Annotated in this window: 86 protein-coding genes and 1 pseudogene (1 of these 87 cut by a window edge); 47 read left to right on the plus strand and 40 right to left on the minus strand. The window is 71.8% G+C overall.

Going from position 1 to position 101,909, the window contains the following annotated elements; translation table 11 throughout:
• The 5 genes from ACFPIJ_RS48545 to ACFPIJ_RS48565 all read left to right on the plus strand — a co-directional run.
• Positions 1-483, plus strand: the 3' portion of a protein-coding gene (locus tag ACFPIJ_RS48545; RefSeq protein ID WP_380126298.1) for a hypothetical protein. It extends 924 nt beyond the left edge of the window; 483 of the gene's 1,407 nt are visible here — the last part of the coding sequence; the start codon falls outside the window, past its left edge; it ends in the stop codon at positions 481-483.
• A gap of 84 nt (positions 484-567) precedes the next feature.
• Positions 568-3,144: a fibronectin type III domain-containing protein gene (locus ACFPIJ_RS48550; protein WP_380126299.1), complete on the plus strand. Its 2,577-nt coding sequence runs from the start codon at positions 568-570 to the stop codon at positions 3,142-3,144.
• Positions 3,145-3,202: 58 nt separating this feature from the next.
• Entirely contained in the window at positions 3,203-4,156 is a 954-nt protein-coding gene (locus tag ACFPIJ_RS48555) for an AAA family ATPase (RefSeq protein ID WP_380126376.1), read from the plus strand.
• Between the two features lie 15 nt (positions 4,157-4,171).
• The gene (locus tag ACFPIJ_RS48560; RefSeq protein WP_380126300.1) at positions 4,172-5,326 is read left to right on the plus strand and encodes a DUF58 domain-containing protein; all 1,155 of its coding nucleotides are present in this window, start codon (positions 4,172-4,174) and stop codon (positions 5,324-5,326) included.
• Entirely contained in the window at positions 5,320-7,548 is a 2,229-nt protein-coding gene (locus tag ACFPIJ_RS48565; protein ID WP_380126301.1) for a transglutaminaseTgpA domain-containing protein, read from the plus strand. The genes ACFPIJ_RS48560 and ACFPIJ_RS48565 overlap by 7 nt, the downstream gene beginning before the upstream one ends.
• A gap of 37 nt (positions 7,549-7,585) precedes the next feature.
• On the opposite strand, the gene ACFPIJ_RS48570 is transcribed toward ACFPIJ_RS48565, so the two are convergent.
• The 4 genes from ACFPIJ_RS48570 to ACFPIJ_RS48585 all read right to left on the minus strand — a co-directional run bounded on the left by ACFPIJ_RS48570 (position 7,586) and on the right by ACFPIJ_RS48585 (position 11,271).
• Positions 7,586-8,788 (minus strand): alginate lyase family protein, encoded by a 1,203-nt coding sequence (locus ACFPIJ_RS48570; protein WP_380126302.1) that lies wholly within the window; start codon positions 8,786-8,788, stop codon positions 7,586-7,588.
• Positions 8,789-8,864: 76 nt separating this feature from the next.
• Complete coding sequence (locus ACFPIJ_RS48575; protein WP_380126303.1) at positions 8,865-9,494, minus strand: nucleoside/nucleotide kinase family protein; 630 nt, start codon at positions 9,492-9,494, stop codon at positions 8,865-8,867.
• Complete coding sequence (locus ACFPIJ_RS48580; protein ID WP_380126304.1) at positions 9,491-10,288, minus strand: SDR family oxidoreductase; 798 nt, start codon at positions 10,286-10,288, stop codon at positions 9,491-9,493. The genes ACFPIJ_RS48575 and ACFPIJ_RS48580 overlap by 4 nt, the downstream gene beginning before the upstream one ends.
• Positions 10,288-11,271, minus strand: coding sequence for an LLM class F420-dependent oxidoreductase (locus tag ACFPIJ_RS48585; RefSeq protein ID WP_380126305.1), 984 nt, complete (start codon positions 11,269-11,271; stop codon positions 10,288-10,290). The genes ACFPIJ_RS48580 and ACFPIJ_RS48585 overlap by 1 nt, the downstream gene beginning before the upstream one ends.
• Before the next feature lie 124 nt (positions 11,272-11,395).
• On the opposite strand from ACFPIJ_RS48585, the gene ACFPIJ_RS48590 reads away from it, so the two are divergent.
• Complete coding sequence (locus tag ACFPIJ_RS48590) at positions 11,396-11,602, plus strand: hypothetical protein (RefSeq protein ID WP_380126306.1); 207 nt, start codon at positions 11,396-11,398, stop codon at positions 11,600-11,602.
• Between the two features lie 93 nt (positions 11,603-11,695).
• Positions 11,696-13,102 carry a GH1 family beta-glucosidase gene (locus ACFPIJ_RS48595; protein ID WP_380126307.1) on the plus strand — a complete coding sequence of 469 codons (1,407 nt, stop codon included), beginning with the start codon at positions 11,696-11,698 and terminating at the stop codon, positions 13,100-13,102.
• A gap of 39 nt (positions 13,103-13,141) precedes the next feature.
• Here the strand turns inward: ACFPIJ_RS48595 and ACFPIJ_RS48600 are convergent, their stop codons facing one another.
• Both ACFPIJ_RS48600 and ACFPIJ_RS48605 read right to left on the minus strand, forming a co-directional pair.
• Entirely contained in the window at positions 13,142-13,807 is a 666-nt protein-coding gene (locus tag ACFPIJ_RS48600) for a response regulator (RefSeq protein WP_380126308.1), read from the minus strand.
• A gap of 49 nt (positions 13,808-13,856) precedes the next feature.
• Positions 13,857-15,656: a histidine kinase gene (locus tag ACFPIJ_RS48605; protein WP_380126309.1), complete on the minus strand. Its 1,800-nt coding sequence runs from the start codon at positions 15,654-15,656 to the stop codon at positions 13,857-13,859.
• A gap of 183 nt (positions 15,657-15,839) precedes the next feature.
• Here ACFPIJ_RS48605 and ACFPIJ_RS48610 point away from each other — a divergent pair, with 183 nt between their 5' ends.
• The 5 genes from ACFPIJ_RS48610 to ACFPIJ_RS48630 all read left to right on the plus strand — a co-directional run bounded on the left by ACFPIJ_RS48610 (position 15,840) and on the right by ACFPIJ_RS48630 (position 19,468).
• Positions 15,840-16,331: a DUF1707 SHOCT-like domain-containing protein gene (locus tag ACFPIJ_RS48610; RefSeq protein WP_380126310.1), complete on the plus strand. Its 492-nt coding sequence runs from the start codon at positions 15,840-15,842 to the stop codon at positions 16,329-16,331.
• Positions 16,332-16,533: 202 nt separating this feature from the next.
• Positions 16,534-17,166: an SDR family NAD(P)-dependent oxidoreductase gene (locus ACFPIJ_RS48615; RefSeq protein ID WP_380126311.1), complete on the plus strand. Its 633-nt coding sequence runs from the start codon at positions 16,534-16,536 to the stop codon at positions 17,164-17,166.
• A gap of 42 nt (positions 17,167-17,208) precedes the next feature.
• The gene (locus ACFPIJ_RS48620; protein ID WP_380126312.1) at positions 17,209-18,018 is read left to right on the plus strand and encodes a metal-dependent hydrolase; all 810 of its coding nucleotides are present in this window, start codon (positions 17,209-17,211) and stop codon (positions 18,016-18,018) included.
• Positions 18,015-18,884 carry an amidohydrolase family protein gene (locus ACFPIJ_RS48625; RefSeq protein WP_380126313.1) on the plus strand — a complete coding sequence of 290 codons (870 nt, stop codon included), beginning with the start codon at positions 18,015-18,017 and terminating at the stop codon, positions 18,882-18,884. The genes ACFPIJ_RS48620 and ACFPIJ_RS48625 overlap by 4 nt, the downstream gene beginning before the upstream one ends.
• Positions 18,881-19,468 carry a hypothetical protein gene (locus ACFPIJ_RS48630; protein ID WP_380126314.1) on the plus strand — a complete coding sequence of 196 codons (588 nt, stop codon included), beginning with the start codon at positions 18,881-18,883 and terminating at the stop codon, positions 19,466-19,468. Before ACFPIJ_RS48625 ends, ACFPIJ_RS48630 begins: the two co-directional genes overlap by 4 nt.
• 7 nt (positions 19,469-19,475) lie before the next feature.
• On the opposite strand, the gene ACFPIJ_RS48635 is transcribed toward ACFPIJ_RS48630, so the two are convergent.
• From ACFPIJ_RS48635 to ACFPIJ_RS48650, 4 genes are all read right to left on the minus strand, one after another.
• Positions 19,476-20,255 carry an SRPBCC family protein gene (locus ACFPIJ_RS48635; RefSeq protein ID WP_380126315.1) on the minus strand — a complete coding sequence of 260 codons (780 nt, stop codon included), beginning with the start codon at positions 20,253-20,255 and terminating at the stop codon, positions 19,476-19,478.
• 211 nt (positions 20,256-20,466) lie between these two features.
• Positions 20,467-21,318, minus strand: coding sequence for an FAD binding domain-containing protein (locus ACFPIJ_RS48640; protein WP_380126316.1), 852 nt, complete (start codon positions 21,316-21,318; stop codon positions 20,467-20,469).
• Positions 21,315-23,699 (minus strand): xanthine dehydrogenase family protein molybdopterin-binding subunit, encoded by a 2,385-nt coding sequence (locus tag ACFPIJ_RS48645; protein WP_380126317.1) that lies wholly within the window; start codon positions 23,697-23,699, stop codon positions 21,315-21,317. Before ACFPIJ_RS48645 ends, ACFPIJ_RS48640 begins: the two co-directional genes overlap by 4 nt.
• Positions 23,696-24,208, minus strand: coding sequence for a (2Fe-2S)-binding protein (locus tag ACFPIJ_RS48650; RefSeq protein ID WP_380126318.1), 513 nt, complete (start codon positions 24,206-24,208; stop codon positions 23,696-23,698). The genes ACFPIJ_RS48645 and ACFPIJ_RS48650 overlap by 4 nt, the downstream gene beginning before the upstream one ends.
• Positions 24,209-24,470: 262 nt before the next feature.
• Between ACFPIJ_RS48650 and ACFPIJ_RS48655 the strand changes: the two are divergent.
• Positions 24,471-24,692, plus strand: a pseudogene (locus ACFPIJ_RS48655) (LysR family transcriptional regulator); the annotation flags it as partial.
• Between the two features lie 46 nt (positions 24,693-24,738).
• Here ACFPIJ_RS48655 and ACFPIJ_RS48660 read toward each other — a convergent pair.
• Genes ACFPIJ_RS48660 through ACFPIJ_RS48675 form a run of 4 tightly spaced genes read right to left on the minus strand, consistent with a single transcriptional unit; the run spans position 24,739 to position 28,387 of the window.
• Positions 24,739-25,857, minus strand: coding sequence for an XdhC family protein (locus tag ACFPIJ_RS48660; protein WP_380126319.1), 1,119 nt, complete (start codon positions 25,855-25,857; stop codon positions 24,739-24,741).
• Positions 25,850-26,914, minus strand: coding sequence for a vWA domain-containing protein (locus tag ACFPIJ_RS48665; RefSeq protein ID WP_380126320.1), 1,065 nt, complete (start codon positions 26,912-26,914; stop codon positions 25,850-25,852). Before ACFPIJ_RS48665 ends, ACFPIJ_RS48660 begins: the two co-directional genes overlap by 8 nt.
• Positions 26,904-27,773: an AAA family ATPase gene (locus ACFPIJ_RS48670; protein ID WP_380126321.1), complete on the minus strand. Its 870-nt coding sequence runs from the start codon at positions 27,771-27,773 to the stop codon at positions 26,904-26,906. Before ACFPIJ_RS48670 ends, ACFPIJ_RS48665 begins: the two co-directional genes overlap by 11 nt.
• Positions 27,774-27,805: 32 nt before the next feature.
• Entirely contained in the window at positions 27,806-28,387 is a 582-nt protein-coding gene (locus ACFPIJ_RS48675; protein ID WP_380126377.1) for a nucleotidyltransferase family protein, read from the minus strand.
• Between the two features lie 77 nt (positions 28,388-28,464).
• Here ACFPIJ_RS48675 and ACFPIJ_RS48680 point away from each other — a divergent pair, with 77 nt between their 5' ends.
• Positions 28,465-28,968 (plus strand): NUDIX domain-containing protein, encoded by a 504-nt coding sequence (locus tag ACFPIJ_RS48680; protein WP_380126322.1) that lies wholly within the window; start codon positions 28,465-28,467, stop codon positions 28,966-28,968.
• A gap of 75 nt (positions 28,969-29,043) precedes the next feature.
• Here ACFPIJ_RS48680 and ACFPIJ_RS48685 read toward each other — a convergent pair whose 3' ends face one another.
• From ACFPIJ_RS48685 to ACFPIJ_RS48710, 6 genes are all read right to left on the minus strand, one after another.
• The gene (locus ACFPIJ_RS48685; protein WP_380126378.1) at positions 29,044-30,708 is read right to left on the minus strand and encodes a bifunctional 3'-5' exonuclease/DNA polymerase; all 1,665 of its coding nucleotides are present in this window, start codon (positions 30,706-30,708) and stop codon (positions 29,044-29,046) included.
• Positions 30,709-30,792: 84 nt separating this feature from the next.
• Positions 30,793-31,710: a carbohydrate ABC transporter permease gene (locus ACFPIJ_RS48690; RefSeq protein ID WP_380126323.1), complete on the minus strand. Its 918-nt coding sequence runs from the start codon at positions 31,708-31,710 to the stop codon at positions 30,793-30,795.
• Between the two features lie 11 nt (positions 31,711-31,721).
• The gene (locus tag ACFPIJ_RS48695) at positions 31,722-32,630 is read right to left on the minus strand and encodes a carbohydrate ABC transporter permease (RefSeq protein ID WP_380126324.1); all 909 of its coding nucleotides are present in this window, start codon (positions 32,628-32,630) and stop codon (positions 31,722-31,724) included.
• Positions 32,631-32,643: 13 nt separating this feature from the next.
• Entirely contained in the window at positions 32,644-34,092 is a 1,449-nt protein-coding gene (ngcE, locus tag ACFPIJ_RS48700; protein WP_380126325.1) for an N-acetylglucosamine/diacetylchitobiose ABC transporter substrate-binding protein, read from the minus strand.
• A gap of 21 nt (positions 34,093-34,113) precedes the next feature.
• Complete coding sequence (locus ACFPIJ_RS48705) at positions 34,114-34,866, minus strand: sugar isomerase domain-containing protein (RefSeq protein ID WP_380126326.1); 753 nt, start codon at positions 34,864-34,866, stop codon at positions 34,114-34,116.
• Complete coding sequence (locus tag ACFPIJ_RS48710) at positions 34,863-35,774, minus strand: MurR/RpiR family transcriptional regulator (RefSeq protein WP_380126379.1); 912 nt, start codon at positions 35,772-35,774, stop codon at positions 34,863-34,865. Before ACFPIJ_RS48710 ends, ACFPIJ_RS48705 begins: the two co-directional genes overlap by 4 nt.
• A 588-nt stretch (positions 35,775-36,362) precedes the next feature.
• On the opposite strand from ACFPIJ_RS48710, the gene ACFPIJ_RS48715 reads away from it, so the two are divergent.
• The gene (locus ACFPIJ_RS48715) at positions 36,363-37,370 is read left to right on the plus strand and encodes a coiled-coil domain-containing protein (protein ID WP_380126327.1); all 1,008 of its coding nucleotides are present in this window, start codon (positions 36,363-36,365) and stop codon (positions 37,368-37,370) included.
• 1 nt (position 37,371) lies between these two features.
• Here the strand turns inward: ACFPIJ_RS48715 and ACFPIJ_RS48720 are convergent, their stop codons facing one another.
• Both ACFPIJ_RS48720 and ACFPIJ_RS48725 read right to left on the minus strand, forming a co-directional pair.
• Positions 37,372-38,922, minus strand: a complete 1,551-nt coding sequence (locus ACFPIJ_RS48720; protein ID WP_380126328.1) for a PucR family transcriptional regulator — start codon at positions 38,920-38,922, stop codon at positions 37,372-37,374.
• 58 nt (positions 38,923-38,980) lie between these two features.
• Positions 38,981-42,421: a ThuA domain-containing protein gene (locus ACFPIJ_RS48725; protein ID WP_380126329.1), complete on the minus strand. Its 3,441-nt coding sequence runs from the start codon at positions 42,419-42,421 to the stop codon at positions 38,981-38,983.
• Between the two features lie 244 nt (positions 42,422-42,665).
• On the opposite strand from ACFPIJ_RS48725, the gene ACFPIJ_RS48730 reads away from it, so the two are divergent.
• From ACFPIJ_RS48730 to ACFPIJ_RS48745, 4 genes are all read left to right on the plus strand, one after another.
• Positions 42,666-43,535, plus strand: coding sequence for an ABC transporter permease (locus ACFPIJ_RS48730; RefSeq protein ID WP_380126330.1), 870 nt, complete (start codon positions 42,666-42,668; stop codon positions 43,533-43,535).
• A gap of 73 nt (positions 43,536-43,608) precedes the next feature.
• Positions 43,609-44,628 carry an ABC transporter substrate-binding protein gene (locus ACFPIJ_RS48735; protein ID WP_380126331.1) on the plus strand — a complete coding sequence of 340 codons (1,020 nt, stop codon included), beginning with the start codon at positions 43,609-43,611 and terminating at the stop codon, positions 44,626-44,628.
• Positions 44,625-45,413 (plus strand): ABC transporter ATP-binding protein, encoded by a 789-nt coding sequence (locus ACFPIJ_RS48740; RefSeq protein ID WP_380126332.1) that lies wholly within the window; start codon positions 44,625-44,627, stop codon positions 45,411-45,413. The genes ACFPIJ_RS48735 and ACFPIJ_RS48740 overlap by 4 nt, the downstream gene beginning before the upstream one ends.
• 106 nt (positions 45,414-45,519) lie before the next feature.
• Positions 45,520-46,317: a TrmH family RNA methyltransferase gene (locus tag ACFPIJ_RS48745; RefSeq protein ID WP_380126380.1), complete on the plus strand. Its 798-nt coding sequence runs from the start codon at positions 45,520-45,522 to the stop codon at positions 46,315-46,317.
• Here ACFPIJ_RS48745 and ACFPIJ_RS48750 read toward each other — a convergent pair.
• On the minus strand, positions 46,314-47,354 hold the full coding sequence (locus tag ACFPIJ_RS48750; RefSeq protein ID WP_380126381.1) for an SPFH domain-containing protein: 1,041 nt from the start codon (positions 47,352-47,354) through the stop codon (positions 46,314-46,316). The genes ACFPIJ_RS48745 and ACFPIJ_RS48750 overlap by 4 nt on opposite strands.
• Before the next feature lie 77 nt (positions 47,355-47,431).
• Complete coding sequence (locus ACFPIJ_RS48755) at positions 47,432-47,860, minus strand: NfeD family protein (RefSeq protein WP_380126382.1); 429 nt, start codon at positions 47,858-47,860, stop codon at positions 47,432-47,434.
• A 146-nt stretch (positions 47,861-48,006) separates the two neighbouring features.
• Between ACFPIJ_RS48755 and ACFPIJ_RS48760 the strand changes: the two genes are divergently transcribed.
• Positions 48,007-49,326, plus strand: coding sequence for a serine hydrolase domain-containing protein (locus ACFPIJ_RS48760; RefSeq protein WP_380126333.1), 1,320 nt, complete (start codon positions 48,007-48,009; stop codon positions 49,324-49,326).
• 53 nt (positions 49,327-49,379) lie between these two features.
• Here the strand turns inward: ACFPIJ_RS48760 and ACFPIJ_RS48765 are convergent, their stop codons facing one another.
• Positions 49,380-50,186, minus strand: a complete 807-nt coding sequence (locus ACFPIJ_RS48765) for a DUF3097 domain-containing protein (protein ID WP_380126334.1) — start codon at positions 50,184-50,186, stop codon at positions 49,380-49,382.
• 75 nt (positions 50,187-50,261) lie between these two features.
• Between ACFPIJ_RS48765 and ACFPIJ_RS48770 the strand changes: the two genes are divergently transcribed.
• On the plus strand, positions 50,262-51,044 hold the full coding sequence (locus ACFPIJ_RS48770) for a hypothetical protein (protein ID WP_380126335.1): 783 nt from the start codon (positions 50,262-50,264) through the stop codon (positions 51,042-51,044).
• A gap of 1,011 nt (positions 51,045-52,055) precedes the next feature.
• Here the strand turns inward: ACFPIJ_RS48770 and ACFPIJ_RS48775 are convergent.
• Positions 52,056-52,547: a MarR family winged helix-turn-helix transcriptional regulator gene (locus tag ACFPIJ_RS48775; RefSeq protein WP_380126336.1), complete on the minus strand. Its 492-nt coding sequence runs from the start codon at positions 52,545-52,547 to the stop codon at positions 52,056-52,058.
• A gap of 50 nt (positions 52,548-52,597) precedes the next feature.
• On the opposite strand from ACFPIJ_RS48775, the gene ACFPIJ_RS48780 reads away from it, so the two are divergent.
• On the plus strand, positions 52,598-53,086 hold the full coding sequence (locus ACFPIJ_RS48780) for an SRPBCC family protein (protein WP_380126337.1): 489 nt from the start codon (positions 52,598-52,600) through the stop codon (positions 53,084-53,086).
• Here the strand turns inward: ACFPIJ_RS48780 and ACFPIJ_RS48785 are convergent.
• From ACFPIJ_RS48785 to ACFPIJ_RS48815, 7 genes are all read right to left on the minus strand, one after another.
• The gene (locus tag ACFPIJ_RS48785) at positions 53,070-53,849 is read right to left on the minus strand and encodes an HAD-IIA family hydrolase (RefSeq protein ID WP_203851149.1); all 780 of its coding nucleotides are present in this window, start codon (positions 53,847-53,849) and stop codon (positions 53,070-53,072) included. The two genes, ACFPIJ_RS48780 and ACFPIJ_RS48785, sit on opposite strands and share 17 nt — an antisense overlap.
• Positions 53,850-53,880: 31 nt before the next feature.
• Positions 53,881-54,888: a ferrochelatase gene (locus tag ACFPIJ_RS48790; RefSeq protein WP_380126338.1), complete on the minus strand. Its 1,008-nt coding sequence runs from the start codon at positions 54,886-54,888 to the stop codon at positions 53,881-53,883.
• 21 nt (positions 54,889-54,909) lie between these two features.
• Complete coding sequence (gene fabI, locus ACFPIJ_RS48795) at positions 54,910-55,680, minus strand: enoyl-ACP reductase FabI (RefSeq protein ID WP_203851147.1); 771 nt, start codon at positions 55,678-55,680, stop codon at positions 54,910-54,912.
• Between the two features lie 60 nt (positions 55,681-55,740).
• Positions 55,741-56,445 carry a beta-ketoacyl-ACP reductase gene (locus tag ACFPIJ_RS48800; protein WP_380126339.1) on the minus strand — a complete coding sequence of 235 codons (705 nt, stop codon included), beginning with the start codon at positions 56,443-56,445 and terminating at the stop codon, positions 55,741-55,743.
• 933 nt (positions 56,446-57,378) lie between these two features.
• Positions 57,379-58,329: a VWA domain-containing protein gene (locus ACFPIJ_RS48805; protein WP_380126340.1), complete on the minus strand. Its 951-nt coding sequence runs from the start codon at positions 58,327-58,329 to the stop codon at positions 57,379-57,381.
• Positions 58,326-59,231: a DUF58 domain-containing protein gene (locus ACFPIJ_RS48810; protein ID WP_203851132.1), complete on the minus strand. Its 906-nt coding sequence runs from the start codon at positions 59,229-59,231 to the stop codon at positions 58,326-58,328. The genes ACFPIJ_RS48805 and ACFPIJ_RS48810 overlap by 4 nt, the downstream gene beginning before the upstream one ends.
• Before the next feature lie 3 nt (positions 59,232-59,234).
• Complete coding sequence (locus ACFPIJ_RS48815; protein WP_380126341.1) at positions 59,235-60,320, minus strand: AAA family ATPase; 1,086 nt, start codon at positions 60,318-60,320, stop codon at positions 59,235-59,237.
• Positions 60,321-60,607: 287 nt separating this feature from the next.
• Here ACFPIJ_RS48815 and ACFPIJ_RS48820 point away from each other — a divergent pair, with 287 nt between their 5' ends.
• The 3 genes from ACFPIJ_RS48820 to ACFPIJ_RS48830 are packed head-to-tail and all read left to right on the plus strand — an operon-like array spanning position 60,608 to position 62,948.
• Positions 60,608-60,814, plus strand: a complete 207-nt coding sequence (locus ACFPIJ_RS48820) for an acetone carboxylase (protein ID WP_380126342.1) — start codon at positions 60,608-60,610, stop codon at positions 60,812-60,814.
• Positions 60,811-61,287 carry a PH domain-containing protein gene (locus ACFPIJ_RS48825; protein WP_380126343.1) on the plus strand — a complete coding sequence of 159 codons (477 nt, stop codon included), beginning with the start codon at positions 60,811-60,813 and terminating at the stop codon, positions 61,285-61,287. Before ACFPIJ_RS48820 ends, ACFPIJ_RS48825 begins: the two co-directional genes overlap by 4 nt.
• Positions 61,284-62,948, plus strand: coding sequence for a PH domain-containing protein (locus ACFPIJ_RS48830; protein ID WP_380126344.1), 1,665 nt, complete (start codon positions 61,284-61,286; stop codon positions 62,946-62,948). Before ACFPIJ_RS48825 ends, ACFPIJ_RS48830 begins: the two co-directional genes overlap by 4 nt.
• Before the next feature lie 504 nt (positions 62,949-63,452).
• Here the strand turns inward: ACFPIJ_RS48830 and ACFPIJ_RS48835 are convergent.
• The gene (locus ACFPIJ_RS48835; protein WP_380126345.1) at positions 63,453-64,190 is read right to left on the minus strand and encodes an SIR2 family NAD-dependent protein deacylase; all 738 of its coding nucleotides are present in this window, start codon (positions 64,188-64,190) and stop codon (positions 63,453-63,455) included.
• A 53-nt stretch (positions 64,191-64,243) separates the two neighbouring features.
• On the opposite strand from ACFPIJ_RS48835, the gene ACFPIJ_RS48840 reads away from it, so the two are divergent.
• Entirely contained in the window at positions 64,244-64,648 is a 405-nt protein-coding gene (locus ACFPIJ_RS48840) for a thioesterase family protein (RefSeq protein WP_380126346.1), read from the plus strand.
• On the opposite strand, the gene ACFPIJ_RS48845 is transcribed toward ACFPIJ_RS48840, so the two are convergent.
• Complete coding sequence (locus tag ACFPIJ_RS48845; RefSeq protein WP_380126347.1) at positions 64,645-66,651, minus strand: catalase; 2,007 nt, start codon at positions 66,649-66,651, stop codon at positions 64,645-64,647. The two genes, ACFPIJ_RS48840 and ACFPIJ_RS48845, sit on opposite strands and share 4 nt — an antisense overlap.
• Before the next feature lie 114 nt (positions 66,652-66,765).
• Here ACFPIJ_RS48845 and ACFPIJ_RS48850 point away from each other — a divergent pair, with 114 nt between their 5' ends.
• Positions 66,766-67,815, plus strand: a complete 1,050-nt coding sequence (locus ACFPIJ_RS48850; protein WP_380126348.1) for an alpha/beta fold hydrolase — start codon at positions 66,766-66,768, stop codon at positions 67,813-67,815.
• 6 nt (positions 67,816-67,821) lie between these two features.
• On the opposite strand, the gene ACFPIJ_RS48855 is transcribed toward ACFPIJ_RS48850, so the two are convergent.
• Positions 67,822-68,304 (minus strand): cupin domain-containing protein, encoded by a 483-nt coding sequence (locus tag ACFPIJ_RS48855; RefSeq protein ID WP_380126349.1) that lies wholly within the window; start codon positions 68,302-68,304, stop codon positions 67,822-67,824.
• Between the two features lie 59 nt (positions 68,305-68,363).
• On the opposite strand from ACFPIJ_RS48855, the gene trmB reads away from it, so the two are divergent.
• Positions 68,364-69,011 carry a tRNA (guanosine(46)-N7)-methyltransferase TrmB gene (gene trmB / locus ACFPIJ_RS48860; protein WP_380126350.1) on the plus strand — a complete coding sequence of 216 codons (648 nt, stop codon included), beginning with the start codon at positions 68,364-68,366 and terminating at the stop codon, positions 69,009-69,011.
• Complete coding sequence (locus ACFPIJ_RS48865) at positions 69,008-71,524, plus strand: DEAD/DEAH box helicase (RefSeq protein WP_380126351.1); 2,517 nt, start codon at positions 69,008-69,010, stop codon at positions 71,522-71,524. The genes trmB and ACFPIJ_RS48865 overlap by 4 nt, the downstream gene beginning before the upstream one ends.
• Before the next feature lie 58 nt (positions 71,525-71,582).
• On the opposite strand, the gene ACFPIJ_RS48870 is transcribed toward ACFPIJ_RS48865, so the two are convergent.
• Positions 71,583-73,025, minus strand: a complete 1,443-nt coding sequence (locus ACFPIJ_RS48870) for an aminopeptidase P family protein (protein WP_380126352.1) — start codon at positions 73,023-73,025, stop codon at positions 71,583-71,585.
• Between the two features lie 86 nt (positions 73,026-73,111).
• On the opposite strand from ACFPIJ_RS48870, the gene asnB reads away from it, so the two are divergent.
• The 7 genes from asnB to acnA all read left to right on the plus strand — a co-directional run bounded on the left by asnB (position 73,112) and on the right by acnA (position 82,501).
• A complete protein-coding gene (gene asnB / locus ACFPIJ_RS48875) occupies positions 73,112-75,052 on the plus strand; it encodes an asparagine synthase (glutamine-hydrolyzing) (protein WP_380126353.1) in 1,941 nt (646 codons plus the stop codon).
• Between the two features lie 53 nt (positions 75,053-75,105).
• Positions 75,106-76,209: an AAA family ATPase gene (locus ACFPIJ_RS48880; RefSeq protein WP_380126354.1), complete on the plus strand. Its 1,104-nt coding sequence runs from the start codon at positions 75,106-75,108 to the stop codon at positions 76,207-76,209.
• 12 nt (positions 76,210-76,221) lie between these two features.
• A complete protein-coding gene (locus ACFPIJ_RS48885) occupies positions 76,222-77,145 on the plus strand; it encodes a PfkB family carbohydrate kinase (RefSeq protein WP_380126355.1) in 924 nt (307 codons plus the stop codon).
• A gap of 481 nt (positions 77,146-77,626) precedes the next feature.
• Complete coding sequence (locus ACFPIJ_RS48890; RefSeq protein WP_380126356.1) at positions 77,627-78,370, plus strand: hypothetical protein; 744 nt, start codon at positions 77,627-77,629, stop codon at positions 78,368-78,370.
• Positions 78,371-78,433: 63 nt separating this feature from the next.
• On the plus strand, positions 78,434-78,961 hold the full coding sequence (locus ACFPIJ_RS48895; RefSeq protein ID WP_380126357.1) for a YbhB/YbcL family Raf kinase inhibitor-like protein: 528 nt from the start codon (positions 78,434-78,436) through the stop codon (positions 78,959-78,961).
• 113 nt (positions 78,962-79,074) lie between these two features.
• Positions 79,075-79,452, plus strand: a complete 378-nt coding sequence (locus tag ACFPIJ_RS48900) for a hypothetical protein (RefSeq protein ID WP_380126358.1) — start codon at positions 79,075-79,077, stop codon at positions 79,450-79,452.
• 280 nt (positions 79,453-79,732) lie between these two features.
• Entirely contained in the window at positions 79,733-82,501 is a 2,769-nt protein-coding gene (gene acnA, locus ACFPIJ_RS48905; RefSeq protein ID WP_380126359.1) for an aconitate hydratase AcnA, read from the plus strand.
• A 170-nt stretch (positions 82,502-82,671) separates the two neighbouring features.
• Here acnA and ACFPIJ_RS48910 read toward each other — a convergent pair whose 3' ends face one another.
• On the minus strand, positions 82,672-85,683 hold the full coding sequence (locus tag ACFPIJ_RS48910; protein WP_380126360.1) for an Hsp70 family protein: 3,012 nt from the start codon (positions 85,681-85,683) through the stop codon (positions 82,672-82,674).
• A gap of 101 nt (positions 85,684-85,784) precedes the next feature.
• Between ACFPIJ_RS48910 and ACFPIJ_RS48915 the strand changes: the two genes are divergently transcribed.
• Positions 85,785-86,738 carry a quinone oxidoreductase family protein gene (locus ACFPIJ_RS48915; RefSeq protein ID WP_380126361.1) on the plus strand — a complete coding sequence of 318 codons (954 nt, stop codon included), beginning with the start codon at positions 85,785-85,787 and terminating at the stop codon, positions 86,736-86,738.
• 83 nt (positions 86,739-86,821) lie between these two features.
• Positions 86,822-88,351: an MFS transporter gene (locus ACFPIJ_RS48920; RefSeq protein WP_380126362.1), complete on the plus strand. Its 1,530-nt coding sequence runs from the start codon at positions 86,822-86,824 to the stop codon at positions 88,349-88,351.
• 119 nt (positions 88,352-88,470) lie between these two features.
• Here the strand turns inward: ACFPIJ_RS48920 and ACFPIJ_RS48925 are convergent, their stop codons facing one another.
• On the minus strand, positions 88,471-89,376 hold the full coding sequence (locus ACFPIJ_RS48925) for a serine protein kinase RIO (RefSeq protein WP_380126363.1): 906 nt from the start codon (positions 89,374-89,376) through the stop codon (positions 88,471-88,473).
• Between the two features lie 138 nt (positions 89,377-89,514).
• Entirely contained in the window at positions 89,515-90,162 is a 648-nt protein-coding gene (locus ACFPIJ_RS48930; RefSeq protein WP_380126364.1) for an HAD family hydrolase, read from the minus strand.
• Between the two features lie 125 nt (positions 90,163-90,287).
• Between ACFPIJ_RS48930 and ACFPIJ_RS48935 the strand changes: the two genes are divergently transcribed.
• From ACFPIJ_RS48935 to ACFPIJ_RS48975, 9 genes are all read left to right on the plus strand, one after another.
• On the plus strand, positions 90,288-90,875 hold the full coding sequence (locus tag ACFPIJ_RS48935) for a TetR/AcrR family transcriptional regulator (RefSeq protein WP_380126365.1): 588 nt from the start codon (positions 90,288-90,290) through the stop codon (positions 90,873-90,875).
• 76 nt (positions 90,876-90,951) lie between these two features.
• Positions 90,952-91,899, plus strand: coding sequence for a TIGR04222 domain-containing membrane protein (locus ACFPIJ_RS48940; protein WP_380126366.1), 948 nt, complete (start codon positions 90,952-90,954; stop codon positions 91,897-91,899).
• Positions 91,887-92,708, plus strand: coding sequence for an MbnB/TglH/ChrH family RiPP precursor modification enzyme (locus ACFPIJ_RS48945; protein WP_380126367.1), 822 nt, complete (start codon positions 91,887-91,889; stop codon positions 92,706-92,708). The genes ACFPIJ_RS48940 and ACFPIJ_RS48945 overlap by 13 nt, the downstream gene beginning before the upstream one ends.
• Positions 92,709-92,793: 85 nt before the next feature.
• The gene (locus ACFPIJ_RS48950; protein WP_380126368.1) at positions 92,794-93,231 is read left to right on the plus strand and encodes an SCO6045 C-terminal-like domain-containing protein; all 438 of its coding nucleotides are present in this window, start codon (positions 92,794-92,796) and stop codon (positions 93,229-93,231) included.
• On the plus strand, positions 93,212-93,973 hold the full coding sequence (locus tag ACFPIJ_RS48955; RefSeq protein ID WP_380126369.1) for an SDR family oxidoreductase: 762 nt from the start codon (positions 93,212-93,214) through the stop codon (positions 93,971-93,973). The genes ACFPIJ_RS48950 and ACFPIJ_RS48955 overlap by 20 nt, the downstream gene beginning before the upstream one ends.
• A 134-nt stretch (positions 93,974-94,107) precedes the next feature.
• Entirely contained in the window at positions 94,108-95,850 is a 1,743-nt protein-coding gene (locus ACFPIJ_RS48960; protein ID WP_380126370.1) for a S8 family serine peptidase, read from the plus strand.
• Positions 95,851-95,856: 6 nt separating this feature from the next.
• Entirely contained in the window at positions 95,857-96,312 is a 456-nt protein-coding gene (locus ACFPIJ_RS48965; RefSeq protein WP_380126371.1) for a hypothetical protein, read from the plus strand.
• Between the two features lie 104 nt (positions 96,313-96,416).
• Complete coding sequence (locus ACFPIJ_RS48970; protein WP_380126372.1) at positions 96,417-98,957, plus strand: CHAT domain-containing protein; 2,541 nt, start codon at positions 96,417-96,419, stop codon at positions 98,955-98,957.
• A 72-nt stretch (positions 98,958-99,029) separates the two neighbouring features.
• A complete protein-coding gene (locus ACFPIJ_RS48975; protein WP_380126373.1) occupies positions 99,030-99,815 on the plus strand; it encodes a caspase family protein in 786 nt (261 codons plus the stop codon).
• Positions 99,816-101,909 lie beyond the last annotated feature (2,094 nt).

Genomic DNA, 101,909 nt, shown 5'->3' on the forward strand with positions numbered 1-101,909 from the left:
TGGACCGCGCCGCCGCCGCTGCCCACGCAGGACGCGGCCCGCCGCCGGTCGCCGCTGACCGCACTGCTGGCGATCCTGATCGTGGCGGTGCTCGGCGGGATCACCGCGGCGGTGGTGTCGTTCCTCGCCGCCCGTCCCGACCCGCCGGCCAGCACGACGGCAAACACCGGCGAGCCGAGCGGGTCAAGCCAGCCGAGCAGCGCCGCGGCCGCCAACCCGAAGGCGCCGGGCGCCCTCAGGCTGCGCGACGACAAGACGTCCATCACACTGACGTGGACCGATCCGTCGACGGGGTCGGCACCGTTCATCGTCGCCGGTGGTCAGCAGGGCGCGCTGCGGCAGCTGCAGGTGCTCGCGGCGGGCGTGACGACGTACACCCTGAACGGCCTCAATCCGAAGCTCGACTACTGCTTCACAGTTGCGGCGGTCTATGGCACGGACAGCGTCGCGCTGTCGGATCTGGCCTGCACGCAGCGAAAGTAACAATGCGAACGGATCTAGACACGCCGGGTGTGCACCACACATTGACAGGAATATGATGGGCGCCGGTTTCGGGGAGGGGGCCGCATGGTGAGCTTTCGTTCGCGCAAGGGCGGCGGACTGGTCACGCTCGGCACCGTCGTGGGCCTGATCGCCGTTCTCGGGTTGACGCTGTTCGGCACGGGCGCCGCCAACAACGCGGTGGCCAGCTTCGACGTCAGTTCCTGGCTGTGGAGCAACGACAAGGGCGAGGTCGCCCGGGTCAACGGCGTCACCGGCAAGGTCGACACCCGAACGAAGATCACCGATGCGCAGGGCCACACCATGCAGGTGACCCAGAGCGACCGGTTCGTGATCCTGCGGGACCTCAACACCGGCAAGATCAGCGTGCTGGACCTGACCAGCCTGACGCTCGGCGCGACCACGCAGGCGACGCCGGGGCTCGGCGTGACGGTGGCCGTGCACGACGACGTCGCGTTCATCGTCGACACCGTGCAGGGGCAGGTGCGCCAGCTCGACCCGGCGACGCTGCTGCCGGTCGGCGAGACGGTGACGTTCCCGCCCGGGATCTCCGGCGGCACGTTCGACGACACCGGGCGGCTGTGGCTCCTGGTGCCGTCCGAGGGCACCGTCGTGGCGGTGAAGCCGGCGTCGACGAAGAAGCCGAGCAGCGGCAGCGGCGGCCAGGGCGGCGGGCTCGCGTCCGACCCGACCAAGGTCAAGACCGTCAGCGTCGCCGACCCCAACCACGACCTGGCACTGTCCATCCTGGACACCGGCGTCGCCGTGCTGGACAAGACCGCCACGACGCTGACCACGCTGCGCGGCGAGGCCCTGAAGAAGGTGCCGCTGCGCCTGGCCGGCAACGGCGCGATGCCGCAGCGCACCGTCGGCGGCGACGTGCCGGTGACCGTCGTGGACGACCGGCACGTCTACGTCGTCAACGGCGACACGGTCAGCGACTTCACCGTGCCCGGCGAGAGCCCGAAGCTGCAGCCGTGCGTGGCCTGGTCGGGGCGGTTCTACTGCGCCGACGACGCGACCGGCACGGTCTACGTGCTGGACGCCACGGGCAAGCCGCTCGACGCGATCCAGATCAAGGCCGGCGGCAAGGCCCTGGAGATCGAGGTCCGCGAGGACCGGATGTTCATCAACGCGCCCGGCGGGTCGACCGCGCGGGTCGTGGACACCAAGCACCACGTGCAGGTCGTCGACAAGTACAACAACGACGTCGTGGGCGGTGAGGCGCCACCCGTGCCGCCACCACCACCGCCGGCCAAGCCACCGGTCGGGCCGCCCGGTGCGCCACCGCGGGTGATCGCGACGCCGGGCAACGCCTCGGCGCGGGTCACCTGGACCGCGGCGCCCGCCAACGGCAGCGCGGTGACGAAGTACGTGGTGGAGGGCGACGGCAAGCAGCACGAGGTCGGCGCGAGCCAGCGGGCGCTGGACCTCACCGGGCTGACCAACGGGCAGGTCTACAAGTTCACCGTCTATGCGGTCAACGCGAAGGGCAACGGCCCGAAGAAGGCGGCCAACCCGGTCACGCCGACGTCGCAGGTGCCCGACGCGCCGGTGAGCGTGGCGGCGACCGCCAACCCCGACGGCACGGTCACCGTCACGTGGCCGGCCGCCAACGGGCAGGGGCACAAGATCGTGAAGTACACGATCACGACCGTGTCCGGCGATGAGTCCAAGACGTTCGAGTCGGCCCAGCCGACGTTCAAGGTGCCGGCCGGCGAGCTGCCCTACGGCACGCAGGTCGCGTTCCGGGTCGCCTCGATCAACGACATCGGCGCGAGCTCCGGCCAGTCGCCGCTGAGCCCGTCGGTGGTGCCGTTCACGAAGCCGGGCGCGCCCGGCGGGCTGACGGTCCGGGCGGTCACCACGAAGCGGGGCACGATCGTGGCCGCGTGGCGCGCCGCGGAGGACAACGGCGCGCCGATCACGGGCTACGAGGCCACGGTCAACGGCGTGAAGCAGGACATCGGCACCGGCCTGTCGAAGGAGTTCGGCGGGTTCGGCGACAACGAGCGGGTCACGCTGCAGATCAGGGCGGTCAACAAGGCCGGCCAGGGTGCCGCCGTGAACGGCGCGGCCAACACCCTCGCCGCGCCGACGATGCGGGTCGACGCGGCCAACACCCGCGCCGCGCTGCAGTCGATCACGGTCGCGTTCACCGCGACCGACGGCGGCGGCGCGCCCGCGAAGTGCCGGCTCGACGTCGCCGGCGTGGGCGCCGTGGAGAACACCTGCGGCGGCTCGCTGACCATGGGTGGCCTGTGGCCGAACACGGCGTACAACTACACCGTCACGGTCACCAACGCGGCCGGCATGACGGCGAACGCCACCGGTTCGCTGTCCACCCCCGTGTACCGGGGCACCGTGGTCTGCGGCGACACGAGCTACTGCGGTCACGGCGCGCCCGGCGGCGGCATCTGGGTCTACCGGACCGCGACCCAGAACGGCACGTCCGTCGGCGACGTCTACGCTCCCGACAGCTACACCGCGATCTGCCAGACCAACGGCTCCAGCGTCAACGCGAAACCGTATGGCGGCAAGCAGAGCAGCGTCTGGATCAAGATCAGCTTCAAGGGCGAGAACTACATCCCGTACGCGTGGTTCGACCTGCCGAACGGCACCGGACCGCTGAAACAGTGTTGAGCGCAGGAGCAGAGTGAGCACATCCGAAGCAGAGGCCGGTCCCCCCGCCCCCGAGGAGATCGCTGCGGCCGCCGACCTGGTCGGCCGGCTCGCCCGCAACGTCGAGTCGATCGTGCTCGGCAAGCCGCAGGTGATCCGGCTGACCATGACGGCGCTGCTCGCCGAGGGCCACGTCCTGCTCGAGGACGTGCCCGGGGTCGGCAAGACCACCCTGGCCCGGGCCATGGCGGCCAGCGTGCAGGGGCAGTGGCGGCGCATCCAGTTCACGCCCGACCTGCTGCCGTCCGACGTCACCGGGGTCACCATCTTCAACCAGGCGACCCGCGGCTTCGAGTTCCACCCGGGGCCGGTGTTCGCCAACATCGTCATCGCCGACGAGATCAACCGGGCCTCGCCGAAGACGCAGTCCGCGCTCCTGGAGGTCATGGAGGAGCGGTATGTCACCGTCGACGGCGTCCGGCACGCGGTGCCGCGGCCGTTCCTCGTCGTCGCCACCCAGAACCCGATCGAGATGGACGGCACCTACCGGCTGCCCGAGGCGCAGCTGGACCGGTTCCTGATGAAGCTCGCCGTCGGCTATCCGAGCGAGGCCGTCGAGATCGAGGTGCTGCGCGGCGCCGTGACCCGCTCCCCCGAGGCCCTGGAGGCGGTCACCGACACCCAGGTGGTCGCGCAGCTGGTCCGGCTGGCCCGCCGGGTGCACATCGCGGACCCGCTGCTCGGCTACGCGGTCAAGCTGGGCAACGCGACCCGCTCCCACCCGCGGGTGCGGGTCGGGGTCAGCCCGCGTGGCGTGATCGCGCTGACCCGGGCCGCGTCCGCCTACGCCCTCATCGACGGCCGCGGCTACGTCGTGCCCGAGGACATCAAGGCCCTGGCCGAGGCGGTGTTCGCGCACCGGCTGCTGCTGTCGCCCGACGCGCAGGTGCGCGGCGTGGCGCCCGGCGACGTGGTCCGCGAGATCCTCGACGCCGTGCCGGTGCCGGTGCCGACGGCCGCCGTCGCGGCCTGACGGAGCGGGCGGACGATGCGGTTCACGTCCCGTGGGATCGGCCTGTCCCTGGCCGCGCTGGTCCTGCTCGCCGTGGGATTCGCGTTCCAGTACGCACAGCTGACCGTCGTCGGCACCGCCGCCGTCGCCGCGGTGCTGTTCGGGTTCGCGTACGTGTGGTGGCGGCCCCGGCTGACCGTCGAGCGGGCGGTGGACCCGGACCGGGTCATGCGCGGCGAGTCGAGCACGGTGACGCTCACCGTCGGCAACAGCAGCCGGCTGCGGGGTGCCACGCTCATCGCCCACGACCGGTGCGGCCCGGCGAGCGTGCCGGTGCCGCTGCTGCGCCTCAAGGCCGGCGGCACCACCACCGCGACCTACCCGGTGCCGACGGCCCGCCGCGGCGTGGTCGACATCGGGCCGCTGCGGGTCGTGCGGCGTGACCCGCTCGGGCTGCTCACCCTGGCCCGCGGCTACGGCGGGGTCAGCAAGGTGTGGGTGTATCCGACGGTGCACCACCTGACGGCGGTGCCGACCGGCGTGATGCGCTCGCTCGACGGCCGGGTCGACCGGGTGCCGCACGGCAGCATCACGTTCGACACGCTGCGGGAGTACGTGGTCGGCGACGAACTTCGGCACGTGCACTGGCGCACCACGGCCAGGATCGGCGAGCTGATGGTCCGCGAGCACCTGGACACCAGCCTGCCGCGCCTGGTGGTGCTGCTCGACGACCGCCTCGCCGCCTACCCCGACGCGGACCGCACCCGCGACAGCGTGCACTTCGAGTCCGCGTGCGAGGCGGCCGCGTCGATCGTGATGGCGGCGTTCCGGGAGGAGCTGCCGGTGGCGCTGCGGCTCGCCGGCGGGGCGCACGCCGGTGGCAAGCACACCCGCGACTACCTGGACCTTCTCGCCGAGGCGACCCTGGCCACCGGGGACCAGCTCGACGCGACGGTGGCGCAGCTGCGCACCCGCCGGGCCGGCGACACCCTCGTGTTCCTCACCGGACCCGGAGGGGTCGCCGACCTGGGCCGGGTCGGGACGCTGCGCGCCGCGTACCCGTCGCTGATCGCCGGCGCGTTCGGCACGACCGACGGGGAGGTCCCCACCGCCCTGGACGGCCTGCAGGTCCTGTCCGCCACCGACGGCGCCGACTTCGCCGCCGCCTGGGACGGAGTCAGCGCGTGGTGAGGCGGTTGCTGGTCGCGGTCGCGCTGCTCGGCATGCTGGTCATGGCCGCGTTCGCGCTGTCGCCGATCTACCGCGGCCCGCTGCTGCTGCAGCTCATGGCGGGCGCCGCCGCGGGCTCCGTCGGCATCAGCGTCGCCGCCCGCCGCCTGCCCGGCTGGAGCGCGGCCCCGTTGAGCGTGCTCGGCCTGGCCGGCGTCGTCGTGCTCACGATGCGCGTCTCCGCCGCCGCGGCGGGGGTCGACGGCAGCGTCCCGGCGCTGCGGGAGGCGCTGCGCAACAGCATCCCCCGGCTGCTGCTCGCGCTGATCCCGATCGAGCCGCAGCCCGACACGGTCCTGCTGCCGGTGATCCTCACCTGGCTGGCCGGTCTCGCCGCCGCCGAGCTCGGCGTGCGCTACCACCGGGTCCTGCTGTCCTATGCGCCGCCGACGGTGCTGTTCGGCGGCGCGCTGTACCTCGTCGGCCCCAACGGCAAGAGCGCGAGCTGGGTGCCGCTCGCGTTCGCCGGGTTCGCCGCGCTCGGTCTCATCGTGTCCAACCGCCCCCCGCCCGCCGAGGACGACCGCCTGACCGCGGGCCAGCGACGCACCCTCCGGCTGCGGGTGGGCACCGGCGCCGCGGTGGGCCTGGCCGCGATCGTCGCGCTGTCGCAGCTGCTCGGCCCGAGCGTCGCGGCGAAGGTCGGCAACAGCCCGGCCGAGCCGCGCAACATGGTGACCCCGCCGCAGCTCGACTCGCTCGACGAGAGCCCACTGGTCCGGCTGTCGGGCTGGGCGCTCAACCACGACCAGCACCTGTTCGACGTCGAGGTCACCGGCACCGACGCGCCGCCGCCGGTGCGGCTCGCGGTGCTCAACGACTACGACGGCGTCACCTGGCGGGTCGGTGCCACCTACCGCAACGCGGGCCGGGTCGTCGCCGGCAAGCCCGTCCTCACCGACCCGCAGGTCCGGCAGGTGTTCCGCATCGCCGACCTGAACGGGCGGCTGCTGCCGGGCATCGCCACCCCGGAGGAGGTCAACGGCGTGCGGGTGGCCGTCGACACCACCGACGGCACGATGATCCTGTCCGACGGGCTGCGCCCCGGCGTCCAGTACAGCGTCGTGTCCCGCGCGCACCGCCCCGACGAGAACGCGATGCAGGTCGCCGAGGTGCCCAACTCCGATGCCGTCGGCCACTACCTGGCGCTGCCCGGGAAGGTCCCCGACTCGATCGCGCAGCTGGCGCAGCACCTCGGCGAGGGCGTGTCGTCGCCGTACCAGAAGGCGTTCGCGATCGTCGGCTGGCTGTCGGAGCACTACAAGGTCGTCGGCGACGCGCCCAGCGGCCACGCCTACCCCAACGTCGAATACTTCCTGTTCGGTCCCAAACAGGCTGGCGGGCAGAAGGGCACGTCCGAACAGTTCGCGGCCGCGTTCGCGGTCCTCGCCCGGCTGATGGGCCTGCCGACCCGGCTCGCCGTGGGGTTCCGGGTCGACGCCGGGCGCAACGAGGTCCACGGCGGCGACGCCGTCGCGTGGCCGGAGGTGCTGTTCAACGGCATCTGGGAGCCGTTCGACCCGATGCCCAAGGCCGACACCGTCCAGCGGCCCACGGAGGACGACTTCCGCCCGAAGCCGCCCGCGTCGCAGCCGCCGCCGGAGACCGTGCCCGCCCCGTCGGGCTCGGCCGCGTCGCAGTCGCCGAAACCCACGGTGGCCCCGACCGGCGACGCGTCCGGACCGGACTCGAATCTCGTGGTCACGGTCGCGGCTGGAAGCGGCGGGATACTGGTCGCCGTGTTGGCGTTTGCGGCGGTGGTACCCCTGGCAAAACGCCATCGCAGGCGCCGCCGCCTCGCGCAGGGCACCCCGGCACAGCGCATCGACGCCGCCTGGGCGGAGGTCCTGGCCGGCCTGCGCCTCGCGGGGCGTCCCGCGCCGCCCCACCTCACGGCGTCGGAGGTGGCGCACTACGCGGCGACCGCGGCCACCGGCCGGGCCCACTCCAAGCCCCGCGGGGTCGCCACGATCCGCTCCGCCACGCCGCCGATCGACGACGTCGCCGCCCTCGTCAACGCGGTCGCGTTCGCCGGGCCGCCGGCGGCGAACGGCCCGGGGGACGAACAGGCCACCCGGGCCGCCGTGCAGGCCGTCGCCTACGTCGATGAACTGCGCGCCAGGCGGGGGTTCTGGCGCCGACTCTGGTGGAGCCTCGACCCCCGGCCGCTGTTCTGGAGATGACGCCGTTGTGGCGCCCGGCCCGCGGCCGGGCGCCGCGTCAGGCCGGGTTGTCGGCGTGGGTCAGGGTCTCCCACGCGACGAACAGGTTGTTGCTGCCGGCCGGGCGGGACTGCTCGGTCAGCCGCTGGGTGTTCGACATCGCGATGCCCATCCGGTTGTGCAGGGCGTTGTAGCCGACCTCGGTCACCGGGCCCAGGCCGAGCGTCAGCTTCCCGCCGCACAGCCACCCCGGGACGCCCTCACCCAGCTGGTACTTGCTGTGGAAGCCGAGCGCGTGGCGGAGCCGGTCGGCGATCTCCGGGTACACGTCCTGACCCTGGATGCGCGTGGTCTCCGCGATGTGCGAGATCGCCGAGATGCCGTAGCCGGTGTGGGTGAAGTCCCGGCAGGTCTCCTGGGACAGCCCGTCGACGAACGTGCTCTGCCCCTGCCAGTAGTTGATGATCTCGGTGCGGGTGTCGATGCTCCCGATCCCCTTGGGCAGGGCGCCGTCGGCGGTGACGTAGAGGTACGCGGGGACCCTGGCCCGGAACTTCGCCATGGCCTTGTCCCAGCTGGTGCGGTCCTCCAGGAAGACGGAGATGCCGATCGCGGCCTCCATCATGGACAGTTCCCAGTTGCCGTTGCTGCTGGAGCCGTTGATGAGCTTCGGCAGGTACACCGTGCGCAGCATCGTGCCGAAGCGTGCCTGGTTCGGCCACGACGGATACGTGTACCGGATGATCTCGGCGGCGCGCGGCCACGACGACCCGGCCCAGCCGGTCTGCAGCGGCGCGTTGCTGTTGGTGTGGTCCTTGATCGTGGCGGACCAGGCGTCCATGATCGCGATGGCCCTGGTGGCGTACCGGCTGTCCCGGGTGATGTACCAGGCGAGCGACAGCGTGTACGCGGCCAGGGCGTCCTCGCGCTCGTCGGTGCAGCCGTTGTTGGGGTTGGAGTAGGAGCCGCACTCGACGATCGCGCGCGGTTTCGGGGTCCGTGACAGCGACGCGTACCTGCTGCCGAGCATCTGGTCGTAGGCGGCCTTCCACGGCTGTGCGCCGGCCTGCACCTTGCCGCGGACGAAGTCGAGCTGGGCCCGGCTGACGAACACGCCGGGATGGGCGAACGTGGCGGGCGCGGCGGCGACGGCAGCGGCGGCCGGTGCGTTCTGCGCCTTCGTCGCCGCGACGGCGTACGTGGTGCCGGCCACGGCGATCGCGACGGCGAGCCCTGCGGCGCCGAGGACGAGTCTGCGCATGGTGCTCCTCACAGATAGACAACTGTCAGGCAGGTTGCCTATCCGATCGGTCCGGGTCAATCCGGCACAGGAAGACTTAAGCCACACTTCGGGTCAGGATGAGGTCCGCCCGGTCGCGGGTGCCGGCGATGACGGCCGCGTTGCGCTCGTCGCTGCGCTCCACCCAGTCGTGGGCGTCGTGCAGGTCGAGCCCCTTGGCCAGCTGGCGGCGCACCAGCGAGTCCTGCCGCAGGTCGTCCGGGGCGTCCAGGTAGAGCGCCAGGTCCAGCAGCCCCCGCACCGCCGCCCATGGACCGTCGTCGAGCAGCAGATAGTTGCCCTCCACGACGATCACCCGGGTGGTGACCGGCACCGGGATCACGCCGCCGATCGACTCGTGCAGGGTGCGGCTGTAGCTGGGCGCGTAGACCAGCTCGTCCGCCGCCCGCAGCCGCCGCAGCAGGTGCACGAACCCGGCCGCGTCGAACGTCTCCGGGGCGCCCTTGCGGTCGGCCAGGCCGAGCCGGTCCAGCTCCGCGTTGGACAGGTGGAACCCGTCCATCGGCACCGCCACGCTGTTGTCGATCGCCGCGGCGAGGGCGCCGGACAGGGTCGACTTGCCCGCCGCGGGCGGCCCGCAGATGCCGATGATCGAGCGCCCCTGCTGCTTCTGCACCAGCGGCTTGATGACTTCGATCGCCTCGCTGAGGACGTCCGGTCTCCTCATGAGGTCTCGAGGCTCGCGGCCAGCCCTCGCATGCCGGCCAGCCACCGGTCCGTGTCGGTGGCCCGGTGCAGGTAGTACTTCTGGACCTCCGGGTGCGGCAGGATCAGGAACCGCTCCGCCGCCAGGCCTTCCACGACCGACCCGGCGACCTCGTCCGGCGACAGCACGGCCCCGCCGGCGGCCGTCACCTTCGCGCCGATGTGCCCGGCGGCCAGGCCGTCCTGCAGCATCGGCGTGTCCACGCCCTGCGGGCACAGCGCGCTGACCTTGATGCCCTTCGCGCCGTACGTGATCGACAGCCACTCCGCGAACGACACGGCCGCGTGCTTGGTCACCGCGTAGGGCGCGTCGCCCACGGCCGTGAGCAGGCCCGCCGCCGAGCAGGTGTGCAACAGGTACCCCTCGCCGCGCTCCAGCATGCCCGGGAGCACCGCACGGGCGGAGGAGATGTGCGACTGGACGTTGACCGCCCAGGTCCGTGCCCAGGTCTCCGCCGACGCCTCCAGGCCCGCACCGGTGGTGATGCCGGCGTTGGCGCAGAACAGATCGATGCGGCCGTAGCGCTCCTCGGCCTCGGCGACCAGCTCGGCGACCTGGTTCTCGTCCGTCACGTCGACGGCGACCGCCCTGGTCTCGGATTCGCCGATGGTGGCCGCCACGGCCTCGGCGGCGTCGCCGTCGAGGTCGGCGAGGACCAGGGTGGCGGCACCCTCGGTGGCGAAGCGGCGGGCGAGGGCGGCGCCGATGCCACCGGCCGCTCCGGTGATGACGACGACCTTCCCGGCGAGGTCCACTACCGCGCTCCCAGTGCCCGGAGCGTGTCCAGCAGGACCTCCGGACCGCCGGCGGTGAGCTCCGGCGTCGGCAGCAGCGCCATCACGGGCGTCGTGATCCCGGCATCGGCGTAACGCTGGACGTGCTCCCGGCACCGCTGCGGGCTGCCGTGCACGATCAGCGCGTCGACCACCTCGTCGGGGATCGCGGCGAGCGCCGCCCTGCGGTCCTTGGCCGCCCACGCGTCCCACATCGCCTTGAGCACCTCGCCGCGGCCGAGCCAACGGTGGAACGCCGCATACGCGGGCACGGTCAGGTAAGCGGCGATCAGCCTGCGGGCGGTCTCCCGCGCCACGGCCTCGTCCTCCGTGGGGCAGACGAAGATGCGGGCCGCGACCTCGAACCCCTCGGGCGCGCCGGCCAGCTCACTGCGGACCGTCGCCACGTCCTCGACCGAGAGCCAGTTGAGCACCGCACCGTCCGCCTCGGCAGCGGCCAGTCGCAGCATCTTCGCCCGCAGGGCGGCGAGCAGGAGCTTCGGCGGCACGCCCGGCGGCCGTTCCAGCCGGAACCGCTTGACCTGGAACGTGTCGAACACCCCGTCGACGACCTCACCCGCGAGCGCGGTGCGCAGGAAGCGAAGCACGTCGCGGCTGCGCTCGAACGGCCGGTCGAACGGCACCGCGTTCCAGTCGCCGACGACGACCGGCGACGACGCGCCGATCCCGAGCGCGACCCGCCCCGGCGCGGCCTCCGCGAGGGCTGCCGCCTGCATCGCGATCAGCGCGGGCCCCCGGGTGAACACGGGGACGATCGCGGTGCCCAGCCGCAGCCGCGGCGACCACACCGAGGCCAGCGCCAGGGGCGTGAACGCGTCCGTGCCGGCGACCTCGCTCGTCCAGACGTCCGAATACCCCAGATCCGGCAACGCCTGCAGCAACCCCGCGTGCTCGGGCAACGGCACACCGGCAAGCGGCACCGTCAGCCCCCATTGGCTGGTCATCAACCGATCATCGCGGTGGCACCGCTAGTGTGGCAAGCGCGAGTGCTGGGTAGCCTTTCGCGGGGTCCACGGCACCGCCGCGCCGACCCCCGCGTCGAAATCTCGATCGAGAAGGAGCAACCACATGCTTGGTCTGGAAAAGAAGCTCATGAAGGAATGGGAAGGCAAGAGCGCCCAGGAGATCGCCGACGCTCCCGTCACCGCGATCGCCGGCGTCACCGAGGCAGACGCCGAGAAGCTGGCCGCCGCCTTCGGCATCAAGACCGTCCGCGACCTGGGCACCAACAAGTACTTCCGCTGGGCGCAGGGCCTCGTCGCGCTCGCCGACTGATTGCTCGTGCTTCGGCCGCTCCCGATCTTGGGAGCGGCCGTTTTGTGGCATTTTGCATCGTAAACGCGTGCGGGCACGAGCTACGTTTGCCGCATGCGACGGCGTCACGTGCTCACCCTGGCCGCCGCCGGTGCGGTGACCGCCGGCTGCTCGCCCCGACGGCGCTCCCCTCCTGCTTCGGCCTCCGCCGCGGCACGGGCCGGGCTGACGTTCCCGAAGGGGTTCGCCTGGGGCGCGTCGACATCGGCGTACCAGGTGGAAGGCGGCGCGACGGCGGACGGCCGCGGACCGTCGGTATGGGACGTCTTCAGCCACACCTCGGGCAAGACCAGGGACGGCGGCACCGGCGACGTGGCCGCCGACCACTACCACCGCAGCTACGAGGACCTCGACCTCATGCGCGACCTGGGCCTGAAGAGCTACCGCTTCTCGATCTCGTGGCCGCGGGTGCTGCCAACCGGCCGCGGCACCGTCAACGCCAAGGGCCTCGACTTCTACCACCGCCTCGTCGACGGCCTGCTCGCCCGCGGCATCATCCCGGTCATCACCCTCTTCCACTGGGACACCCCGCAGGCGCTGCAGGAGTCCGGCGGCTGGGAGAACCGCGACTGCGCGAAGTGGTTCGCCGACTACGCCAGCGTCGTCTGCTACTCCCTCGGCGACAAGGTGCAGACCTGGCTGACGCTCAACGAGCCGAAGACCGTGGTCGAGGTCGGCTACACCGCCGGCGTCCACGCGCCCGGGGTCCGCGACCGCCGCGTCGCCAACGTCGCCGGCCACCACCTGCTGCTCGGCCACGGGCTCGCCGTCCAGGCCTTCCGGGCCACCGGCCGCAAGGGCCGCATCGGCGCGGCGCTCAACCTGTCGCCGACCTATCCCGCCGACGACTCCGACGCGGCCCGCCGCCAGACCATCCTCGCCGACGGTGAGGAGAACCGGCGCTGGCTCGACCCGGTGCTGCTCGGCCGGTACCCGGACGACTGGCTGGCCACGCAGTCCCCGGACGCACCGGTCCGCGCCGCGATCCACGACGGCGACCTGGCCGTCATCGGCTCGAAGAGCGACCTGCTGGGCGTGCAGTACTACAACCCCGCCTACATCACGGCCACGGGCGGCCGGGTGCAGAAGCACCCGACGACGCAGGCCAGCTGGCAGGAGGTGTACCCGCAGGGCCTCTACGACCTGCTGACCCGCATCAAGCGCGACTACGGCGACATCCCGCTCACCATCACCGAGAACGGCATGCCCTCGGTGCATGCGACCGACGACGAGGACCGCATCACCCTGCTGCGCGACCACCTCACCGCCGCCCATCAGGCCATCCGCGAGGGCGTCCGGCTCGAGGGCTACCACGTGTGGTCGCTGCTGGACAACTTCGAGTGGGCCGAGGGCTACACCCAGCGCTGGGGCATCGTCCACGTCGACTACGCCACCCAGCAACGCACCCGCAAGGCCAGCGCCAACTGGTATCAGCAGGTCATCGCCCGCAACGGCATCTGAGCCACCGCCGGCGCCAGGTCAGGCGGCGGCCCGCGGGGGTCAGCCGAGCCAGCCGGGCTTGACCAGGCCGGCCTCGTAGGCGAACACCACCAGCTGCGCGCGGTCCCGGGCGCCGAGCTTGATCATGGCGCGGCTGACGTGTGTCTTCGCGGTTGCCGGGCTGACGAACAGCTTGGTGGCGATGTCCTCGTTGGACAGTCCGGCGCCGACGAGGGCCATCACCTCGCGCTCGCGGTCGGTGAGCACAGCCAGGGACATCGGCGCGAGGGGTGCCCGCGACCGGCTCGCGAACTCCTCGATCAGCCGCCGCGTCACCCCGGGCGACAGCAGCGCGTCACCGCCGGCCACGGCCCGGATGCCGCGCAGCAGGTCGACGGGTTCGGTGTCCTTGACCAGGAAGCCGCTCGCCCCGACGCGCAGTGCCTCGAACACGTACTCATCCAGGTCGAACGTCGTCAGGATCACGATCCGCACCTGCGCCAGCCGGGCGTCGGCGACGATCTGCCGGGTCGCCTCGAGCCCGTCGAGCACCGGCATCCGGATGTCCATCAGCACCACGTCGGGCCGGGTCTGCACGGCGAGCCGCACCGCCTCGGCGCCGTCCGCGGCCTCCCCGACGACCTCGATGTCGGCCTGCGCGTCGAGCAACGCACGGAACCCCGCCCGCACCAACGCCTGGTCGTCGGCCAGCAGCACGCTGATCACGCTTGCTCCTCCGCGGTCCTGACACCGGCGGCCCCGCCGCGGCGTGTGGTCATGGCTGCTCCTCGCGAACGGGAATCCTGGCACGCACCCGGAACCCACCACCGGGCCGCGGCCCGGCCTCGACCACCCCACCGAAGGTGGCCGCCCGATGCCGCATGCCGGCGATCCCGTTGCCCTCACCACCGCCCGCCCGGCCGCCCCCGTCGTCCCCGCCACCCGCACCACCCGCGCTGCCCACACCGCCCGCGCCGCGGCCCGCATCACCGCCCACACTGCCCGCACCGCCGCTCACGCCGGCCGCGCCCACACTGCCCGCACCGCCGCTCACGCCGGCCGCGCCCACGCTGGCCGCGCCGTCCACATCGTTGCCCGCGCCGGTCGCGCCACCGACACCGGGCCCGCCGGTCGCGCCACCCACACTGCCGCCCGCGCCGGCCGCATCACCCACGCTGCCCGCCTTGCCGCCCACGCGGTCGGCCGCGCCCGATGCACCGACGCCGCCGGTCGGCCCCGCGCCGGTTCCCCCGCTCGCATTGCCGGCACCGGTGTCAGGTCCGGACGGGACAGCGCCCGGACCCGAGCCGGTGGTGCCGGGGCGCGCGCCTGCGACCGCAGTGCCGGCGTGGACACTGGCGACCGCGGCGGCGGACCGGGCACCTGCCGCTGCGGTCACGTCGCCGGAGCCGATGTCGCCAGAACTCTTCATGCCCGTGCTGGAGGTGGCGGCGGCGGTGGCCTGGCCGTCGTCGGTGACGTCGATGGTGAGCTCACCCGGGGCGTAGCCGACGACGATCGTCGCGGCCGCGCCCGGGCCGGCGTGGCGGCGGACGTTGGTCAGCGCCTCCTGCACGATCCGGAACGCGGCCCGGTCCACCTGCGGCGGCAGTGGCCGCGGTGTCCCGGCCGTGCTGACCGTGACGGGCAGGCCGACGGTGCGGGCCTCCGCGACGAGCCGGTCCAGGTCGCGCAGGCCCGGTGCGGGGGTCCGTGGCGCCGCCTCGCCCGGGTTGAGGCCGGCGAGGACGGAGCGGGTCTCGCGCAGCGCCTCGGCGCTGGCGTGCTTGATCGCGGCCAGGGCGATCCTCGCCTGCTCCGGCTGCTCGTCCATCAGGTGCAGGCCGACGCCCGCCTGGACGTTGATGAGGGACAGGTGGTGGCCGATGACGTCGTGCAGCTCGCGGGCGATGAGCAGTCGCTCGTCGCTGGCCTGCCGGCGGTCCTGCTCCGCCCGCGCCTTCTCCTCCTCGGCGCGGGCCAGTTGCTGCTGTATGGACCAGTCGCGGGCCATCTGCGAGTAGCGCACGCCGCGGACCCGGGCCGCCTCCCCGAAGCCCGCGATGACGAGGCACCACACGCCGATGAGGACGACCCGGGAGACGGACGCCTCGCCTCGGACCAGCACCGCGAAGACCGTGAACGCGGCGGCGACGGCTGCCCAGGTCAGCCAGCGGTAGCCGGCGGCCAGGGCGGTAAACATGGCCACGATCGCGGCGAGGAACCCGGGGCCGTCCGGATAGCCGAGGCTGAAGTAGGCGGCGGTCGGCACCAGCGCGCCGACCAGTGAGACCAGTGGCCACCGCTCGCGCACCACCAATGCGAGCGGGCCGGCGAGCAGGAGCAGATAGGCGGTGCGGTCCAGGACCTCAGTGCCCGTCGAGCCGTATGCGGCGGCGCGGGTGCCGAGGATCTGCACCAGGGCCATCGCCACCACGATCATGAACGGGGGCGGGCCGTTCCAGCGCCGGCGTTCGTGCCGCTCCAGGGACGCCATGCGCCGCGCCAGGTGCTCGGCGTGCCGGGCCTCGCGCGCTTCGCGCAGCTCCCGGGTCCAGGGCGGTCGTCGTCTCACACCGCAAAGGTAGTGCAGCGTCGGGAGCTGCGACGTCGCCTTCCGGTCGCGCGACGGCGTACTCCCTGGGTCGTACACGTGGCGGCGGCGTGCGACCTGAGCAGTACACGACGACACGACACACGTGCGACGCGCACGCCGCCGGTGGCGGTCAGGCTGGGAGCAACACGGAAGGGGGCCGAGATGGCCGGCGATCGGGTACGAGCATCCGACAAGGAGCGCGAGCAGTACGCCACCATGGTGCGGGCCGGGATGACCGAGGGGCGGCTGACGCTCGAGGAGGGCGAGGAGCGGCTCGCCCAGGTGTACGCGGCGAAGTTCCGCGACGAGCTGGCGCCGCTGACCGCGGACCTGCCCGACGGGGGGCGGCGCGGGCTGTTCGAGCTGCCGGAGACGCAGGCGGAGTTCCTGCGGCAGGGCCGGCGGCACCTGGCCCGGCACGGCGCGTTCGTGGCCGTGGTCGCGGTGGCGCTGACCGGGCTGTGGGCGCTGTCCGGCGCGCACTTCTTCTGGCCCGCGATTCCACTGTTCTTCCTGGTGCTCAGCGTCTTCAAGCACGCCCGCTGGCGGCGCTGGGCGGCGGCGGGGGGTCCGCCGTGGGGGCGCAGGCACTGGGGACACGGGCACGGACACGGTCCATGGGCGGCCGCGTCAGACCGGCAAGGCTGGAGCTGAAGCACCGGCACCGCCGGAGCTGAAGCACCCACACCGCCGGAGCTGAAGCACCCACACCGCCGGAGCCGAGGCAGCCGGCACCGCCGGACCGACGCACCAGCAACCCGCTGGGACCGGAGCACCGGCACCGCTGCACCGAGGCAACCGGCAGCGGGGCGCCGCCGTGGCGCGACGCCCCGCCGATGACGAGAGGCTGAATGGCATGTACCGAACCGAGCTCAAGGGCCGGGTCGCGGTGGTGCTCGGCGGTGCCGACGGGGTCGGCGCGGCGGTGTGCCGGCTGCTGGCCGCGCGCGGCGCCCGGATCGCCGTCATCGGCGACGACGAGGCGGAGCTGCAGGACCTGGTCGACGAGTTGCGGTGGGTGGGCGCGGACGCGGTCGGCATCGTGTCCACCGGGGTCGACGCGGCGTCGGTCCACGCCGGGGTCCTCAGCGAGGTCGGCGCCCCCGACCTGCTGTTCGTCCTGCCGTGCATGAGCGGCGCCGGCGGTGACTTCCGGCTGAGTGTCGACAGTGGACTGACGGCGACGTTCGAGGCGCTGCAGGCCTTCGTGCCGAGCATGGCCGAGGCGCGGACCGGCGCGGTGGTGACCGTCGCGCCGTTCGGCACCGACGCCGCCACGAGTGCCGTCGGCGGCGGGGTGACCGCGCTCACGCAACACGTCGCGCGGGAGGTCGCCGGATCGGGTGTGCGGGCGAATGTCGTGAGCTGGACACCACAGGCGGAGCGGGTGGAAGATGTGGCCTTCGCCGCCGTCTACCTGGCCTCCGACGCGTCGGCGACGATGACGGCAACGACACTCGACGTTGCCGGCACTTATTCACGCCTGTAGCTCCTATGTACGAACGCCGGCACACATGCGATAGTCCCGATCATGATGGGCTCTTCGCATGCGCTTTCCGGAGCAGCCGTGTGGCTGGCCGGCTCCCTCGTGCTGGATCAGCTCGCCGACTTCCACCAGACGCCGTTGCAGCTCGCCGTGGGCACCGCGATCTGCGCCGGCGGCGCGCTGCTGCCGGACCTCGACCTGTCCGGCCGGGTCACCACCAGGCAGGGCGGCGCGACGGTGGCGCACACGTTCGGGGTGCTCACCTTGTTCCTGGCCGAGGTGGTCGAGAAATTCTCCCTCGGGGTCTACAAGCTCACCAGGCTCAAGCACGATCCACGGCGCCGTAACGGCCACCGCACGCTCACCCACACGATTGTGTTCAACGTCGGCGTGGGGTACGGCACGCTGGCGCTGTGCAACGCCTTCGGCAAGTGGGCCGTCATGGGTGTGCTGTTCTTCTCGTTCGCGATGGCGCTGCGGGGCCTGTTCGAGCGGTGGGCGGAGCGCGCCGGTTGGCTCATCGTGACGCTCGCCGCCGCTGCCGCCGCGTACCTCGTCTACGAGCGCCTCCCCGGTGACCGCGGCTATCCGCTGCTCGGCATGGCGGTCGGGGTGGGCGGCCTCATCCATCTCGCCGGCGACATGATCACCCGGCACGGCTCACCCATCTTCTGGCCGATCCCGACCGGCCGGCGGCTGTGGCGCAACATCGGCCTGCCGCACTCGGTGGCCCTGACCGCGGGCGACAAGACCGAGACGGTCGTGCTGCGCATCGTCTTCACCACGGTCGCCATCTTCGCCGGTGCCATGCTGGTCGCGCCGGTCCTGCTCGACAGGTTCAACATATCCGTGTGAACGATGACGCCGAGGTCCCCGCGTTCTGGCAGGCGCTGGGCCTGCCCGGCCTGTTCGACGTGCACACGCACTTCCTGCCCGAGCGCATGCTGCGCAAGGTGTGGGCGCACTTCGACGCCGGCGGGCCGCTGGTCGGGCGGCCGTGGCCGATCCGCTACCGGGGCTCCGACGAGGAGCGGGCCGGGCATCTGCGGGCGATGGGGGTGCGGCGGTTCACCGCCCTCGCCTACGCCCACCGCCCCGCCATGGCCGCCGACCTCAACGCGTGGACCCTCGGCTTCGCCGCCCGCACCCCGGAGTGCGTGCCGAGCGCGACGTTCTTCCCGGAGCCGGGTGTCCTCGGCGTCGTCGACGCCGCGCTCGCCGGCGGTGCCCGGATCTTCAAGGTGCACCTGCAGGTCGGCGCGTACGACCCGAACGACCCGCTGCTGGAGCCGGTCTGGGGCCGCCTCGCCGAGACCGGCACCCCGGTCGTCGTGCACGCCGGTTCCGGTCCGGTCGCCAACGGGTACACCGGCCCGGGCCCGTTCGGCCAGGTGCTGCGCCGCCACCCGGCCCTCACGGCGGTCATCGCCCACTTCGGCGCCCCCGAGTACGAGGGCTTCCTCGACCTCGCCGACCGGCACCCCAACGTCAGGCTCGACACGACGATGGTCTTCACAACGTTCTTCCCGGGCTTCCCCCCGGAACTCCTCCCCAGGGTGGAGGAACTGGGCCTGGCCGGCCGGGTGCTGCTCGGCAGCGACTACCCGAACATCCCTCACCCGTACGCACACCAGCTCGACTCGCTGCAACGCTTAGGGTTCGGTGACGCTTGGCTGCGCGCCGTCTGCTGGGGCAACGCGGCGGGCATGATGGAACGGTGACGAACTCCTTTCACGGCCTGGCTGAGCTGTTGCTCGCGGGCCCGCAGTACCGGCGCAGCGGCACCATCCGGCTCCGGGTCACGCCGGCCGGTTTCGCCACCGTCGCCGCGCCGGACGTGCAGGCCGAGGCCGACGCGCTCGTCGTCGACGGGCGCCGCGTCCCCTACGCGGGGCAGACGTTCGCGCAGCTGGCGGCGGCCGCCGGCGTGGACGCCGGCGCACCCGAGGGCCTCTACAAGGACGGCTCCGGTGCCGGGGTCGACGACCCGGTGGTGACCACCGGCGCCGGCACGGTCCTGGGGGCGCTCGCCGTCGGCGACGCGGCCCTGCGCCGATTCGCCCCGGACGAGACGCCGGTGCTGTGGCCGGAGCACTTCGACGTCGGCATCTCCCTCGACGAGGTGAACTACGGGGTGTCCACGGGCGACTCGGCGATCCCGGAGCCGTACGCGTACGTGGGCCCGTGGACCCCGCGCGAGGGTGACTTCTGGAACGTGTCCTTCGGGGCCGCCCGACCCTTGAGCGCCCTCGGCGACGCCGCCGCGGTGGCCGCCTTCTTCGCCGAGGGCCGCGCCGCCGCCTGACGAACCGTCAGCGGCGCTTGATCCACCAGATGATGCCGAACACGACGGCGAAGCTGGCGGCGGCGGTGACGACGTACGGAACGGCCCGGCGCACGACCGAGCCGACCCCGCTCACGGCGAGCAGGTCGATCGGCTCCACCTCGTCGCCGGGGTCGACGGACGCGGAGGCCTCGGACAACGCCGTGGGCGCGGGCCGCGCAGCCGCCGCCGGTGCCGGTTCCTGAGCCGGCGCCTGGGTGGGCTCCTGCGACGGGGCCGGGGACGGGGCCGGCGCGCCGGCGGCGAGCTTGCCGGCCAGGCAGTCGGCGAACTGGCCGATCAGCTTCGCGCTCACGTCGCCGATGAGGCCGCGGCCGAACTGGGCGGCCTTGCCGGTGATGTCCAGGTCGGTGGCGACCTCGACCCTGGTCCCGGCATCCCCGACGGCGTGCAGGGACGCGGTCACCTTCGCCGCGGCGGTGCCGCCGCCCCGGCTGTCGGCGCCGGAGGCGGTGAGCACGACCCGGTGGGCCGCCTCGTCCCGCTCGACGAACCTGCCCTTGCCCTTGAAGGTCAGGCTCACCGGACCCAGCTTGACCTTGACGGTGCCGGCGAAGTCGTCGCCCTCGAACGAGGTGAGCGCGGCGCCCGGCATGCACGGGGCGATCCGTTCGATGTCCAGCAGCACGTCCCAGGCCTGCGACACCGGGACGGGCACGGTGAAACTGTGTTCCAACAGCACGGTCGTCAGACCCCCAGCGCTCGGCGGCACGGCCCGCGCGGTGACCCGGGCCACGCTGTCGACCATAGTCCGCTCCGACCACGGCGCGCAGCACGCTCACCCGTAACCCGCACGGATGCGGCCGCCCGGCGAACCGGACGGCCCCGAACGACGCGACCGCCCGGCGAACCGGACGGTCCTGAACGACGCGGCCACCCCGGCAGACCGGACGGTCCCGAACGACGGGGCCGCCCGGCGAAACCGGACGGCCCCGAACGATGCGCGGACGCGCAGCGGCTCAGATCCCGAGGGCCCGGCACACCGCCCGGCCGGTGAGGACCCGGGCCAGGTCGCGGCGGTAGTCCGCGGAGGCGCTGAGGTCGTCCACCGGCGACGTGCCGGCCGAGACGGACACGCAGGCGGCCGCGACCGCCTCCGCCGTCGCCGGCGCACCGGTCAGCGCCGCCTCGACCTCGACGGCCCGGTGCGGCACCGGCCCCATGTTGGTCAGCGCGACCCGCGCCCCGGAGATGGTCCCGTCGGAGCGGGACACCGCCACCGCCACCCCGACGATCGCCCACGCCTGCGCCATGCGGTGGAACTTCTCGTAGTGCGTCGACCAGCCGTCCACGATGGACAGCCGCACCTCGACGAGGACCTCGTCGGGGGCGAGCGCCGTGGTGAACAGGTCCACCGCGAAGTCGGCGGCGGCGACGGACCGCCGTCCGGCCGGCCCCTGCACGACGTACGTGGCGTCGAGGGCGGCCGCGACCGCGGGCAGGTCCGCGGCCGGGTCGGCGTGCGCCAGGGAGCCGCCGAGCGTGCCGCGGTGCCGCACCTGGCGGTCCCCGACGGTGGCCGCCGCGGCCGCGAGCAGCGGCGCGTGCCGCAGCACGAGGTCCGAGGACGCCACCTCGGCGTGCGTGGTCATGGCGCCGATGACGAGGGTGTCGCCGTCGAGCCGGACGCCGCTGAGCCCGGGCACGCCACCCAGGTCCACCAGCAGGGTCGGCGCGGCCAGGCGCAGCCGCAGCACCGGCAGCAGCGACTGCCCGCCGGCGAGGACCTTCGAATCCTCGGAGGCGCCGAGCGCGGCCACCGCTTCTTCCACTGTGGACGGTTTCAGGTAGTCGAAGGCGACCGGGATCACGACGCACCTCCGCGCTTGATCGCCCGCCACACCCGTTCGGGCGTGCAGGGCATGGTGATGTCGTCGACGCCGTACGAGCGCAACGCGTCGACGATCGCATTGACGACGGCCGGGGTGGAGGCGATCGCACCCGCCTCCCCGACACCCTTGACGCCCAGGGGGTTCGAGGTCGCGGGGGTCTCCGTGCGATCCGTGACGAGGTGCGGCAGGTCGGCGGCGCTGGGGATGGTGTACTCGACGAACGATCCGGTCAGCAGGGTGCCCGAATCGTCGTACACCGCCTGCTCGTGCAACGCCTGCGCGATGCCCTGCGCGACGCCGCCGTGCACCTGCCCCTCGACGATGAGCGGGTTGACGACCTTGCCCACGTCGTCGACGGCGACGTAGCGGTGGATGGTGACGTGGCCCGTCTGGGTGTCGACCAGGGTCGCGCACAGGTGGGTGCCGTGCGGGAACGAGAACGTCTGCGGGTCGAAGGTGGCGTCCGCGTCGAGGGTCGCCTCGACCCCGTCCGGCAGGTCGTGCGCGGCGAACACCGCGAACGCCGTGTCCGCCAGGGTTTTCGCCGCGTCCGGGGTGCCGCGGACGCGGAAGGCGCCGCCGGTGAACTCGATGTCGTCGGGGCTGCACTCGAGCATGTGCGCGGCGACGACGCGGGCCTTGTCGCGCACCTTGCGGCACGCCTCGACCAGCGCCACCCCGCCGACGGCGAGGGACCGGGAGCCGTACGTGTCCAAACCTTTGTGCGAGGTCCGGGTGTCGCCGTGCAGGACCTCGACGTCCTCGAAGGCGACGCCGAGCTCGTCGGCGACGATCTGGCTCCACGCGGTGACGTGCCCCTGCCCGTGCGGGCTGGTGCCGGTGACGACCTCGACCTTGCCGGTCGGCAGGACCCGCACCGACGCGGACTCCCAGCCGCCGGCCGCGTACCGCAGCGCGCCCAGGATCCGCGACGGCGCCAGGCCGCACATCTCCGTGTAGGTGGACACGCCGATGCCGAGCTGGACCGGGTCGCCGGTGTCCCGGCGGCGCTGCTGCTCCGCGCGCAGCCCGGCGTAGTCGAACAGGTCCAGGGCCTTGTCCGTCGCGGCGTCGTAGTCGCCGGAGTCGTACACGAGGCCGGCCACGGTGGTGAACGGGAACTCCTCCGCCTTGATCCAGTTGCGGCGGCGCAGCTCGACCGGGTCGATGCCGAGCTCGTCGGCGAGGTCGTCCATGGCCCGTTCGATGGCGTACGTCGCCTCGGGCCGGCCCGCGCCCCGGTAGGCGTCGGTGATGGTGGTGTTGGTGAACACGCCGACGCACTCGAAGCGGTACGCGGGCACCTTGTAGATCGAGTTGAACATGAAGGCGCCGAGGATCGGCACGCCCGGACCGACGAGACCGAGGTAGGCGCCCATGTTGGCGACGAGTTTCACGTCGATGCCGGTCAGCGTGCCGTCCCGGGTCGCGGTGAGGGTGATGTCCTGGATCTGGTCCCGACCGTGGTGCGCCGACAGCATCGAGTCGCCGCGGGTCTCGGTGTACTTGACCGGTTTCCGCACACGCTGTGCGGCGAAGAACGCGATCATCTCCTCCGGGGTGACCTGCAGCTTCCCGCCGAACCCGCCGCCGACGTCCGGCGCGATGACCCGGATCCGGTGCTCGGGCACGCCGGTGAGCAGCGCGTAGAACACCCGCAGGATGTGCGGGATCTGCGTCGCCGACCAGATGGTGTACTCCCCCATCCCCGGGTCGACCACAACGCTGCGCGGCTCCATGAACGCGGGGATGAGCCGCTGCTGGATGTACTGCCGGTGCAGCGTGACCTCGGCGGCGACGGCCGCGTCGGCGACGTCCGTGCCGGTGCCGGCCTGGGCCGAGTCGAAGATCCAGGTGTACGAGCGGTTCGTGCCCTTGTCCGGGTGCACGAGCCCCTCGTCGCGCGACGCGGCCGCCAGGTCCAGGACCGGGGTCAGCGGCTCGTACTCGACCTCGATCGCCTCGAGCGCGTCGACGGCACTGTCACGGTCGCGGGCCACCACGACCGCGACCGCCTCGCCGTGGTGGCGCACGAATCCGTCGGCGAGCGGCGGCCGGACCGGGTGCACGATGTCCTCGGTGACCGGCCAGGCGCACGGCAGGCTGCCCTGGACGTCGGCGACGTCGGCCGCGCTGAACGCGTCGATGACACCGGGCTGCCGCAGCGCGGGCCGCACGTCGACCGAGACGATGCGCGCGCTCGCGTGCGGGCTGCGCAGGATCGCCAGGTGCAGCATCCCGGGCAGCACGATGTTGTCGGTCCACCGGGTCCGGCCGGTGATGAGCCGCGCGTCCTCCTTGCGCCGGCGCGCCGCGCCGACCTCCCCCGCGGCAGCGGCCGGTTCGACGACCGCGGTCATACCGTCACCTCCGAAGGGAGGACGGCCGTCGCGGCGCCCTGCAAGGCCGCTGCAGCCGACTGCACCGCACGGATGATGTTCTGGTACCCCGTGCAGCGGCACAGGTTTCCGGACAGGCCCGCGCGGATCTCGGCCTCGGTGGGGGCCGGGTTGTCGCGCAGCAGGTCGACCGCGGACAGGATCATCCCCGGGGTGCAGAAGCCGCACTGCAACGCGTGCAGCTCGTGGAACGCCTGCTGCACGGCGTGCAGGGCACCGTCCGGACCGGCGAGGCCCTCGATCGTGGTGACCGCCGTGCCGTCGGCCTGCACGGCCAGGACCGAGCAGCTCTTGACCGAGTGCTGCTCGCCGTCGGCGCTGCCCATGAGGACGGTGCACGAGCCGCAGTTGCTGGTGTCGCAGCCGACGACCGTACCGATCTTGCCTAGGCGTTCTCGAAGGTGATGGACCAGCAGAGTGCGAGGCTCGACGTCGTCGACGTAGCGACTGCCGTCGACGTCGACGCTCACCCGGACTCGATGGGAAGAGGACATGAAGCGCCTCCCGCGGGGACGTGCCGAAACGGCCCGTCGCGCGGCGGACGCACCCGGGCCACTGCCTGATCAGCAGACCCCACAAGCAGTGATCAACGCAACCCTCCGCGGGTCTTGACTTCCACAATTCCTGATCTTCGCGGCCGCCGGGCGGCCCGCCGGGCCGGGCCGCCGAAGTGTCGCATCCATGACACGTGCCCGAGTGTCGGCTGGCGCCGATGTAGGCGAGGATCGATGCATCAACCCCCACGGTGCAGCGCGGCACGAGCTGGAGGCGTTCCTCACCCTTGCTGAGGAGCTGCACTTCGGCCGGACGGCCGTGCGCCTGCACGTGTCGACCGCGCGGATCAGTCAGGCGATCCGGTCCCTGGAGCTGCGCGTCGGGGTGCGGCTGTTCGAGCGGACCAGCCGCCGGGTGTCGCTGCTGCCGGTCGGCCAGCAGCTCCTCGACGACCTTCGCCGCGACCAGCACCCCGACTGCCGGGCCCCGTAGACCTCAGGAGACCTCAGGACACGTCGTGGTGGATGCGGCCCTCGGTGGTCGCGAGGCGGGCGCCCCCACCACCCCACCGACCGGCGATGATCTCCGCGGCGATGCTCACGGCGGTCTCCTCCGGGGTCCGGGCGCCGAGGTCGAGGCCGATCGGCGAGGACAGCCGGGCGAGCTCCTCCTCGGTCACGCCGGCCTCCCGGAGCCGGGCGAGCCGGTCGTCGTGCGTCCGCCGGGATCCCATCGCGCCGATGTACGCGAGCTCCTCCCGCAACGCGACCTGCAGCACCGGCACGTCGAACTTCGGGTCGTGGGTGAGGACGCACACCACGGTGCGGGCGTCGATCCGGCCGGCGTCCAGCTCGGCCCGCAGGTATCGGTGCGGCCAGTCGACGACGACCTCGTCGGCGCCGGGGAACCGCTTCGACGTGGCGAAGACGGGCCGGGCGTCGCAGACGGTGACGTGGTAGCCGAGGAAGTCGCCGATGCGGGCCACCGACGCGGCGAAGTCGATCGCCCCGAAGACGATCATCCGGGCCGGCGGGGCGTACGAGGCGACGAACAGGGTGAGCCCCTCGCCGCGCCGCTCGCCGTCCAGGCCGTAGTGCAGAGTGTCGGTCCGCCCGGCGGCGAGCAGCCCCCTGGCGTCGTCGCCGGCCGCCGCGTCAAGTCGTTCGGAGCCCAACGACCCGGAGGCGTGCGTGGGCCACACCACCATCCGCTTCCCGATCTGCTCCGGCGGCCCCTCGACCACCGACACGACCGCGACCGGGTCCCGCGTGGTGATCGCGGCGGCCACCTCGGCCAGCTCCGGAAACGTCTCCCGCGACACCGGCTCGATCAGCAGCTCGATGATCCCGCCGCAGGTCAGACCGACTGCGAACGCGTCGTCGTCGCTCACGCCGTACCGCTGCACCAGCGGCGAACCGGACTCGACGACCTCACCGGAGAGCTCGTAGACCGCGCCCTCGACGCAGCCGCCGGAGACGCTGCCGACCGCGGTGCCGTCCGGGCCGACGAGCATGGTGGCCCCGGCCGGGCGCGGTGAGCTGCGCCAGGTCCGCACGACGGTGGCCATGCCGACGGTGCGGCCCGACTCCCACCAGCCGAGCAGATCACTGAGAACCTCACGCACGGCGGACCTCCTCAAGGACGGCGTGTAGCGCCGCCACCGTATGCCCCGCTACGAGTGCGTCAACATGCGGGAGCACCGCGGCGAGACCGCCCGCCGTCGGGGCGAACCCGGGCCGGCCGGCGTGCGGGCTGACCCAGACGGTCCGCGCGGCGAGGCGGTGCAGGTGGGCGACGGTGGCGCCGAGGCGGGCGGGGTCGGCGGACTCCCACCCGTCGCTGAAGACGACGACCACGGCGCGGCGGGCGACGCCCCGGTGACCGTCGCGGCGCACGAACGCGGCGACCCCGTCGGCGAGCCGGGTCCCGCCGCGCCAGTCGGGGATGAGCCGGCCCGCCTCGCGCAGCGCTGCCTCCACGTCACGGATCCGCAGCGCCGGGGTGAGCCGGGTGAGGCGCGTGCCGAGCGTGTAGGTCTCCGTCCACCGTGGACGGTGCCGGGTGAAGGCGTGGGCGAGGCGGAGCAGGGCGTCCGCGTACGGCGACATCGACCCCGACACGTCGACGAGCAGGACGAGCCGGCGGGGCCGCGGCGCCCGCACCCGATGCAGCAGCGGCCTGGGCTCGCCGCCGGCCCGCAGCATCGCCCGGACGCTGCGCCGGCGGTCGACGTCGCCGTGCCCGGCCGGGCGGTGCCGGTGCCCAGGGCGGGTGATGTCGGCGGCGGCGACCTGGGCGAGCAGCGCCGCCGCCTCGGCGCGTTCGTCCGCCGACAGCGTGGCGAGGTCGCGATGGCGCAGCAGCTCGGTGTCGGTCGCCCGCACCGCGAGGGCCGGGTCCTGGTCGCCGGCCGCCGCGGACGGCGGCATCGTGGCCCGGAACAGGGACCGCTCCGGCAGCCGCCGCACCTGCCAGGCCGGACCGCGAGCGGCGGATTTCGCACCGGCGAAGGCGGCGTCGTACCGGGCGATGTCCTCCGGCGATCCGCACAGGGTCAGCCGGCCGACCCAGTACGCGTGCCCGACGCCGACCGCGTCGAGGGCCTCGCCGTATGCGGCGAGCCGGTCGAGCGTCACCGGCAGCCCGGCCGCCCGCAGCTTCCCGGCCACCTCAGTGAGCACCGATCACCCCGGTGGCGAGCGCGATGTCCTCGCGGACCTTCAGGACCACGCCGAGAGTGGCGTCGGCGAGCTCGGCCGTCAGCGCGTCCGCGGACAGGGCGCCCAGCGCCGCGGCCCAGTCGATGGCCTCGGCGACCCCGGGCGGCTTGACCAGATCGAGGGTCCGCAGGTGGGCGGTGGCCGCGGCGACCTGCGCGGCGAGGCGCTCGTCGAGCCCGGGCAGCCGCCGCCGCAGGATCGCGGTCTCCCGTTGCGGCGTCGGGTGACCGACCCAGTGGTACAGGCAGCGGCGCTTCAACGCGTCGTGCACCTCGCGGGTCCGGTTGCTGGTGACCACGACGATCGGCGGCACCGCGGCGGTGATCCGGCCGAGCTCGGGCACGGTCACCGCGGCGTCGGCGAGCACCTCGAGCAGGTACGCCTCGAACTCGTCGTCGGCCCGGTCGACCTCGTCGACGAGCAGGACGCACGGTGCCCGCTCGACCGCCTGCAACAGCGGCCGGGCCAGCAGGAATCGGCGGTCGTACAGGTCCGCCTCCAGGTCGGCGGCGGACAGCGTGCCGTGCGCCGCGGTCTCCACCGCGCGCAGGTGCAGGACCTGGCGGGCGAAGTCCCAGTCGTACAGGGCGTGCGAGGCGTCCAGACCCTCGTAGCACTGGAGCCGGATCAGCTCCACGCCCGCGGTCTCGGCGAGGGCGGCCGCGAACGCGGTCTTGCCGACGCCGGCGTCGCCTTCCAGGAAGATCGGCCGGTGCAGGCGCAGCGCCAGGAAGCCCGCCATCGCGAGCCCCTCGTCGGCGAGGTAGCCCGCGTCGGCCAGGCCGGCCGCCAGCGCGGCCGGAGACTCGAAGTCCGGCACCGCTCCACTATGCGCCTCGCCGTGATCGTCGGCTACTGCTCCGGCGGCACATCGAGGTCGGTGTCGTCGGCGATGTCCTCGCACGGCACCGTCTGGACCAGGTCGGTGTGGGCCACCAGATACGCCCGCGCGCCGACGTCAGCGGTCGCGAGGGTGGCGACACCGGCCCAATGGTCTCTTCCCAGGATCACCGGATGGCCGCGTTTTCCGTGGTACGTCGCTGTCACAAGCGACTTCGGCCCGCCCTCGGCCGCGGCGAGCAACCTGGCCACCGCGTCGGGTCCGATGCCGGGCGTGTCGACCAGCAGCACCGCGACCGCGTCGGCCGCGTCGTCCTCCGCCATCGCCGCCAGGCCGGCCCGCAACGACGAGCCCATGCCGCTCTTCCAGGTCGGGTTGTCCACCAGCCGCGCGTCGCCGAGCTGCGCCTCCGCGCGGACCCGCGCCGACTCGGCGCCGAGGACCACGACGATGCGCGCGCAGCCACCGTCGCGCAGCGTCGCCACGGCGCGCTCGACCAGTAACCGGCCGTCCTCGTGGCGCACGAGGGCCTTGGGCCCGCCATACCGGCGGCCACCACCTGCGGCGAGAACCAGTCCGACGATCGTGCTCAGCGGAACTCCTCGGGTGCTCCTTTTAGTGCTACACCGGCGCGAGGCTCAGCGTAATACCGTCGGTAGGCTCCTTGCTCATGGCCCTGCACGATCACTGTTCGTATTGCGGTGTCGCCTATGCGTCGGGGGCACCGTGGCCCCGCGTGTGCGCCTCCTGCGGCGAGACGACCTGGCGAAACCCGCTGCCGGTCGCGGTCGCGCTCCTGCCGGTGGAGACCGACGACGGCCGCGGCCTGGTCCTCGTGCGCCGCGACATCGAGCCGATGCGTGGCGAGCTGGCGCTGCCGGGCGGCTTCATCGAGCTCGGTGAGACCTGGCAGGAGGGCATGGTCCGGGAGCTGCGCGAGGAGACCACCCTGCTCGCCGACCCGGCCGACGTGCGCCTCTTCGACGTGCAGAGCACCGCCCAGGGCAACCTCATCGTCTTCGGCGTCCTCCCCCCGCGCCCGCTGTCCGCGATCCCGTCGTCGGTGGCGACGGAGGAGTCCCTCGGCTTCGAGATCGGCGTCGGCCCGCAGCCCCTGTGCTTCCCGACCCACACCGACGCCATGGCCCGCTACCTCGCCACCACCGACTGGTGACCCCCACCCGTGATCCGGAAGACCTTGTGTACCCAGAGGTGCCCAGGGTCTTCCGGATCACGGGAGGGGCCGGCGCTACTTGGCGTCCGCGTAGCAGGGCACCACGGCGACGTCGAGCGGGAACCGGACCGGGGTCTCCCCGAACAGCAGCCGCCGCGCCTCGTCGCCCGCGGTGTGGACGGCCGCGACCACCGCGTCCGACTCCCCCTCGGGGCAGTGCACCACGAACTCGTCGTGCTGGAAGAACACCAGCTCCGCGGATAACGAGGCGAGGTGTGAGCGGAGGCGGGCGAGCAGGACCAGGGCCCACTCGGCCGCCGTGCCCTGGATGACGAAGTTACGGGTGAACCGGCCGCGGGCGCGGCCCTTCGCGCCGCCGCGGGCGTCGACCTCCAGGCCGGGCTCGTCGAAGCCCTCGCGCCAGCTGACCGACGACGGGGGGCAGGTGCGGCCGAGCCAGGTGCGCACGAGCCCGCCGGACTCGCCGGTGCGGGCGGCCTCCTCGACGAGGTCCCAGGCCGTCGGGTAGAAGCGGCGCAGTGCGGCGAGGGCGGGGGCGGCGTCGCCGCCGGTCTGGCCATACATGGCGCCGAGGAGGGCCACCTTGGCCTTCGCGCGGTCGCCGTCGAACGCGTCGGCGGCGAGGGCGGCGTAGAGGTCGCCGGCGGCGCCGGCCTTGGCGAGGCGGTGGTCGGCGGAGACGGCGGCGAGGATGCGGGGCTCGAGCTGGCCGGCGTCGGCGACGACGAAGGTCCAGCCGGGGTCGGCGACGACGGCTCGGCGCACGACCCGCGGGATCTGCAGGGCGCCGCCGCCGCGGGTGGCCCAGCGGCCGGAGACGACGCCGCCGGGGATGTATTCGGCGCGGAATCGGCCGCCGGTGACCCACTGGTCGAGCCAGGACCAGCCGTGCGCGACCCAGAGCCGGTAGAGCTCCTTGTATTCCAGCAGGATCGGCACGGCGGGGTGGTCGACGTGCTGCAGCTCCCAGCGGCGGGTGTTGCGCAGCGTGATGCCCTGCCGGGCGAAGGCGCGCAGGACCTCGGCCGGCGAGTCGGGGTGGACGCGGGCGCCGAACGCCTCGTTGAGCCGGGCGTTGAGCTCGACGAGCCGGGCCGGCGGCGCGCCCTCGATCGGTGAGGGCGGGCCGAGCAGGTCGCGGAGCAGGGCGTCGTGCACGTCGGGCCGCCACGGGAGGCCCGCAGCACCCATCTCGACGGCGACGAGGGCGGCGGCGGACTCGGCGGCGATGAGGGTGCGCATGGCGCCGCCGCCGGGTGCGAGGGAAGCGGCGGCCGCGGCGCGGGTGCGCTGGGCGGCGTGGACCGCCAGGACGGCGTCGAGCGGCAGCTCCGGGACCGCCGCCATGAACATGTCGTCGAAGAGGGAGTCCTGGGCGCCGCCGGGCGGCAGGGCCGCGCGGGCCGGCGGGTCCGGCGGCACGGGGGCGCCGGTGAGCCGGGCGTGGGCGGCCGCGAGGGAGCGGGGCTGGCCCCAGTGCCCTTCGGCGCCGAGCAGGAGGGCCTCGGCGAGCTCCAGGTCGTGGCACCGCTCGACGCGGACGCCGGCGGCGAGGAGCCGGGGATAGAGCTCGGCGGTGGAGGGCCACAGCCAGCGCGGGCTGTCCCGGGCCTCGATCGCGGCGATGGCGGTGGCCAGGTCGTCGACCCTGCGCTCGGAACCGGCAGGCGTGCCGTCGTCGGCCAGTGGTCGCAGCAGACCACCGGCACCTGAGGGCATCACCGCGACAAGCACGACCGCATTACATCGCACACCCCCGACAGTTTTCGAGAAACCGCCGGGGGTGCGCGTGCCTTTGGTGGGTTACTTCACTGCGCCGGCGGTGAGGCCGGCCTGGATCTGCCGCTGGAAGATCATGTACATCACGATCATCGGCAGGATCGAGATCGTCAGGGCGGCGAACAGGCCTGCCCAGTCGGCTTCATATCCCGCAGAGGTCGAGATCTCCTGGATGCCCTGCGTGAGCACCCACTTGTCCCTCGCGCCGGCCATCAGCACCAGGGGCAGCAGGAACTGCCCCCACTGGCCGATCAGGTTGAAGATCGTGAGGCTGATCAGGCCTGGCTTGGCCATGGGGAGCATGACCGAGAAGAACAGCCGGGTGTGCGAGGCGCCGTCGATCGTCGCCGCCTCGGCCACCGAGTTCGGCAACGACCGGAAGAACGAGGTCAGGAAGAAGATCGTGAACGGCAGCGAGTACGCGATGTACACGACGATCAGGCCGGTGTACGTGTTGAGCAGGCCGAGCTGCTTGACCTGGAAGAACAGCGGCACGACCGCGAGGAACGGCGGGAACGCGATGCCGGCCACGAACAGGAAGTAGATGACCCGGTTGCCGACGAACTTGTACCGCGCCAGGACATAGGCGGCCATGGAGCTCAGCAGCATCGTGCCGAACGTCGCGAGCGTGACGACGAAGACGCTGTTGAGCACGTACGTGCCGACGTGCGCCTTGGTCCAGGCCCGGCTCCAGTTCTCCCAGCGCAGGTGGTCCGGCACGGTCCACGGCGAGCTGAAGATCTCGGTCGTGTTCTTGAACGACGCCAGGAACACCCACAGCAGTGGAATGATGATCATCAGGGCCCAGATGGCCAGGAACACGTGGCCGATGCCGCCGGCCACATTCAGCTTGCGGCGCGGGCGCTCACTCTTCGGCACCACGCGGGCGCCCTGCCCGCCGCTGCGCTGGCCCGGCGCGTCGCGGCCGATGATTGCAGTCATGTCTCGGCCTCTCAGTACTCGTAGGACTCACGACGGGTGAGCCGCAGCGTGAACGCGGCGAACACCAGCGACAACACGCACAGCGCGACACCATAGGTGGCAGCGTCGCCGTAGCGGTTCTGCTGCATGTTGTTGTAGATCTCCAGGCCCAGCACGGTCGTCGCGCCGTCGGGCCCGCCGTTGTCCTGGGCGAGGACCGACACGATGGCGAACGCGTCGAAGGCCAGGATGCCGAGGTAGACCCAGGCGGTCTGGATCGTGTCCCACAGCAGCGGCAGCGTGACGCGGAAGAACAGCGACACCTTGGACGCGCCGTCGAGCTCGGCGGCCTCGTAGATCTCGGCCGGGATGTTGGCCATGCCGGCGGAGAAGAGCACCACGTAGAAGCCGACCGCCTGCCAGACCAGCACCGCGATGAGCGCGGGCAGCGCCAGGTTCTTCTCGATCAGGAAGCCGATGGGCTTGTCGAGCCCGGCCTTCAACAGCACACCGTTGATCAGGCCGGACTCGTTGGGCCGGTACACCGTCGCGAACAGCACGCCGATGACCGGCACGGCGAGGACCTGGGGGAGGAAGAACACCACCCGGTAGAACCCTGAGCCCCAGACCCCCGCCGTCTTGCCACCCCTGCCTTTGCCCCCCACGTTGAGGAGGAAGGCAAAGAACAGGGCGAATGCGATCGTGGCCAGCGGCAGGAGGACGAGTATGACTGCGTGGTGCTCCAACGCCTGGTAGAACCGGTCGGCGTGCAGCATCCGATCATAGTTCTCCAGCCCGACCCATCGCTTCTTGGTGAAGCCGCGCCACTGGTAGAACGACAGATTGATCGTCTGCACGTACGGCCACAGGACGAAATACGAGTAGAGCGTTACCGGCGCAACCAGGAACCCCAGAATGAAGGGGACTCTCCCATGCCGCATGATCAGGCTCCGATCAGCGCTTGAACTTGGTGATCGACGAGTCCTTCTTGATCTCGTCGGCCTTCTTCTGGATACGCTCGACGAACGCGTCGGCCTTGATGCGACCGAACATCAGCTCGTTGGTGGCGGTGCGGGCCTCCTTGTCGAGGTCCTTGTACCAACCGTCGAAGAAGATGTTGAAGACCTCCTGGCCGGCGGCCTTCAGCGCGTCCTGCGACGACTGCGTGCCGGGGGTGAAGGTCAGGCCCTCGGTGCTGCCCAGAACCACGGTAGGCGCCTTGACGACCTCGGTGAAGCCCTTGCCGCCCGCCTTCGACAGCATCTGGCGCATGTACTCCAGGCCGCCCTTGGGGTTCTTGCTCTTCGCCAGGACCATGTAGCCCTCGCCGGCGGTCGCGCGCAGCGCCGTCGACTTGAGCTTGTCCGAGCCGGTGATGCTCGGGGTGGTCGCCATCTGGTACTTGAAGCCCTCGGGTGTGTCCTTCTTCTGCTCGTTCTCGAGCCAGTCACCCGACGGGTACATCGCCAGCTGGTACTGGTTCTGCTTGAGCTGGACGTCGGTGTGCTTCAGACCCTCGGCGCCCTGCAGGTTGTACTTGGCACCGATCTCGGCCCACGCCTCGGCGGCCTGCTTGACCGCGTCGGTCTTCCAGGCACCGTCCTCGAGGTTGTCGATGTTCTTGAGGACGTCCGCGCCACCGATCTTCGCGGCGCTGGTGAGGATGATGTTCCACTGGTAGTACGCGGCGTTGGCACCGGCGTACGCGTACGGCGCGATGCCCTTGGCCTTGATCTTGTCGCAGAGCGCGGTGAACTCGCTCCACGTCTTGGCCGGCGCCCAGCCGTTGTCCGTGAAGAGCTTGCCGGAGTACCAGATGCCGAACACGGTCGACACGTAGTACAGGACGTACGGCTTGCCGTTGAACGAGCCGGTGTCGACGGTGCCGGGGACCAGGGTGTCCCGGACCTTCTTCGACGGGTCGTCGACCGACGGCGCGTCGAACAGGGCGGTCAGGTCCTGCAGCTGGCCGTCGGCGACGAGCGCGCCGAAGTCCAGGGACTTCTCACCGGAGTTGTTCACGAACTCCGGCGCGTTGCCGCCCGCGATGAGGGGCTGCACCAGGGTGGAGATGGCCTGGCTGGACTGGTGCTTGACCTCGGACTTCGGGTGCGCCTTCTTGTACAGCGGCTCGTGGACGTCCGTGGCGTACTTGTCGCCGTAGCCACCGTTGAAGATGACGACGTTGATCGGCTGGTCCTCGGGGGCACCCAGCGGGTTGGCCGCGCTGGTGGCACCGGAGTTGGGGGTGCTCGTCTCGTCGTCGCTGCCGCTGTCGGCGCACGCGGCGAGGAAGCCCGCCGCGGGCGTGGCGACGAGGCCGGCGACGGCCGCGCGCTGGAGGACGGTCCGCCGCGAGAGCGCGTTTGGCTGCTGCGACGGGGACTCGGGGGTAACGGACATGATCTGTCTCCTCGGTTCGGGTCAGGCGGTGCGCCGGACACGTCCGGCGTACCGCGACTCGAGGGTGTGGTTGTGCTCGTCCCCGCCGGGGACGTTCGCGGACAGGTAGACGGGAGCTACCTCGCCCGCAGCCTCGATGCGTCGCACGACCTCGGCGACCACCAGCTGCGCCATGAGCGCGTTGGTGACCGATGAGACCGGGCAGACCGCGCCGCCGCTATCCAGCGACAGCAGTGCGTCGCCGTACGGCGCGCCGTTGTCCAGCACGACGTCGGCAATATCGGCGAGTCGCTGGCCGGACGGGTGCCTGGGGGACACCCGCTCGGTGTGCTCGACCGACGTGATTGCGATCAACTTGTGTCCGCGCTGCTTGATCAGCAGCGCCATCTCGACGATCCCCCCGTTGATCCCGGACTGTGAGGCCATCACGAACACGTCCTCGGGACGCGGCGCGGCGATCTCGTACAGCTGGTGGGCGATCCGGGGATCGCGCTCCAGCTTCTCGTCCTCGAGGATCTGCGGGTCCTGGCCCCCGTAGACGACCAGGTCCCGCAGGAGGATCTTGTTCGTCGGCACGAGCCCGCCGGCGCGGCCGGCGAAGTCCACCGCCACCGCCTCGGAGTGCCCGGTGCCGAACGCCTGGAGGAGGCCACCGGCGCGCAGCGCGGTGACGATGTGGTCGGCCGCCTGGCTGACGTTGCCGGCCTGGGTGACGACGATCCGGTCGATGACCGCCTGGATCGCCGACACGTATCCGTGAGCAGTGACGGTCATGCGCTTGCCTCTTTCCCACTGGCCGACCGGTGACCGGCGACCGCCTGCGCGGTGACGCTGAAGGCCGCGTGCGCGCGTTCGTGCGTGCGCTGCGCCACCGCGATGTACAGCAGGTCCAGCACCACCAGCTGGGGGTGCCGGGCGGAAAGGGCATCGGGCCGGAAGGTCGTCGCCTGCGTCGCGGTGAGCATGACGATGTCGGCGACCTCGGCGAGCGGCGAGCGCGGGAAGCTGGTCAGCGCGATCGTGGTCGCGCCCCGGCTGCTCGCCTCGGCGATCATCTCGATGGTCTCGCGGGTCTGGCCGCTGTGCGAGACGCCCAGCGCCACGTCGCCGGGCTTCAGCAGCGAGGCACTGGCCAGGCCGTTGTGCACGTCGGCCCACGCCCACGCGGCGATGCCGATGCGGTGCAGGCAGAACTGCATCTCGCCGCCGACGAGGGCACTGCCGCTGGCGCCGTAGATGTCGACCCGCTCGGCCCGGGCGATGGCCTCCGCGGCGCGCTCGACCTCGGTGAGGTCCAGCAGCGAGGCGGTGTCGTGCATCGCCTGGGTGTCGGCGGCCATGATCTGGCCGAGGACCCGCTGCAGGGGGTCGGTCGGCTGGATCTCCCGGCCGATGTCCATCGTCCAGCCGCCGGTCCGCGACGCGCGGCCGGTCTCGCCGGCGATGGCCAGCCGCAGTTCGGCGTAGCCGACGAAGCCCAGCGCCCGGCAGAAGCGGGTCACGGTCGCCGGTGAGGTGCCGCTGCGCTCGGCCAGCTCGACGATCGTCGAGCGGGCGGCCGCGGCGGGGTCGGCGAGGATCAGCTCGGCGACCCGCTGCAGGGCGCCGGTGAGCTCGGGCAGCTGCGCCCGGACCTTCGCCAGCACGCTGTCGCCGGTGACGATGGCCGGGAACCCGTCCATCGCGCCGGACAGCGGCCCTGCGGGAATTGACGACACGGGCGAGGCACTGACAGCGGAGTGCACCGCCGTCGTGAGCTCCTCGCGAGATGTCATGTCGTTCCCTTTCAGCAAAGTTCCTTAACTGTTAGTGGTAAAAGTTCTTACTGAGGGGCCCTTCTTGTCAAGGAGTTGGGTGAAGTTTTCAAACTGTTACCTAAGAAGTGGATCTTAAAGAGAGCTAAAAGCCCTGCTCAGAGCACCTCGACACATGGCGGTAACAGAACCTCCACGCCCCGGCCAACCCGACCAAGAAGACCAGACCCAACGGGGTGATCGTCAGGGCGATCCGCAGATATAGCCCGTTTTGTTACATGCGGGGAACCCGGGATGATCGGTGGTTTTCACGAGGAAGGGCCGAACAAGCCCTTTCGGCCCTTTCGACCCGTGTGTGCGCACCTCAGCTGGTAGCGCTCCCATTTCCGTCCGCACATTGGTCAAAATTTCCAAACGCGCCCCGTCGCGCCCCGGAAACGTCACCCTGCGTAACCGGGCGAGGACCGCACATTCGCGCGCTGGTATTTTCACGTCGCTTCGATATGCTGTCCGGCGATGTTGACGGCGCCGCGACGGATCCTTACCTTCCTGGCCACCACACTCATGCTCGTGGTGGCGTTCGCCGACCCCGCCTCGGCCGAGCCCGGCGAGGACGGTGGCAGCAACCTCACTGTCCGTCAGGCACTGGACAAGGCCCTGGGCGAGTACAACGACGCCAAGGGCCGCCTGGACAAGTCCGTCGCCGACCAGACCGCGATCGAGGCGGAGCTCGGCAAGACCCAGGCACGGCTGGCGGAGCTGGAGGTGTCGGCCGGCTCGGTCGCCGCCGCCGCGTACCGTGGCCGCCGCGTCAGCCTCGTGAACGTGATGATCGGCAGCGACAACCCCAATGAGCTGCTGCACGACATGTCCACGATCGAATACATGGTCTCGCGCGACGACCAGGCCCTGCGCGAGCTGGCCGAGACGCGCAAGAAACTGGAGCAGCAGAAGGCCGACATCGCCGCGGCGGTCGCCAACCAGCAGGCCCAGCTGAAGATCATGGAAGCGAACAAGAAGACCGCCGAGGACGCGCTGAAAAAGGCCGGCGGCGGCGGGGCGACCACCGGCGCGCCGACCGGTGGCGTGGTCACCACCAAGCCGGTCGCGCGCAACTCCGACGGGTCGTACCCGTCGGAGACCTGCATCAAGGGCAACGACCCGACCACCGGCAACTGCATGTCGGCCCGGATGCGCAACGCCTACAACGAGGCCCGGCTGGCCGGTTTCACCCACTACACGTCCTGCTACCGCAGCGGCGGCGGTGGCGACCACCCGCTCGGCAAGGCCTGCGACTTCTCCGCCAACAAGAGCACGTTCGTCAACGCCCGGGCGACCGGTGACGACCTCGCCTACGGCAACAAGCTGGCCGCCTGGTGCGTGGCCAACGCGAAGAACCTCGGCGTCAAGTACGTCATCTGGTACAAACGGATCTGGCAACCCAGCAGCGGCTGGAAGTCCTACGGCGGCGACGGCACCCCCGCCGGCGACCACTACAACCACGTCCACCTGTCGATGCAGTGACTCAGTCCCTGAGCGCGTCCAGGGCCAGCAGCGCCACGTGCAGTGACAGGCACACCTGCACCGAGTCCAGATCGGCACCCAGAACCCGGCTGATGCGGGCCAGCCGCTCGTAGAACGCCGGCCGGGACAGGTGGCTGTGCTCGGCCGCAGCGGACTTGTTCCGGCCGCACTCCAGGTAGCTGCGCAGCACGCCGAGCAGCTGCTCCCGCGGGTGCCGGACGTCATACGCGAGCAGTGGGCCGAGCTCCTGCTCCACGAACGTCTGCAGCCGCGGCTCGTCCCGCAGCATGTGCAGCAGGCCCGGCAGGCCCACGTCGGCGACGCGGAGCACCTCCTCCGGGCTCGACGCGGTGTGGCGGACCGACATCGCGACCTGGCTCGCCTCCAGCAGCGACCGGCGCGCCTCCTTCGGCGTCGCCACCCCCTCCCCCGCCGCCACGACCACGTCACCGTCGGCGAGGGCCCGGACCCGCGCCGCGAGGCGCCGCAGCGCGTCCGGCTCCTCCTCGGCGGTCCGCAGCGTGAGCAGGACCCCGGTGTTCCCGTCGTCGAGCGCCCCGGCGAGCCCGGCCAGGGACGTGTCCCGCAACGCCCGCGCGGCCACATCCGCGGGGCAGGCACGGATCACCACCCCGATGAGATGCCGGCGCTCCAGGTGCACCCCCAGCGCCTTCGCCCGCACGACCACGTCCCCGACCGGCACGGTGTGTGCCAGCAGCGCGGCGAGCAACGCGGACTGGCTCTGCCGCTCCAGGTCGTCGCGCTGGGTGAGCCGCACCAGCGCCAGCGTCGCCGCGGCCCGCTCGATGAGCGTGATGTCGCGGTCCCGGGCCACCTGCCGCCGGATGAGCAGACGCCCCCAGTCCTGCCCGCGCGCCCCGACGACGGTGACGAGCCAGCCGGCCTCGGCGTCGTGCCCGGTCCGCCCCGGCGGCTGCACCGCCCGCGAATGCGACTCCCAGTTGGCCAGCAGCAGCTCCGCCGAGCCGCCCGCCGCGTCGTAGGCGAGGACCTGCCGCGACAGGTTCTCCAGCACGACCGGCGCACCGGCGAGCGCCGCGGTCTGCGCGACCACCTCCGCCGGTGCCGCCCCCTCGACCGACAGGTCCGTGAACCGCTGGTGCAGCTCGGCGGTGGCCCGCAGCTCGGCCAGCTGCGCGTCCACGATCATGCCGTGGACCGCCTGGGTGATGAGCACGAACGGGGTGCCGCGGTGCAGCTCGACGAGCGGGAACCCGAGCTCCTCCGCGGTGCGGACCATGACCGCCGGCAGCCGCTGCGAATACCGCCGCCCCATCTCCACCGCGAGGCCGCACGCCCCGACGTCGGCGAGGTCGGTGATGAAGCGGCGCAGCCCCGCGTCTTCGGGCGGCAGCCCGATCCCGGTGATGAGGATCAGCTCGCCGCCGCGCAGCAGGGTGGCGATGTCGGGCACCTCGGAGCTGTGCACCCACCGGACGGCCTGGTCGAGGCCGCGCTCCCCCGCCACGACCCGGGGCGCACCGTTGCGGACCGGATCGAGCTCGAGCACTTCACGAACGGTGGGGAACATCAGCGCGGATGCTACAACCGCCGGGCGCTGTGGCAGCGCCCGGCGGTTGCGGACGCGGTTACGTGACGGTGACCGTCACCGACGTCGCGTGCGGTGCGCCCGCACTGTCGATGATGGTCAGCCGGGTCGTGAACGTGCCGGTGCGGTTGTAGGCATGGGTCGTCGTCGCGCTGGTGGTGCTGGTGAACAGCGGTGCGTTGTCACCGAAGTCCCACTCGTACTTCACGATGGTGCGGCCCGCCGGCGGTGTGGCGACGCCGCTGAAGGACACGGTGCGCGGCCCGCCGGTGGCCGGTGACGCCGACCCGGTGAGGGTGGCCCCGGTCTCCTGTTTGACGCCGGCCCCGTTGAACCGCAGCCAGTCCACCGACATCAGATAGGTGCCCGCCGGCGGTGGCGTCGCCGGGTTCTTGAACACCACGTACAGGTTGAACGTGCTGCCCGGGTTGGTGAGGTTCGCCGTCGGGGAGATGAGGTTGTCGTAACTGCCGGAGCTGGGCACGGCCAGCGTGCCGAGCAGCGCGCCGGTCGTTGAGCCGTTGCGGAACTCGATCGTGCCGCCGTAGACGCTGCTGACGCCGGCGGTCACCGAGCCGATGCCCTTGAAGTTGACGTTGCTGTACGCAAGCCAGTCGTTGTTGTCGATGTCGCCGACGCGCTTGCCGGCATGGGCCGAGGCGCGGTCGAAGACGGTGACGCCGGAGCTGCTGGTGAGGTGTTCGGCCTCGGTGCTCTTGGCGCGCAGCCGGACCTGGGTCGAGCCGGTGAGCGCCGGCACGCCGCCGGTCGCGCCGCCGTCGGTGTACTGGGCGGTGAGCACGGTGTACAGGTTCTGGCCCGGACCGTGCCCGTCGCCGGCGCCGGAGTCGGTGATGATCAGCCCCGAGCAGCCGGTGTAGTTGTCCAGCGGGTGGGCGTGGGTGTCGTGGCCGAGGAGGCTCTGGGTGACGACCCGCGAACAGACGACGGAGGCGTCCTCGGGGTCGGTGACCGTGACCGTGTAGGGGATCCGGTCGCCGAAGTCGGCGAACCCGCCGTTGGGCACGCTGATCGTGACCGTGGGCCGGGTGTTGCCGGCGGTGATCTGGGTCGTGGCCACGGCGGTGAGGCCGTTCGCCGGGTTGCGCACCGTCAGCCGGGCGTTGAACTGGCCCTTCGTGGTGTACGTGTAGGACGGGTTGGCCGCCGTGGAGTCGGTGGTGCCGTTGCCGTCGAAGTCCCAGGCGTACGTGACGCCCGCGCTGGAACCGGCGCTGGAGAACGTGACGGCGAGCGGGGTCGGCCCGGAGTCCTTGTTCGCGGCGACCTTGGCGACCGGGGCGCTGCCGTTGGCCGTGTAGTCGATGCGGTAGATCCCGGCGCCGTCGTTGGTGCCGCCGCGCCCGGATCCGGTGCCCGAGCCGAAGTCGATGACGTACAGCGACCCGTCGGGGCCGAACTCCGCGTCGAACGGCTGGATCCAGGAGAAGTCGGGGAAGAGCGGGTTGATGGACTGCAGGTCGCCGACCTTGGTCGGGCCGAACCGGGCGTCGGTGAACGTCTGCGCGGTCTTGTGGATCGACAGCGTCTTGAACCACGTGCGGGTCAGCTCGTAGACGATCCACTTGTTCTCGTAGTACTCGGGGAACTTCGTCGCGCGGGTGTTCGCCGGGTCGTAGTCGTAGACGGGTCCGGACATCGGTCCGCCGCCGCCGGTGCCGAGCTCGGGGAACTGGGTCGAGGCGGAGTACGCGTACCAGACCAGCGCCCCGCGGGCGGCCGGCAGGCTGGTCAGGCCGGTGTTGTTGGGCGAGTTGTTCACCGGGGCCGCGCAGTTGAACTTCGCCCCGGCCGTGCTGGTGGCGAAGTTGTAGTCGTTGAACGGGGTGTTGTTGCCGATGCAGTACGGCCAGCCGTAGTTGCCGGCCGAGGTGACCCGGTCGAACTCAACCGTGCCCTCGGGCCCGCGGTTGGCGTCGGCGGCCCGGGCGTCCGGGCCGTAGTCGGCGACGAGCACGGCGTTGGTCAGCGGGTCGACGCTGATCCGGAACGGGTTGCGGAAGCCCATCGCGTAGATTTCCGGCCGGGTCTTGGCGGTGCCCGGCGCGAAGAGGTTCCCGGCCGGGTTGCTGTACGTGCCGTCCGCGTTCGGCCGGATCCGCAGGATCTTGCCCCGCAGGTCGTTGGTGTTGCCGGCGGTGCCCTGCGCGTCCCAGGCGCGGCGGCCGGAGCGCTCGTCGATCGGGGTGTAGCCGCTGGACTCGAACGGGTCGGTGTTGTCGCCGATCGCCGCGTACAGCAGGCCGTCCCGGCCCATCGCCAGCCCGCCGCCCATGTGGGAGTTCGCGCGGCCCTCGCCGCGCCAGGTGGGGATGGTCAGCAGCACCTTCGGGTCGGTGGCGGCGGTGGCACCGATCGTGTACCGGGCGATGTTGATCTGTTTGGAGACCTTGTCGGTGTAGAGCAGGTAGACGAACTGGTTGGTGGCGAAGTTCGGGTCGGCGGTGAGCCCGAGCAGCCCGTCGGACTGGGTCAGCAGGTCCGAGGTGTACCCGAAGTCCAGCAGGGTGGTCACCGCGAGGGTGTCCTGGTTGATCGCCTTGAGCTGGCCGGTGCGCTGGATGTACAGCACCCTGCGGTCCGGCAGGACGGCCAGCTCGAACGGGTCGGAGAGGTTCTGGTTGACCAGCGGGACCCGCTGGAAGTTGCCGGTCTTCGTCGCGCCGCACTCACCGGCGACGGCCCCGGCCGCCCACTCGATGCCGCCGCGCAGGTGCTCCAGGAACGCGGGCTCGCTGAAGGAGGAGCTGCTGTGGCCGCCGGCGGTGTACCAGGAACGGCCGCCGTCGTAGTTCTGGCACCAGGAGTAGGCGTGGTCGACGCCCTCGTTGAGCCCGGAGATCCCGTCGCGGACCTTGATCTGGGCGAGGGTGTGCACCTTGCCGGTCGGGTTGGTGATCCAGTTGTACCACTCCTCGCTGCGCTCCCACAGCTCCGGCAGGTTCTTCGTGGACGGGTGCGCGCGGTCGAGGACCTTGATGCGTCCCGGGTACACCCCGCCGGTAGCGCTGAAGTCGGGGTGGTTCTCGAAGATGGTCCCGACCAGGCCTTCGTACCAGGTCCAGTCGCGCTCGCTGGCGGTGGCGGCGTGCAGGCCGACCCATCCCTTGCCGGCGCGCACGAAGTTCTGCAACGCGGTGCGCTGGGCGGCGTTGAGCAGATCCCCGGCGGCGGGCGTGGAGTTGGTGTTGTTGAACACCAGCGCGTCGAAGCGGGCGAGGTTCGCGTCGGTGAACGCGGCCGCGTCGGTGGTCGCCTCGACCTCGAAGTTGTTGGCGGTGCCGAGCTGCTGGATCGCGGCGATGCCGGCCGGGATCGAGTCGTGGTAGAAGTTCGTGGTCTTCGAGAACACGAGCACGCGGAAGCGTGCGGCCGCGTGGGCCGGTGTGGCGGTGACGGGCAGGATCAGGGAGACCGCCGCGAGCGTGGCGAGGCACGCGCGGCGGAAGTGTCGTCGCATACGGCACTCCAGTAGTTTCGAGCGCGAACACACTGAGGAACGCGCTTTCCCGGGCCGCCGACTGCTCGTAGCGTAGGGCGACCATTCGATGCCGTCAATGGATCCGATGACTAGGATCAATACGTTCTTGCCTGAACCCGGACCACCGCCTAAAGTGCAGGAAAGCGCTTGCCTGCGGCGGGGCATCGTGGCTCGGAGGTTTCCTCGAACGCGGCCTCGAACACCCGACGGACGGAGTGCTGATGTGAGTGTGTCCAGTTCGGTCCGGCCATCCCTCAAGACGGACCAGGACGCCGGAGACATCCGAACCGAGCGGCGCATCGGCGTGCGCCTGCGGCGGTTCATCGGGTCGCTGTGGCGCCCTGCCCTGGTCCTGTCCGGCCTGTTCGCCGTCTGGTGGTTCATCAGCTGGCGCGAGCTCGTCGCCCCGTACCTGATCCCGCCACCGGCGGAGGTCTGGACGATCTTCCACGACGAGTTCGGGTTCCTGATGCGCCAGACCTGGGTGACGTTCTACGAGACGGTGCTGGGCTTCATCCTGGCCGCCGTGCTCGGGCTGCTCACCGCCGTGCTCATCGTCTACTCCCGGACGCTGGACAAGGCCGTCTATCCCCTGGTGCTGTTCGCCCAGGTCATCCCGAAGATCGCCATCGCGCCGCTGCTCATCGTCTGGTTCGGTTTCGGGCTCACCCCGAAGATCGTCCTGGCGGTGCTCATCGCGTTCTTCCCGGTGGTCATCTCCGGCGTCGCCGGCCTGCGCTCGACCGACCCCGAACTGCTGGACCTGTCCTCGACGATGGGTGCCGGACAGTGGAAGACGTTCCGGAAGATCCGCTTCCCGAACGCGCTGCCACACCTCATGTCCGGGCTGAAGGTCGCCGTGACGCTCGCCGTCACCGGCGCGGTCGTCGGCGAGTTCGTCGGCGCCAGCGAGGGCCTCGGCTACGTGCTGCAGGTGGCCAACGGCAACCTCAACGCGGCGATGCTCTTCGCCGACCTGCTGCTGATGTCCGCCATCGGCATCGTGCTGTTCGCGGTCGTCGAGATCGCGGAGGCGCTGCTCATCCCGTGGCACGCCAGCCGGCGCCGGCCGGTCACCCTCACCACCTCGTGATCGCCGCCCCGATCAGCGCAGGTCGTCCAGCCGATCCTCCAACCCACACCCCGAGCACAGGAGGAGCACGTCCATGAGGTCCTTCATCGCACGTACCGCCGCCGCCGTCCTGCTGCTGAGCCCCATCGCCGGCACTGCCGCCTGCGGCGCCGACAAGGCCGCCGAGCCGGGCAAGGCCGCGGCCGGCAGCGAGAAGCTCACACTGACCCTCAACTGGGTCCCGTACGGCGAGCACGCGCCCTTCTACTACGGCCTGAAGAAGGGCTACTACAAGGCCGAGGGCATCGACCTGGAGATCAAGCCCGGCAACGGCTCCGGCAACGTGATCAAGGCGGTCGACCAGAAGCAGACCGACATCGGCTGGGCCGACACCCCGGTGCTGATCCGCAGCGTCGCCACCGGCATGAAGGTCAAGAGCGTCGGGGTGTTCCTGCAGAAGGGCCCGACGTCGATCCAGTTCCTCGCCGACAAGAACATCAAGTCCCCCGCGGACCTGAAGGGCAAGACCGTCGGCGGCACCCCCGGCGACGCGATCTACGTGACCTTCCCCGCCTGGCTCAAGGCCAACGGCGTCGACCCGAAGGACGTGAAGGTCGTCAACGTCGACGCCGCCGGCAAGATCGCCGCGCTGGCCGAGGGCCGGGTCGACGCCATCCAGGGCTTCTTCCACGACCAGTCGCCCACCATCGAGGCGAAGACCAACAAGAAGATGGACCGCCTCCTGTACGCCGACTGGGGCATGAACCTGCTCGGCACCGGCATCGTCGTGCACGACGACACCCTCAAGGCCAAGAGCGACCTGATCAAGAAGTTCGTGCGGGCCACCCAGAAGTCGTGGGCCGAGGCGGCCAAGGACGTGCCCGGCGCCGTGGACGCCATGGCCGAGCTGGCCGACAACGAACCGGCCAAAGCGGTGCTCACCAAGCAGCTCAACCTCGGCCTGACCCTGCTCGACGCCGGCTCCGGCCAGCCCGGTGTCAACGCCGAGAGCAAGTGGACCGAGACCCTGGACATCATGGCGAAGAACGCCGACCTGAAGGACCCTGGCGCGCCGGCGAAGTACTGGGACAAGTCCTTCACGGCGGCCTCATGACCACCGGGACGGTGACCGGCACCGCCGTCGAGCTCGACGGTGTCACGGTCCGGTTCACCACGAAACAGACCCGCACGACCGCCGTGCAGGACGTGTCGCTGCGGGTGCGGCCCGGGGAGTTCGTGACCATCGTCGGGCCGTCCGGATGCGGCAAGTCGACGCTGCTGAAGTTGGTCGCCGGCCTGGTCCGCCCGACCAGCGGCACCGTATCCCTGCAGGGCCGGCCGGTCGCCGGCCCGCAGAAGGACATCGGCTTCGCCTTCCAGCGCGCCGCCCTCCTCGAATGGCGCGGCGCCCGCAAGAACATCCTGCTGCAGGCGGAGATGCGCGGCATGCCCCGCGACCTGGCCGCCCGCCGCGCCGACGAGCTGATCCGGCTCACCGGCCTGGAGGGCTTCGAGCAGGCGCTGCCGCACGAGCTGTCCGGCGGCATGCAGCAGCGGGTCGCCCTGTGCCGGGCGCTGCTGCACCAGCCGCCGGTCCTGCTCATGGACGAGCCGTTCGGCGCGCTGGACGCGCTGACCCGCGAACAGCTCAACGCCGAGGTCAACCGCATCTGGCGGGAAACCTCGACCACCGTGCTGCTGGTGACCCACTCGATCGCCGAGGCCGTGTTCCTGGGCACCCGGGTCGTCGTGATGAGCCCCCGACCGGGCCGCATCCAGCAGGAGTACGACGTCGACCTCCCGGCGGAACGCGAGTACGCCGCGGTCATGTCCGACCCCCGCTTCGACCGGCTCGCCACCCAGATCCGGGGCCTGCTCGGCTCCACCGGCAACCACTGAATCCGACTGAATCCGGCGGCCGGGGGTCCCGCCCCCGGCCGCCGGCAGGCTGGTGGCGGTGGGCGCCGCCCGCCACCGCGCGGCGCAGGGCAGAATCGACCGGGTGCTGACCGCCGAGACCATCACCGACCCCAGCGACGAGCGGATCGGCGACTACCGGGCCCTCACCGACGTGGAGCTGCGCACCCGGTGGGAGCCTCCCAACGGCCTGTTCATCGCCGAGGGCGAGCTCGTCATCCGCCGCGCGTTGCGGGCCGGGTACCGGCTGCGGTCCGTCCTGATCGACGCGAAGCGGGTCGGGCAGCTCGACGACCTGGAGCTGCACGACGTGCCCGTCTACGCCGGCGACCAGGCGGTCCTCGAGGCCATCACCGGCTTCCACGTGCACCGCGGCGTGCTGGCGAGCTTCCATCGCAAACCGGACCGCAAGGCGGCGGAGATCCTGGCCACCGCGCGCCGGGTCGCAATCCTCGAAGACATCAACAACCACACCAACGTCGGGGCGATCTTCCGGGGGGCCGCCGCGCTCGGCATGGACGCGGTGCTCCTGTCGCCGTCGTGCGCGGATCCGCTGTACCGGCGCAGCGTGCGGGTCAGCATGGGCGAGGTGTTCGCGATCCCGTACGCGCGGATCGAGCCGTGGCCGGACGGGCTCGCCGCGATCCGGGCGGCGGGGCTCACGCTCCTGGCGATGACGCCGGCGCCGGACGCGGTGCCGATCCAGACGCTGACCGCCGCGCAGCGGGAGCGCACGGCGTTGCTGCTCGGCGCGGAGGGCCCCGGCCTGTCGGCCAAGGCCCTCGACGCGAGCGACGTGCGGGTCGTGATTCCCATGCGCAACGGCGTCGACTCGCTCAACGTCGCCGCCGCCGCGGCCGTCGCGTTCTGGGAGCTGTGTCGCTAACGCTCCAGTTCCCGGGTGGACTGGTCGTCCAGGGCGGCCAGGTCCTGGGCGGTGATCCCGGCGGGGGTGCTCTGCGGATTGCCGGAGACCTGCGCGGCGGCCGCCGCGGCCTCGGCGTTCGCGGCCGCCGCGGCGTCCTCGGCGGACCTGCGGGCCTCGATGACGTCGGCGGAGTCCTCCTCGCTGGGGCGCGACTCGACGAGGCCGGTGCGGGCCGAGTCGGACAGCTGCGTGAGGCCGCCGAGGGCACCGCCGATGCCCTCCAGGGCCTTCGTCAGCTCGACCGGCAGGATCCACAGCTTGTTGGACTGTCCGGCGGCGATCTGCGGCAGCGACTGCAGGTACTGGTACGCCATGACCTTCGAGTCCGGGTTCGCCGCGTGGATCGAGTCCACGACCGTCCGGATCGCCTTCGCCTGGCCCTCGGCGGTGAGGATGCGGGACTGCCGGTCGCCCTCGGCGCGCAGGACCGCGGCCTGCTTCTCACCCTCGGCGGTGAGGATCTGCGACTGCTTGAGGCCCTCCGCGTGCAGAATCGCGGCGCGGCGGTCCCGCTCGGCCCGCATCTGCTTCTCCATCGAGTCGCGGATGCTCGGCGGCGGCTCGATGGCCTTGAGCTCGACCCGGGTCACCTTGATGCCCCAGCGGCCGGTGGTCTCGTCCAGGACGCCGGACAGGTGCCGGTTGATCTCGTCGCGGCTGGTGAGCGCCTTCTCCAGGTCGAGGGAGCCGATGACGTTGCGCAGCGTGGTGACGGTGAGCTGCTCTATGCCCTGCAGGTAGCTGAAGATCTCGTACGTGGCGCGGACCGAGTCGACCACCTTGAAGTACAGGACGGTGTCGATCGACACGACGAGGTTGTCGGACGTGATGACCGGCTGCGGCGGGAAGCTGACGACCACCTCGCGCTTGTCGACCTTGTTGCGCACCGAGTCGATGAACGGCACCAGGATGTTGAGGCCGGGCGTCAGAGTGCGGCTGTACTTGCCGAGCCGCTCGACGACGTATTCGACCTGCTGGGGCACGACCTTGACCATCTTGACGACTGTGACGACGGCGAGGAGCGCGGCGGCGATGACGATGATCGCCAGGAACGTACTCGGATCCACTTGGCTCAGTCCTTCCACACCATTGCGGTGGCACCCTTGATCTCAATCACCCGGACGCGGTCCCCGACCGCGAACGTCTGCGTCGCGTCGTAGGGACGGGCCCGCCAAAGCTCACCCTCGATCTTGATCTGCCCGCTGTCGTGGTCGACCGCCTCGATGACCAGCGCCATGGAGCCCTCCAGTGCCTCGACACCCATGGGCGTGTCGCGGGCGTCGCGGTGCATGTACCGCCGCAGCGTCGGCCGCACCGCCAGGAACGACAGCGCCGACACGGCCGCGAACACCGCCGCCTGCACCGGCACCCCGGCCCCGAGCGCGGCGGCGCCGGCCGCGGCGAACGCCCCGAGGCCGAACATCAACAGGATGAACGTGGTCGTGAAGATCTCCGCCACGACGAGCGCGGCGCCGACGACCAGCCAGACGATCAACCACAGGTCCACGCTTCGATCGTGTCACGCCGATGCTCGTCCCGCTCTTTCCTGATCACTCGTCTTGCCGAATCCTTGCCGGTGCACGGTGCGCTCGGGCCGGGCGCACAGTTAGGGAGACGTCGCCCTTCTCACCCCCTTGGAGGCAAGCCGTGCCGTTGCTGCCGGAGACCGTCTCGCGCGTCGACGACCTCGTCGCCCGCGCCCATGCCGGCGGCCGGGTGCCCGTCCTCGCCGCCGGGATCGTCCGGGACGGCGTCCTGCAGCACGTGGCGACCGGCGGGCTGGACGGTCCGGTCACCGGGCTGCAGTTCCGGATCGGGTCGATCACGAAGACCATGACCGCGGCGCTCGTCCTCGCCCTGCGCGACGAGGGGAAGCTGGCCCTTGACGACCTGCTCTACCGCCATCTCCCCGGCACCCCCGTCGGCGCGGTCACCATCCGCCAGCTGCTCGGCCACGCCGGCGGTGTGCAGCGCGAACCGGACGGTGACTGGTGGGAGCGCGCGTCGGGGGTCGACGTCGACACGTTCCTGTCCACGCTGACCGCCGACAAGGTCGCCTACCCGCCGCTGCACGGGTACCACTACTCGAACCTCGCCTACGGCCTGCTGGGTGCCATGGTGGCCCGGGTCGGCGGCGAGGACTGGCAGTCGCTGCTCACGAAGCGCCTCCTGGGCCCGCTGCAGCTGGACCGCACGACGTACTCCCCCGCGGAACCGTTCGCGCGGGGCTACGTCGTGCACCCGTGGCTGGACGAACTGCGCGAGGAACCGCGGCACGACGCCGCCGCGATGGCGCCCGCGGGGCAGCTCTGGTCGACGGTCGAGGACCTGGCGCGCTGGGCGGCGTTCCTGGCCGAGCCCGACCCGGCTGTCCTCGCGCCGGCGACCGTCACCGAGATGTGCGCGCCCGTCATCGTCAGCGACCTCGACGGCTGGACCGCCGGGCACGGCCTCGGTCTGCAGCTGTGGCGGCGCGGGGAACGGGTGTTCGTCGGCCACAGCGGCTCGATGCCCGGCTACCTCGCGATCCTGGCCGTGCACCGGCCGTCGCGCACCGGCGTGGTGGCGTTCGGCAACGCGTACACGATGCGCCACGCCGGCGGCCTCAGCGGTTTCGGCCTCGACCTGCTCGGCGCGGTGCTGGACCGGGAGCCGGCGCGGGTGGCGCCGTGGCGGCCGCGCGAGGAGCCGCCGGCGCAGATCGCGCCGCTCACCGGCCGGTGGTGGTGGATGGGCCAGGAGCACGAGGTCGGCTGGGCGGACGGGGAACTGGTGGTGACGCCGCTGACGACGGGCCGCCGGGCGTGGCGGTTCGCGCCGGACGGGCCGACCGCGGACCTGTGGCGGGGACGGTCCGGGGACAACGACGGCGAGCTGCTGCGGGTCGTGCGCGACGGCGAGGGCGGGGTGGTCGCGCTGGACATCGCGACGTTCGTGCTGTCGCGGGATCCGTGGCCGGCCGTCTAGATGTCCTCGCCTCGAGGTCCTCGCCTCGAGGTCCTCGCCTCGAGGTCCTCGTTTTAGATGTCCTCGTCGGGTTCCGTCACGAAGTCGATGAGGCGTTCCACGGCGTTGATCAGTGGGGTTTCGACGTCGCGGAAACTGGAGACGGACGCGAGGATGCGCCGCCACAGGTCGGCCGGCTCGGCGACGCCGAGCTGCTCGCAGACGCCTTCCTTCCAGGGCCGGCCGGGTGGCACGACCGGCCACTGCCTGATCCCGACGGCGGCCGGTTTGACCGCCTGCCACACGTCGACGTAGGGGTGTCCGGTGATGAGGACGTAGGGCGACCGGATATTTCCGACAATTCGGCTTTCTTTGGAATTTGGTACGAGATGGTCGACGAGCACGCCGAGCCGGGCCACGGGTCCCGGGTGGAACTCGGCGACGGCCGCGCTCAGCTCGTCGATCCCGTCGAGCGGCTCGACCACGACCCCCTCGACCCGCAGGTCGTGCCCCCAGATCCGCTCGACCAGCGCGGCGTCGTGGATGCCCTCGACCCAGATCCTGCTCCGCCGCGCCACCCGGGCGGTGTGACCGGTGACCGCGATCGACCCTGAGCTCGTGATTTTCCGCTGCTGCTGGTGCACGGCCACCGCCGGCCGCACGAGTGTGACCGGCTCACCGTCGAGCAGGAACGCCGCCGGCTCCAATGGGAAGTTGCGCCGCTTGCCGTGCCGGTCCTCCAGCACCACCGCACCGAACTCGAACCCGACCACGGCCCCGCAGAACCCCGAGTCGGCATCCTCCACGACCAGGTCCAGCTCAGCGTCCACCGTCGGGACCGTGCGCCGTCGCCGCCAGTCGTTGTTCGCCAGGACGTCCATGGACGGCAAGCGTATCGGCTGACGCCCCCGCCGCCTGCGAGACATACCGGCACGTCAGCACGTACCCTTGCTCCCATGTCCCCCGCAGCACGCGCGGCGACCCTCCAGGCGCGCCGCTCGGCGCGTTTCGTGGCATGGGTCCGGGCGTGGCGCGCCGGCCTCGTGCCGTGCGACGACGCCGCCGCCGAGATCTCCGGCGACGAGGAGCACATGGTCTCCGACGTCCCCGGCACGTGGACCGACGTGTCCCTGACGGACGCGATCGCCGCGCTGTCCAAGCTCCACCCGGACGAGGTCCGCCTGGTGCTCCCGGCCCCCGGCGACCCCCGCGGCCTGCCAGGACCCGGCCCGTTCAGCGGCGCCGCGCTCCTCGCGGGCGAGGGCGTGATCGCCGGCGGGCTCGGTTTCGTGCCGGAGGTCCGCCTGCACACCTCCGGCTCCGGCGACGAGTTCGAGACCGTCCGCTGGCAGGTCTTCGTCCTGCCCATGACGCCTCCATCGACCGACGCCCCGTCCACGGCGGAGGCGGAGGCCGAGCTGTCCGCGGAGCTGGCGACCGCGACCCGCACCCTCGCGAAGCTCGACATCGCCCAGTGGCGCCCCGAGCTCGCCGGCGCCATCGAAGCCCTGCGCAAACCCGACGGCGCGACCGACCTGCCCCCGGGCTACGACCCGCGGGCCCGCCGCCTGTACGCCCGAGCCGCGGTCCTGGACCGCGTCCTCGCCCTGGCCGAACACGCCGCCCCGGGCGGCGCCATCAACGGCTACGAAGTCCAGCAACGCGACGCCGCCCTGCGCCCGTTGACCACCGCCTGCCGCCGGGCCCTGGTAGCCGCCTGCAACGCACCACTGTTGTAATGCTGTGCTAGCTGCCACTGCAATGCTGCCGCACCTTCGGCGCGGCGGCGGGGGTTCCCACCCGCGGCCCCCATGCGTCCGCTGCGCGGCCGCACTCTCGTAACCCGCCCGTGCGGCGAGATCGGGCGCTGCGCTTCCCCAGGCCGTCGTGGTCACCGTCCCTAACCGGCTGGAGTGGGGCGGGGCCACTGCAATCCTGCCGCGCCTTCGGCACGGCGGCGGGGGTTCCCACCCGCAGCCCCCATGCGACCGCTCCGCGGCCGCACTCCCCTAACCAGCCCGAGTGGCGAGATCGGGCGCTGCGCTTCCCCAGGTCCGACGTGGTCGCCGTCCCTACCGGGCTGGAGTGGGGCGGGGCCACTGCAATCCTGCCGCGCCTTCGGCACGGCGGCGGGGGTTCCCACCCGCAGCCCCCATGCGACCGCTCCGCGGCCGCACTCCCCTAACCAGCCCTGGTGGCTAGATTGGGCGCTGCGCTTCCCCGGGTTCGTGGTGGTCGCCGTCTCTGCCGGGCTGGAGTGGGGCGGGGCTGCTGCGATGCTGTCGTAGCTTCGTCGCTGCGGCGGCGGGGGTTGCGGCTGTGGTCTCTGCGTAGCTGGGTGACGGCGTTTCCAGTTGGCGTGGCGGGCTCTGGGCTGGCGTTGCTTCACCGTGCCGTCGGGTCGAGCCGCTGCGCTGGTGATCGAAGGCGCGTGCTGGCCGGGGTGGACGGCTGGAGTCCCTCGGGTGCCTGCGCGAACGATCTTGCCGTCGTGATCGAAGGACCGGGTTGGTTGCCCATACGGCCCGCACGGCCGCAGGACGACTTCGATCGCTGGCTGAGGGGCGACGACCGAACGAGAGGGGCGAGCCGCGTCGTTATCGAAGGAGCGCTGCGGTCGCCCGGACGACCAGCGCGCGACTTCGATCACGACGGCAAGATCGTTCGCGGCGGTGGAACGACGGCGCAAGTGTCCTTGGCGGCGGCGACCGCGCGGAAGGGTCGGGCGGGGAGCGGGGAGGCGCGCCTCGTTACTCGAAGCGGGACAGGAGTTTGCGGGCGATCGCGTCCAGGTGGTGGCGTTCGGCCTGGGTCAGGTCGGACAGGAGGGTGGACTCGTTGGCGACGTGGACCGTGGTCACCTCGTCGGTCAGGGTGGCGCCGATGTCGGTGAGGGCGATCAGCATGCTGCGCCGGTCCGAGTGGTTGGCGCGGCGTTCGACCAGGCCCGCCGCTTCGAGGCGGTCCAGGCGGTTCGTCATGCCGGCGCGGGACAGCATCAGCACGTCGGAAAGCGCCGACGGGGTCAGGACGTAGGGGGCGCCGGAGCGGCGGAGGGCGGCGAGGACGTCGTACTCGCCGCGCTGCAGGTCGAAGCGGGTGAACGTCTCGTCGACCGCCCTGCTCAGGTGGGCGAACAGCCGGCCCAGGCGGCCGAACGTCGCCATCGCGGCCAGGTCGAGCTCGGGGCGCTCGCGGCGCCACTGCTCGATGATCCGGTCCACGTCGTCGGGCGTCGCCATGCCGACATTCTATGGATCAGCAGATAGTTCGACGCCGTATTATTCGACGCATGACTACTCTGATAGCAATCAGCGCCGAGATCGTGATCGAGCGGAAGGCGGAGGAGGTGTGGGAGGTCCTCGCCGACTACGACAACGACGTGCTGTGGCGGCAGGGTGTCACCTCGATGGTGGCGACGCCCGCCGGAGTGGTCCGGGAGGGCACGACCACGGACGAGCACATGACGGTGGCCGGTGGGAGGTACCACAACCTCGGCGTCGTCACGACGGTCGGGCCGGGGCTGCGGTTCGCCTGGCGCACCACCAGCGGCGCGGACGCCGACGGCTCCCGCACGGTCACCGCGACCGGCGCCGGCGCCAGCCAGGTGCGTCTGGCGCTCAACGTCCGCCTGCACGGCGCCCAGCGCCTCGCGGCGCCGTTGTTCCGTGCGACGCTGCGGCGCAACCTCACCGCGGACGCTGAACGCCTGCGAAACCGGCTGCAGGCGCCCGCCGAACCGGCGAAAGCACCTGCGAAACCGGCTACACCTCGTCGATGAGGTGCGCCACTGACGGGATGATGCGTGACGGGCGGTACGGGTACCGCTCCACATCCGCCACCGTCGAGATGCCGCTGAGGACCAGGATCGTCTCCAGGCCCGCCTCGAGGCCGCAGAGGACGTCGGTGTCCATGCGGTCGCCGATCATCGCCGTGGTCTCCGAGTGCGCGTCGATGCTGTTGAGCGCGGAGCGCATCATCATCGGGTTGGGCTTGCCGATGAAGTACGGCTCGATGCCGGTCGCCTTCGAGATCAGGGCGGCGACGGCACCGCACGCCGGCAGGGCACCCTCGTTGGAGGGGCCGGTGGCGTCGGGGTTGGTGCAGATGAAGCGGGCGCCGTCGTTGATGAGGCGGATCGCCTGTGTTATCGCCTCGAAGCTGTACGTGCGGGTCTCGCCCAGCACCACGTAGTCGGGTTCGGTGTCGGTGAGGATGTACCCGACCTCGTGCATCGCCGTGGTCAGGCCGGCCTCGCCGATGACATACGCGGTGCCGCCCGGACGCTGGGTGTCCAGGAACTGGGCGGTGGCCAGGGCCGAGGTCCAGATCGCGGACTCGGGCACGTCGAAGCCGATGCGCCGCAGGCGGGCCTGCAGGTCACGGGCGGTATAGATGGAGTTGTTGGTCAGGATCAGAAACGGCTTGCCGGACGAGCGCAGCCGGTTGACGAACTCCGGTGCGCCGGGCACGGGCTCGCCCTCGTGCACGAGGACCCCGTCCATGTCGGTGAGCCAGGACTCGATGGGCTTGCGTTCTCTCACGCGTACATGCTCCCTCAAAAACGTTTCGGTCCTATACGCGTTTTGGTGACACGCAGCAGTCGGCCGGACAGTAATCCCAGGTGGGGACGGTTCCGAGCGCGTGACGAACGTTACTGTGAGCTAGCACGCGCTCGTCGACGAGCTGTCGGATCATGGTCACGAAGCGGGGGTCGACGCCCGGCGTGGCGGCGCGGGCGAAGGCGAGACCGAGCTTCGCGGCGGTGTCCCGGGCCTCGTTGTCGAGGTCCCAGATCACCTCCAGGTGGTCGGAGATGAAGCCGATCGGGCTGACCACGACCTCCTTCACCCCGGCCGCGGACAGCGCCGCCAGGTGGTCGTTGACGTCCGGTTCGAGCCACGGCACCTGCGGCGGGCCGGAGCGGCTCTGCCAGACCAGGTCCCACTCAAGCTCGGGGGCGGCCGCGGCGGCGACCAGCTCGGCCGTCTCCAGCAGCTGCGCGCGGTACCGGCCGACCCCGCCCGGGCCCGACGCGTCGTTCATGGCGGTCGGGATCGAGTGCGCGGTGAAGACGAGCCGGGCGCTGAGCCGGGACGGCAGGGAATCGAGCGCTGCCCGTACCGCCGCCGCATGCGACTCCACATAGAGCGGATGGTCGTGGAAGTGCCGGATCTTGTCGATCCGCGGGGCGTCGGGCCCGACGGCGTCCCGGGCGCGGGCGATGTCGTCCTGATACTGGCGGCAGGACGAGTTCGAGCCGAACGGGCTGGTCACGAACGCCAGGGCGTGCTCGACGCCGTCGTCGCGCATCTGCCGGACAGCGTCTGACAGGAACGGGTGCCAGTTGCGGTTGCCCCAGTACATCGGCAGGTCTAGGCCCGGTCGTAACGCGTCCAGCAGGGCCCGGTTCTGGGCGTTGATCGGGGACACGCCGCCGAAGTGCCGGTAGTGCCCGGCGACCGCCTCCAGCCGCTCGCGCGGGATGCCACGGCCCCGCGTCACGTTTTCCAGGAAGGGCAGGACGTCCTCCTGCCCTTCCGGACCGCCGAACGAGACGAGCAGGAACGCGTCATATGCCACGCGTCCATTGTTGCAACAGGGTCAGGACGAACCGACCGCGTGGTACCCGCCGTCGACGTGCACGATCTCGCCGGTCGTGGCCGGGAACCAGTCCGACAGCAGCGCGCAGCAGGCCTTCGCGGCCGCGACCTGGTCGTTGAGGTCCCAGCCGAGCGGCGCGGTCTTCGCCCAGGACTCCTCGAACACCGCGAAGCCGGGGATCGATTTGGCGGCCATGGTACGAAGTGGGCCTGCCGCCACGAGATTCACCCGGATGCCGCGCGGTCCGAGGTCACGCGCGAGGTACCGGGACGTCGACTCGAGGCCGGCCTTGGCCACGCCCATCCAGTCGTAGACGGGCCACGCCTTGGTCGCGTCGAAGTCGAGCCCGACGACCGAGCCGCCGGTGCCCATCAGCGGCAGGCACGCCACCGCCAGGGACTTGAACGAGAACGTCGACACGTGGATCGCGGTCGCCACGTCCTCCCACGGCGCCTCCAGGAACCCGCCGCCCAGGCAGCTGGCCGGGGCGAAGCCGATCGAGTGCAGGACGCCGTCGAGGCCGTCGACGTGTTCCCGCACCTTGCCTTCCAGGCCTGCGAGATGCTCGGGGTTGGTGACGTCGAGCTCGATGACCGGCGCCTCCTTCGGCAGCCGCTTCGCGATCCGCTCGACCAGCGAGAGCCGGCCGAACCCGGTCAGCACGACGGTCGCGCCCTGCTCCTGGGCGAGCTTGGCGACGGAGAAGGCGATCGACTGGTCGGTGATGATCCCGGTGATCAGCAGCCGCTTGCCTTCGAGCAGTCCGCTCATGGTTCTCCTCTGTGTCCTTGGCGGCGTTTGTCTGGCGGCGTTTGTCTGGCGGCGTTCTGGTCAGTGGCCCATGCCGAGGCCGCCGTCGACGGGGATGACGGCGCCGCTGATGTACCCGGCCGAGTCGCTGGCGAGCCACGTCACGGCGCCGGCGACCTCCTCGGGCTTCGCCATCCGGCCGAGCGGGATGGCCTTCTTGTACTCGGCCTGCGTCGCCTCCGGCAGCACCGCCGTCATGTCCGTCTCGATGAACCCGGGCGCCACCACGTTGGCGGTGATGTTGCGGCTGCCGAGCTCACGGGTGATCGACCGGGCCATGCCGACCAGACCGGCCTTGCTCGCGGCGTAGTTGACCTGGCCGGGCCCGCCGTACAGCCCGACGACGGACGAGATGAAGATGATCCGCCCCCACTTGGCCCGCAGCATCTTGCTCGAGGCCCGCTTCGCGCAGCGGAACGACCCGGTGAGGTTCGTGTCCAGGACCCGGGTGAACTGGTCCTCGCTCATCCGCAGCAGCAGCGTGTCGTCGGTGATGCCGGCGTTGGCGACGAGCACCTCGACGGGCCCGAGCTCCGCCTCCACCGTCGTGAACGCGGCGTCGACCGCGGCGCTGTCGGTGATGTCACACTGCACGCCGAACAGCCCCTCGGGGGCGCCGGAGCCTCGATGGGTCACGGCGACCCGGTCCCCCTGCGCCGCGAAGGCCTGGGCGATAGCCAGCCCGATCCCTCGGTTACCGCCGGTGACCAGCACGGTCCTCGCCACGTTGCCGCCTTCCTGCCGCTGTGATGCACTGCGATTAGCTGTACGGAGATTAGGTGTTACTGACGGGTACCCGCCAACTCGCCGGTCGGCTGATGTGGCCACTGTGGCGTGGCGCTACCATGAGCGCGTCTGCACGTGCTTTTTGCTGACCGCCCGGTGCGGCTGCTGCTCTCTGGAGGTGATCGCTGTGCGAAGTAGCGATCCTTCCAGTCGTGACCGGGTGTAGTCCTTTCCCCTGTCACGGCTCCGCGTGTCTGTTCTCTGTTCTTCTCGAGACACACCGTTGGGAGCACGTCATGAGCCGCTTCATCGCGCCCATTGGATTCTTCCTGGCCGCCATGTGGGTCGCTGCGCTCTTCTACATGGTAGGGGCGCATTGAGCTAACTGCCGCAGCTTCGCTGCGGCGGCGGGGTTCCCACCCGCGGCCCCCGTGCGACCGCTGCGCGGCCGCACTCCCCTAACCAGCCCGAGTGGCCAGATCGGGCGCTGCGCTTCCCGAGGCCATCGTGGTCACCGTCCCTACCGGGCTGGAGTGGGACAGCCGCCACTGCGATCCTGCCGCAGCTTCGCTGCGGCGGTGTGACGGTGATCGAAGTCGCGGGCTGGCTGGGCGGGGGCGGTGCGCGACTTCGATCACCCGAAAGATCCGCCCTGCGTCCTCATCCACCGCCGGTTCTCCGGCGTTCCGGCCCGTCAGGGGTCCGGACATTTCCGTCTCCTGCTTGGCTCGGCTTCATGATCGAAGGATTTCTTGCAGCCGGCGACAGTCGAGAACCCTCGGGACCACCACCCGTGTGGGCGGCCGGCACGCACCTGATTCGTCCCGCTTGACGGTTGCGGGGAGGCGGCCTGTTGGGGGCGGAAACTCAACAACCCGAACGATCTGCCGGGTGACGGGTCCGGGGATCGTTCGGGTTGTCGGAGGCGCCGGGTTACGGGAGGCGGCTGCCCCACAGGAGGCTGAGGCCGCCGGCGAGGAGGGCCATGAGGAAGCCGGCGCCCAGGTACCACTGGGTGATCTCGCGGGGCTTGGTCTTGTAGCCGATGGAGCTGCCCATGTCGGTGTAGACGCGCTTGAGCTCTTCCTTGCTGGCCGCCTCGTAGAAGTAGCCCTTGGTGGTCTCGGCGACCTTCTGCAACGAGGCCCGGTCGACCGGCACCCGCTGCGGCGTGTTGCCGATGCGCACCACGCCCTCGTCGGTGCCGAACGCGATCGTCGACACCGGGACGTTGGCGGCGGAGGCGGCGGCGGAGGCGTCCTCCAGGGAGCGACCGGCGGTGCGGAAGCCGTCGGAGAGCAGGACGATGCGGGCCGGTGGCGGGCCGTCGGCGCCGTCGGCGGGGACGGTGCGGATCGCGTCGAGGCTGGTGAAGACGGCCTCGCCGGTGGCGGTCGACTCCTGCAGGGTGAGGCCGTCGATCGCCTGGAGGACCGAGTTGCGTTCCTTCGTCGGCGAGACCAGGACGCTGGCGGTCTTCGCGAAGGAGACCAGGCCGACGTTGAACGAGGCCGGCAGCTGCTTGACGAAGTCGTTGGCGGCGGACTTGGCCGCCTCGATACGGGTCGGCTGCACGTCGGTCGCCTGCATCGACAGTGACACGTCGATGGCGAGCATGATGGTGGCCCGCTCGAGGGGTTCCTTCGTGTCGACCGACGGCCGGGCCATGCCGAAGCTGAGGATGAGCAGACTCAGCAGGAAGGCGGCGGCGCCGACGTGGCGGCGCACGCCGATGCCCTTGGGCACCAGGCTGCTGAGCAGGTCCACGTTGGTGAACTTCACGGCGAAGGCGCGACGGTGCAGTTGCCGCCAGACGTACACGCCGATGACGGCGAGGACGGGCAGCAGTGACAGCAGCCACCACGGTGAGAGCAAACGAATCATCGGGTCGTCCCCCTCGTCCGGGCATGTCGCTGGGCGGCGACGAACCGGACGATGTCGAGCAGCCAGTCGGAGTCGGTGCGCAGTCTCAGATGCGCGGCGTTGGCACCGCGCAGTGCCGAGGCTATCTCGGCGCGCTGGGCGGCGGCCGCGTGTGCGTACCGATGCCGCAGTTTCGGATCGGCGGTCTGCACCTCGTGCATCCGCCCGGTCTCGGGGTCGACGAGGGCGATCACGCCGACGTTGGGCAGTTCGAGCTCGCGTGGGTCGACGATCTCCACGGCGAGGAGGTCGTGGCGGACGCCGAGTTTGCGCAGCGGGCGGGCCCACTGGGCGACCGGCGTCATGAAGTCGGAGATGACGACCGCCATGCCGCGACGGCGGGGCGGCCGGTTGAGCATGTCGACCAGGGCGCCGAGGTCGGCGCGGCCGGGCTGGGCCGACGTCAGGGCGATCGCCCGGAGCAGCCCTTGCGCGTCCTTGCGGCCGGGGCGGGCCGGCAGCCGGTGCATATCGCCGGCGGTGCCGACGACGGCGCCGATCCGGTTGCCGCCGCGGACGGTCAGGTGGGACACCGCGGCGGCCGCGGCGATCGCCAGGTCACGCTTGAGATACCGGGCGGTGCCGAAGTCGAGGCTCGCGGACAGGTCGACGGCGAGCCAGGTCTCCAGCTCCCGGTCCGCGACGGTCTGCCGGACGTGCGGCAGCGTCGTGCGGGCCGTGACGGGCCAGTCCATGCGGCGCACATCATCGCCCGGCCGGTACTCCCGCGACTCCCCCGCCTCCGTGCCCGGGCCGGGCAGCAGGCCAAGGTAGTCACCCTGGAGCAGGCCGTCGAGCTTGCGGGTGACGAGCAGCTGCATGCGGTTGAGCACGACCTCGGCGCGGGCATCCTCCGTGGCCATGGATCAGCGGCCCGGCCAGGTGGTGATCGTGGTCGGCGGGGGCCCCGAGGGAGCGCCGGCGACGGCCTGCTGGCGCGGCGCGACGGTCGGCGGCGGCACCGCGGCGAGGACCCGCTTGACGATCTCGTCGGCCGGGATGTCGTCGGCGAGCGCGTCGTAGGACAGCACCAGGCGGTGGCGCAGGATGTCGGGCGCGATGTCCTGCACGTCCTGCGGCAGCGCGTAGTCACGGCCGCGCAGCAGCGCCAGGGCCCGCGACGCACGGACGATGCCGAGCGAGGCGCGGGGGCTCGCACCGTACTGGATGAGCTGCGCGACGTCGGCGAGCCCGTGGTCGGCCGGTGACCGGGTCGCCACCACGAGCCGCACCGCGTAGTCGACGAGCGCGTTGTGCACGAACACGTCGTCGGCCTTGTCCTGCAACGCCATCAGCTCGGTCGGGCTGAGCACGGCGACCGGTTCCGGGGTCTTCACGCTGACCCGGTAGACGATCTCGCGCTCCTCGCTGTCGGTGGGGTACCCCACCTGGATCTTCATCAGGAAGCGGTCGCGCTGCGCCTCGGGCAGGGGGTAGACACCCTCCTGCTCGATCGGGTTTTGGGTGGCCATGACCAGGAACGGGCGCGGGACCTTGTGGGTCTCGCCGCCGATCGACACCTGCTGCTCGGCCATGATCTCCAGCAGCGCCGACTGCACCTTGGCGGGCGCGCGGTTGATCTCGTCGGCGAGCAGGAAGTTGACGAACACCGGGCCGAGCTCGACGTCGAACTTCTCGCTGGACTGCCGGTAGATCCGGGTGCCGACGATGTCGGCGGGCACCAGGTCGGGCGTGAACTGGATGCGGGAGAACGTGCCGCCGACGACCCGCGCCAGGGTCTCCACGGCGAGGGTCTTCGCCACACCGGGCACGCCCTCGAGGAGCACGTGGCCACGCGACAGCAGCGACACGAACATGCGCTCGATCATGCGGTCCTGGCCGACGATGACCCGTTTGACCTCGAACAGGGCGCGCTCCAGCACGGTCGCGTCCTGAGCGGGTGTCGAGACCTGCCCGCCTGGCGGCGAGACGGGGTTGCTCGGCTGGGTCACCGGTCCTCCACTCAATGCTGACAATCGGAGCGCTCCAAGCGTCGCACGCCGGACCAACCGAACGCGATCCGACGTCACTGGGAAGCTTCTGAGAGTCCCAGTGACGACCGATTTTTACTGATTTTTCGGAAATCCGGCTAGTGATTATGCGGGTTTTTCGGATCAGACACCTCGGGTGACTGGACATCACCCGTACCCGCGTGGGTACGATTCACCCCGTCGCCGGGCGGCTTCCCCCGTGGCCGCCCGGCGCTCATCCTCTGCTCTCCCGCTGGCACACTGGCCGCGTGGATCCCCTCATCTGCTCCGCCAAGGGCTGCCGTGCCCCGGCGACCTGGCAGCTGCGCTGGAACAATCCGAAGCTGCACACCCCCGACCGGCGCAAGATCTGGCTCGCCTGCGACACGCACCGCGTCACGCTCGGTGACTTCCTGACCGCACGCGGTTTTCTGCGCGACACGATCCCCGTCGCCACGGATACGCTCGAGGAGTGACCGCACCGCCCGAAACCGTCTCGTGGCGGTCGATCTCGCCCCGCTACTTCTGGCTGCGCCTCGCCGTCCTGACCGCCTGGACCCTGGTGTTCGCGGTCGCGTCGGCCGTCGCGGCCCTCCTGATCAGCGCATGGTTTCTGTTGATCACGTTTGCGGCGGTGGTGCTGGGAAGCTTCCGCGCCGTGTTCATGCGCCGATCGGTGCGCGCCTGGGGCTACGCCGAGCGGGCCGAGGACCTCCTCGTGCGCCACGGGCTGCTCGTGCGCCGGCTGTCGATCGTGCCGTACGCACGGATGCAGTTCGTCGACGTCACCGCCGGCCCCCTCGAACGCGCCGCCGGCCTCGCCACCGTGACCCTGCACACCGCCGCGGCGGCCAGCGACGCCTCCGTCCCCGGACTCGAGGCGGCCGAGGCGACCCGCCTGCGGGACCGGCTCGCCACCCTCGGCGAGATCCGCGAAGAGGGCCTGTGAGGCAACGACTCCACCCGCTGACCCCCCTGCTGAAGGGGGCCAAACTGGTGGCGTTCGCCGTCGTCGCCATCTCCTGGCGCGGCCTGAGCGACCTGGGCCCGCTGCACTGGCTCGCCGTGATGGGCGCCATCCTCGTCGTCGCGGTCCTCGTCTCCGCCGTCGTCTGGCTCGTCACCGGCTACGAGGTCGTGGGCCGGGAGCTGCGGGTGCACGAGGGGCTGATCTCGCGGCGCACCCGGACGATCCCGCTCGAACGGGTCCAGGCCATCGACGTCGTGCGCCCCCTGCTCGCCCGTGTCTTCGGCCTCGCCGAGCTGCGCCTGGAGGTGATCGGCGCCAGCAAGACCGAGGCGCCCCTGGCCTACCTCACGGTCGACGGCGCGGCCACCCTCCGGTCCCGCCTCATCGGCCTGTCCACCGGCGTGTCGCACGCCCCCACCGACGACACCGCGGTTGCCTTCTCGGTCGACAACCGCCGGTTGCTGCGCGCCCAGCTGCTCACCCCGCAGGCCCTGGCCGTCCCCGTCGGCCTCGTCTTCGTCACCTGGCAGGCCACCCTCGACCCGACCTGGACCCTGATCGGCGCCGCCAGCACCATCACCGCGTTCCTCGGCGTCTTCCAGGTCCCCGTCCGCCGCGTCCTGGACGAGTGGGCCTTCACCATCGGCACCGACATCACCGCGCTGCGGATCCGCCAGGGCCTGCTCAACAAACGCAGCCAGACCGTCCCGCCCCGCCGCGTCCAGGGCCTCAGGGTGACCTGGCCGCTGCTGTGGCGCTCCCCCGGCTGGGCCCGCGCCCGCATCGACGTCGCCGGCTACGCGGGCAACGGCGAGGAGCAACTGCGCGCCGGCACCCTCGTCCCCGTCGCTCCTTCCGCCGACACCCTCGCCGTCGCGGCCAGGTTCCTCGGCGCCGCCGTCCACGCCACCGTCACCGCACCCCCGCTCGACGCCGCGGCCCTGCCCGTCGCCGGCCCACCCCGCCGCGCCCGCTGGCTCGCCCCATTGGCCTGGTCCCGCATCGGCGTCGCCGTCACCGACACGGTCGTCGCCGTCCGCGAGGGCGTCCTGACCCGCGAGCTCGTGGCGGTGCCCCTGGTCCGCGTGCAGAGCGTCCGGGTCACCCAGGGCCCGCTGCAACGCGCCCTCGACCTGGCCACCGTCCATGTGGACACCGCCGGCGGCCTGCACGCGGTCGCCCGGCACCGCGCCACCACCGACGCGTACGCCCTCGCCGACCTCCTCGCCGCCCGCTCCCGCTCCGCCCGCCGCGCCGCCACCCACCCCCAGGTCTTCCTGGCCAAGCCCTCTATGCCCCAGCACCCCACCGGCCCGGCCCCCACCCCCACCGACCCCCTCACGCCAGCCGGCCCACCGACCGCTCCGGCCGCAGTTCCGCCGCCACCGGATCCGCGGCCCACCGGCCCATCGGCTGGCCCGGACGCAGGTCCACCGCCACCCGAGCCGCGACCCACTGACCAACCAACCGGACCGGCCGCAGGTCCACCGGCACCCGAGCCGCGACCCGCCGGCCCATCGGCTGGCCCGGACGCAGGTCCACCGCCGCCGGATCCGCGGCCTGCTGGCCCATCGGCCGGTCCGGCCACCACGCTCCCGCCGCCCGCCGTTCCGCCACCGACCAGCCGGCCCTCCAGCTGATCCGGGCGGCCACCCTCCCGCCGCCCGCAGTCCAGCGGCCCAGCACGGACGAGCAGCCCCAGTACTCGCCCGCCGCTCGCGCCGTGACCCGGAGGCGCCCGGCGGTCCAGCCCTGATCACGGGACCTCGCCGACCCCGGCCCGCAAGACCGCTCTCCGAGTCGATCTCACCGGGTGATCGAAGTCGCCCCGCGGCCGCCCGGACAACCAGCCCACGACTTCGATCCGTGAAAGGTCTCGTCAAGCGGGTGGTGGCGCGACAAGCCGAACGATCCCGGGGTCAGGCACCCGGGGATCGTTCGGCTTGTGGGAATCCAGCAACGACGCCGCACGCCGCCCGATCCAGCACTGCCGATGCCCGGATCAGCCGCATTGCCCGCATGTTCTGCGCCGGGAGCGGATCTCCCCCGTGATCGAAGTCGCTGGCCGGCTGTCCGCACAGCCGTGCACGGCTTCGATCAACGGCGGGCGGTGGGCGACCTTGCGGGGCGGGGTTGGCGGGTGGTCAGGCCGGGGCGTGGACGAGGCGGGGCAGCACCTCGCCGATCGGGTCGCGGATGACCAGGTCGGCGACGTCGTCGTACGGGGTCTCGGCGGCGTTGACGATGACGACCAGCGCGCCGGCCTTCCGGGCCACGTCGACCAGCCCGGCCGCCGGGTGCACGGTCAGGGACGTGCCGACGGCCAGGAACACGTCGCAGCCCATCGCGGCCGAGGCGGCCGCTTCGAGGGTCGGCAGGTGCATCGCCTGGCCGAAGGAGATCGTCGCGGACTTCAGCAGGCCGCCGCAGGTCAGGCAGGCGGGGTCGGGGTCGCCGGCGGTGACCCGGGCCAGGGTGTCGGGCATCGGGCGGCGCTCCCCGCAGCCGAGGCACTCGGTCTCCGAGAGGGTGCCGTGCAGTTCGATGACGTTCGAGGAGCCGGCGCGCTGGTGCAGGCCGTCGATGTTCTGGGTGATGACGGCGGTGAGCAGCTCGTTGCGCTCCAGGTCGGCGAGGGCGTGGTGCGCCGGGTTGGGCACGGCGGTCCAGGCGGGGTTGTGCAACCGCTCCTGCCAGGCGCGGCGGCGGACCTGCGGGTCGGCGACGTAGTGGTCGATCGAGGAGAGTTTCATCGCCTCGGGGTCGCGGGTCCAGACGCCGTCGGGGCCACGGAAGTCGGGGATGCCGGAGTCGGTGGAGATGCCGGCGCCGGTGAGGGCGACGACGTCGCCGGCGTCGATCCAGGCCTCAAGGTTGCGCATGCGCCGACTGTAGCGGCGGGGTTTTCGCGTCGAAACTCATTACTGTGGGGGCTATGGGCTTCTCTGTGGACGCGGCACCCTGGGTCGGTGCGGTCGCCCGGGTCGAGTTGACCGTCACCGACGCCGACACGGCGCAGTCGCTGGGGTCGGGTGACGTGCCGGTGCTCGGCACGCCGAAGGTCCTGGCGCTCGCCGAGGCGGCGACGGTCGGTGCGCTCGTCCGGCGGCTGCCGCCGGGGTGGACGACGGTCGGGACCCGGGTCGAGCTGGAGCACCGGGCGGCGACCCCGATCGGGGGGCGGGTCACCGTCGAGGCGCGGCTGGCGAAGGCCGACGGGCGGAAGCTCGTGTTCGAGATCGTGGCCCGTGACGGCAGCCAGGTGGTCGCGGACGGCCGGGTCGAGCGGGTGCTGGTGGACCGTCACAGGTTCCTGGAGAAGGCGCTGGAGCAGGGCTAGGCGGGGATCGCGGCGATGTCGCGGGCGAAGTTGCGATGCACTGCCAGGGCGGCGAGAAGGCCGGCCGCCGGGGCGTCGCCGAGGATGAGCGCCGGGTCCTCGGCGTCGAGGCGGATGTGGGCGCGGAGCAGGACGTCCTCGCCGGTGCCGGCGGCCGCGACCGGTTTGCCGTGCTTGTAGGCCTCGGCGGCGAACTGCACGGCCAGGCCGTCCGCGGCGAGGGAGAGGACACCGTCGGGGACGACGACCGCGTCGTACACCACGGAAGCGACGGTGCTCATGGCCCTGGTGACCTCCATCGGCAGGCCGTCGTCGGTGTCGACCGTGCCGTCGACGGGGCCGAGCAGCTCGACGGTGACGCCGTGTTCGGCGAGGTTTTCGCTGAGGCCGGCGACCCAGCGGGCGGAGACGCCGTCGCCCATGAGGACCGCGACCTTGCGGGTGGTGACGGGGCCGGGTGAGGTGGGCGCCTGGCTGAGCGCGGCGGAGGCGCGGCCGTGGTTGTCGACCGACTTGACCGGTTCCTCGACGCCGATGCCGGCGGCGACCGCCACCGCGAGGTCGTGGTCGACGCGGTTGAGGTGTTCGACCATCCGCACCCGGATCGCCATGGTGGTGACCTTGCCGAGTTCGAAGCGGTACGCGGCCACGATGTGCTCGCGCTCCCACGCCGACATGCTGTTCCAGAACAGGGTCGCCTGGCTGTAGTGGTCGGCGAAGGTCACGCTGCGCTTGCGTTCCTTCGGGCCGTCGACCAGTTCCGGGTGGTGCGTGAAGCCGGCACCGTCGTCCTGCGTACCCAGGGAGTTGGGCGAGTAGTTGGCCCGGCCCACGGGCACCCGCTGCTGGTGGAAACCGTCCTGCTGGTGGTTGCGGACGGGCACGCGGGGGCGGTTGATCGGCAGCTGCGCGAAGTTGGGGCCGCCGAGGCGGGTGAGCTGGGTGTCGAGGTACGAGAACAGCCGCGCCTGCAACAGCGGGTCGTCGGTGAAGTCGATGCCGGGCACGATGTTGCCGACGCTGAACGCGACCTGCTCGGTCTCGGCGAAGAAGTTGTCCGGGTTGCGGTTGAGCGTGAGCCGGCCGACGGGCGTGACCGGCACGAGCTCCTCGGGGATGAGTTTCGTGGCGTCCAGCAGGTCGATGTCGTCGAACTCGAACGCCCGCTCCGAGGGGATGAACTGCACGCCGAGCTCCCATGAGGGGAAGTTGCCCGCCTCGATCGCCTCCCACAGGTCGCGGCGGTTGAAGTCGGGGTCCTTGCCGGAGATCTTCTGCGCCTCGTCGAAGACCAGGGAGTGGGTGCCGAGCGCCGGGGTCCAGTGGAACTTCACGAAGGTGCTGCGGCCGTGGCCGTTGACCAGGCGGAAGGTGTGCACGCCGAAGCCCTGCATCATGCGGTACGAGCGGGGCAGGGCCCGGTCGGACATCAGCCAGATGAGGTGGTGCATCGTCTCGGGCTGCAGCGTGACGAAGTCCCAGAACGTGTCGTGGGCGGACGCGGCCTGCGGCATCTCGTGGTGCGGCTCGGGTTTGAGGGCGTGCACCAGGTCGGGGAACTTGATGCCGTCCTGGATGAAGAAGACCGGCATGTTGTTGCCGACGAGGTCGAAGTTGCCCTGCCGGGTGTAGAACTTCGTGGCGAAGCCGCGCACGTCCCGCGGGGTGTCGGTGGATCCGCGCGAGCCCTGCACGGTGGAGAACCGCACGAAGACGGGCGTCTCGGCGTCCGGGTCGGTGAGGAAGTCCGCGGTCGTGTACTCGTCCAGCGGCTCGTAGATCTTGAACACGCCGTGCGCGCCGGCACCGCGGGCATGCACCACCCGCTCCGGGATCCGCTCATGGTCGAAGCGCATGAGCTTCTCGCGGAGGTGGAAGTCCTCCAGGAGGCTCGGGCCGCGGGCCCCGGCGCGCAGCGAGTTGTCGGTGTCGGCGACGGGGATGCCCTGGTCGGTGGTGAGCGCAGCCTCGTTGAACGCCCGGTGGTCCGATGTGGCGGTCATACCTGAAGGGCTACCGCGCTTCGCGGCTTTTACACACGTTCCACCGCATCTTCCATCGAAGTGGTGGCACAAACGTCTTGTACATTTGTGTGACACGTGTGTACCGTTCACCGCATGACAACCACACTGATCGTTCTCGCCGCCGCCGCGCTCCTCCTCGCCGCTCCCCTCACCGTCCGGGCGGTGCTCAAGCGCAAGGTCGCCGCCCGGGCCAGGATCACCACCCCGAACGGCATCGTCGAGGGCCGCTACGTGCGCATCGGCGGCGTCGAGCAGTGGCTGCAGATCCGCGGCGAGGACCGGGACAACCCGGTGCTGCTGGTCGTGCACGGCGGCCCCGGCTCGCCGTACTCGGTGTTCACCGCGGCGCTGCGCGAGTGGGAGCGGCACTTCACCGTCGTGCACTGGGACCGCCGCGGCTGCGGCCGGACCCTGCGCCGCAACGGCGCGCCGAGCGCCGCGGAACTGACGTTCGAGCGCATGGTCGCCGACGGGATCGAGGTCGCCGAGCACGTCCGCGCCCACCTCGGCAAGGACCGGGTGATCCTGATGGCGGGCTCGATGGGCACGATCGTCGGCCTGCCGATGGCGCGGGAGCGCCCCGACCTGTTCAGCGCCTACGTCGGCACCGACTTCTACGTCGACATGGTCGGCAATGAGCGGCAGGGCCGCGCCGACACCCTGGACCGCCTGCGCGCGGCCGGCAACAAGCGTGGCGTCGCCACCCTGGAGGCCCTGGACGCGGACCCCCGCACCTGGGACGTCAAGGCCTGGGGCCGCCGCATGCAGTGGTCGATGGGCACCGACCCGGCCAACCCGAACGGCGGCCTGAAGACGCTCTTCTCGCTGCTGCTGACCAAGCCCGACTACTCGTTGCTCGACGTGGTCGCCTGGTTGCGGGGGTTCGCCGCGGTGCGGGACGCGATGTTCACCCAGTTCATGCGCTTCGACGCGCGGGCCGAGGGCACGCGGCTGGAGATCCCGTTCCACCTGGTCCAGGGCGCGCAGGACGTGGTCACGCTGACCGGCCCGGCGGTGGAGTTCTTCGCCGAGGTCGACGCCCCGGCGAAGTCCCTGGTCCTCATCGACGGCGCGTCACACTTCGCCGCCTTCACCCACCCGGCCGAGTTCCTGGCGGCCCTGCGCACCGTGCCGGTCGCTTGACGAAGCCTACGAAGTCCAGAACGTGTCGTGGGTCAGCATGAACTCGTCGCGTTCGAGCGGGGACAGGGAAGCCAGGTCCGGCAGGCCCTCGAAGTACGCCTCCCGGGGCGCGCCGGGTGAGAAGTGCAGCAGCATCGAGGCGGGTTCGCCGGACTCGTTGCGGAAGGCGTGGATACCGCCCTCGGGGACATGGACGAAGTCCCCGGGGGCGGTGTCGATCCAGCGCTTGCCGTCGTAGATGCGCACCGAACCGGACAGGATGTAGAACGACTCGGAGATCGAGCGGTGGTAGTGCGGGTCGGGGCCGCTCGGCTGCGGGCCCATCTCCCAGCGGTACAGGCCGAACAGCCCGTGCGTCGACGCGCCGGTGGCGAGGTAGTGCACGGTGTTGCCGTTCGCGTAGGTCAGGTCCGGTGACGCGGCCGCGGGGCGGTAGCTGGCGGAGATCTCGCCGGCAGGTCCGAGGTAGTACGGCTGAGGATATGACATTCCCGCACAATACGGCGCTTGAGCGCCGCGGGCAGGCCGGCAGGTAGGCTCTTTACCTCGTGACGACCATCGAACGCACCCGCAAGCCCATCCGGACATATCATCCGCGCCGGGGGCGGCTCAGTGGTCGGCACTTCGACGCGCTGGACCGGCTCGCGCAACGGTACGGGTTCGCCGCCGGTGACCCCGTCGACGTGCTGGAGATCGGGTCCGGGATGGGCGAGGCGACCCTCGAGATGGCGGCCGCGGACCCCGGGCGGCGCTACCTCGCGGTCGAGATCCACACGCCCGGCGTCGCAAACCTCCTGGCCAACATCGAGCAGCGCGGGCTGACGAACCTGAATGTGGTGAGCGTGGACGCCCTCGACCTGTGCCGCGAGCACATCCCGGACGCATCACTCGAGGCGGTGCACGTGTTCTTCCCCGATCCGTGGCCGAAGGCACGGCATCACAAGCGGCGGCTGATCCAGCCGGACAACGCCAGACTCCTGAGCGCGAAGCTGCGCGCCGGCGGCCTGCTGCACTGCGCGACCGACGACCTCGGCTACGCCGAATGGATGCTGGAGACGCTCACGAACGAGCCGTCGCTGCGCAACCAGTTCGAGGGCTACGCGCCGCGGCCGCAGAGCAGGCCGGTCACGAAGTTCGAGCAGCGGGCCCTCGCCGCCGGGCGCACGCCCGCCGACCTCATGTTCGTGAAGTCATGAGCGGCGGACTCGCCGCCAGGGTCCCCCGGGGAGGCGACCCGGACGCCGTCTTCGACGCGTTCGCGGGCTGGGCCAAGGAACAGGGCCTGGAGCTGTACCCGCACCAGGAAGAGTCGCTCATGGAGATCGTCTCCGGGGCGAACCTCATCCTCAGCACCCCCACCGGCTCCGGCAAGAGCCTCGTCGCCGCCGGCGCGCACTTCGCCGCCCTGGCTACGGACCGCACCACGTTCTACACCGCGCCGATCAAGGCCCTGGTCTCGGAGAAGTTCTTCGCCCTCGTCGCCATGTTCGGCGCGGAGAACGTCGGCATGCTGACCGGCGACGCGTCCGTGAACGCCGACGCGCCCATCATCTGCTGCACCGCGGAGATCCTCGCCAACATCGCGCTGCGCGACGGCACCAGCGCCGACGTGGGTCTCGTCGTCATGGACGAGTTCCACTTCTACGCGGAACCGGACCGGGGCTGGGCCTGGCAGGTGCCGCTCATCGAGCTGCCGCAGGCGCAGTTCGTGCTCATGTCGGCGACCCTCGGCGACGTCACCCGGTTCGTCGACGACCTGTCGGGGCGCACCGGCCGGCCGACCGCGGTGGTGAAGAACGCCGAGCGGCCCGTGCCGCTGATGTTCAACTACTCGATGGACCCGCTGCACGAGACGATCGAGGAGCTGCTGAGCACCAAGCAGGCCCCAGTCTACATCGTGCACTTCACCCAGGCCGCCGCCCTGGAACGGGCCCAGGCCCTGATGAGCATCAACGTGTCGACCCGCGCCGAGAAGGACATGATCGCCGAGGCGATCGGCCGGTTCCGGTTCACCGCCGGGTTCGGCAAGACGCTGTCGCGGCTGGTGCGCCACGGCATCGGCGTCCACCACGCCGGCATGCTCCCCAAGTACCGCCGCCTCGTGGAGACACTCGCGCAGGCCGGGCTGCTCAAGGTCATCTGCGGCACCGACACGCTGGGCGTCGGCATCAACGTGCCCATCCGCACCGTGCTGTTCACCGCGCTGTCCAAGTACGACGGGCAGAAGACGCGGCTGCTCTACGCGCGGGAGTTCCACCAGATCGCCGGGCGGGCCGGCCGGGCCGGCTTCGACACCATCGGCACCGTCGTGGTCCAGGCGCCGGACCACGTCATCGACAACGAGCGCGCCCTGGCGAAGGCCGGCGACGACCCGAAGAAACGCCGCAAGGTGGTGCGCAAGAAGCCGCCGGAGGGGTCGATCGGCTGGGGGAAACCGACGTTCGACCGGCTCGTCGACGCCGAACCGGAGCCGCTGCGCTCCAGCTTCCAGGTCTCCCACGCGATGCTGCTCAACGTGATCAGCCGCCCCGGCGACGCGTTCGCGGCGATGCGGCACCTGCTCACCCAGAACCACGAGGACGTGCACTCGCAGCGGCGCCTCATCCGCCGCGCCATCGCCATCTACCGCGCGCTGCTCGCCGGTGGGGTCGTCGAGCAGCTCCCCGAGCCCGACGAGGAGGGCCGGCGGGTCCGGCTCACCGTCGACCTGCAGATGGACTTCGCGCTCAACCAGCCGCTGTCGCCGTTCGCCCTCGCCGCGATCGAACTGCTCGACCGGGAGGCACCCGCGTACGCGCTCGACGTGCTGTCCGTCATCGAGTCGACGCTGGACGACCCGCGCCAGATCCTGTCCGCGCAGCAGTTCAAGGCCCGCGGTGAGGCCGTCGCCGCGATGAAGTCCGAAGGCATCGAATACGAGCAGCGCCTCGAACTGCTCGACACCGTCACCCACCCGAAGCCGCTGCTGGAGCTGCTCGACGCGGCGTACAACCTCTACAAGCAGGGCCACCCGTGGGTCGCCGACTACCAGGTGAGCCCGAAGTCCGTGGTCCGCGACATGTACGAGCGGGCGATGACGTTCGTCGAGTACGTCGGGTTCTACAGCCTGTCCCGTTCCGAGGGCCTGGTGCTGCGGTACCTGGCGGACGCGTTCAAGGCGCTGCGCCAGACGGTCCCCGAGGACGCCCGCACCGAGGAGCTCACCGACATCATCGAGTGGCTCGGCGAGCTCGTCCGGCAGGTCGACTCGAGCCTCATCGACGAGTGGGAGCGGCTGCGCAACCCCGGCGCCGAGGACGAGAAGACCGTGCTCGACGACCGTCCGCCGGCCGTCACCCGCAACCTGCGCGCCTTCCGGGTCCTGGTCCGCAACGCGCTGTTCCGCCGGGTGGAGCTGGCCGCGCTGCGCCGCTTCGACGAGCTCGGCGATCTCGACGGCGAGCACGGGTTCAGCGCCGACGACTGGCAGGACGCGATCGAGGACTACTTCGACGAGTACGACTCGCTCGGCGTCGGCCCGGACGCCAGGGGCCCGGCCCTGCTCGTCATCGAGCAGAAGCCGGACCGGTGGTTCGTCCGCCAGATCTTCGACGACCCGGCCGGGGACCGCGACTGGGGCATCACCGCCGAGGTCGACCTGGCCGAGTCGGACGCGACGGGCTTCGCCGCGATCCGCGTCACCGCCGTGGGGCCGATGTCCGAGGAGTAGGCGTTTCAGCTTTTCGCGGCCGCTTTCCCGCCGGATTCCGGCCCGTCGCCGCCGGGTTTCAGCCCGGCAGGCGGGGGCCGGCCTCGCGCTGGGTGGCGAGCCACGACTCGACGGCGTCCGCGGAGCGGGGCAGCGCCTCGGACATGACCACGGCACCGGTCGGGGTGACCAGGACGTCGTCCTCGATGCGGACGCCGACGCCGTGCAGCTCGGCCGGGACGAGCTCGTCCTCCGGCTGGAAGTACAGGCCCGGCTCGACGGTCAGCACGTAGCCGGCCTCCAGGACGCCTTCGCGGTAGCGCTCCTTGCGGGCGGTGGCGCAGTCGTGCACGTCGAGGCCGAGCATGTGACCGAAGCCGTGCAGGGTCCAGCGCCGGTAGAAGATGCACGCGGGGTCCATCGCCTCGTCCACGCTGACCGGGAGGATGCCCAGGTCGGACAGGCCCTCGGCGAGGACCCGCATGCACGCCTGGTGCACGTCGTCGAACCTGGTGCCGGCCCGGATCACGTCGATGCCGGCCTGCTGCGAGCGGAAGACCAGGTCGTAGATCTGGCGCTGCAACGGGGTGAACGTGCCGGAGACGGGCACGGTGCGGGTGACATCGGCGGTGTACAGGTTGCGGTTCTCCACGCCCATGTCCATGAGCAGCAGGTCGCCGGGGCGGGTGCGGCCGTCGTTGCGGGTCCAGTGCAGGATCGCGGCGTGGGCGCCGTTGCCGACGATGGAGCCGTAGCCGACGGTGTTGCCGTCGTGGCGGGCGCGCAGGTTGAAGACGCCGTCGATGAGGCGTTCGCTGACCGGGCGGTCGGCGGGCAGGATCCGGGCGACGTCCTCGAAGCCGCGGGTCGTCGCGTCGACCGCGTCCTGCAGCTGCTCGACCTCCCAGGCGTCCTTCACGAGACGCAGCTCACCCAGCACCACCGCCAGATCGGCATCACGAGCCGGGTCGGCGGACCGGACGGCCGCGTCGACGGCCGGGTCGTAGCCACGCAGGACCCTGGTGCGGGCGGGCGCGGCGTCGTCGAGCGCGGCGCCGAGCTCGTCCAGGTGCGCGGTCTGCAGCTGCAGCTCGGTGGCCAGCTCCCCGAGGGTGTGCCGGCGGCCGATCCACAGCTCGCCGTGGTTGCGGTCGCGGAAGAACTCGTCGGTGTCGCGGGGGGAACGCGGCCGCTGGTAGAGGGTGGCGTCGTGGCCGCTGTCGGTGGGGCGCAGCACGAGCACGGCGTCGGGGTCGTGCCCGCCGGTGAGCCACACGTGCTCGGTGCCGGGACGGAACGGGTGGTGCGTGTCGTTGGAGCGGACCTTCTCCACCCCGGTCGGGATGATCAACGTCTCACCCGGGAACGCAGCCGACAGCTCGGCGCGGCGCTTGGCGTGGTCCGGGGCCTCGGGGCGGGGCGAGACGTCCAGGTCAGAGTCGCGCCAGCCGGTCCGCATGAACTCGATGAACCGGTCCGGAAAGTCCGGATCGTGCGACTGGCCACCCGTGCTCTCGTCCATCTCCGCCTGTCCTATCGCTGCGAATTCGTGCTCCTCCTGCGACGGTACCGCGTGCGAGACTTTCTCTGCCGAAACGGAGGGGACGGATGGCTGGGCTGCTCACCTTCGTCAGCGCTCGTGGGCGCGCGGCGGCGCACCGCGACGCGGTCACCGGCGCGCTCGAGCTGCTGCGGCACCGCGGACCCGACGACAGCAACGTGGTCGTCACCGAGGACGTGGTGTTCGGCGCCGACCGGCTCGCCGTGAAGGACGTCACCGGCGGCCGGCAACCCGTGTCGTTCCCGCCGATGGGGGTCACCCGCGGGCGGTACCTCATCGTGTTCGACGGCGCGATCTACAACGCCGACGCGCTGCGCGCCGAGCTGATCGAGGACCGCGGCGCCGACTTCGCCACCGAGTCGGAGGCCGAGGTCATCCTCGCCGCGTATCACCACTGGGGACCCAGCGCCGTCAGCCGGCTGCGGGGCATGTTCGCGTTCGTGATCTGGGACGGCTCGGCGCGCCGCGCGTTCGGCGCCCGCGACCCGTATGGGATCAAGCCGCTCTACCAGCTGACCACCGACGACGGGGTGTACCTGGCGTCGGAGCGCAAGGCGCTGCTGCCGTTCACCGCCGAGGCCCGCCGGGGCGAGGTCGACCCGGCCAACCTCCAGCACTACCTGACGCTGCAGTACGTGCCGGAGCCGACCACCATGCACCCCGACATCCGGCGGCTGGGCGCCGGCGAGTCGTTCGTCTACACCCCCGGCGGCCCCCTCGCCAACCGCCGGTACAGCCAGCTGGACCTGCGCCCCACCCCGACCGGCGACGAGGACGGCCTGATCCGCCGGATCACCGACAGCCTCCGCGACAGCGTCCACACACACGTCACCGCCGACGTGCCGGTCGGCGCGTTCCTGTCCAGCGGCCTCGACTCGACCGCGATCGTGGCGCTCGCCGCCGAGGTGCAACCCCAGTTGAAGACCTTCTCCGTGGGCTACGACATCGCGCAGTTCTCCGAGCTCGAGGTCGCCGCGCAGTCCGCCCGGGCGCTCGGGGTGCCGAACACGGCCACCGTCGTGACCCCCGCGGACCTGATGCGGGCACTGCCCCGGATCGTGTGGCACCTCGACGACCCGGTCGCCGACCCGGCGCTCGTCCCGCTGTTCCTGCTCGCCGAGCGGGCCGCCCGCGACGTGACCGTCGTCCTCGGCGGCGACGGCGCCGACGAGCTGTTCGGCGGCTACCCGATCTACCGGGAGCCGCTGTCCCTCGCCGGCGTCAGCCACCTGCCCGACACCATGCAGCGGGGCCTGCGGGCGGTGTCGCGGGTCATCCCGCAGGGCGTGAAGGGCAAGAGCTTCCTGGAGCGGGGCACCACCCCGATCGAGGAGCGGTACTACGGCAACGCCCGGGTCTTCACCGAGGAGGAGAAGGCGGCGTTGCTGCGGCACTACACCGCCGACATCCGGCACACCGACGTCACCGCGCCGGTCTTCAAGGAGGCCCGCGCGCTCGACGACATCACCACGATGCAGTACATCGACCTGTACACCTGGCTGCGCGGCGACATCCTGGTCCAGGCCGACCGCATGACCATGGCGCACGGGCTGCAGCTGCGCACGCCGTTCCTGGACCGGGCCGTGTTCGAGGTGGCCTCGACGCTGCCGAGCGACCTGAAGGTGCCGCCGCGCACGCAGGACACGAAGGTCGCGCTGCGCCGGGCCCTCGCCGGCATCGTGCCGGCATCGGTCGCCGGCCAGAAGAAGCTCGCCTTCCCGGTGCCGATCCGGCCGTGGCTGCGCACCGAGATGCACGACTGGGCGCACGGCGTCCTCGACTCCTCCGGCGCCGGGGACCTCATCGACCTCGACGTGGTCCGGGGGCTGCTCAAGGCGCACCGCAAGAAGGAAGCCGACCACTCCCGCAAGATCTGGACGGTCCTGGTCTTCTGCGTGTGGCACGCCGTCTTCGTCACCGGCACGCTCAAACCCGTGATCCCGGACCCCGTGCGGCTGGGCTCTCCGCTTGGGTTAGATCCCTGGTGATCTTCCCGGCTTCAAGCACCGGGCGGCGCGGCGCCGCCTAGCGTCGGCAGGCGATGCTGCTCAAGTTCAGGCTCCAGAACTACCGCTCCGTCCGTGATATCCAGGAGCTGACACTGCTCTCAGGTCCGGACGGCGGCTTCGGTGTGCCCGTCGGCGGCGGGCTGCTGAGGGTGTCCCCGCTGTGCGGGGTGTTCGGTCCCACCGCCGCCGGGAAGTCGACGGTGCTGCGGGCCATGTCCACACTGCGGGCGCTCGCCGCATCCGGCAGCGACGTCCACGACGCCACGCAACGCTTCGAACCGTTCCAGCTCGACCCGGCCGCGCGGCTGCTGCCGACCCGGTTCGAGGTCGAGTTCCTCCTCGACAGCGTCCGCTACGTCTACGGCTGCGCCTACAAGCGCGACGAGATCGCCGGGGAATGGCTGCACGCCACCGACCGCGACCGGCGCAGGGTCTGGTACGAGCGGGACCGCACCGGGTTCCGCTGCCTGCCGGAAAGCCGCCTGGAGCACCTCGCCGCCGCCTGCGAACCCCACACGACACTGCTGTCCCTCGGCGCCGACATCGAACACCAGTGGCTGGCGCCGGTCGCCGCCTGGCTGCGCAGCGTCCGCACGGTCCGGCTGTCCCCCGGCACCAGGCTCGCCAGCGGCCTGGCGCACCTCGCCGAACGGTGGAACGAGCAGCTGACCCTGCTGGTCAGCCGCGCGGACCTGGGCGTGGTCGGGGTCGAACGAGACCTGCTGCGCCTGGTGCACGCCGGCCGGTCCGGTCCCGTGACGCTCGGCGACTGGGCCGAGTCCGACGGCACCGTCGCCTGGCTGGACCTCCTCGCGGCGCTGCTGCCCATGCTGGAACGCGGCGGGGTGCTCCTGGTCGACGACCTCGACGCCGCCGTGCACCCCGACCTGGCCGCGGAGACGCTCCGGCTCCTGCGCGACCGCGACCTCAACCCGGCCAGGGCACAACTGGTGTTCAGCGCCCGCACCCCGTTCGGCCCCGGCACCGACGGCCTGCCGGTCCTCGACCCGGAGCAGATCTGGTACGCGGCCAAGGACCCCGACGGCGCAACCGTGCTCGGCCGTGACCCGGCGCCGAGCCAGCTGGGCCCCGGCGACCTCGCCCGCGAACTGTGGCTGGCGCGTCAGCCGAAGTGATGTACTGGCGCGATGACGGGACACGCGGTGGTCATCGGTGAGGCGCTGGTCGACCTGCTGGAGTCCGCTTCGGCGTCCGGCATCGTCTATCACCCCGCGATCGGCGGGGCGCCGCTGAACGTCGCGGTCGGTGTCGCCCGCCTCGGCGCGCCCAGCGAGTTCGCCGGTTCCGTCGGCGACGACCCGTGGGCGGGCCGGATCCTGGACTTCCTGGCCACCGCCGGCGTCGGCACCCGCGGCGTGATGAGCGTGCCCGGGGTCGCGACCACACTCGCGGTGACGACGTTCCGCGGGATCGAGCCGACGTTCCGCTTCTACGGCGAACCGCCCTCCTACGGCCTGCTCGACGCCGACGACCTCGACACCGACGTGGTCCACTCCGCCGGGCTGCTGTACTGCGGGTCGATGTGCCTGCTCAGCCCGCCCGTCCTCGCCGCCGCCCGCAAGGCGTGGTCGACGCCCGGCCCGGTGAAGGTCTTCGACCCCAACGTGCGTCCCGTCGTCGGCGTCGACCCGGACGTGGTCGCCGAGTTCGCCACCACCGCCGACCTCGTCAAGCTCAGCGCCGCCGACGCGGCCGCCCTGTGGGGCGAATCCCCCGAGCGGGCCGCCGCGCGGCTGCTCGCCCTGGGCGCCGGCGCGGTCGTGGTGACCACCGGCGCGGAAGGCGCTCTCGTCGCGCACGCCGCCGCCACGGCACGGGTGCCCGCCCCCACCGTCGCCGCGATCGACGCCACCGGCGCGGGCGACGCCACCATGGCCGGCCTGTCCTGGGGCATCCTCACCCACGGCCTGCCCGGCGACCTGGCCGGATGGGAGGCGCTGACCCGGGTCGCGGTGCACGTCGCGGGACTGGTCTGCGAGTCCCGCGGCGGCGCGACGTCAATGCCGACGCTTGCGGCCCTGCGCGCCCGCTTCCCCACCCTCGACGTGTGACTCACGGCGCGCCGCGCGTCCGCTCCCCAGCACTCGAAGTGCGGCTCGCAGCGTGCCGCGCCCCGCTTCGCCACCTTCGAAGTGGGACTCACGGCCCGCCGTGACTCACAGCCCGCCGCGCCCGCTTCGCCACCACGCCCGCTTCGCCACCGCACCGCGCCGCGCTTCGCCACCGCGCCCGCTTCGCCACCGCGCCGCGCTTCGCCACCGCGCCGCGCCGCCGCGCCCGCTTCGCCACCCCTCGACGTGTGACTCACGGCGTGCCGCGCGCGACTGTTGTGGCGGCTCGTCACCTGACTCCGAAACCGGCCCGCGGCCCGTCGATCGGAGGCTTGCGAAGGCTCACCGGATCGGCTCCCGTGGCGGCGTTCCGTTCTCTCCCACGCTACCCTGACCATCCAAATCCGGGCCGACACGCCGAACGGGCCCGTCACCCTCTGTGACTCATGCCGGTGGATGGGCGGTTCGTACACTTGCTGGTGTGACGCCGGAGCAGCTCGGTCGATACGTTCGTGGCAGCAGGATCGCGGCCGCGGTCATCGCTGTGGTGCTCGTCGGGCTGCGGGTGGGCTACGAGTTCGGGGTGACCGAGGCGCGCACGCCGGCGTGGCTGGCGGTCACGCTGCTGCTGGCGCCGATCGTACTGCTCAGCGGGGCGTTCATCGGGTTCGGGATCGCGCTGCGGCCGGTGATGCAGCCGCCGCCGTCGGCGCTGCGGGTGCGCGGGGACGCGTTCGTGGTGCCCGGCTCGCCGGTCTGGCTCGGCCGGGCGACGATGGCGTGGGCGCTGCTCGGCACGCTGTTCCTGGAGAGTGACCCGTCCACGCCGCTCGGATTGCGGGTGACGTTGAACGTGATCGCGGTGCTGCTCATCGCGCTCGCCGCGGTCCCGCTGCTGCGCGGGCCGCGGATCATCGTGAGCCCCGACGGCCTGACGATCCGGGCCGGTGGCAGCCGCCGGGTGAAGTGGGACGACCTGGTCAGGGTGCCGCAGCGGCCGCTGCCGCTGCGGGTGCGCAGCCCGAAGCTGGCGCTGAGCATCCGCCGGCCCGGCCGGGCGGAGCCTGGCTGGTTGCTGATCCCCCTGGAGATGCTGGCCGTCGAGCCGGTCTTCCTCGGCTCCGTCGTCGAGCACTACGTGGAGCACCCTGACCGGCGCGCCGCGATCGGCACGGAGGCGGAGTACGCGAGGCTCACCGGTACCTCACAACCGGGCGTCACTTGAGGCGCCTGGTCGTTGGGTAAGAGGATCAGGTTAGGAGCAAAGCCCAGCACTAGGAGCGTGCGCATGACCGACCGACCCCGCCCACCGTCGCCGTTCGACTCCCTGCCCGCGGTGCCGGCGTTCGCGTTGACCAGCGAGGACCTCACCGAGGGCGGCACGCTGCCCGACGCGCAGGTGTACGAGCGCGGCAACACCTCGCCCCACCTGAGCTGGTCGGGCTTCCCGGCCGGGACGAAGAGCTTCGCGCTGACCTGCTACGACCCGGACGCCCCGACCGGCGGCGGGTTCTGGCACTGGATCGTCTACAACCTGCCGGCGGACGTGAGCGAGCTGCCGACGGGCGCCGGCACCGGCGACAAGGACGGCCTGCCCGACGAGGCGATCCACGCCCGCAACGACTACGGCACCCGCGACTTCGGCGGGGCGGCTCCACCGCCGAAGGACGACCCACACCGGTACTTCTTCGCGGTGCACGCCCTGGACGTCGACGCCCTCGACATCGGCGCCGACGCCTCGGCGAACGTCGTGGGCTTCAACGTGGTCGCGCACACGATCGCGCGCGCGGTGCTGGTCTCCACGTTCGGTTTCTGAACCACACGACACCACACGACGCCGTGCGACCTGGCCGGGGGCCGCAGTACCCCCGGCCGGGTCGCAAATCGACGGCAAGGGTCCTGCAAGACCGGTCACGCACAGTTGGTGGCGTGGATCCCCTTCTCCTCGTCCGGCGCGTGCCGGCACACCGCCTCGCCGTGACCCGGCGCATCACCGCCCGCTGGGGCACGCCGGCCACGCCCGAGGTGCAGTGGTGGGAGCTGGTCGATCCGGTCTGCGACGACCAGCAGCCCGCGGCGGCCCTCGCGGCGGTCCAGCCCGACGGGACCACGGTCAGGCTGCTCCGCCTCGCCGCTCCACCCGGACGGCACGACCTGGCCGTGCAGGTGCTGCAGGGGCTCATCGACGCGCTCCGCGCCGGATCCGCGCACCGGCTCGCCGCGGCACTCCCGCCGGACGATCACGACCTGCTCCGCAAGGCCGGCTTCCACCCGGTTCCGGGAGACTGGTGGTCGGTGGACCTGTAGCGCACTGTCGGCAACCCCACAGCGCACTGCAAGCCGCGAGAAACAAAAGCCGCGAGAAACAAAAGAGCCGCGAGACAATAGAAAGCCGCGAGACAACACAACCCGAGCAGGCCCCCTGAGCACGCTCACCAGGCGTGGTGAATCATGGTTCACAGCTTGGTACACGCTTGCGGGTTTAACAAGACGGACGTACGGTTTTCTTGATTGACGACAACCGGGCTGCCCGGTTGCGGAAGACTTTGCCCTGACACCCGCCTGATTGACTTGAGGGAGCAACGCCGTGGCGAGCCTCGACACGTTCGGAGCCAAGAGCCAGCTGAGCGTCGGTGACGCCAGCTACGAGATCTTCAAGGTCGACAAGGTCGAGGGCGCCGAACGCCTGCCCTACAGCCTGAAGATCCTTCTCGAAAACCTGCTGCGTACCGAGGACGGCGCCAACATCACCGCCGAGCACATCCGTGCCCTCGGCGCGTGGGACGCCACCGCCGAGCCCAGCGTGGAGATCCAGTTCACCCCCGCCCGCGTGCTGATGCAGGACTTCACCGGCGTGCCGTGCGTGGTCGACCTGGCCACGATGCGCGAGGCGGTCGTGGAGCTCGGCGGCGACCCGACCCGGGTCAACCCGCTGGCCCCCGCCGAACTGGTCATCGACCACTCGGTCATCGCCGACCTGTTCGGCCGCCCCGACGCCTTCGAGCGCAACGTCGAGCTGGAGTACGGCCGCAACAAGGAGCGCTACCAGTTCCTGCGCTGGGGCCAGACCGCGTTCAACGAGTTCAAGGTCGTGCCGCCGGGCACCGGCATCGTGCACCAGGTCAACATCGAGTACCTCGCCCCGGTGGTCATGCCGCGCAGGGGCCAGGCGTACCCGGACACGGTCGTCGGCACCGACTCGCACACCACGATGGTCAACGGCCTCGGCGTCCTCGGCTGGGGCGTCGGCGGCATCGAGGCCGAGGCCGCGATGCTCGGCCAGCCCGTGTCGATGCTCATCCCGCGGGTCGTCGGGTTCAAGCTCAGCGGCGAGCTGCCGGAGGGCTGCACCGCCACCGACCTGGTCCTCGTCATCACCGAGAAGCTGCGCAAGCACGGCGTCGTCGGCAAGTTCGTCGAGTTCTACGGTCCTGGCGTCAGCGCCGTGCCCCTGGCCAACCGCGCCACGATCGGCAACATGAGCCCCGAGTACGGCTCGACGGTCGCGATCTTCCCGGTCGACGACGAGACGATCAAGTACCTCCGCCTGACCGGCCGCGACGAGGCGCAGGTCGCCCTGGTCGAGGCGTACGCGAAGGAGCAGGGCCTCTGGCACGACCCGGCCGCCGAGCCCGACTACTCGGAGCGTCTCGAGCTGGACCTGTCGACGATCGAGCCGTCCCTCGCGGGCCCGAAGCGCCCGCAGGACCGCGTGCCGCTGAAGAGCGCGAAGCCACTGTTCCGAGGTGTCCTGGGTGACTACGTCACCAGCGACGGCGTGGAGGGCCCGGCCGACGAGGCGAGCGCCGAGTCGTTCCCGGCCAGCGACCCGCCGGCGAACCACATCCAGTCCAACGGCGACAAACCGCACGACCTGGTGTCCGCGGCCCGTGGCGCGAACGGCAGGCAGTCGAAGCCGGTGCAGGTCGGCGACTTCGAGCTCGACCACGGCGCCGTCGTCATCGCCGCGATCACCTCGTGCACCAACACGTCCAACCCGCAGGTCATGATCGGCGCCGGGCTGCTCGCCCGCAACGCCGTCGAGCGGGGCCTCACCACCAAGCCGTGGGTGAAGACGACCCTGGCGCCCGGTTCGAAGGTCGTCACCGACTACTACGACCGGTCGGGGCTCACCGCGTACCTGGACAAGCTCGGCTTCAACCTCGTCGGCTACGGCTGCACCACGTGCATCGGCAACTCCGGCCCGCTGCCGGAGGCGGTCAGCGCCGCCGTCAACGAGCACGACCTGAGCGTCGTGTCGGTGCTGTCCGGCAACCGCAACTTCGAGGGCCGCATCAACCCCGACGTGAAGATGAACTACCTGGCCTCGCCGCCGCTGGTGGTCGCCTACGCCATCGCCGGCACGATGGACCTGGACCTGACCAGCGAGCCGCTCGGCACCGGCTCCGACGGCCAGCCGGTCTACCTCCGCGACATCTGGCCCACGCCGAAGGAGATCGAGGACACCATCGCCGCGGCGATCGGCAGCGACCTGTACAAGTCGCGCTACGCCGACGTCTTCGCCGGTGACGAGGCGTGGCAGTCCCTGCCGACCCCGACCGGTAACACGTTCGAGTGGGACACGGAGTCCACCTACGTGCGCAAGCCCCCGTACTTCGAGGGCATGGCGACCTCCCCGTCCCCGGTCGCGGACATCAGCGGCGCCCGGGTCCTGGCGAAGCTCGGCGACTCGGTCACCACCGACCACATCTCGCCCGCCGGTTCGATCAAGGCCGACTCGCCCGCCGGCAAGTACCTCGCCGGCCACGGCGTCGACCGCAAGGACTTCAACTCCTACGGCTCCCGCCGTGGCAACCACGAGGTGATGATCCGCGGCACCTTCGCGAACATCCGCCTGCGCAACCAGCTCGCCCCCGGCACCGAGGGCGGCGTCACGGTCAACCACCTCACCGGTGAGCAGACCACCATCTACGACGCCTCCGTCGCGTACGCCGAGTCCGGCACCCCGCTCGTCATCCTGGCGGGCAAGGAGTACGGCTCCGGCTCGTCGCGCGACTGGGCCGCGAAGGGCACCGCCCTGCTCGGTGTGCGCACCGTGATCGCGGAGAGCTACGAGCGCATCCACCGCTCCAACCTCATCGGGATGGGCGTGCTGCCGCTGCAGTACCCGCAGGGCCAGAACGCCGAGTCGCTGGGCCTCACCGGCACCGAGACCTTCACGGTCACCGGCGTCGAGCAGCTCAACGACGGCACCACCCCGCGCACCGTGAAGGTCACCACCGACACCGGCGTCGACTTCGACGCCGTCGTGCGCATCGACACCCCCGGCGAGGCGGACTACTACCGCCACGGCGGCATCCTGCAGTACGTCCTGCGCAAGATGATCGAGGCGTAACCGCTCCCTGTTCAGCCTGAGGGCCGGCCACCAGTCTTCGGTGGCCGGCCCTCAGCGGTCTCCGTGATCCGGAAGACCTTGGGTAGCCAGCGGTACACAAGGTCTCCAGGATCATGAGGCGGGCGCGTCGACGGCCGCCGGCCGGCCATCGTGGTGGCCGGCCCGGCGCTCTACTTGGTCGGGATCGCGAAGCGGTAGACGGTCCGGTTCTCCTCGTCGATGAGGGCGATCGCGTCGGCGCTGGCGCTGGCCTCGTACGCGCTGGAGTCCGGGGCGTAGTCGGCGGCGCCGGCGACGTTGCCGTCGGCGACGTTGACCAGGGCCACGACCGGGATCGACTTCGTCCCGGAGTTGCGGATCGTCAGCATCACGACCCGGCCGCCGGCGCCCGCATACGCCATCTTGCTGAGCAGGGCGCTGCCGATGGTCTTCTGGTCGTTGCCGTTCGCCGGGTCGAGCAGGACGGGCTCCTGCACGCTGGTGAAGGCGCCGGAGCCCATGAAGAGCTTGCCGTCCAGGACATACCAGTTGGCCTCGGACTCCATCGGCTTGGTCCAGCGGGCCTTGCCGTCATCGGTGCCGAGCGCCACCACCGAGTCCTTGGTGGCGTCGATCTTCACGCAGACAAGCTTGTCGCCGCACGGCCGGAAGTCGTCGAGGGTGGCGCCGGTGGCCGCCTTGTATTCCCAGGCCTGGCTGAAGCCGTCCAGCTTGTACGCGACGAGCGTGTTGGTGTTCTTCTTCTTGAAGATCGCCATGCCGGCGTAGACGGACCACGGCAGGTCGCCGCCGGAGGCAATGGTGCCGGTGGCCTTGACGGCGCCGGTGTTGGTGTCGATGGTGGCGACCTTGTTCTCGGCCTGCATCTGGACGATGACGCCCGGGTCGACGTCGAGGGACTCCTGGAACGGGATGTAGCGCTGGAAGTCGAGCCCGTAGCTCGGCACGAGCGCGCCGCTCGGCTTGGCCCCCGGCCAGATCACCACCGGCTTGGCCAGCCGGTCGCCGCTGGTGATGAAGCCGCCCTTGCCCGGGTGGCTCCATTTCGCCTTGCCGGTGAGCAGGTCGGTGCGCTGCACGGCGGTGGTGCCCCGGCGGATCTCGGTGATCGCGTCGGTGCCGAGGTAGAAGAGGTCGATCCGGTAGTCCCACACGTCGGTCCACTTGACCGTGTGGGTGCCGATGTCGATCACCGCCCGGGCGTCCTTGTCGTCGCGGGTGGTGTCGCCGTCGCCGTCGACGATGAGCAGGTTGCCGACCTGGCGCAGGCTGATGCCGGTCGGGTCCATCGGCACGTTGACGGTCCAGCGGCTCTTGCCCGCCGGCTCGAACGCCTCGACGTCGACCTTGCCCGCGTTGCCCACGGCGGTGAACACGACACCGTTGCCGGCGAGTGCGGTGAACTTGCCGTCGCCGCCGATCTTCAACGGCTCGCCCGCGGTCAGGCCCTCGATCTTCACGTTCTGCGGCTTGCCGTCCGCGCCGGTGGTCGTGACGTCCGGGAAGCCGTCCTTGGCGGCCTCGAACTGGTAGCCCACCCAGCCGAAGATCTTCGAGCCGCCCCAGAAGCAGCCGCCGATCAGGGCGAGGACGATGATCAGGGCGATCCACGGGGCCGTGCGCCGGCGCGGCCGCACGATCACCGGCGGCGGCGGGGTGAACCCGCCCTGCCCGCCGGGCGGGAACCCGGCGGCGCCGAACCCACCCGGGGCGCCGGGCGCGCCGAAACCAGCCGGGGGGCCGGGCATACCCGGGGCGCCGGGCGCGCCGATGCCGGCCGGGACGCCGGGCCGCGCGAGGCCGGGCGGCGGCCCGCCTGGCGTGGCGAACGACGGTCCTGGCGGGCCGGGCCGGACCCCGGGCGGCGAGGCCGGCGCCGCCGGGGGCGCCACGTTGAACATCTGGGAGAGACCGGCCGGCGACCCGTAGGCGCCCGGGGAGGTCGGCGTGGCCGGCGTGCCGGAGACCGGGAAGCCGGCCGACACCGGGAACGCGGTGGACGGCGGGAACGCCGGTGAGTGGCCGGGCGGCACCGGCGCACCGGAGACCGGGCGCGGCTGCGCCACCGGCGGGCCGTCGAAGAGCTGCTGCGGCGGGGTGGCGATGGCGAGCATGCCGCCATAGGCGACCGGCAGCTCGGGCTGCTCGGGCACGACCGGCGCGACGCCGAACCGGGCGTGCAGCCGGCTCGCCACGAGCGGGATGCGGGAGGAGCCGCCGACGAGGAAGATGCCGGCGAGCTGGCGGACGTCGACGCCGGCGCGCTCCAGGACGCGGCGGGTCTCGTCGACGGCGCGGTCGATGAGGGGGCCGGCGACGCGCTCCAGCTCCTCGCGGGTGATGTGCAGCGCCTCTTCGGTGCCCGGGACGTGGATGGGGGCGGACGCGGCGCGGGACAGCATCTCCTTCGCGGCGCGGACCTCATTCCACAGCGCGCGGCGGTCGCGGTGGGCGGCGGTGCTGTCGGGGTTGGCGAGGCGCTGCCAGATCTCGGGGTTGCGCAGCTGGATGAGCTGGCCGAGGTGACCGACGAGGGCGGCGTCGATGTCGACACCGCCGAGGTCGTCGAGGCCGCCGACGCCGAGGACGCGCAGGCTGCCGCCGCCGGACCCGGAGGGCTCGCGGCGCACCACGGACACGTCGAGGGTGCCGCCGCCGAAGTCGAACACGGCGAGGGACTGCAGCGGGGCGACCTGCTGGCCGAGGACGCGCAGGCAGTAGGTGGCGGCGGCGATGGGCTCGTCGACGAGCACGACCGGGCCGAGGTTGGCGGCGCGGGCCGCCTCGAGCAGGACGCCGCGGCGCTGGCCGCCCCAGTCGGCGGGGCAGGTGAGCACGGTGGAGCCGACCGGGTTGACCCCGGCCTGCAGCGACTCGTCGGCGACCCGTTTGAGCAGGGCGGCGAGCATCTCCACGACGGTGACCTCGGAGTCGCCGAGCAGCACGGCGCCCGCGTCGACGCTGCGCTTCGGGAACGGCTCGAACCGCGACGGGGCCAGCTGCGAGAGCCGCTCGGCGTCGCGGCCGACGGAGAGCCGGCCGCTCTCGTCGGCGTAGATGCCGGACGCCATGACCGGCGACCCGTCGAAGAGCAGGGCCCGGGGTGCCTCGTCGCCGCGGCGGACGACCGCGACGGTGTGGCAGGTGCCCAGATCGATCGCGAGACGATGGGTCGGCCCCACGTGCTCACCTCCAAAGACCCCGGGATCGTACGGCAGCGGTACGACATTTCCGATCGGCGGTTTGGGGTAGACAGGAAGCCGACACAGAAACGGGAGGGTCAATGCGCGCGGTGGTGTTCGAGGAGTACGGCGACCAGTCGGTGCTGCAGGTCAAGGACCTGCCTGCCCCGGAGCCGGGGCCCGGTGAGGTGCTGGTGCTGGTCCAGGCGAGCGGCGTCAACTTCATGGACGTCTATCAGCGCACCGGCACCTACCAGGTCGGCCTGCCGTTCACGCTCGGCAGCGAGGGCGCCGGCACCGTGCTGCGGTTCGGCGACGGCGTCGAGGGCCTCTCCCCCGGTGACCGGGTCGCGTGGACGGGCGTGCCGGGCAGCCACGCCGAGCAGGCGGTCGTCCCGGCGGACCGGCTGGTGCCCGTGCCGGAGGAGATCAGCACCGAGCAGGCGGCCGCGGCGATCCTGCAGGGCCTCACGGCGCACTACCTGACGCACGACTCCTACCCGGTGCGCGCCGGTGACACCGTCCTGGTGCACGCCGCCGCCGGTGGGATGGGCCGGCTGCTGACCAGGATCGTGACCCACCTCGGCGGGCGGGTCGTGGCGACGGCGAGCACCGAGGAGAAGCGGAACATCGCCCGGGCCGACGGCGCCGTGCGGGCCGTGACCTACGGCGACGCCCTCGCCGCGGTCCGTGAGGTGAGCGACGGCGCCGCCGCGGTGTACGACGGCGTGGGCAAGGACACGTTCGACCTCAGCCTGGAGGCGCTGCGGCCGCGGGGCACGCTGGTGCTGTTCGGCGCGGCGAGCGGGAAGGTGCCGCCGTTCGACCCGCTGCGGCTCATGCAGGGCTCGTATTCGCTCACCCGCCCCACGCTCGCCCATTTCGTCGCCGCCCGGCACGAGCTGCTGGAGCGCGCCGCGACACTGTTCGGGTGGATCGCCGACGGGGTGGTGGACGTCGCCGTGACGGAAAAACTCCCGCTCGACGCCGTACAGGACGCCTACGCCGCCCTCGAAGGCCGCAGGACGACCGGGAAGCTGCTCATTATTCCGTGATCGTGATCTCAAGCGGCGGGCCTGCGCGAACCCCGGAAATGTTCCCCGACTAGACCTTTCAATGGTCAAAGGAGGGGATCCGCATGAGCCACGTGGCGACCGAACGGCACGGCAAGCACGAGTTGCACGAGACGGCGCCCCTGCACGCGCACCCCCGCCGATGGCTCGCCCTGGTGATCATCGCGGTGGCGCAGCTGATGGTGGTGCTGGACGCCACCGTGGTCAACGTCGCCCTCCCGCACGCCAAGGCCGACCTCGGCATCAGCGACGCCAACCAGCAGTGGGTGGTGACCGCCTACACGCTGACGTTCGGCGGGCTGCTGCTGCTCGGCGGCCGGGTCGCGGACTACTGGGGCCGCAAGCGCACGTTCGTGGTCGGCATCCTCGGCTTCGCGATCGCCTCCGCGCTCGGCGGCGGCGCCTGGGACGAGACGTCGCTGTTCCTGGCCCGCGCCCTGCAGGGGGTGTTCGGCGCGCTGCTGGCGCCGGCGTCCCTGGCGCTGCTGAGCGTGCTGTTCGTCGACGCGAAGGAGCGGGCCAAGGCGTTCGGCGTCTACGGCGCGATCGCCGGTGGTGGCGCCGCGCTCGGCCTGGTCCTCGGCGGGGTGCTCACCGAGTACGCGAACTGGCGCTGGTGCCTGCTGGTCAACATCCCGGTGGCGGTGATCGCGATCGTCCTGGCCGTCCGGATCGTCCCGGAGAGCAAGGCGCAGGGCAACACGAAGTACGACATCCCGGGCGCGGTGCTCGCGACGCTGGGCCTGAGCCTGCTCGTGTACGGCTTCACCAAGGCCGGCGAGACCGACGCCCAGCAGCAGCTCAAGTACGGCTGGACCTCCCCCGTCACGCTCGGCCTGATCGGGGTGGCGCTGCTCCTGCTGGCGCTGTTCGTGGTCGTCGAGACGCGGATCAAGAACCCGCTGCTGCCGATGCGGGTCGTGCTGCAGCGCACCCGCGGCGGCGCGTACCTCGCGTCGACCCTGATCGGCGCCGGGTTCATCGGTGCGGTGTTCTTCGTCAGCCTGTACTTCCAGCTGGTGCTGCACTACACGCCGCTGCAGTCGGGGGTGCGGACGCTGCCGATCAGCGTCGGCGTGCTGATCGCCGCCGGCCTGTCCAGCGGCCTGCTGCCGAAGATCGGCCCGAAGCCCATCATGGCGACCGGCGGGGTCGTCGCGGCGATCGGCATGATCCTGCTGACCCGTATCGGCGTGGACACCGCGTACGCGACCCACGTCCTGCCGTCGATGCTGATCCTCGGCTTCGGCCTGGGCTGCACGTTCGTGCCGCTGGGCAACATCGCGCTGGTCGGCGTCGACGAGCACGACGCGGGTGCGGCAAGCGCCGTGGTCAACGCCAGCCAGCAGGTCGGCGGGTCGCTCGGCACGGCGCTGCTGAACACGGTGGCGATCACCGCGGCCACCTCGTACTACAAGGACCACGCGCAGGCACCGAACCCGCAGGCCACGCAGCTGGAGTCGATGGTGCACGGCTACGTGACGGCGTTCTGGTGGGGGTCGGCCCTGCTGGTCGTCGCCGCCGTGATCGTCATCGTGTTCGTGAAGGCAGGCAAGGACGACGTGCCCGCCGAGGGCGCCGTCCACATGGGCTGAGGCCCTCGTGAACTGAGCAAGGTAGAAACCCTGCACAGACGGAAGCGGCGGACCAACCCTCCCCGCCGCTTTCACCCGCGGCCCGCCCGGCCACAACACCGGGCGGGCCACGCCGGTGCTCAGACCCGCATCCCCGCGTCGTGCAGCAGCTCCACGATCAGCGGCTCCGGGTCCACGGTGAAGCCCTTGCCGGTGAACCACTTCGCCATGTTGGCGACGTCGCGGGCCAGGAAGTCCGGCCCCTTCGGGTTGATCACCACGTCGACGATCTGCGGCAGGTCGATGATGACCAGCCGCCCCTCGTGGACGAGGGTGTTGTACGGCGACAGGTCACCGTGGGCGACCCCGGCGCGGGCGAGCACCCGCAACCCGTCGACCAACTGCCACCACAGGTCCGCCAGGAGGTCCTGGTCGGGCCGGGTCTGCGCGAGCCGGGGCGCGGCCGTGCCGTCGGCGTCGCCGATGAACTCCAGCATGAGCTCCGTGCCGAGCAGCTGCACCGGGTACGGGACGTTGACGCCCAGCTCCCACAGCTGCGCGAGCGCGCCGAACTCGGCCTGCGCCCACTGCCCCGCGATCGCCTCCCGGCCGAACGCGGTGCGCCCGGCCATCGCCCGGGTCACCCGGGACTCGCGGACCCGGCGGCCCTCGAGGTAGCCGGAGTCGCGGTGGAAGAGGCGGTGCTCGGAGGCCCGGTAGCGCTTCGCGGCGAGCAGGACCCGCCGGTCGGTGTCCGGGATGCCGCGCTCCACCAGGTGGACGTCGGCTTCCTTGCCGGTTTTGAGCACGCCGCGGTCGGTGTCCTTGGCGGCGTGTTCGGTGATCACCCAGCCGGGGATCGGGGCGGGCCCGTGCTGCACGCCGGGCGCGCTCCACGAGGACCAGCCGGTCTCCTCCTCCACCTCGTCCCAGACGGGATCGGTGGACGGTGAGGAGCGCTTGACGAAGGTCGGGTCATCGTCGTCGAACTTGCGACGGCGGCGGTTCAGTGGTGCAGACGTGCCAAAAGAGTCGTTGTCACGCAACGCGAGGTCTCCAGGACTGAGAAGGAAGCGGAAGTCGGCATGCGGAATCGCGCCGTGACGGCAGCCATGCTTACCCACCCCCCTCTCAGTCGAAGTTCCTGACGACTCTCCCCCAGCGACCGCAGCCGCGCAAGCGATTTACCGCGAGGCCATGACCTCGGCGATCGCGGCGATCACCCCGTCCGCGGTGCGGGTCGGCGCGTAGCGGGGCTCGGACCACCGGCGGCCGCGGTGCAGCCAGACGCTGCGCATCCCGACGCCCGCCGCGCCCCCTATGTCCGCTTCGGGGCTGTCGCCGATCAGCCAGGCCCCGCCGAGGCGCATCCGGGCCCGCTCCGCGGCGATCGCGAAGATCCTCGGGTTGGGTTTCCGCACCCCGACGTCCTCGGAGATAATCCAGTCGGCGAGGTACCGGTCGAGCCCGGTCTTGCGCAACTTCTCCTCCTGCTGCCGGGTCTCGCCGTTGGTCACGACCACCGGCACCCAGCCGGCGTCCTCGGCGATCGCGAGGGCGCACGCGGTCAGCGGGTCGAGGCGGACCCGGCTCATCAGCTCGCCCCGGATCTCCTCGACCAGGTCGATCGCCGCCTCACGCAGGCCGTAGCGCTCCCTGATGCCCTCGGCGACGTCCCAGGTGGACCCCATCCCGTCGGCGTCGACGGACAGCAGCCAGTCCAGGTCGTAGGCGGGCGCGCCGAGCCGGCCCAGGAAGTCGCTCGCCCATGCGCGGAACGCCCCAGCCCTGTCCAGCAGGGTGTCGTCCAGGGAGAGCAACAACAGGGGCACGCGGGCAGGTTACGTGACCGGAATGACAACTAACAGATGCTGTTTCCACAGGATTGGCTCAACGTGCCGTCCGGAAGCGTGCAGCGATGTGCCAAACCGTATGTACGGCTTGCATAATCAGTCTCGTGCCCAGGGTGAGCCAGAACCAGCTCGACGCACGCCGGAAGGAGATCCTCACCGGCGCGCGGACCTGTTTCGCCCGCCACGGCTACGAGGGTGCCACCGTGCGGCGGCTCGAAGAGGAGATCGGCCTGTCCCGCGGCGCGATCTTCCACCACTTCCGGGACAAGGACTCGCTCTTCCTCGCCGTGGCCGAGGACGACGCCGCGACCATGGTAGCCACGGTCGCGCAGCACGGCCTCGTCCAGGTCATGCGGGACCTGCTGCACCGGGCGGCCACGACCAACGACGACGGGGGCGACGTCGCCGGCTGGCTCGGCAGCCAGCTGGAGGTATCCCGCCGGCTGCGCACCGACCCCGAGTTCGCGAAGCGCTGGGCGGCCCGTTCCGAGGCCGTCGCCGAGGCGACCCGCGAGCGGCTCCAGCGCCAGCGGGAGGCGGGGGTCCTGCGCGCCGACGTGCCGATCGGCATCCTCGCCCAGTTCCTCGAGCTCGCCTACGACGGCCTGGTGCTGCACCTGGCCACCGGTCGCCCGGTGCACGACCTCGAGGCCGTCCTCAACCTGGTCGAGGCCGCCGTCCGAAGGTCGTGACGACCCGGTCACAAGGTTTCCTCAAGTGTCCATCCGGTGACGAGCGTTGCTGGACAACCAGACCCACACTGACCCCATGAGGACATCGATCGTGGCGGGACCAGGCGACACCTGGGGCATCGCCGGCCCGGACTTCCTGTGGCTGTATGCCGGGCTCGCCGTGCTCGCGATCATCACCGCGTTCATCTGGCGCCGCGCAGCGCTGCGCGGGCCTTCGATGCGCCGGGCCCGGGACCTGACCCCGACCCAGGCCGCACTGATCACCGGCGACCGGAAGCTGGCCGTCTACAGCTCCCTGGCCGCCCTGCGCGCCGCCCGCGCCATCGAAGCGGACAACCGGGGCACGCTGCGGCAGACCGACCGCACGCCGGCCGGCGCCAACGAGCTCGACCGGGCCGTCATCGCCGCCACCGGCCGGGGCGTCACCGCGCGCACCGTGCAGACCGACGCCGCCGTCATCGACGTGCTCAACCGCACCGAGGAGCAGCTCAAGCTGGCCGGCTGGCTGCTCGACGACGACCGGCGCCGGGCCGTGCGGATCGGGTCGCTCATCGTGTTCGCGGCCGTCGCGCTCGGCGTCGCCCGGATCGTCGCCGGCGTCCTCAACGACCGCCCGGTCGGCCTCCTGCTGACGCTCGTGCTGCCGGTGCTGCTCATCGCGCTGCTCTTCCTGCGGGTGCCGCGGGTCGCCACCAACGCCAGGCGGCTGCTGGCCCGGATGCGGATGCGGGCGCACCACCTGTCGCCGCGACAGTCGCCGTCATGGCGGACCTACGGCCCGGAGGCGGCGGCGCTGAGCATCGGGCTCTTCGGCGCCGGCGCGTTCTTCCTCGCCGACCCCGAGTTCGCGGAGGCCGCCGAGCTGCAGCGGCACGTCGCGGCCAGCGGCGGCGGCGGCGACTTCGGCGGCTGGGACTCCGGCTCCAGCTCCGACTCGGGCTCCTCCAGCAGCTGCTCGTCGAGCTCCAGCTCGTGCGGCGGCGGATCCAGCTGCGGGGGTGGCGGCGGAGGGTGCGGGGGATGACCGGCGTCGGCATCGGCTGGCGGCCCGAGATCGCCGGCTACGTCGCCACCCTCCCAGGGCTTCGGTTCACCGAGGTCGTCGCGGAATCAGTACACCTCCACCATCCGCCGGAACTGCTCATGGACCTCGTCGAACGGGGCGTCCGGGTCGTGCCGCACGGCGTCAAACTGTCCCTCGGCGGGGCCGAACCGGTCGACGACGCCCGGGCCACGCACCTGGCCCGGTGCGCCGAGCTGCTGCGTTCGCCGCTGGTCAGCGAGCACATCGCGTTCGTGCGGGCCGGCGGCGTCGAGGCGGGCCACCTGCTGCCGGTGCCCCGCACCCGGGAGGCCGTGGACGCGATCGTCGCCAACGTCCGGCGCACCCAGGCCGCACTCGGCGGCGTCGCGCTCGCCCTGGAGCCGATCGCGGCGCTCTTCGACTGGCCCGACCCGGAGCTGACCGAGGCGCAGTTCCTCACCGAGATCCTCGACCGGACCGGCTGCCCGCTGCTGCTGGACGTCGCCAACGTCTACGCCAACGCCCGCAACCGCGACGAGTCCCCGACCGACCTGCTGGACGCGCTCCCCCTCGACCGGATCGCCTACGTGCACGTCGCGGGCGGCGCCGAGCACGACGGCCTCTACCACGACACTCACACCGACGCGACCCCGCCGGAGGTCCTCGACCTGGTCAAGGAGCTGTGCGCGCGGACCAGCCCACCGGCGCTGATGCTCGAACGCGACGGCCGCTACCCACCCGCCGCCGAGCTGACCCGCGAACTCGACGCGCTCAGCGCCGCCGCCGGCCTCGCCCGGATCACCCCGTGAGCGGCCCGGAGCGCAGCGGAGGGTCGCTCACCGGAGGAGCAGCCCTCAGGTCAGGCCGGCGCCGGAGCGCAGCGGAGGTGACGGCATGACGCTGGCAGAGGATCAGCGGGCGCTGGTCGAGGCGCTCGTTGCCGGCGGCGACGTCCCTGAGGGTTTCGCTGCGGCGGGTGTACTGGCAACGCGTGCCGCCCTCCGCCGCAAACGGGCCGGCGAGGTGGCTCGGACCTGGCCGTTCCTTGCCGCGTCGTTCGGCGAGGGCTGGCACGCGACCTTCGGGCACTGGGCCGAGGGCCGCCCGCCGCAGGGCTCGCTGCGTGACGGCTGGGACCTCGCCCGCGCCGTCAAGGACACCCTGTCACCGCTCGCCCAGGAGGAGCTCGCCGGCCGCGAGGCCGCCTACACCTACGACGGCGTCAACGCCCCGGTCCCCCGCAACCGGCTGGCGGCCAGGCTCCGCCTCCTGCCGTCACGCCTTCTACCATCGCGCCTTCTACCATCGCGGCATGGATCTCGGCCTGCGTGACCGCGTCTACGTCCTGACCGGCGCCTCCCGGGGGCTCGGGTTCGCCACCGCCCAGGCCCTCGTCCGCGACGGCGCCAAGGTCGTCGTCTCCGGCCGCACCGCCGGCACCGTCGAGGCCGCCGTGGCCGCGCTCGGCGAGGACCACGCCGCCGGGATCACCGGCGACCTCGGCGACCCCGGCACCGGCCCGCGGCTCGTGACCGCCGCCCGGGACCGCTTCGGCCGGCTCGACGGCGCGCTCGTCTCCGTCGGCGGGCCGCCCCGCGGCACCGCGACCGGCACCGGCGAGGACGCCTGGCTCGCCGCGTTCCACACCATCTTCCTCGGCACCGTCCGGCTGGCCCGGATCGTCGCCGAGACCATCGGCACCGTCCCGGCCGGTGCGGACGCCGCCATCGGCCTCGTGCTGTCCACGTCGGTCCGCGTCCCCCTCGACGGCCTCGCGATCTCCAACGGGCTGCGACCCGGCCTCGCCGGGTTCGCCAAGGACCTCGCCACCGAGCTCGGTCCCCGTGGCATCCGGGTCGTGTCGCTGCTGCCCGGCCGGATCCTCACCGACCGCAACCTGGAGCTGCTGGACAGCCCCGCCGCACGGGCGGAGGCCGCGGCGGCGATCCCGCTGCGCCGGCTCGGCGACCCGGCCGAGTTCGGGCGGGTCGCCGCGTTCGCGCTGTCGCCGGCGGCGAGCTACCTGACCGGCGTCGCCGTGCCCGTCGACGGCGGCGTGACCAGCGCGTTCTGAAACGCGTACAAGCCATTTGAAATTCTTGTATCAGAAGCCGTTCGGGTCCCCTCTAGTCAAGTGAGACGGCGCTGTCATCAGTCGGGCGGCGCCCCGCGGGGACGGAGAGCCACATGCAGTTACGCTGCCGGCGAATGACGGGGGACGCGCAGGCGGACCTCGACGACGACAACGGCGCACCATCGTCGACGCCCTGGCTGCCCTCGGCGGCCGTGCTGCGCCGCCACGGCGCGCGCGTCCTGGAGCCCGGCGACGGCGCGTCCGCCCCGACGGTCTACCGCGCGGGCGTCCTGCTCTCGACCGAGCCGGCGGCGGAGCAGCCGGAGACCCTCGAACGGTGCAACCGGACCCTGGCCGCGACCGGCATGCGCCTCGCCGCCTCAGCACCCGGCGGCCACGACCACGGCCACAGCCGCGACGGGCACGGTCCGGACGGGCCGGTCCGGGAGCGGGCCGCACGGCGGCGGGTGCGGGCGGTGCAGCTCGTCGCGGCACACGGCGCCGACCCCGAGTCCGTCGACGCGTGGGCCGCGCTGAAGGCGCTGCGGGCCAGTGGCCACGGCGCGCACCTGTCCCTCGACCATCTGCTGTTCGGTGCGTCCATCGGTGGGGTACCGATGACCGAGGGCTCCCCCATGACCGAGGGCTCCCCCATGACCGAGGGCTCCCCCATGACCGAGGGGTCCCCCATGACGGAAGGCTCTCCGATGACGGAGGGCTCCCCGATGACCGAGGGTTCGCCGATGACCGAGGGCTCCCCCATGACGGAGGGGTCCCCGATGACCGAGGGCAGCGCCTGGCGCTTCGCCGGTGGCGCCGGCCGCCAGCCGGTCGACGTGGTCCTGCAGGCACCCCGCCGGCGCACCGTGGCCGAGCTCGGCGACCGCCGGCCCGTCGTCGCGGTCCTCGACACCGGCATCTCCCCGCACGAGTGGCTGGACGTCCCCGCCCCGGCCGGATCGGCGCTGCCCGAGGACGGGTTCACCGCCGTCGACGCCGAGCTGCAGGCCTCGATCCTCGCCGCGCAGGAGCAGCTCATCGCCGCCGGCCACTCGCTGCAGCGGATCCGCGACGCGTGGGAGCGGCAGATCAGGACCGGCTCCGTCGCCGGCGAGCTCGGCAGCCACACCGGCCACGGCACGTTCATCGGCGGTCTCATCCGGCAGGTCGCCCCCGACGCGACCGTCCTGCAGATCCGGGTCATGCACAGCGACGGCGTCGTCTACGAAAGTGACCTGCTCATCGCCCTCGACCGGCTCGCCGACCAGGTCGAGGCGGTCCAGGCCGGCACCGGCGGCAGCATGGTCGACGTCGTGTGTCTCTCACTCGGCTACTACCTGGAAAACGCGGCGGACGCCACGTACACCATCCGCCTCCAGGAGCACATCGACCGGCTTCTGGCCGCCGGGGTCGTCGTGGTCGCCGCCGCCGGCAACCACGCCACGTCCCGCGAGTTCTACCCCGCGGCCCTGCGCTGCGACGGCGAGCTGCCGGTGATGAGCGTCGGCGCGTTCCAGCCCAACGACGCGAAGGCCATGTTCAGCAACGACGGCCCCTGGGTCCGTTACTGGGCCCCGGGTTCGGCGCTGGTCAGCACGTACCCGAAGATCCAGGGCAGCCGCGGTGCCGCCTTCGCCACCCCGGCCGGCAACGCCGGCGGCCGGCCGGCCCGCCGCGAAACCCTCGACGCCGACGACTACACCCGGGGGTTCGCCTCCTGGAGCGGCAGCTCGTTCGCCGCCGGTCTCGGCGCCGCCGAGGTCGCCGCGCTGCTCCTCGCCAACGCGGCCGAGGACCCGCAGCTGCGCCTCGACCACCTGGACGCGAAGTCCACCGCGCAACGGGCGCTCAAGGCCCTCGACGGATTCCCCGGGTAGGCCTCGATGGACGACGACGACACCCTCCTGGCCGACCTTCGCCGCATCGCCGGCATCGTCGACCCGGTCCCCGCCGACCTGCTCTTCTCCCTCAGCATCACCGGCTTCGACATCGAGGTCTGCCGTCTCGTCCCGCAACCCCCCGCCGGCGTGCTGGCGGGGGTCCGCGGCGACGAGGAGACGACCCGGGCCACGTTCGAGTCCGCCAGCCTCACGATCATGGTCGAGTGGACCGCCGGCACCAACGGCACCGTCCGCCTCGACGGCTGGCTGGCCCCGCCCGCGGCCTGCCGCATCGAGCTGCGCACCGCCGACGGCCCGCAGACGATGGACACCGACGAGGGCGGCCGCTTCGCCGCGGCCCGGATCAGCCGGGGCGAGGTGCAGATCCGGGTGCACCCCACGACCGACCAAGTAGCCGATGGCGTCCGGACGGTGGTGACGCCATCGTTCGTGGTGTAGACGACGAACCGCCCAGCTCCTATCACCCGCGCGAACCCGCGCGGGCCACACGCATACCCGAAACCGGGCCGGTGACCCGGGCGGTGCGGCTGCACCGTTCCGCGGTGAAGGCGGGGGCCGCCGGCAAGCCGGCGACCGCCGCGCGGCACGCCACGGAGGCGCTGCGGCTCCTCGGGTGGCCGGGCGGTGAGCCGTCCGCACCCGCGCTCGCCGCGAGGCTCCTGCTGACCCTCGCCCACGCCGAGGCCGAGCAGGGCCGCACCGACCGCGGCCTGGAGCTGCTCGACCGCGCCGAGACCCTCGCCGACCTCGCCGACGTCGGCACCGTCCTGCAGCAGCGCGGCCTGCTCCTGCTGCGCCGCGGCGAGATCGACGCCGCCCTGAAGCTGCTCGACGCCGCCGTCCCCGTCCTGCAGGAGCACGGCGAGCCCACCGTCCTCGCCCGCACCCTGCTCAACCGCGGCGTCGTGCACCTCACCGCCGGCCGGGTCCGCCTCGCCCGCGCCGACCTGCGCCAGTGCCGCGACCTCGCCGGCACGCACGGCCTGGACCTGCTCGCCGCCAAGGCCGAGCACAACCTCGGCTACTGCGCCCTCGCCGACGGCGACGTGCCCACGGCGCTGCAGACGTTCGACACCGCAGCCGACGCGCTGCGCCGCCTGCACGCCGACGGGTTCCTCGCCATCTCCATGCTCGACCGGGGCCGGGCCCTGCTCGGCGCCGGCCTGGACACCGCCGCCGCGGAGGAGCTCGACCAGTCGATCGAGCTGCTCACCCGCCACCGCCTCAGCCAGGACCTCGGCGAGGCCGAACTGGCCCGGGCCCAGGCCGCTCTCGGCAGCGGCGACCTGACCGCGGCCGCCCTGTGGAGCGGCCGTGCCCGGGCCCGCTTCACCCGCCGCCGCAACCGCGCCTGGGCCGCCCTGGCCGCCTCCCTCCAGGTCCGCGTCGACCTCGCCGCCGCGGCCCGGATCCCCGCAGGCGCGGAGCCGGCGCAGGACGCGCCCCACCCGCCGGAGACAACCACGGCGGCGCGGCGCAAACTCCTCGCCGTGGCCAGGCAGGCCACCCGGCTCGCGGCGACGCTGCGCGACCTCGGCCTGCGGCACGACGCCGGCGGTGCCGAGCTGCTCGCCCTAAGGGCCCGGATCGCCGCGGGCGACACCCCCACCGCCGAGCAGCGGGTCGCGGCGCGGCGGGTCCTGCCGGCCGACGTGCCCCTCGACACCCGCCTGCTGCGCCGCCTCACCCGGGCCGAGCTGCACCGCGCCGACGGCCGGCCGCGCCCCGCCCTCAACGAGCTGCACAAGGGGCTCGCCACGCTGCAGGAGCACCGGCGCCGGTTCGGCAGCCTGGAGCTGCAGAGCAGCGTGGCCGCGCTCGGGGCGGACCTCGGCACGTTCGGCCTGGACATCTCCTGGTCGCTCGGCCCGCCCAGTCTCGTCTTCAACTGGTCGGAGCGCTCCCGCGCCCAGTCGTTCCGGACCCGCTCGGTGCTGCCGCCGCAGGACCCGCAGGTCGCCGACGCCCTCGCGGAGCTGCGCCAGCTGCGCCGGGCGGTCCGCCTCGCCGAGCTCGAAGGCCGCCCGGAGCCGCTGCTGCGGGCCCGCTGCGCCGAGCTCGAACAGGGCATCCGCCGCCAGGGCTGGTGGGCCGCGGACACCGAGGAGGGCCACGGCGCCGCCACCGACGCCGAGGTCCTGGCCGAGCTCGCCCGCGCGGGCCGGTGCATGGTCACCTATCTCGTGCGCCGCGACCGGCTGCACGCCCTCGTCCTCGCCTGCGGGACGATCACCTCGGTCGAGCTCGGCGCCTACGCCCTCGTCGCCGAGTCCGTCCGCCGCCTGCTCAGCGACCTCGACACCGCCGCCGACCGGCGCCTGCCCCCGAAACTCGCGGCGGTGGTCCGCGCCAGCGCCGAGCGCCAGGCCGCGACGCTCGACCAGGCGTTGATCGCTCCGGTACGCGCAGCGCTCAGCACCCACGACGTCATCCTGGTGCCCACCCGGCAGCTCGCCGTCCTGCCCTGGGGCCTCCTGCCCAGCCTGCGGGGGCGCCCGGTCTCGGTGGCGCCGTCGGCCTCGGTGTGGCTCGCCGCCCGCACCGCGGACCGGACCGCGACAACCGGCGCGCCGCTGCTGGTCGCGGGCCCCGACCTCCTGCACGCCGACGCGGAGATCGACGCCATCGCGGCCCTGTATCCCAGGGGCCGTGTCCTGCGTGGCGCCGCCGCCACCGCGACCGACGTCCTGGCCGGCATGGACGCCGCACGGGTCGTCCACGTCGCCGCGCACGGGCACCACGACACGCAGAACGTCCTGTTCTCCCGGCTGGAGCTGGACGACGGCCCGCTGCTGGCGTACGAGCTGCAGCGCCTCGGCACCGCCCCCGGCCAGGTCGTCCTGTCCGCCTGCGACGTCGGCCGCGCGGTGGTGCGGGCCGGCGACGAACTGGTCGGGTTCACCGCCGCCCTCCTGCACGCCGGCACCGCCAACGTCGTGGCCAGCGTCGCCCGCATCCCCGACGAGCTGGGCCCCAAGGTCATGGCGCACTACCACCGGGCCGTCGCCACCGGCGTCTCCCCCGCCCGCGCCCTGGCCGACCTGCCGGAGGCGACCCCGTTCGTCTGCTTCGGCGCCGGCTGAACCTTCCCCCACCCCCGCGGCGCCTCTACTACGTCCATCTATTTGTTTCGACGTGTGTTCACGGGGGACACCATGAAACTCGCACTCTGCATCGGCATCAACGACTACCCGGGCGTCTCGAGCGACCTGTACGGCTGCCGCAACGACGCCGCCGACTGGACCGCGGCGCTCTCCGCCCGGGGCTTCGACGTCCGCACCCTGCTCGACAGCGCCGCGTCCGGCGCCGCGATCCGCACCGGCATCACCGACCTGCTCTCCCGGGCCACCGCCGGCGACGGGGTCGTCATCACGTACTCCGGCCACGGCACCTGGGTCCCGGACCTCGACGGCGACGAGCCCGACGACCGCGACGAGGCCATCTGCCCGCACGACATCGCCGCCAACGGCCCACTGCTGGACGACGAGCTGTCCGCCCTGTTCAGCGCGGCGGACCCTGGCGTGCGCACCGTCCTCATCTCCGACTCCTGCCACTCGGGGACGCTGACCCGGCTGAGCCGCCCGCTCGGCGACGATCGGTGCTCAAGCCGTTTCCTCGCCCCGTCGACGTTCCTCCCACCGTCAGCCGGCGTGGCTGCCGGGTTGGCCGCCCGCCGCGCGGCACGATCCCGTCCCCGCTCCGCCGCGCTGCTGCTGTCCGCCTGCCGGGACACCGAGTACTCGTACGACGCCACGTTCGCCGGCCGCCCGAACGGCGCCTTCACGTATGTGGCGCTGACGGCGCTCGCGGAGCTACCGCCGGGCGCCACGTACCGCGACTGGCTCAGGGCGATCCGGGCGCAGCTGCCGAGCCAGAACTACCCGCAGACCCCGGCCCTGCAGGCCAGCCCGGCGCAGCTCGCCTGGCCCCTGCTCGCCTGACGCCCACGATTTCGAAACGGCTTGACTGACAGCTCACATTGACCACTGTCGACGGCGATGGGCTTTGTCAATCACCGGCGCCGTACACCCGGACACGCCGGAACACACCCGACAATGCCCATCACCACCGATGTGCCACCAAGCCTCGATAGACGGTAAGTCCTCGTCACGAGCGACCGGCACCTGCGGCCATAGACGGCACGCGATCAACAGATCGAGCCGCAGGCGGATCGCACGCCACCTTTTCCGCAAAAGCTACAAACCGGTCCAGGGCCGGCGCTCGCCCGTGATCGAAGTCGCCCTGCGGTCGTCCGGGAGCCTGTTGCGAACCGGCCGGCTCACGTTCCGTGCTGAGAGAAAACACGGCCGCGCGGGCCGGTCGCGGCCGATCGGCGGCCGTCGAGGGTCGCCGACGAGACGGCTTCCGCCAATACTCAACAGGCTCCCGGACGACCCACCAGCGACTTCGATCACGGTGACGCCAGCGGTCGAGACCCGGCCAGCACGGCGCAGATCCGCGTTGCGCCCGCCGGCCGCCGACGAACCTGCGGCAATCCAGTGGAGCCTCCGCACCCGACCGCAGCCGTCTACCCACACAGCCAGCCTGCGCCTTGGATCACGACCAGGCCGCCGCGTTCGCTCCGTGGACCGCTGCGACCCAAGTCCCGGCGAAAGCGTGAAACACGGCGGGCGCCCACAAGCCCCCACCCCTTCACACTTCTTGGCGCACATCTCCGCGACCGCACCCGACGCCCGGCCCCCGCCGACGCCGACGCCGACATGGTCACTGTTTCGCGCGGCACGGCACCCGGGCAGGGTCCACGATGTGGGCATTTCGCATATTCCCACACCAAACCGCCACCCAATGGCGAACGCTCATGGTCGAAGGACAGACCTGGTCACCCACACCACCCTTCGATCAACGCCGCAAGATCGTCCACCAGCCCTCATCCTCAGTCCAGCCCCAGCAGCGGCGGAAAGCGACGTCCGTCGCCTGCCACGCCGCTGTGCCGCTGTGCCGCTGTGCCGCTGTGCGGTCACAGGTCGAAGCCGCCGCACGGTCACCTGGACGACCGGTCCGCGCCTTCGATCACAGGCGCCGTGATCGAAATCGTGCACGGGCTGCGCGCATAGCTGGCCAGCGCCTTCGATCACCGGGAAGATCCACTCCCGGCGCCGCACACACGGGCAACGAGGCCGATCCGGACATCGGCAGCGCCAGATCGGGCGGCGGACACGCGGCGACGTCGCCGGATCCCTACAACCTGAAGGATCCCCGGGCACCTGACCCCCGCGATCCTTCCGCTTGTCGCGCCACCAACCACGCTCGACACGACCTTTCACAGATCGAAGGCGCGGATCGGCCGTGCCGGCGACCACGGCACGACCGTCGACCTGTGAAGGCCATGAAGCGAGCATCACGACCGAGCACGCGGAACACAGGACGGGGAGGCGGGCGCCTCCGAAGCGGGTCCTCCAGGAAGCACGGGTCAGCCACCACCCCGGGAGTGCGGCTGCCTGAAGCTGGGTCACGAAGCACTGGGCCAGGCCAGCGGCCGTACACCACATCCACCAGGACACGACTCGCGGCGCCGAGGTCGCACAACCCTCGACCCACGACCAGCGCACGACCCACGTCCCACGACCCGCGACCCCGCGCACCACTCGCGGACGTGCACCGATCCACGGCTAGGTGGGTTGAGGACGGGGTTACGGGATCGGGGTTGGATGCGAAGGGGGCGGCGTCGGGCAGCGGGAAGTCGACGACAGCGAACTGAGTCCGGCACAGCTCCGCGCACGACCAACGACCCGCGCACGACCCCCGCAGAACCCGCGAACGTGCACCGATCAACGGCTGAGCGGGTTGGGGGCGGGGGTACGGAATCGGGATTGGGTGCGAAGGGGGGCGGCGTCGGGCAGCGGAAGTCGACGACGGCGAACTTGGTCGTGTCCGCTGTCGTGGTGTACGAGCGGCCGGGTGGCGCCTTGGATCGCGAACGAGCCGCCGCATCCGCCGCCGCGTCGGGCGGTCGTGATCGAAGTCGTGCACGGGCTGTGCGGACAGCCGGCCGGCGACTTCGATCACCAGGCAGA

Origin of the sequence: Dactylosporangium cerinum, assembly GCF_042653625.1 — a bacterium.
Lineage (GTDB): Bacteria > Actinomycetota > Actinomycetes > Mycobacteriales > Micromonosporaceae > Dactylosporangium > Dactylosporangium cerinum.

Coding starts and splice junctions, on each gene's coding strand:
- ACFPIJ_RS48550 (WP_380126299.1), top strand. CDS start 568: ATGGTGAGCTTTCGTTCGCGCAAGGGCGGCGGACTGGTCACGCTCGGC.
- ACFPIJ_RS48560 (WP_380126300.1), top strand. CDS start 4,172: ATGCGGTTCACGTCCCGTGGGATCGGCCTGTCCCTGGCCGCGCTGGTC.
- ACFPIJ_RS48570 (WP_380126302.1), bottom strand. CDS start 8,788: ATGCGCAGACTCGTCCTCGGCGCCGCAGGGCTCGCCGTCGCGATCGCC.
- ACFPIJ_RS48575 (WP_380126303.1), bottom strand. CDS start 9,494: ATGAGGAGACCGGACGTCCTCAGCGAGGCGATCGAAGTCATCAAGCCG.
- ACFPIJ_RS48585 (WP_380126305.1), bottom strand. CDS start 11,271: ATGACCAGCCAATGGGGGCTGACGGTGCCGCTTGCCGGTGTGCCGTTG.
- ACFPIJ_RS48590 (WP_380126306.1), top strand. CDS start 11,396: ATGCTTGGTCTGGAAAAGAAGCTCATGAAGGAATGGGAAGGCAAGAGC.
- ACFPIJ_RS48595 (WP_380126307.1), top strand. CDS start 11,696: ATGCGACGGCGTCACGTGCTCACCCTGGCCGCCGCCGGTGCGGTGACC.
- ACFPIJ_RS48610 (WP_380126310.1), top strand. CDS start 15,840: ATGGCCGGCGATCGGGTACGAGCATCCGACAAGGAGCGCGAGCAGTAC.
- ACFPIJ_RS48615 (WP_380126311.1), top strand. CDS start 16,534: ATGTACCGAACCGAGCTCAAGGGCCGGGTCGCGGTGGTGCTCGGCGGT.
- ACFPIJ_RS48620 (WP_380126312.1), top strand. CDS start 17,209: ATGATGGGCTCTTCGCATGCGCTTTCCGGAGCAGCCGTGTGGCTGGCC.
- ACFPIJ_RS48635 (WP_380126315.1), bottom strand. CDS start 20,255: ATGGTCGACAGCGTGGCCCGGGTCACCGCGCGGGCCGTGCCGCCGAGC.
- ACFPIJ_RS48645 (WP_380126317.1), bottom strand. CDS start 23,699: ATGACCGCGGTCGTCGAACCGGCCGCTGCCGCGGGGGAGGTCGGCGCG.
- ACFPIJ_RS48680 (WP_380126322.1), top strand. CDS start 28,465: ATGGCCCTGCACGATCACTGTTCGTATTGCGGTGTCGCCTATGCGTCG.
- ACFPIJ_RS48685 (WP_380126378.1), bottom strand. CDS start 30,708: ATGCCCTCAGGTGCCGGTGGTCTGCTGCGACCACTGGCCGACGACGGC.
- ACFPIJ_RS48690 (WP_380126323.1), bottom strand. CDS start 31,710: ATGACTGCAATCATCGGCCGCGACGCGCCGGGCCAGCGCAGCGGCGGG.
- ACFPIJ_RS48695 (WP_380126324.1), bottom strand. CDS start 32,630: ATGCGGCATGGGAGAGTCCCCTTCATTCTGGGGTTCCTGGTTGCGCCG.
- ngcE (WP_380126325.1), bottom strand. CDS start 34,092: ATGTCCGTTACCCCCGAGTCCCCGTCGCAGCAGCCAAACGCGCTCTCG.
- ACFPIJ_RS48705 (WP_380126326.1), bottom strand. CDS start 34,866: ATGACCGTCACTGCTCACGGATACGTGTCGGCGATCCAGGCGGTCATC.
- ACFPIJ_RS48710 (WP_380126379.1), bottom strand. CDS start 35,774: ATGGACGGGTTCCCGGCCATCGTCACCGGCGACAGCGTGCTGGCGAAG.
- ACFPIJ_RS48715 (WP_380126327.1), top strand. CDS start 36,363: ATGTTGACGGCGCCGCGACGGATCCTTACCTTCCTGGCCACCACACTC.
- ACFPIJ_RS48720 (WP_380126328.1), bottom strand. CDS start 38,922: ATGTTCCCCACCGTTCGTGAAGTGCTCGAGCTCGATCCGGTCCGCAAC.
- ACFPIJ_RS48725 (WP_380126329.1), bottom strand. CDS start 42,421: ATGCGACGACACTTCCGCCGCGCGTGCCTCGCCACGCTCGCGGCGGTC.
- ACFPIJ_RS48735 (WP_380126331.1), top strand. CDS start 43,609: ATGAGGTCCTTCATCGCACGTACCGCCGCCGCCGTCCTGCTGCTGAGC.
- ACFPIJ_RS48740 (WP_380126332.1), top strand. CDS start 44,625: ATGACCACCGGGACGGTGACCGGCACCGCCGTCGAGCTCGACGGTGTC.
- ACFPIJ_RS48750 (WP_380126381.1), bottom strand. CDS start 47,354: ATGGTCAAGGTCGTGCCCCAGCAGGTCGAATACGTCGTCGAGCGGCTC.
- ACFPIJ_RS48765 (WP_380126334.1), bottom strand. CDS start 50,186: ATGGACGTCCTGGCGAACAACGACTGGCGGCGACGGCGCACGGTCCCG.
- ACFPIJ_RS48770 (WP_380126335.1), top strand. CDS start 50,262: ATGTCCCCCGCAGCACGCGCGGCGACCCTCCAGGCGCGCCGCTCGGCG.
- ACFPIJ_RS48775 (WP_380126336.1), bottom strand. CDS start 52,547: ATGGCGACGCCCGACGACGTGGACCGGATCATCGAGCAGTGGCGCCGC.
- ACFPIJ_RS48780 (WP_380126337.1), top strand. CDS start 52,598: ATGACTACTCTGATAGCAATCAGCGCCGAGATCGTGATCGAGCGGAAG.
- fabI (WP_203851147.1), bottom strand. CDS start 55,680: ATGAGCGGACTGCTCGAAGGCAAGCGGCTGCTGATCACCGGGATCATC.
- ACFPIJ_RS48805 (WP_380126340.1), bottom strand. CDS start 58,329: ATGATTCGTTTGCTCTCACCGTGGTGGCTGCTGTCACTGCTGCCCGTC.
- ACFPIJ_RS48810 (WP_203851132.1), bottom strand. CDS start 59,231: ATGGCCACGGAGGATGCCCGCGCCGAGGTCGTGCTCAACCGCATGCAG.
- ACFPIJ_RS48835 (WP_380126345.1), bottom strand. CDS start 64,190: ATGCGCAACCTTGAGGCCTGGATCGACGCCGGCGACGTCGTCGCCCTC.
- ACFPIJ_RS48840 (WP_380126346.1), top strand. CDS start 64,244: ATGGGCTTCTCTGTGGACGCGGCACCCTGGGTCGGTGCGGTCGCCCGG.
- ACFPIJ_RS48845 (WP_380126347.1), bottom strand. CDS start 66,651: ATGACCGCCACATCGGACCACCGGGCGTTCAACGAGGCTGCGCTCACC.
- ACFPIJ_RS48850 (WP_380126348.1), top strand. CDS start 66,766: ATGACAACCACACTGATCGTTCTCGCCGCCGCCGCGCTCCTCCTCGCC.
- ACFPIJ_RS48855 (WP_380126349.1), bottom strand. CDS start 68,304: ATGTCATATCCTCAGCCGTACTACCTCGGACCTGCCGGCGAGATCTCC.
- ACFPIJ_RS48865 (WP_380126351.1), top strand. CDS start 69,008: ATGAGCGGCGGACTCGCCGCCAGGGTCCCCCGGGGAGGCGACCCGGAC.
- ACFPIJ_RS48870 (WP_380126352.1), bottom strand. CDS start 73,025: ATGGACGAGAGCACGGGTGGCCAGTCGCACGATCCGGACTTTCCGGAC.
- asnB (WP_380126353.1), top strand. CDS start 73,112: ATGGCTGGGCTGCTCACCTTCGTCAGCGCTCGTGGGCGCGCGGCGGCG.
- ACFPIJ_RS48880 (WP_380126354.1), top strand. CDS start 75,106: ATGCTGCTCAAGTTCAGGCTCCAGAACTACCGCTCCGTCCGTGATATC.
- ACFPIJ_RS48885 (WP_380126355.1), top strand. CDS start 76,222: ATGACGGGACACGCGGTGGTCATCGGTGAGGCGCTGGTCGACCTGCTG.
- ACFPIJ_RS48895 (WP_380126357.1), top strand. CDS start 78,434: ATGACCGACCGACCCCGCCCACCGTCGCCGTTCGACTCCCTGCCCGCG.
- ACFPIJ_RS48915 (WP_380126361.1), top strand. CDS start 85,785: ATGCGCGCGGTGGTGTTCGAGGAGTACGGCGACCAGTCGGTGCTGCAG.
- ACFPIJ_RS48920 (WP_380126362.1), top strand. CDS start 86,822: ATGAGCCACGTGGCGACCGAACGGCACGGCAAGCACGAGTTGCACGAG.
- ACFPIJ_RS48940 (WP_380126366.1), top strand. CDS start 90,952: ATGAGGACATCGATCGTGGCGGGACCAGGCGACACCTGGGGCATCGCC.
- ACFPIJ_RS48950 (WP_380126368.1), top strand. CDS start 92,794: ATGACGCTGGCAGAGGATCAGCGGGCGCTGGTCGAGGCGCTCGTTGCC.
- ACFPIJ_RS48955 (WP_380126369.1), top strand. CDS start 93,212: ATGGATCTCGGCCTGCGTGACCGCGTCTACGTCCTGACCGGCGCCTCC.
- ACFPIJ_RS48960 (WP_380126370.1), top strand. CDS start 94,108: ATGACGGGGGACGCGCAGGCGGACCTCGACGACGACAACGGCGCACCA.
- ACFPIJ_RS48965 (WP_380126371.1), top strand. CDS start 95,857: ATGGACGACGACGACACCCTCCTGGCCGACCTTCGCCGCATCGCCGGC.
- ACFPIJ_RS48975 (WP_380126373.1), top strand. CDS start 99,030: ATGAAACTCGCACTCTGCATCGGCATCAACGACTACCCGGGCGTCTCG.